At 31.4% G+C, this 114,835-nt stretch carries 135 protein-coding genes and 2 tRNA genes (2 of these 137 only partly in view); 70 read left to right on the top strand and 67 right to left on the bottom strand.

The annotated features are described in order from the left end of the window. Positions 1-47: the start of a magnesium protoporphyrin IX methyltransferase gene (bchM, locus tag HA143_RS00950; protein WP_209082805.1), read on the bottom strand. The gene continues 652 nt to the left of window position 1, outside the view; the window shows 47 of its 699 coding nt (coding positions 1-47); its start codon is at positions 45-47; its stop codon lies off the left edge, out of view. A gap of 89 nt (positions 48-136) precedes the next feature. On the opposite strand from bchM, the gene purE reads away from it, so the two are divergent. Continuing rightward, positions 137-673 (top strand): 5-(carboxyamino)imidazole ribonucleotide mutase, encoded by a 537-nt coding sequence (gene purE / locus HA143_RS00945; RefSeq protein WP_257469927.1) that lies wholly within the window; start codon positions 137-139, stop codon positions 671-673. Between the two features lie 15 nt (positions 674-688). On the opposite strand, the gene cysC is transcribed toward purE, so the two are convergent. Continuing rightward, on the bottom strand, positions 689-1,312 hold the full coding sequence (gene cysC / locus HA143_RS00940; RefSeq protein ID WP_209082804.1) for an adenylyl-sulfate kinase: 624 nt from the start codon (positions 1,310-1,312) through the stop codon (positions 689-691). A gap of 42 nt (positions 1,313-1,354) precedes the next feature. Continuing rightward, a complete protein-coding gene (locus HA143_RS00935; protein ID WP_209082803.1) occupies positions 1,355-1,666 on the bottom strand; it encodes a translation initiation factor SUI1 in 312 nt (103 codons plus the stop codon). A gap of 48 nt (positions 1,667-1,714) precedes the next feature. On the opposite strand from HA143_RS00935, the gene trpB reads away from it, so the two are divergent. Further along, positions 1,715-2,959, top strand: coding sequence for a tryptophan synthase subunit beta (gene trpB / locus HA143_RS00930; RefSeq protein WP_209082802.1), 1,245 nt, complete (start codon positions 1,715-1,717; stop codon positions 2,957-2,959). On the opposite strand, the gene HA143_RS00925 is transcribed toward trpB, so the two are convergent. Further along, complete coding sequence (locus HA143_RS00925; protein WP_209084362.1) at positions 2,960-3,310, bottom strand: rhodanese-like domain-containing protein; 351 nt, start codon at positions 3,308-3,310, stop codon at positions 2,960-2,962. It lies immediately after the preceding gene. A gap of 89 nt (positions 3,311-3,399) precedes the next feature. On the opposite strand from HA143_RS00925, the gene HA143_RS00920 reads away from it, so the two are divergent. The 9 genes from HA143_RS00920 to HA143_RS00880 all read left to right on the top strand — a co-directional run bounded on the left by HA143_RS00920 (position 3,400) and on the right by HA143_RS00880 (position 10,637). Continuing rightward, the gene (locus tag HA143_RS00920; RefSeq protein ID WP_209082801.1) at positions 3,400-4,860 is read left to right on the top strand and encodes a hypothetical protein; all 1,461 of its coding nucleotides are present in this window, start codon (positions 3,400-3,402) and stop codon (positions 4,858-4,860) included. A gap of 124 nt (positions 4,861-4,984) precedes the next feature. Continuing rightward, positions 4,985-6,130, top strand: coding sequence for a citrate synthase (locus HA143_RS00915; protein WP_209082800.1), 1,146 nt, complete (start codon positions 4,985-4,987; stop codon positions 6,128-6,130). A gap of 75 nt (positions 6,131-6,205) precedes the next feature. Continuing rightward, positions 6,206-7,324 (top strand): NADH-quinone oxidoreductase subunit NuoH, encoded by a 1,119-nt coding sequence (gene nuoH / locus HA143_RS00910; protein ID WP_209082799.1) that lies wholly within the window; start codon positions 6,206-6,208, stop codon positions 7,322-7,324. 68 nt (positions 7,325-7,392) lie between these two features. Next, positions 7,393-8,019 carry an NAD(P)H-quinone oxidoreductase subunit I gene (gene ndhI / locus HA143_RS00905; protein WP_209082798.1) on the top strand — a complete coding sequence of 209 codons (627 nt, stop codon included), beginning with the start codon at positions 7,393-7,395 and terminating at the stop codon, positions 8,017-8,019. A 13-nt stretch (positions 8,020-8,032) separates the two neighbouring features. Next, positions 8,033-8,632, top strand: a complete 600-nt coding sequence (locus tag HA143_RS00900) for an NADH-quinone oxidoreductase subunit J (protein ID WP_209082797.1) — start codon at positions 8,033-8,035, stop codon at positions 8,630-8,632. An 18-nt stretch (positions 8,633-8,650) separates the two neighbouring features. Further along, entirely contained in the window at positions 8,651-8,971 is a 321-nt protein-coding gene (gene nuoK / locus HA143_RS00895) for an NADH-quinone oxidoreductase subunit NuoK (protein WP_209082796.1), read from the top strand. Positions 8,972-8,980: 9 nt separating this feature from the next. Beyond that, positions 8,981-9,892: an NAD(+) kinase gene (locus HA143_RS00890; RefSeq protein ID WP_209082795.1), complete on the top strand. Its 912-nt coding sequence runs from the start codon at positions 8,981-8,983 to the stop codon at positions 9,890-9,892. Continuing rightward, positions 9,893-10,390, top strand: a complete 498-nt coding sequence (locus HA143_RS00885) for an adenylate cyclase (protein ID WP_209082794.1) — start codon at positions 9,893-9,895, stop codon at positions 10,388-10,390. It abuts the gene before it with no gap. Positions 10,391-10,451: 61 nt separating this feature from the next. Beyond that, on the top strand, positions 10,452-10,637 hold the full coding sequence (locus tag HA143_RS00880) for a hypothetical protein (protein ID WP_209082793.1): 186 nt from the start codon (positions 10,452-10,454) through the stop codon (positions 10,635-10,637). Here the strand turns inward: HA143_RS00880 and HA143_RS00875 are convergent. Next, on the bottom strand, positions 10,600-10,878 hold the full coding sequence (locus HA143_RS00875; protein ID WP_209082792.1) for a helix-turn-helix domain-containing protein: 279 nt from the start codon (positions 10,876-10,878) through the stop codon (positions 10,600-10,602). The two genes, HA143_RS00880 and HA143_RS00875, sit on opposite strands and share 38 nt — an antisense overlap. A 76-nt stretch (positions 10,879-10,954) precedes the next feature. Here HA143_RS00875 and HA143_RS00870 point away from each other — a divergent pair, with 76 nt between their 5' ends. Continuing rightward, positions 10,955-11,845 (top strand): methylenetetrahydrofolate reductase, encoded by an 891-nt coding sequence (locus tag HA143_RS00870; protein ID WP_209082791.1) that lies wholly within the window; start codon positions 10,955-10,957, stop codon positions 11,843-11,845. Here the strand turns inward: HA143_RS00870 and HA143_RS00865 are convergent. The 5 genes from HA143_RS00865 to HA143_RS00845 form a co-directional block, all read right to left on the bottom strand. Then, positions 11,829-13,007 (bottom strand): nucleotidyltransferase family protein, encoded by a 1,179-nt coding sequence (locus HA143_RS00865; protein ID WP_209082790.1) that lies wholly within the window; start codon positions 13,005-13,007, stop codon positions 11,829-11,831. The genes HA143_RS00870 and HA143_RS00865 overlap by 17 nt on opposite strands. A gap of 48 nt (positions 13,008-13,055) precedes the next feature. Then, positions 13,056-13,877, bottom strand: coding sequence for a segregation/condensation protein A (locus HA143_RS00860; protein ID WP_209082789.1), 822 nt, complete (start codon positions 13,875-13,877; stop codon positions 13,056-13,058). 123 nt (positions 13,878-14,000) lie between these two features. Beyond that, positions 14,001-15,641 carry an NAD(P)H-quinone oxidoreductase subunit 4 gene (locus HA143_RS00855; RefSeq protein WP_209082788.1) on the bottom strand — a complete coding sequence of 547 codons (1,641 nt, stop codon included), beginning with the start codon at positions 15,639-15,641 and terminating at the stop codon, positions 14,001-14,003. Positions 15,642-15,727: 86 nt separating this feature from the next. Next, on the bottom strand, positions 15,728-17,749 hold the full coding sequence (locus HA143_RS00850) for an NAD(P)H-quinone oxidoreductase subunit 5 (protein ID WP_209082787.1): 2,022 nt from the start codon (positions 17,747-17,749) through the stop codon (positions 15,728-15,730). Between the two features lie 34 nt (positions 17,750-17,783). Then, a complete protein-coding gene (locus tag HA143_RS00845) occupies positions 17,784-18,512 on the bottom strand; it encodes an NnrU family protein (protein WP_209082786.1) in 729 nt (242 codons plus the stop codon). Positions 18,513-18,595: 83 nt separating this feature from the next. On the opposite strand from HA143_RS00845, the gene HA143_RS00840 reads away from it, so the two are divergent. Next, positions 18,596-19,540 carry a LysR family transcriptional regulator gene (locus HA143_RS00840; protein WP_209082785.1) on the top strand — a complete coding sequence of 315 codons (945 nt, stop codon included), beginning with the start codon at positions 18,596-18,598 and terminating at the stop codon, positions 19,538-19,540. Between the two features lie 6 nt (positions 19,541-19,546). Here the strand turns inward: HA143_RS00840 and HA143_RS00835 are convergent, their stop codons facing one another. Both HA143_RS00835 and ndhM read right to left on the bottom strand, forming a co-directional pair. Then, the gene (locus HA143_RS00835; RefSeq protein ID WP_209082784.1) at positions 19,547-20,173 is read right to left on the bottom strand and encodes a DUF3172 domain-containing protein; all 627 of its coding nucleotides are present in this window, start codon (positions 20,171-20,173) and stop codon (positions 19,547-19,549) included. Continuing rightward, positions 20,170-20,517 (bottom strand): NAD(P)H-quinone oxidoreductase subunit M, encoded by a 348-nt coding sequence (gene ndhM, locus HA143_RS00830; protein WP_209082783.1) that lies wholly within the window; start codon positions 20,515-20,517, stop codon positions 20,170-20,172. The genes HA143_RS00835 and ndhM overlap by 4 nt, the downstream gene beginning before the upstream one ends. A 90-nt stretch (positions 20,518-20,607) precedes the next feature. On the opposite strand from ndhM, the gene pds reads away from it, so the two are divergent. Continuing rightward, complete coding sequence (gene pds / locus HA143_RS00825) at positions 20,608-22,008, top strand: 15-cis-phytoene desaturase (RefSeq protein ID WP_209082782.1); 1,401 nt, start codon at positions 20,608-20,610, stop codon at positions 22,006-22,008. A gap of 34 nt (positions 22,009-22,042) precedes the next feature. Beyond that, a complete protein-coding gene (locus HA143_RS00820) occupies positions 22,043-22,951 on the top strand; it encodes a phytoene synthase (RefSeq protein ID WP_209082781.1) in 909 nt (302 codons plus the stop codon). Here the strand turns inward: HA143_RS00820 and HA143_RS00815 are convergent, their stop codons facing one another. Then, positions 22,952-23,371: an RNA recognition motif domain-containing protein gene (locus HA143_RS00815; RefSeq protein ID WP_209082780.1), complete on the bottom strand. Its 420-nt coding sequence runs from the start codon at positions 23,369-23,371 to the stop codon at positions 22,952-22,954. Between the two features lie 59 nt (positions 23,372-23,430). After that, entirely contained in the window at positions 23,431-24,651 is a 1,221-nt protein-coding gene (locus HA143_RS00810) for a CCA tRNA nucleotidyltransferase (protein WP_209082779.1), read from the bottom strand. Between the two features lie 14 nt (positions 24,652-24,665). Here HA143_RS00810 and HA143_RS00805 point away from each other — a divergent pair, with 14 nt between their 5' ends. Both HA143_RS00805 and HA143_RS00800 read left to right on the top strand, forming a co-directional pair. Next, complete coding sequence (locus HA143_RS00805) at positions 24,666-24,917, top strand: Ycf34 family protein (RefSeq protein ID WP_209082778.1); 252 nt, start codon at positions 24,666-24,668, stop codon at positions 24,915-24,917. 9 nt (positions 24,918-24,926) lie between these two features. Next, positions 24,927-25,580, top strand: coding sequence for a molecular chaperone (locus HA143_RS00800; RefSeq protein WP_209082777.1), 654 nt, complete (start codon positions 24,927-24,929; stop codon positions 25,578-25,580). A gap of 4 nt (positions 25,581-25,584) precedes the next feature. Here HA143_RS00800 and HA143_RS00795 read toward each other — a convergent pair whose 3' ends face one another. From HA143_RS00795 to rpaB, 5 genes are read right to left on the bottom strand one after another with little or no spacing between them, the layout of a single operon-like run. Then, entirely contained in the window at positions 25,585-26,205 is a 621-nt protein-coding gene (locus HA143_RS00795) for a lysophospholipid acyltransferase family protein (RefSeq protein WP_209082776.1), read from the bottom strand. Between the two features lie 5 nt (positions 26,206-26,210). After that, the gene (gene fabD / locus HA143_RS00790; protein ID WP_209084360.1) at positions 26,211-27,107 is read right to left on the bottom strand and encodes an ACP S-malonyltransferase; all 897 of its coding nucleotides are present in this window, start codon (positions 27,105-27,107) and stop codon (positions 26,211-26,213) included. A gap of 19 nt (positions 27,108-27,126) precedes the next feature. Then, positions 27,127-28,134, bottom strand: a complete 1,008-nt coding sequence (locus HA143_RS00785) for a beta-ketoacyl-ACP synthase III (protein WP_209082775.1) — start codon at positions 28,132-28,134, stop codon at positions 27,127-27,129. A 54-nt stretch (positions 28,135-28,188) separates the two neighbouring features. Further along, on the bottom strand, positions 28,189-29,595 hold the full coding sequence (gene plsX, locus HA143_RS00780) for a phosphate acyltransferase PlsX (protein ID WP_209082774.1): 1,407 nt from the start codon (positions 29,593-29,595) through the stop codon (positions 28,189-28,191). Continuing rightward, positions 29,596-30,342, bottom strand: coding sequence for a response regulator transcription factor RpaB (rpaB, locus tag HA143_RS00775; protein ID WP_209082773.1), 747 nt, complete (start codon positions 30,340-30,342; stop codon positions 29,596-29,598). It abuts the gene before it with no gap. Positions 30,343-30,449: 107 nt separating this feature from the next. On the opposite strand from rpaB, the gene radA reads away from it, so the two are divergent. Further along, a complete protein-coding gene (radA, locus tag HA143_RS00770) occupies positions 30,450-31,799 on the top strand; it encodes a DNA repair protein RadA (protein ID WP_209082772.1) in 1,350 nt (449 codons plus the stop codon). A gap of 7 nt (positions 31,800-31,806) precedes the next feature. On the opposite strand, the gene HA143_RS00765 is transcribed toward radA, so the two are convergent. Next, entirely contained in the window at positions 31,807-32,328 is a 522-nt protein-coding gene (locus HA143_RS00765) for a photosystem I assembly protein Ycf3 (protein ID WP_209082771.1), read from the bottom strand. Positions 32,329-32,447: 119 nt separating this feature from the next. Between HA143_RS00765 and HA143_RS00760 the strand changes: the two genes are divergently transcribed. From HA143_RS00760 to HA143_RS00750, 3 genes are read left to right on the top strand one after another with little or no spacing between them, the layout of a single operon-like run. Further along, a complete protein-coding gene (locus HA143_RS00760; protein ID WP_209082770.1) occupies positions 32,448-34,745 on the top strand; it encodes a heavy metal translocating P-type ATPase in 2,298 nt (765 codons plus the stop codon). After that, a complete protein-coding gene (tmk, locus tag HA143_RS00755; protein WP_209082769.1) occupies positions 34,746-35,384 on the top strand; it encodes a dTMP kinase in 639 nt (212 codons plus the stop codon). After that, positions 35,381-36,343 (top strand): DNA polymerase III subunit delta', encoded by a 963-nt coding sequence (locus HA143_RS00750; RefSeq protein WP_209082768.1) that lies wholly within the window; start codon positions 35,381-35,383, stop codon positions 36,341-36,343. The genes tmk and HA143_RS00750 overlap by 4 nt, the downstream gene beginning before the upstream one ends. Before the next feature lie 3 nt (positions 36,344-36,346). Here the strand turns inward: HA143_RS00750 and HA143_RS00745 are convergent, their stop codons facing one another. After that, positions 36,347-37,129, bottom strand: coding sequence for a response regulator transcription factor (locus HA143_RS00745; protein WP_209082767.1), 783 nt, complete (start codon positions 37,127-37,129; stop codon positions 36,347-36,349). 406 nt (positions 37,130-37,535) lie between these two features. On the opposite strand from HA143_RS00745, the gene HA143_RS00740 reads away from it, so the two are divergent. The 4 genes from HA143_RS00740 (at position 37,536) to HA143_RS00725 (ending at position 40,355) form a co-directional block, all read left to right on the top strand. Beyond that, positions 37,536-37,895 (top strand): DUF7326 family protein, encoded by a 360-nt coding sequence (locus tag HA143_RS00740; protein ID WP_209082766.1) that lies wholly within the window; start codon positions 37,536-37,538, stop codon positions 37,893-37,895. 729 nt (positions 37,896-38,624) lie between these two features. Next, on the top strand, positions 38,625-38,762 hold the full coding sequence (locus HA143_RS00735; protein WP_209082765.1) for a hypothetical protein: 138 nt from the start codon (positions 38,625-38,627) through the stop codon (positions 38,760-38,762). A gap of 938 nt (positions 38,763-39,700) precedes the next feature. Further along, a complete protein-coding gene (locus tag HA143_RS00730; protein ID WP_209082764.1) occupies positions 39,701-40,012 on the top strand; it encodes a hypothetical protein in 312 nt (103 codons plus the stop codon). Positions 40,013-40,121: 109 nt separating this feature from the next. After that, complete coding sequence (locus HA143_RS00725; protein ID WP_245210825.1) at positions 40,122-40,355, top strand: hypothetical protein; 234 nt, start codon at positions 40,122-40,124, stop codon at positions 40,353-40,355. A gap of 126 nt (positions 40,356-40,481) precedes the next feature. Here the strand turns inward: HA143_RS00725 and HA143_RS00720 are convergent. The 3 genes from HA143_RS00720 to HA143_RS00710 form a co-directional block, all read right to left on the bottom strand. After that, a tRNA-Asn gene (locus HA143_RS00720) sits at positions 40,482-40,553 on the bottom strand. A gap of 49 nt (positions 40,554-40,602) precedes the next feature. Next, complete coding sequence (locus HA143_RS00715; protein WP_209082763.1) at positions 40,603-41,277, bottom strand: ABC transporter ATP-binding protein; 675 nt, start codon at positions 41,275-41,277, stop codon at positions 40,603-40,605. Between the two features lie 8 nt (positions 41,278-41,285). Further along, positions 41,286-41,558 carry a hypothetical protein gene (locus HA143_RS00710; RefSeq protein WP_209082762.1) on the bottom strand — a complete coding sequence of 91 codons (273 nt, stop codon included), beginning with the start codon at positions 41,556-41,558 and terminating at the stop codon, positions 41,286-41,288. Between the two features lie 153 nt (positions 41,559-41,711). Between HA143_RS00710 and cysK the strand changes: the two genes are divergently transcribed. Both cysK and HA143_RS00700 read left to right on the top strand, forming a co-directional pair. Next, positions 41,712-42,680, top strand: coding sequence for a cysteine synthase A (cysK, locus tag HA143_RS00705; protein ID WP_209082761.1), 969 nt, complete (start codon positions 41,712-41,714; stop codon positions 42,678-42,680). 15 nt (positions 42,681-42,695) lie between these two features. Further along, positions 42,696-43,373 carry a J domain-containing protein gene (locus HA143_RS00700; RefSeq protein WP_209082760.1) on the top strand — a complete coding sequence of 226 codons (678 nt, stop codon included), beginning with the start codon at positions 42,696-42,698 and terminating at the stop codon, positions 43,371-43,373. Positions 43,374-43,383: 10 nt separating this feature from the next. Here HA143_RS00700 and HA143_RS00695 read toward each other — a convergent pair whose 3' ends face one another. Then, positions 43,384-43,620 (bottom strand): NAD(P)H-quinone oxidoreductase subunit O, encoded by a 237-nt coding sequence (locus HA143_RS00695; RefSeq protein ID WP_209082759.1) that lies wholly within the window; start codon positions 43,618-43,620, stop codon positions 43,384-43,386. 136 nt (positions 43,621-43,756) lie between these two features. On the opposite strand from HA143_RS00695, the gene HA143_RS00690 reads away from it, so the two are divergent. Next, positions 43,757-44,683 (top strand): TIGR01777 family oxidoreductase, encoded by a 927-nt coding sequence (locus HA143_RS00690; RefSeq protein ID WP_209082758.1) that lies wholly within the window; start codon positions 43,757-43,759, stop codon positions 44,681-44,683. Here HA143_RS00690 and HA143_RS09700 read toward each other — a convergent pair. Genes HA143_RS09700 through HA143_RS00675 form a run of 4 tightly spaced genes read right to left on the bottom strand, consistent with a single transcriptional unit; the run spans position 44,634 to position 46,927 of the window. Beyond that, entirely contained in the window at positions 44,634-44,903 is a 270-nt protein-coding gene (locus tag HA143_RS09700; RefSeq protein WP_245210824.1) for a hypothetical protein, read from the bottom strand. The two genes, HA143_RS00690 and HA143_RS09700, sit on opposite strands and share 50 nt — an antisense overlap. Then, positions 44,896-46,098, bottom strand: a complete 1,203-nt coding sequence (locus HA143_RS00685; protein ID WP_209082757.1) for a lipid-A-disaccharide synthase-related protein — start codon at positions 46,096-46,098, stop codon at positions 44,896-44,898. Before HA143_RS00685 ends, HA143_RS09700 begins: the two co-directional genes overlap by 8 nt. 1 nt (position 46,099) lies before the next feature. Beyond that, positions 46,100-46,528 carry a tetratricopeptide repeat protein gene (locus HA143_RS00680; RefSeq protein WP_209082756.1) on the bottom strand — a complete coding sequence of 143 codons (429 nt, stop codon included), beginning with the start codon at positions 46,526-46,528 and terminating at the stop codon, positions 46,100-46,102. A gap of 6 nt (positions 46,529-46,534) precedes the next feature. Then, positions 46,535-46,927, bottom strand: coding sequence for a HesB/IscA family protein (locus HA143_RS00675; RefSeq protein WP_209082755.1), 393 nt, complete (start codon positions 46,925-46,927; stop codon positions 46,535-46,537). A gap of 99 nt (positions 46,928-47,026) precedes the next feature. Here HA143_RS00675 and zds point away from each other — a divergent pair, with 99 nt between their 5' ends. Further along, entirely contained in the window at positions 47,027-48,481 is a 1,455-nt protein-coding gene (gene zds / locus HA143_RS00670; RefSeq protein ID WP_209082754.1) for a 9,9'-di-cis-zeta-carotene desaturase, read from the top strand. Positions 48,482-48,484: 3 nt separating this feature from the next. Continuing rightward, positions 48,485-48,964: an SRPBCC family protein gene (locus HA143_RS00665; protein WP_209082753.1), complete on the top strand. Its 480-nt coding sequence runs from the start codon at positions 48,485-48,487 to the stop codon at positions 48,962-48,964. On the opposite strand, the gene HA143_RS00660 is transcribed toward HA143_RS00665, so the two are convergent. Genes HA143_RS00660 through HA143_RS00650 form a run of 3 tightly spaced genes read right to left on the bottom strand, consistent with a single transcriptional unit; the run spans position 48,948 to position 50,336 of the window. After that, positions 48,948-49,745 carry a uroporphyrinogen-III synthase gene (locus tag HA143_RS00660; RefSeq protein WP_209082752.1) on the bottom strand — a complete coding sequence of 266 codons (798 nt, stop codon included), beginning with the start codon at positions 49,743-49,745 and terminating at the stop codon, positions 48,948-48,950. The two genes, HA143_RS00665 and HA143_RS00660, sit on opposite strands and share 17 nt — an antisense overlap. Further along, complete coding sequence (gene rbfA / locus HA143_RS00655; protein WP_209082751.1) at positions 49,732-50,127, bottom strand: 30S ribosome-binding factor RbfA; 396 nt, start codon at positions 50,125-50,127, stop codon at positions 49,732-49,734. The genes HA143_RS00660 and rbfA overlap by 14 nt, the downstream gene beginning before the upstream one ends. Before the next feature lie 5 nt (positions 50,128-50,132). Then, complete coding sequence (locus HA143_RS00650) at positions 50,133-50,336, bottom strand: DUF751 family protein (protein ID WP_209082750.1); 204 nt, start codon at positions 50,334-50,336, stop codon at positions 50,133-50,135. 54 nt (positions 50,337-50,390) lie between these two features. On the opposite strand from HA143_RS00650, the gene HA143_RS00645 reads away from it, so the two are divergent. Then, positions 50,391-51,116, top strand: coding sequence for a glutathione S-transferase family protein (locus HA143_RS00645; RefSeq protein WP_209082749.1), 726 nt, complete (start codon positions 50,391-50,393; stop codon positions 51,114-51,116). Here the strand turns inward: HA143_RS00645 and HA143_RS00640 are convergent. After that, positions 51,103-51,810 (bottom strand): DUF6816 family protein, encoded by a 708-nt coding sequence (locus HA143_RS00640; RefSeq protein WP_209082748.1) that lies wholly within the window; start codon positions 51,808-51,810, stop codon positions 51,103-51,105. The genes HA143_RS00645 and HA143_RS00640 overlap by 14 nt on opposite strands. Before the next feature lies 1 nt (position 51,811). On the opposite strand from HA143_RS00640, the gene HA143_RS00635 reads away from it, so the two are divergent. Next, positions 51,812-52,069 (top strand): chlororespiratory reduction protein 7, encoded by a 258-nt coding sequence (locus tag HA143_RS00635; protein WP_209082747.1) that lies wholly within the window; start codon positions 51,812-51,814, stop codon positions 52,067-52,069. Here HA143_RS00635 and HA143_RS00630 read toward each other — a convergent pair. Further along, on the bottom strand, positions 52,066-52,623 hold the full coding sequence (locus HA143_RS00630; protein WP_209082746.1) for a shikimate kinase: 558 nt from the start codon (positions 52,621-52,623) through the stop codon (positions 52,066-52,068). The genes HA143_RS00635 and HA143_RS00630 overlap by 4 nt on opposite strands. A 50-nt stretch (positions 52,624-52,673) precedes the next feature. Between HA143_RS00630 and HA143_RS00625 the strand changes: the two genes are divergently transcribed. The 5 genes from HA143_RS00625 (at position 52,674) to petL (ending at position 56,025) form a co-directional block, all read left to right on the top strand. After that, positions 52,674-53,600, top strand: coding sequence for a 6-pyruvoyl trahydropterin synthase family protein (locus HA143_RS00625; protein WP_209082745.1), 927 nt, complete (start codon positions 52,674-52,676; stop codon positions 53,598-53,600). Further along, on the top strand, positions 53,597-54,247 hold the full coding sequence (locus tag HA143_RS00620; protein WP_209082744.1) for a RibD family protein: 651 nt from the start codon (positions 53,597-53,599) through the stop codon (positions 54,245-54,247). The genes HA143_RS00625 and HA143_RS00620 overlap by 4 nt, the downstream gene beginning before the upstream one ends. 17 nt (positions 54,248-54,264) lie before the next feature. Further along, positions 54,265-55,419, top strand: coding sequence for a peptidogalycan biosysnthesis protein (locus HA143_RS00615; protein ID WP_209082743.1), 1,155 nt, complete (start codon positions 54,265-54,267; stop codon positions 55,417-55,419). Positions 55,420-55,481: 62 nt separating this feature from the next. Next, complete coding sequence (locus HA143_RS00610) at positions 55,482-55,868, top strand: DUF4346 domain-containing protein (RefSeq protein ID WP_209082742.1); 387 nt, start codon at positions 55,482-55,484, stop codon at positions 55,866-55,868. 64 nt (positions 55,869-55,932) lie between these two features. Continuing rightward, on the top strand, positions 55,933-56,025 hold the full coding sequence (gene petL / locus HA143_RS00605; RefSeq protein ID WP_209082741.1) for a cytochrome b6-f complex subunit PetL: 93 nt from the start codon (positions 55,933-55,935) through the stop codon (positions 56,023-56,025). 5 nt (positions 56,026-56,030) lie between these two features. Here the strand turns inward: petL and rimO are convergent, their stop codons facing one another. After that, positions 56,031-57,395: a 30S ribosomal protein S12 methylthiotransferase RimO gene (gene rimO, locus HA143_RS00600; RefSeq protein WP_209082740.1), complete on the bottom strand. Its 1,365-nt coding sequence runs from the start codon at positions 57,393-57,395 to the stop codon at positions 56,031-56,033. A 109-nt stretch (positions 57,396-57,504) separates the two neighbouring features. On the opposite strand from rimO, the gene HA143_RS00595 reads away from it, so the two are divergent. Beyond that, positions 57,505-58,440 (top strand): vitamin K epoxide reductase family protein, encoded by a 936-nt coding sequence (locus HA143_RS00595; protein WP_209082739.1) that lies wholly within the window; start codon positions 57,505-57,507, stop codon positions 58,438-58,440. On the opposite strand, the gene nadB is transcribed toward HA143_RS00595, so the two are convergent. Continuing rightward, a complete protein-coding gene (gene nadB / locus HA143_RS00590) occupies positions 58,430-60,097 on the bottom strand; it encodes an L-aspartate oxidase (RefSeq protein ID WP_209082738.1) in 1,668 nt (555 codons plus the stop codon). The two genes, HA143_RS00595 and nadB, sit on opposite strands and share 11 nt — an antisense overlap. Beyond that, positions 60,097-60,864: a DUF3120 domain-containing protein gene (locus HA143_RS00585; protein WP_209082737.1), complete on the bottom strand. Its 768-nt coding sequence runs from the start codon at positions 60,862-60,864 to the stop codon at positions 60,097-60,099. The genes nadB and HA143_RS00585 overlap by 1 nt, the downstream gene beginning before the upstream one ends. Before the next feature lie 186 nt (positions 60,865-61,050). Between HA143_RS00585 and HA143_RS00580 the strand changes: the two genes are divergently transcribed. From HA143_RS00580 to HA143_RS00560, 5 genes are all read left to right on the top strand, one after another. Then, positions 61,051-62,472 (top strand): TIGR03279 family radical SAM protein, encoded by a 1,422-nt coding sequence (locus tag HA143_RS00580; RefSeq protein WP_209082736.1) that lies wholly within the window; start codon positions 61,051-61,053, stop codon positions 62,470-62,472. Continuing rightward, entirely contained in the window at positions 62,457-63,890 is a 1,434-nt protein-coding gene (locus HA143_RS00575; protein WP_209082735.1) for a TolC family protein, read from the top strand. The genes HA143_RS00580 and HA143_RS00575 overlap by 16 nt, the downstream gene beginning before the upstream one ends. Then, complete coding sequence (locus HA143_RS00570; protein WP_209082734.1) at positions 63,887-64,687, top strand: inositol monophosphatase family protein; 801 nt, start codon at positions 63,887-63,889, stop codon at positions 64,685-64,687. The genes HA143_RS00575 and HA143_RS00570 overlap by 4 nt, the downstream gene beginning before the upstream one ends. Before the next feature lie 88 nt (positions 64,688-64,775). Next, positions 64,776-65,690, top strand: a complete 915-nt coding sequence (locus tag HA143_RS00565; RefSeq protein ID WP_209082733.1) for a YihY/virulence factor BrkB family protein — start codon at positions 64,776-64,778, stop codon at positions 65,688-65,690. An 11-nt stretch (positions 65,691-65,701) separates the two neighbouring features. Continuing rightward, the gene (locus HA143_RS00560; protein ID WP_209082732.1) at positions 65,702-66,043 is read left to right on the top strand and encodes a hypothetical protein; all 342 of its coding nucleotides are present in this window, start codon (positions 65,702-65,704) and stop codon (positions 66,041-66,043) included. Between the two features lie 4 nt (positions 66,044-66,047). Here HA143_RS00560 and HA143_RS00555 read toward each other — a convergent pair whose 3' ends face one another. From HA143_RS00555 to HA143_RS00545, 3 genes are all read right to left on the bottom strand, one after another. Further along, the gene (locus tag HA143_RS00555; protein WP_209082731.1) at positions 66,048-66,194 is read right to left on the bottom strand and encodes a high light inducible protein; all 147 of its coding nucleotides are present in this window, start codon (positions 66,192-66,194) and stop codon (positions 66,048-66,050) included. Positions 66,195-66,264: 70 nt separating this feature from the next. Then, positions 66,265-66,648 carry a hypothetical protein gene (locus HA143_RS00550; protein WP_209082730.1) on the bottom strand — a complete coding sequence of 128 codons (384 nt, stop codon included), beginning with the start codon at positions 66,646-66,648 and terminating at the stop codon, positions 66,265-66,267. 26 nt (positions 66,649-66,674) lie between these two features. Next, the gene (locus HA143_RS00545) at positions 66,675-66,938 is read right to left on the bottom strand and encodes a DUF2973 domain-containing protein (protein ID WP_209082729.1); all 264 of its coding nucleotides are present in this window, start codon (positions 66,936-66,938) and stop codon (positions 66,675-66,677) included. Between the two features lie 180 nt (positions 66,939-67,118). Here HA143_RS00545 and HA143_RS00540 point away from each other — a divergent pair, with 180 nt between their 5' ends. Then, entirely contained in the window at positions 67,119-68,240 is a 1,122-nt protein-coding gene (locus tag HA143_RS00540) for a trypsin-like peptidase domain-containing protein (protein WP_209082728.1), read from the top strand. A 5-nt stretch (positions 68,241-68,245) separates the two neighbouring features. Here the strand turns inward: HA143_RS00540 and HA143_RS00535 are convergent, their stop codons facing one another. Both HA143_RS00535 and HA143_RS00530 read right to left on the bottom strand, forming a co-directional pair. Then, a complete protein-coding gene (locus HA143_RS00535) occupies positions 68,246-68,389 on the bottom strand; it encodes a hypothetical protein (protein ID WP_209082727.1) in 144 nt (47 codons plus the stop codon). Between the two features lie 157 nt (positions 68,390-68,546). Further along, a complete protein-coding gene (locus tag HA143_RS00530) occupies positions 68,547-70,157 on the bottom strand; it encodes an ABC-F family ATP-binding cassette domain-containing protein (protein ID WP_209082726.1) in 1,611 nt (536 codons plus the stop codon). A gap of 72 nt (positions 70,158-70,229) precedes the next feature. On the opposite strand from HA143_RS00530, the gene HA143_RS00525 reads away from it, so the two are divergent. Then, positions 70,230-70,406 carry a hypothetical protein gene (locus HA143_RS00525; protein ID WP_209082725.1) on the top strand — a complete coding sequence of 59 codons (177 nt, stop codon included), beginning with the start codon at positions 70,230-70,232 and terminating at the stop codon, positions 70,404-70,406. Here the strand turns inward: HA143_RS00525 and HA143_RS00520 are convergent. Then, positions 70,384-70,614 (bottom strand): hypothetical protein, encoded by a 231-nt coding sequence (locus tag HA143_RS00520; RefSeq protein WP_209082724.1) that lies wholly within the window; start codon positions 70,612-70,614, stop codon positions 70,384-70,386. The two genes, HA143_RS00525 and HA143_RS00520, sit on opposite strands and share 23 nt — an antisense overlap. A 35-nt stretch (positions 70,615-70,649) precedes the next feature. Beyond that, on the bottom strand, positions 70,650-70,988 hold the full coding sequence (locus HA143_RS00515) for a hypothetical protein (protein ID WP_209082723.1): 339 nt from the start codon (positions 70,986-70,988) through the stop codon (positions 70,650-70,652). Positions 70,989-71,104: 116 nt separating this feature from the next. On the opposite strand from HA143_RS00515, the gene HA143_RS00510 reads away from it, so the two are divergent. Beyond that, positions 71,105-71,413 (top strand): ribbon-helix-helix domain-containing protein, encoded by a 309-nt coding sequence (locus tag HA143_RS00510; protein WP_209082722.1) that lies wholly within the window; start codon positions 71,105-71,107, stop codon positions 71,411-71,413. On the opposite strand, the gene HA143_RS00505 is transcribed toward HA143_RS00510, so the two are convergent. The 4 genes from HA143_RS00505 to HA143_RS00490 are packed head-to-tail and all read right to left on the bottom strand — an operon-like array spanning position 71,414 to position 76,608. Beyond that, a complete protein-coding gene (locus tag HA143_RS00505; RefSeq protein WP_209082721.1) occupies positions 71,414-72,118 on the bottom strand; it encodes a potassium channel family protein in 705 nt (234 codons plus the stop codon). Positions 72,119-72,136: 18 nt separating this feature from the next. Next, entirely contained in the window at positions 72,137-73,540 is a 1,404-nt protein-coding gene (locus HA143_RS00500) for a TrkH family potassium uptake protein (RefSeq protein WP_209082720.1), read from the bottom strand. A gap of 4 nt (positions 73,541-73,544) precedes the next feature. Beyond that, a complete protein-coding gene (locus HA143_RS00495) occupies positions 73,545-75,365 on the bottom strand; it encodes an SLC13 family permease (protein ID WP_209082719.1) in 1,821 nt (606 codons plus the stop codon). Between the two features lie 49 nt (positions 75,366-75,414). Further along, entirely contained in the window at positions 75,415-76,608 is a 1,194-nt protein-coding gene (locus HA143_RS00490) for an NAD(P)/FAD-dependent oxidoreductase (RefSeq protein WP_209082718.1), read from the bottom strand. Positions 76,609-76,703: 95 nt separating this feature from the next. Between HA143_RS00490 and HA143_RS00485 the strand changes: the two genes are divergently transcribed. Together HA143_RS00485 and HA143_RS00480 are read left to right on the top strand one after the other, a co-directional pair. Further along, complete coding sequence (locus HA143_RS00485; RefSeq protein WP_209082717.1) at positions 76,704-77,429, top strand: phosphoadenylyl-sulfate reductase; 726 nt, start codon at positions 76,704-76,706, stop codon at positions 77,427-77,429. Positions 77,430-77,444: 15 nt separating this feature from the next. Continuing rightward, complete coding sequence (locus HA143_RS00480; protein WP_209082716.1) at positions 77,445-78,140, top strand: type III pantothenate kinase; 696 nt, start codon at positions 77,445-77,447, stop codon at positions 78,138-78,140. On the opposite strand, the gene bcp is transcribed toward HA143_RS00480, so the two are convergent. After that, positions 78,132-78,599, bottom strand: a complete 468-nt coding sequence (gene bcp / locus HA143_RS00475) for a thioredoxin-dependent thiol peroxidase (protein ID WP_209082715.1) — start codon at positions 78,597-78,599, stop codon at positions 78,132-78,134. The two genes, HA143_RS00480 and bcp, sit on opposite strands and share 9 nt — an antisense overlap. Here bcp and HA143_RS00470 point away from each other — a divergent pair. Continuing rightward, complete coding sequence (locus HA143_RS00470) at positions 78,599-79,255, top strand: 4'-phosphopantetheinyl transferase family protein (RefSeq protein WP_209082714.1); 657 nt, start codon at positions 78,599-78,601, stop codon at positions 79,253-79,255. The genes bcp and HA143_RS00470 overlap by 1 nt on opposite strands. On the opposite strand, the gene HA143_RS00465 is transcribed toward HA143_RS00470, so the two are convergent. The 5 genes from HA143_RS00465 to HA143_RS00445 form a co-directional block, all read right to left on the bottom strand. Then, positions 79,252-80,541, bottom strand: a complete 1,290-nt coding sequence (locus HA143_RS00465; protein ID WP_209082713.1) for an AAA family ATPase — start codon at positions 80,539-80,541, stop codon at positions 79,252-79,254. The genes HA143_RS00470 and HA143_RS00465 overlap by 4 nt on opposite strands. Before the next feature lie 33 nt (positions 80,542-80,574). Continuing rightward, positions 80,575-82,212, bottom strand: coding sequence for an alpha-D-glucose phosphate-specific phosphoglucomutase (locus HA143_RS00460; protein ID WP_209082712.1), 1,638 nt, complete (start codon positions 82,210-82,212; stop codon positions 80,575-80,577). Between the two features lie 32 nt (positions 82,213-82,244). Beyond that, complete coding sequence (locus HA143_RS00455; protein WP_011862115.1) at positions 82,245-82,415, bottom strand: hypothetical protein; 171 nt, start codon at positions 82,413-82,415, stop codon at positions 82,245-82,247. Positions 82,416-82,427: 12 nt separating this feature from the next. Beyond that, on the bottom strand, positions 82,428-83,528 hold the full coding sequence (locus HA143_RS00450) for a DUF4912 domain-containing protein (RefSeq protein WP_209084356.1): 1,101 nt from the start codon (positions 83,526-83,528) through the stop codon (positions 82,428-82,430). A 258-nt stretch (positions 83,529-83,786) separates the two neighbouring features. Then, positions 83,787-84,152: a hypothetical protein gene (locus HA143_RS00445; RefSeq protein ID WP_209082711.1), complete on the bottom strand. Its 366-nt coding sequence runs from the start codon at positions 84,150-84,152 to the stop codon at positions 83,787-83,789. A gap of 96 nt (positions 84,153-84,248) precedes the next feature. On the opposite strand from HA143_RS00445, the gene sufB reads away from it, so the two are divergent. Genes sufB through HA143_RS00425 form a run of 4 tightly spaced genes read left to right on the top strand, consistent with a single transcriptional unit; the run spans position 84,249 to position 88,973 of the window. Then, on the top strand, positions 84,249-85,691 hold the full coding sequence (sufB, locus tag HA143_RS00440) for a Fe-S cluster assembly protein SufB (protein WP_209082710.1): 1,443 nt from the start codon (positions 84,249-84,251) through the stop codon (positions 85,689-85,691). A gap of 21 nt (positions 85,692-85,712) precedes the next feature. Further along, entirely contained in the window at positions 85,713-86,498 is a 786-nt protein-coding gene (gene sufC, locus HA143_RS00435; protein WP_209082709.1) for a Fe-S cluster assembly ATPase SufC, read from the top strand. Between the two features lie 4 nt (positions 86,499-86,502). Beyond that, the gene (locus HA143_RS00430; RefSeq protein WP_209082708.1) at positions 86,503-87,720 is read left to right on the top strand and encodes a SufD family Fe-S cluster assembly protein; all 1,218 of its coding nucleotides are present in this window, start codon (positions 86,503-86,505) and stop codon (positions 87,718-87,720) included. Beyond that, positions 87,720-88,973 (top strand): aminotransferase class V-fold PLP-dependent enzyme, encoded by a 1,254-nt coding sequence (locus HA143_RS00425; protein ID WP_209082707.1) that lies wholly within the window; start codon positions 87,720-87,722, stop codon positions 88,971-88,973. The genes HA143_RS00430 and HA143_RS00425 overlap by 1 nt, the downstream gene beginning before the upstream one ends. On the opposite strand, the gene HA143_RS00420 is transcribed toward HA143_RS00425, so the two are convergent. Continuing rightward, on the bottom strand, positions 88,970-90,895 hold the full coding sequence (locus tag HA143_RS00420; protein ID WP_209082706.1) for an alpha/beta hydrolase family protein: 1,926 nt from the start codon (positions 90,893-90,895) through the stop codon (positions 88,970-88,972). The two genes, HA143_RS00425 and HA143_RS00420, sit on opposite strands and share 4 nt — an antisense overlap. Before the next feature lie 78 nt (positions 90,896-90,973). On the opposite strand from HA143_RS00420, the gene def reads away from it, so the two are divergent. The 4 genes from def (at position 90,974) to HA143_RS00400 (ending at position 94,642) form a co-directional block, all read left to right on the top strand. Then, the gene (gene def, locus HA143_RS00415) at positions 90,974-91,576 is read left to right on the top strand and encodes a peptide deformylase (RefSeq protein ID WP_209082705.1); all 603 of its coding nucleotides are present in this window, start codon (positions 90,974-90,976) and stop codon (positions 91,574-91,576) included. A gap of 7 nt (positions 91,577-91,583) precedes the next feature. Continuing rightward, a complete protein-coding gene (locus tag HA143_RS00410) occupies positions 91,584-91,925 on the top strand; it encodes a histidine triad nucleotide-binding protein (protein ID WP_209082704.1) in 342 nt (113 codons plus the stop codon). 419 nt (positions 91,926-92,344) lie between these two features. Next, a complete protein-coding gene (locus HA143_RS00405) occupies positions 92,345-94,342 on the top strand; it encodes an ABC transporter ATP-binding protein/permease (RefSeq protein ID WP_209082703.1) in 1,998 nt (665 codons plus the stop codon). 3 nt (positions 94,343-94,345) lie between these two features. Continuing rightward, the gene (locus HA143_RS00400) at positions 94,346-94,642 is read left to right on the top strand and encodes a chlorophyll a/b-binding protein (protein WP_373921650.1); all 297 of its coding nucleotides are present in this window, start codon (positions 94,346-94,348) and stop codon (positions 94,640-94,642) included. Here the strand turns inward: HA143_RS00400 and HA143_RS00395 are convergent, their stop codons facing one another. Beyond that, positions 94,643-95,572 carry a Ycf66 family protein gene (locus HA143_RS00395; RefSeq protein WP_209082701.1) on the bottom strand — a complete coding sequence of 310 codons (930 nt, stop codon included), beginning with the start codon at positions 95,570-95,572 and terminating at the stop codon, positions 94,643-94,645. A gap of 78 nt (positions 95,573-95,650) precedes the next feature. Continuing rightward, positions 95,651-95,836, bottom strand: coding sequence for a photosystem II reaction center X protein (psbX, locus tag HA143_RS00390; protein WP_209082700.1), 186 nt, complete (start codon positions 95,834-95,836; stop codon positions 95,651-95,653). Between the two features lie 90 nt (positions 95,837-95,926). On the opposite strand from psbX, the gene HA143_RS00385 reads away from it, so the two are divergent. Continuing rightward, positions 95,927-96,232, top strand: coding sequence for a YggT family protein (locus HA143_RS00385; protein WP_209082699.1), 306 nt, complete (start codon positions 95,927-95,929; stop codon positions 96,230-96,232). Positions 96,233-96,250: 18 nt separating this feature from the next. Here the strand turns inward: HA143_RS00385 and accC are convergent, their stop codons facing one another. After that, positions 96,251-97,600 carry an acetyl-CoA carboxylase biotin carboxylase subunit gene (gene accC / locus HA143_RS00380; protein WP_209082698.1) on the bottom strand — a complete coding sequence of 450 codons (1,350 nt, stop codon included), beginning with the start codon at positions 97,598-97,600 and terminating at the stop codon, positions 96,251-96,253. A gap of 262 nt (positions 97,601-97,862) precedes the next feature. Between accC and HA143_RS00375 the strand changes: the two genes are divergently transcribed. Continuing rightward, positions 97,863-97,944 (top strand) — tRNA-Leu (locus HA143_RS00375). A 4-nt stretch (positions 97,945-97,948) separates the two neighbouring features. Then, the gene (locus tag HA143_RS00370; protein WP_209082697.1) at positions 97,949-99,238 is read left to right on the top strand and encodes a glycosyl transferase; all 1,290 of its coding nucleotides are present in this window, start codon (positions 97,949-97,951) and stop codon (positions 99,236-99,238) included. On the opposite strand, the gene HA143_RS00365 is transcribed toward HA143_RS00370, so the two are convergent. The 4 genes from HA143_RS00365 to HA143_RS00350 all read right to left on the bottom strand — a co-directional run bounded on the left by HA143_RS00365 (position 99,239) and on the right by HA143_RS00350 (position 104,562). Beyond that, positions 99,239-100,297, bottom strand: a complete 1,059-nt coding sequence (locus HA143_RS00365) for a PRC-barrel domain-containing protein (RefSeq protein WP_209082696.1) — start codon at positions 100,295-100,297, stop codon at positions 99,239-99,241. It lies immediately after the preceding gene. A gap of 45 nt (positions 100,298-100,342) precedes the next feature. Continuing rightward, the gene (gene smc, locus HA143_RS00360) at positions 100,343-103,933 is read right to left on the bottom strand and encodes a chromosome segregation protein SMC (protein ID WP_209082695.1); all 3,591 of its coding nucleotides are present in this window, start codon (positions 103,931-103,933) and stop codon (positions 100,343-100,345) included. Positions 103,934-104,009: 76 nt separating this feature from the next. Further along, positions 104,010-104,372, bottom strand: a complete 363-nt coding sequence (locus HA143_RS00355) for a hypothetical protein (protein WP_209082694.1) — start codon at positions 104,370-104,372, stop codon at positions 104,010-104,012. Between the two features lie 52 nt (positions 104,373-104,424). Next, complete coding sequence (locus HA143_RS00350) at positions 104,425-104,562, bottom strand: hypothetical protein (RefSeq protein ID WP_002806908.1); 138 nt, start codon at positions 104,560-104,562, stop codon at positions 104,425-104,427. Positions 104,563-104,750: 188 nt separating this feature from the next. On the opposite strand from HA143_RS00350, the gene HA143_RS00345 reads away from it, so the two are divergent. Together HA143_RS00345 and HA143_RS00340 are read left to right on the top strand one after the other, a co-directional pair. Next, on the top strand, positions 104,751-105,212 hold the full coding sequence (locus tag HA143_RS00345; protein ID WP_209082693.1) for a hypothetical protein: 462 nt from the start codon (positions 104,751-104,753) through the stop codon (positions 105,210-105,212). 1 nt (position 105,213) lies between these two features. After that, positions 105,214-105,600 (top strand): phage holin family protein, encoded by a 387-nt coding sequence (locus HA143_RS00340; RefSeq protein ID WP_209082692.1) that lies wholly within the window; start codon positions 105,214-105,216, stop codon positions 105,598-105,600. A 1-nt stretch (position 105,601) separates the two neighbouring features. Here HA143_RS00340 and HA143_RS00335 read toward each other — a convergent pair whose 3' ends face one another. Both HA143_RS00335 and HA143_RS00325 read right to left on the bottom strand, forming a co-directional pair. Beyond that, complete coding sequence (locus tag HA143_RS00335; protein ID WP_209082691.1) at positions 105,602-106,726, bottom strand: THUMP domain-containing class I SAM-dependent RNA methyltransferase; 1,125 nt, start codon at positions 106,724-106,726, stop codon at positions 105,602-105,604. Between the two features lie 624 nt (positions 106,727-107,350). After that, on the bottom strand, positions 107,351-108,313 hold the full coding sequence (locus HA143_RS00325; protein ID WP_209082690.1) for an aldo/keto reductase: 963 nt from the start codon (positions 108,311-108,313) through the stop codon (positions 107,351-107,353). Positions 108,314-108,465: 152 nt separating this feature from the next. Here HA143_RS00325 and HA143_RS00320 point away from each other — a divergent pair, with 152 nt between their 5' ends. Continuing rightward, on the top strand, positions 108,466-109,131 hold the full coding sequence (locus tag HA143_RS00320) for an AAA family ATPase (RefSeq protein ID WP_209082689.1): 666 nt from the start codon (positions 108,466-108,468) through the stop codon (positions 109,129-109,131). Next, positions 109,071-109,307, top strand: a complete 237-nt coding sequence (locus tag HA143_RS00315; protein WP_209082688.1) for a hypothetical protein — start codon at positions 109,071-109,073, stop codon at positions 109,305-109,307. The genes HA143_RS00320 and HA143_RS00315 overlap by 61 nt, the downstream gene beginning before the upstream one ends. 225 nt (positions 109,308-109,532) lie before the next feature. Here the strand turns inward: HA143_RS00315 and HA143_RS09780 are convergent, their stop codons facing one another. Next, positions 109,533-109,661, bottom strand: coding sequence for a hypothetical protein (locus HA143_RS09780; RefSeq protein WP_257469964.1), 129 nt, complete (start codon positions 109,659-109,661; stop codon positions 109,533-109,535). Next, positions 109,661-109,954 (bottom strand): MTH1187 family thiamine-binding protein, encoded by a 294-nt coding sequence (locus HA143_RS00310; protein ID WP_209082687.1) that lies wholly within the window; start codon positions 109,952-109,954, stop codon positions 109,661-109,663. Before HA143_RS00310 ends, HA143_RS09780 begins: the two co-directional genes overlap by 1 nt. A 403-nt stretch (positions 109,955-110,357) precedes the next feature. Between HA143_RS00310 and HA143_RS00305 the strand changes: the two genes are divergently transcribed. Then, positions 110,358-111,353: a hypothetical protein gene (locus HA143_RS00305; protein WP_209082686.1), complete on the top strand. Its 996-nt coding sequence runs from the start codon at positions 110,358-110,360 to the stop codon at positions 111,351-111,353. Here the strand turns inward: HA143_RS00305 and HA143_RS00300 are convergent. Then, entirely contained in the window at positions 111,328-112,479 is a 1,152-nt protein-coding gene (locus HA143_RS00300; RefSeq protein WP_209082685.1) for a tetratricopeptide repeat protein, read from the bottom strand. The two genes, HA143_RS00305 and HA143_RS00300, sit on opposite strands and share 26 nt — an antisense overlap. 142 nt (positions 112,480-112,621) lie before the next feature. Here HA143_RS00300 and HA143_RS00295 point away from each other — a divergent pair, with 142 nt between their 5' ends. From HA143_RS00295 to mrdA, 5 genes are all read left to right on the top strand, one after another. Then, positions 112,622-112,768 carry a hypothetical protein gene (locus HA143_RS00295; protein WP_209082684.1) on the top strand — a complete coding sequence of 49 codons (147 nt, stop codon included), beginning with the start codon at positions 112,622-112,624 and terminating at the stop codon, positions 112,766-112,768. A gap of 158 nt (positions 112,769-112,926) precedes the next feature. Continuing rightward, on the top strand, positions 112,927-113,640 hold the full coding sequence (locus tag HA143_RS00290) for a PD-(D/E)XK nuclease family protein (RefSeq protein ID WP_209082683.1): 714 nt from the start codon (positions 112,927-112,929) through the stop codon (positions 113,638-113,640). A gap of 81 nt (positions 113,641-113,721) precedes the next feature. Beyond that, positions 113,722-114,330 carry a hypothetical protein gene (locus HA143_RS00285; protein WP_209082682.1) on the top strand — a complete coding sequence of 203 codons (609 nt, stop codon included), beginning with the start codon at positions 113,722-113,724 and terminating at the stop codon, positions 114,328-114,330. Between the two features lie 85 nt (positions 114,331-114,415). Further along, positions 114,416-114,583 carry a hypothetical protein gene (locus HA143_RS00280; protein ID WP_209084512.1) on the top strand — a complete coding sequence of 56 codons (168 nt, stop codon included), beginning with the start codon at positions 114,416-114,418 and terminating at the stop codon, positions 114,581-114,583. A gap of 98 nt (positions 114,584-114,681) precedes the next feature. Further along, positions 114,682-114,835, top strand: the start of a protein-coding gene (gene mrdA, locus HA143_RS00275) for a penicillin-binding protein 2 (RefSeq protein WP_245210868.1). Its footprint extends 1,550 nt past the window's final position; the window shows 154 of its 1,704 coding nt (coding positions 1-154); its start codon is at positions 114,682-114,684; the stop codon falls past the right edge of the window.

The raw sequence follows: 114,835 nt of genomic DNA, 5'->3' as shown, positions 1-114,835 counted from the left end.
AAATACTCTCTAACTTCACTTTTTTCGATAATCTTATTTGACGTCATAATATTCTATGAAAATTTATTCTTTTTATATTAACTAACTGGCGCCAAATTAATTGCACGCCATTATAGGAAAGAATTGATTTGTTATTTTGTCAGAATTGCATTCTAAAGATATATATAAAATCGCTGTCGTAATGGGTAGTGATTCAGATCTAAAAACATTGAAACCTGCTATTGACATTTTAAGAGAATTTGGAATAAAAACTGAAGTTTGTATACTCTCTGCCCATAGAACTCCTATTGAAATGATGGAATATGCAAAAAATGCAGAATCAGAAAACATAAAAATAATAATTGCCGGAGCTGGTGGTGCTGCTCATCTTCCAGGAATGTTGGCATCAATAACTTGCATTCCTGTAATTGGAGTACCAGTAGAGAGTAAAACACTTAAAGGGATTGACTCTCTTTTATCAATTGTTCAAATGCCCGCTGGGATACCAGTAGCAACAGTTGCAATTAATGGAGGTCAAAATGCTGGATTATTGGCAATAGAGATTATCAGTTTATTTGATGAATCCATCAAGGAAAATTTAAAAGAATTCAGAGACAATCTTCATAAACAGGTAAGAACTAAAAATAGTAAGTTATCAACTATTGGAGCTGACAATTATCTTCAAAATAAATGAACTTATATTTTTTTATTAGCCCTTTTTAAGGAAGTTTTCGTCTCTAAGATAGTTTATAACTTTTTCAACCGAATCCTTTAAATCTAATGTACCTGTATCAACAACAATTTCTGGATTATGAGGAGCTTCATATGGACTAGAAATCCCTGTAAAATCCTTAATTTCACCCAAACGAGCTTTCTTGTAAAGACCCTTAGTATCGCGGTTTTCGCAAACTTTGATATCTGCAGCACAATAAACTTCAATAAAATCTTTAGATCCAATAATTTTTCTCACCTTATCTCTATCGCTAATAAATGGTGAAACGAATGCTGTAATAGTTATTATCCCAGCATGCATAAATAAATTTGCAACTTCTCCAATTCTTCTTATATTTTCTTCTCTATCTTCATCGGAAAACCCAAGATCTTTACATAAACCGTGCCTTATATTATCTCCATCCAACACGTAAGTTGAAAAACCATCTAAGTGTAAAACTTCATTTAAAGCGTTGGCCAAAGTACTTTTACCAGAGCCTGATAAACCTGTAAACCAAATAACCATTCCTTTATGACCTCTCATTTTCTCTAACTTATCTCTATCAATAGTTAAATTGTGCCACTTTATATTGGTTGAATTTGTTTGATCTTGTTCTTTCATTTTTTGCATCATCAAATTTAAAAACCTATCTTAACCCTTGCTTCATAAATTATGAAATCCCTCTTTACGAAGAAACTCAATTGATTTCGATACCATATCACCCTGTAACTGGATATTACTTTCAATTAATGTCCCTCCAGTACCACAAAAAACTTTAATTTTTTTAAGCAATTCTTTTAAGAAGATTTCATCCTCGATTCCTAAACCTTTTATTAAAGTTATCGTCTTGCCCTTTTTACCTTTCTTTTGTTTTGAAATATTTATTTTTGCTCTTTTTATAAAAGTATCTACCTTAGCTGTTTCTTCAGGTTTATTTTCATGATTATCAAATTCGATCCAATTCTTTTTTCCCATTATTTTCAATATAATCTATAGTTAGTTAATACTTATTCTATAGACAAAGTGGTAAGTACATTTTCTCGCCAAGATCAAAATTATACAAATGAAGATTTAAATCAACCCTCCAAAGAGGGAAGATTTGGAAAATATGGTGGTCAATATGTTCCTGAAACACTAATGCCTGCTCTTTTTGAGCTTGAAGCAGCTGCATCAAATGCATGGAAAGATAAACATTTTGTAAAAGAATTAAATCATCTACTTAAGACTTATGTAGGAAGAGAAACACCACTTTATGAAGCCAAAAGACTTACTGAACATTACACAACTAAACAAGCAAATGTAAGAATATGGCTTAAAAGAGAAGATTTAAATCATACTGGTGCTCACAAAATTAATAATGCCCTTGGACAAGCTTTATTAGCAATAAGAATGGGTAAGAAAAGAATAATTGCGGAAACTGGAGCAGGTCAACATGGAGTTGCTACGGCTACTGTTTGTGCGAGATTTGGCTTGAAATGTATTATCTATATGGGTGCTGAGGATATAAAAAGGCAATCCCTCAATGTCTTTCGAATGAAACTGCTAGGAGCTGAAGTTAAGGTTGTAAATTCTGGAACTGCAACACTTAAAGATGCCACTAGTGAAGCTATTAGAGATTGGGTTTCTAATGTAGAAACCACTCACTACATTTTAGGATCTGTTGCGGGCCCACACCCTTTCCCAAAGATTGTGAGAGATTTTCATGCAGTTATTGGAGAAGAAACTAAGAAACAATGCCTGGAATCGTTTGGATCTTTACCCGATATTTTACTTGCTTGTGTAGGTGGGGGATCAAATGCAATGGGCCTTTTCCATCCTTTCGTTAAAGAATCATCTGTACGCCTAATTGGAGTTGAAGCCGCAGGAAGCGGAGTTGATACTGATAAACACGCTGCAACTATCACTAAAGGATCAGTTGGAATTTTGCATGGATCCATGAGTCTTCTGTTACAAGATGATAATGGTCAAGTACAAGAGGCCCACTCCATTAGTGCAGGTTTAGATTACCCTGGAGTAGGGCCTGAACATAGCCATTTAAAAGATATAGGTAGAGCAGAATATGGAGCAGTTACAGATCAAGAAGCTCTAGATGCTTTGAGACTTGTTAGTGAACTTGAAGGAATCATACCAGCACTTGAAACCTCCCATGCCTTTGCTTGGTTAGATAAATTATGCCCTACTCTTGAGAAAGATACTCATATAGTTATCAATTGCTCTGGAAGAGGTGACAAAGATGTTAACACTGTTGCATCTTCATTAGAGATTTAATCAATATCTAGGAATTGATGGATCAATATATCTACTCCATCCATCAATACCCTCCTCCAAATTCCATATTTCGCTCACAATATTATTATCTAAGGACCATTGACAAAAGTTATAACTTCTTATTCCTGCATGACAGGTAACAACGATTTCCCTGTCTAATAAACCAGCAAATATTTCTTCAACGTATTCACATGTGACTTTACTAATTGGTATATGTAAAAAGTCTTTTGAGAAACAAGCTATTTCAAGCTCTGACTGTTCTCTTACATCAATTAAGACTGGATTTTCGTTCTCAGAATTAAACCAATCATTGAGACTAGAAGCATTTATAGATTTTGGATAATTTCCCAATTGCAAGGATAAATGATGTGTTATTTACAATTTAATAAATTAAGTTGCATGAGTAAATTTATTGTTAACAATAAAAATAAACATTGATAATGAAAGTTAAAGTAGTAGCAATAATACTATTATTATCTTTATTACTTTTTTTTAGTTTTAAAAAAATTTCTACTAATAAAAATAAGCAGCAAACTACAAATATTGAGCAACTAAATATATTAAACTATTTACCAGAAGATAATAAATTATTATTCATTTCAAATTTCGATATTTCGAATCTTACTAATAATATTGAAAAAGATAAAAATCTAAAAAATCAAGATAAATTGATTTCAATAGAAAATTCTGTATTAGATTACTTAGGTATAGATCTAGGCAACAATAAATTAGAAGATATTTATAATAACGAACTATTAATCTCAACTTCTGAAAATAAAAAAAAGTTTAAAGATGATATTTTAATAGTTTTCAAAATTAAGCCAGAAAAAAACTTAGATGATATATTGCATCTATCTAATAAAATTGATCAGCCTAATGAAATAATTAAAATTAATAGAGAAAATAAACTAAATTATCTTAACTATATTTATCATACTGAGGATGATTATATTATTGCTTCATCCAATAAGAAATTAATTTTAAATTGTTTTCATAATATTGATGCTTTAAAAGATAAAAAATCAAAATATAAAAAAGAAATTTCAGGACTTAAAAACGAGAAAAATATATTATTCGCAGAAAATTTTGGAAAAAGTATATTTTCTAATAATGAAATTTTTCCAGAGAGGAATGAAGACTTTATAGCTACAACATTTCACTTAAAAAATAAACATTTAATTTTAAAATCATATTTACTAAATAATAAAAAAAATCTTGATATTTCTGCTTACGATAACCTAATATATAAAGATAATAGTAATAAAGATAATCCTCAAGTTTCACTTTTTAGTGATTTAAAAAACTTTGAAAAATATCTAAAACCTTTAATAAATGATTTTGAAAACAGTTTTCTTGAAGAGTTTAATCAAAAAGCAGATCAAAATATTTTAATTCTCAATTCCAGTAAAGATTGGCTTATCACATTTGAGAAAGATAATGAAGATCAACTTGATTTAAGTGATATGAAAACACTAAAAGATTTCAACAAATATACATTGAGACAAAATGATGATATTTACTCGATATATTCTAAAGATATTCTTGAAGAAAAAAATGATGTAATAAAACAATTAACTTATGAAAATATCTATTCAGTAGATTCAGCAGGTTTACAAACCATCAGTAATTATTTAATTGATGTTAAAAAACTAGAAGCAATCTCAAAGAAATTTTTTAACCTAAAAAGTAAGAAAGATAAATCTTCTTTTCTTTTTGCAAACGTTGATATCAAAGGGGCAAATTCTAATAAAATTGAATATTTGCCTGATTTGGAAGATCTGAATTTTCTTATTAGAAATATTTTTAAAATATCAAATAATGAATTTCTAGAAATATTAAAACAATCTATTCCTGAAAAAAATCCAATTTTTTATAAAGAAATCAGTTTAAAAATACTTTAATAATTTTATTCAAATAAACTCAAAAAAGAATCAATTTATATTTTCTAGAATTTAATAATTTGTGGTTAATTAAAAATTATTTGACTATCTTTGTTCTATAAGTATTTGATATTGCATTAAGAAATTGGATAACAACAAAATAATTTTAAAACCAGGATTAGAGGGTGTCCCAGTTACTAATTCATCTATCTGTGATATTGACGGCAACAAAGGTCAATTATTGTATCGAGGCTACTCCATAGAAGAACTTTCCAAAAAAAGCAGTTTTTTAGAAACTGCTTATTTATTGATTTGGGGTGAATTACCTACAGCTACTCAACTTAGAGATTTTGAACTAGAAGTTCAGATGCATCGCAGGTTAAGTTTTAGAGTCAGAGATATGATGAAATGTTTCCCTGCGACAGGTCATCCTATGGACGCTCTTCAGTCTAGTGCAGCTTCCTTAGGCCTTTTCTATTCACGTAGAGCAATAGATGATCCTAATTACATCTACAACGCAGTGATAAGACTTATAGCAAAAATACCCACAATGATTGCCGCTTTTCAACTTATTAGAAAAGGACAAGACCCTATTCAACCTCGAGATGATTTAACATACTCCTCAAATTTTCTTTACATGCTTACTGAAAAAGAACAAGATCCGATAGCTGCAAAAGTTTTTGATAGGTGTTTAATTCTACATGCCGAACATAGTTTAAACGCCAGTACATTTAGCGCTAGAGTGACTGCAAGCACTCTTACAGATCCATATGCTGTCATAGCTTCTGCAGTAGGAACTTTGGCTGGCCCGCTTCATGGAGGAGCTAATGAAGATGTGATCGCGATGTTAGAAGAAATCCAAACCCCAGAAAATGCAGCTTCTTTTTTGGATAACGCAATAAAACACAAAAGTAAGATAATGGGCTTTGGTCATAGGGAATATAAAGTCAAAGATCCAAGAGCAATTATTCTTCAAAAACTAGCAGAAGAACTTTTTATTAGATTTGGAGCAGATGAAATGTATGAAGTTGCCAAATCATTAGAAGCAGAAGCAATACCAAGACTTGGCCCAAAGGGTATATTTCCTAACGTAGACTTTTATTCCGGTCTTGTTTATAGGAAACTTGGTATTCCTCGTGATTTATTTACTCCAATTTTTGCCATATCTAGAGTTGCTGGCTGGTTAGCTCATTGGAGAGAGCAACTTGGAGCAAATAGAATTTTTAGACCATCTCAAATCTATACTGGTTCAGCTCCAAGGGAATGGATCAGCTTAGAAAATAGAGAATAATATTTGCAGCTTTTCATAAAAAACACACATATCGTTTGTGAAGAGTTAATGTATTAAGTAAATAACATCAAAATTTTGGAATACGGATTAGATCTCGAATATAGTTTTAATGAATTCTTAAAAGGTTTTGGCATTTCTAGTGAGATCGCGCATATAATTTGGCTCCCTCTACCTATGCTCTTAGTTTTAGTTGCAGCAGTTGTTGGAGTTTTAGTAACAGTTTGGCTTGAAAGAAAGATATCTGCTGCTGCTCAACAAAGAATAGGCCCCGAATATGCAGGAGCACTTGGTGTACTCCAACCAATTGCAGACGGTCTTAAGTTACTGGTCAAAGAGGATATTATTCCGGCTAAAGCAGATGGGATTCTCTTCACTGCAGGACCTATTTTAGTACTTGTCCCAGTGATTCTCTCCTGGCTAATTGTTCCTTTTGGACAAAACCTTCTTATAAGTAACGTTGGTATTGGAATTTTCCTATGGATTGCTTTAAGCAGTATCCAGCCAATTGGACTACTTATGAGCGGATATGCATCAAATAATAAATATTCATTATTAGGGGGATTAAGAGCAGCTGCTCAATCTATAAGTTACGAAATACCTTTAGCTTTATCTGTACTGGCTATTGTCCTAATGACAAATTCTCTAAGTACTATTGACATAGTTAACCAACAAAGTGGGGCTGGAATCCTTAGTTGGAATATTTGGAGACAACCAGTTGGTTTTATAGTCTTTTGGATTTGTGCTCTTGCAGAATGTGAACGACTTCCATTTGACTTGCCCGAAGCTGAAGAAGAATTAGTTGCAGGATATCAAACGGAATATGCAGGAATGAAATTCGCTTTGTTCTACCTTGGTAGCTACATTAATCTAATTCTTTCAGCATTATTGGTATCAATACTTTATTTAGGAGGATGGGGTTTTCCTATTCCCGTTGAATTAATAGCTAATTTACTTAATTTGCCCATTAATACACCATTCATACAAGTTTTCACTGCATCAATAGGAATTGTAATGACTGTTTTAAAAGCATATCTTTTAGTTTTCATTGCAATATTATTACGTTGGACAACCCCTAGAGTAAGAATAGATCAACTGTTAGATCTTGGATGGAAGTTTCTTCTTCCAATTTCTCTTGCTAATCTTTTGATAACTGCAGGATTAAAACTTGCTTTTCCACAATTCTTTGGTGGCTAAATTTGAGTAAATATACTTAAATTAAACATTAATCCACTAAAATAAAATAACTAAGTGAATTTTTCAAAATGAACAATTTCCTTCAACAAGTAAATAGCTATATAAAAGAGGCTTTTAGTGCTGGCAAATACTTATATAATGGCTTATCAGTAACTTTTGACCATCTTCGAAGAAGACCTGTTACTGTCCAATATCCATATGAAAAACTAATACCTTCTGAAAGATATAGAGGAAGGATACATTATGAATTTGATAAATGTATCGCTTGCGAAGTTTGTGTAAGAGTATGTCCCATAAATCTGCCTGTAGTCGACTGGGTTATGAATAAAGAAACAAAAAAAAAGGAACTTAGAAATTATTCAATAGATTTTGGAGTATGTATATTTTGCGGAAATTGTGTTGAATATTGTCCAACTAATTGTCTATCAATGACCGAAGAATATGAATTAGCTACTTTCGACAGACACAATCTTAATTTCGATAATATCGCACTTGGAAGACTCCCTACAAACGTCACAACAGATCCGTCAGTAAAACCACTAAGAGAACTTGCTTATCTCCCAAAAGGAGTAATGGACCCTCATGAAATCCCAGCTTCAGATATTAGAGTTGGTAAATTACCTGAAGAAGTTTATGATTGGATGAAACCAGCCTCCAATGAAAATAAAGATAAAATTTCTAATCCAAACAATTAATTTCCATTAATTTATGTCCATTGCAATAACAACTCAAATTATTTGTTTTACAGTTCTATCTTTAGTTGTTCTGATTGGAGCACTTGGTGTTGTATTGCTCGAAAGTATTGTCTATTCAGCCTTTCTGCTTGGAGGAGTTTTCATGAGTGTTGCAGGATTATATTTACTTTTAAATGCAAGTTTTGTTGCTGCAGCACAAGTTTTAGTTTATGTCGGTGCAGTGAATGTATTAATAATTTTTGCGATAATGTTAGTCAATAAACAAGAAGATTTAAAACCTATCAATGATATTAAATCAAGAAGAATCATATCAACATCGATATGCTTAACCCTACTAAGCCTTTTAATAAGAGTTGACTTGACAAATGTATGGAGCCTAGCAAGCCCTCAAAACTCTATAGGAGAAGAATCAACTATCAGGATTGGTGAGCATCTATTTAGTGATTATTTACTCCCATTTGAATTAGCTTCAGTTTTACTTTTAATGGCGATGATAGGGGCTATTGTTCTAGCTAGAAGAGATGTCATGAATAAAGATATTTCAACTGGATTACCTGTTGATCAAGAGTTAATTGAAAAATCATCAGAACCATTACTTACTAATAAAAATTAACCACTCAACTTTCTTCTTATGAATTTAGAATCAATTCCTATTCAAGCTTTTTTGATAGTATCTTCACTTCTCTTTTGTATTGGTATTTGGGGATTATTAAATAGCAGAAATGCAGTTCGAGTGCTCATGAGCATTGAATTAATGCTCAATGCGGTAAATATAAACTTGATGGCTTTTTCTTCTTATATCGATAATAATTTAATTCAAGGACAAGTTTTTACAATTTTTGTTATAACTGTTGCTGCCGCAGAAGCAGCCGTTGGATTAGCGATATTGTTATCTCTTTACAGAAATAGAGTAACTGTAGATATGGAAAGTTTTAATTTATTAAAATGGTAAAAGCATTAAATGAAACTTTCATTAGTGCTTATTATATATCGTTCAGATAGTTCTATCGCTCTAGAGGCTTCGACATTCTGTGAAGAAGTCCTTAAAGACAAAAATATCAAATCAAACAGGATTGAAAGTGATTTCCAAAAAGATGAAATTGAAAAATATCTTTGTAATTCAAAACTAAAACCAGATATTGGCATAGTTCTTGGTGGGGATGGAACATTCCTAAAATGTGCAAATGCATTGGCGGATTATGATATTCCTTTATTAAGCATTAATATTGGTGGAAATTTAGGGTTTCTTACTCAAGAAAAAGATTTTCTATTTGACAAATCTTTTATTGAAATCCTTGAAAACGAAGAATATATAATTGACTTTCGTAATAGATTAAATTGTAATGTTTGTATTAGTGCTAAAAGTCCTGAGAAAAAAATCATAAAAAGTTACAACGCATTAAATGATTTTTATTTTAAATCTGTTGAAGAGGATATTTCTCCCACAAACCAAATACAAATTGAAATAGATAACGAGAAGGTGAATGAATATAAAGGTGATGGATTGATTATATCTACATCTACAGGTTCAACAGCATACTCAATGGCTGCAGGTGGTCCAATTGTCCATCCTAGTATAGATGCGATGATAATTAACCCTATATGCCCAATGAGTTTAGCTAGTAGACCAATCGTTATACCAAATACCAGTGAGGTAATCATTAAACCAGTAAAGAAATGTAAAGGGGAAATTAAATTATGGAGAGACGGCTCAAAATGTATGACCATTAAGGAAACTTATTATTGTGAGATCAAAAAAGGAAACTCACCCTGCAAAATAATAAAGTTTAAAAAAAGCACTAATTATTACAATACTTTAATTAAAAAACTAGATTGGAAAGGTGATTTATCTCTGAAAAATCCAAAAAATTAAATGGCCTTAGAAATAGAAAGACGATTTCTTATAAAAAATGATAATTGGAAAGAATTCATCACCAAAAAAATTTTTATTGAACAAGGCTATTTATCAAAAAGCTTAGATGATTGGATTGTCAGGATAAGGTTTACAGGCAAAGACTTTAAAATTGCACTCAAAAAACATATCGAAAGCTTTACGAACTTTGAATTTGAATACTCCATTCCACGAAAAGATGGAGAAGCAATAATGTCAAATCTTTCAAATACAATCAAAAAAGAAAGATTCTTTTTAGAAGTTGAAAAAAAATCTTGGATTATAGATTGCTTTAAAGAAAAGAATTATCCACTTGAAATTGCCGAAATTGAACTTTCCAAGGAAGAGGAAGAGTTAAGTCTTCCATCTTTCATATCAAAAGAAATTACTGGGCTAAAACATTACTCTAATTTCAGTCTTACTAACAAACCTTTTTCAAAATGGAAGGATAACTATTTAACAACTCAAAAAAATAACTAGCCAAATCAACCACCTTTCCTTTATATTTTCTTTATATTTCAATAAAATATATTTTTATCAAATGTATGGTCTTTACGACAAAGAAGGAATATTGAGATTTTCTGATTCAGATAAAGATGCTTGCATTGCATATGCTGAACTCTTCGACTTAGGTTCTGCAAATTATTGTTTAATGGATTTAACTAGTAGTACAAAAAAATCAATGGCTACTAATCTTGATCAGAATCTGGGAGGGAACAACAATTAAATCCATCTCTACAAATCTTTCCATGATCCATTGCCCAATTCAAAAGTGCTACTCTATTTTTTGAACCTGTTTTTGTAAACATATTACTGACATGATTATCAACAGTTCTTTTACTAATAGTAAGTTTTACTGCAATTTCTTGATTTGTAAGCCCATCAGCTACGAGATCAATGATTTCCATCTCTCTTGTTGAGAGACCCATCATATCAATGTTGTTTACTTCTTCTTCAACCATTTGCATTTAAACAGTTCCTTTTTTATATTAATTAAGTTTAGCAATCTAATCACACTTGTTACCAAGTAGGAAACAAAAGCAATTGAAATCAAAACTTCAGCAGACTTTAGAAAAAAAATCCAAGGTAATAACGGCAGAGTTAATGCCGCCCAGAGGTGGAAGCCCCATAAGATCTCTTAAGATAGCACAACTTTTGAAAGATAAGGTACATGCTGTTAACATTACTGACGGAAGCAGGGCTGTAATGAGGATGTGCAGCTTGGCAATGTCCAAACTATTACTGGAAAATGGGATAGAACCAGTAATGCAAATATCTTGCAGAGATCGTAATAAAATTGCTTTACAATCAGACATTCTTGGAGCAAATGCTTTAGGAATTAAAAATATCCTATGCATTACTGGTGATTCAGTGAAAGCCGGCGATCAACAAGATGCAAAAGCTGTACACGAATTTGAGTCAGTGAGATTGCTGCAACAAATTCAAGCCTTCAATACAGGAATTGATCCCACTTTTGGAGAACTCTCCGATAAAAAAACATTTATTTTTTCAGGAGCTGCAGCAGATCCAAGTTGTAGAAATCAGAGAAGTTTAAAAAATAGAATAAGTAAGAAAAAAGAGGCTGGAGCGAGATTCATACAAACTCAAATGGTCATGGAAAAAGAAAATTTGATAGAATTTTGCGAAGAAATTAGTAATCCTCTTGAAATTCCAGTAATTGCAGGTGTATTCCTGTTAAAGTCATACAAAAATGCTCTCTTTATAAACAAATACGTACCCGGAGCAAACATACCTGACAATATTTTAAATCGTCTTAAAAATGCTAAAGACCCTTTACAAGAAGGAATACAAATTGCAGCAGAACAAGCTCATAATTTTATTGAAATCGCAGATGGTATTCATCTAATGGCAGTTAAGGCAGAACATTTGATTCCGGAGATTCTTGAAAAGGCAGATATTAATCTGGAATATTAATCAAATCAGTACCTAACAATTCTGCCATTGCCTTCTGCTGTGGAGATGGAACTGTCATATCAGATCTTCTAGAATCTGTTATCAACCAATCCAAAGATGCATCTTGCAAATCAAAGTGATCACCATTTTTACCCACACAGTAACGGCCAAATACTAATTTATCGACCAGTCGAACACCCTTACCGATTTTGGAATAATCAAAAATAATTGAATTATCAATAGTTGCACCCTCGCAAATGCAACAACTTGGGCCAATCATTGCGGGTCCAATAATTGTTGCACCATCTTCAATTCTTGTCATTCCACCTATGTATACTGGCCCAGTAATATCAACTTTGTCCCAATTAGCAGCAACATTTAATCCTGTGAATACTCCAGGTTTAATTTCTTTGCCAGGTATATCTACTTGTCTCACCTTTCCTTGTAATACATTACGGATAGCGCTCCAATAATCAGGAACTTTTCCAATATCAACCCATTCAAAATCCATTGGTAGTGCAAAAAATGGTAAATCCATCTCAACAAGTTTAGGGAAGAGATCAGCACCAATATCAAATTTCTCACCTGATGGTATGTAATTAAAAATTTCAGGTTCAAACAGATAAATACCTGTATTAATAGAGTCACCTAAAGCTTTATCTATAGATGGCTTTTCCTGAAACGCCTTTATTCGACCATTATCATCTGAGACTACGACGCCATAACTTGATACTTGATCTCTAGTTACCTGTTTAGTTATTAAACTTGCTATGGCTCCTTTTTCCTTATGTTTCTTAACCGCTTCAGTTAAATCTAAGTCAACTAAAGCATCTCCACATAATACAACAAACGTTTCATCAAAGAATTTTTGAAAATCTTGAATTTTTTTTAATCCTCCTGCCGAACCTAAAGCATCTCCTATTAATTCACCGTCTTCAATTCTACCTTCAAAACTATATGCTATCTCCACACCGAATCTTTGACCATCCCTAAAGTAATTTTCAATTTCTTCAGCGAGGTGCGAAACATTAACCATTATCTCTTTAAAGCCATGCTCTTTTAAGAGTTCCAATAGAAACTCCATTACCGGTTTTTGTAAAATAGGTATCATTGGTTTAGGAATAATATGAGTTATTGGCTGAACACGTGTACCTTTTCCTGCCGCAAGTATCATTGCCTTCATGAATTCAAAACCTCTTTTTAAAGATTATACGTTATTACTATTAAGCTGCTAAACAGCAGAGTGATAGGTATTTTTTACCTCAAGATTATCTATTGGCAATTGAGCTAAGCCTCCTTCGGGTATTATTCTTTTAATTTGAATTGGGCCATATAAGGAATTAATTTGTTTAATTTCAACTTTGTTTTCAGATGATAAAAATAACAAAGCCCAAAAGACCCCAAGGCGATCTTTATCTAAATCATTTTTTACAACTGTTTGCCATATTTCAACTAAATATTCAAAATCTGTCCACTGTAATGCCTTTTCCCAACCATCAAGAAATTCACCTAATGCTTTAGTGGTTTCTGGAAGTTTCTCTCGATGTGCTAAAGATTTAACTTGAGAAATTAAGGCCCTATCAGAATATTTTTTATTTCTTTTTCTCTTCATTAACAAAAGATCTTGTGATTCTATAACTTCAGCAATAGACTCTAATTGACTTACCAATTCTCCCAATGTTGTTGTGCGTTTGAGAATTGGTAGCGCTATAGATCTTCTCCTTAGATATTTTTCAGGGTATTTTGGGATATCAAATTCTTGATCAATCCAATCTTGATCATCTAAATCAAAATCATCTTCAGAATCTGACAAATTTTCTTTAAAAACATCAGATTCCAAAACTTGAGCCTTTAAATTAACTAATACAGAAGCAGCAAAAAATGCCTCGCTTGTCTCAGATAAACCCTTTTGATAGGAATCATGACTATCTGAAGTTTTATCTAAAGTATGTGAATATTGTTCTAAAAAGCTATCAATTACACTTATTACATCAATATCCCATGGATCAAGATCACCTTTCCCAGCCGCGTCTTGAAGAAATTTAATCAGCAATCTAGGTCCTAATTGTTGCCTATCAATAGAATGTAAATAAGTTATTTTAAATTAGCTAATAACTACTCATAAGATATCTTCTTATTGCTTTAACGCAAAACAATATTGCATTAATTTAAAAAACTATATTGTTGGAGCCTTTAAAATCTCACTTTTTTTTGTGCCTGAAAAGATATTTGTTTTAACAGAACTTTTAACGGCATTTAAATCTCTATCTACTAAATTATTAATAGATGCAAGATAACTTTCAGTAACTAATCTTGGGTATAATCCTATTCCAATTATCGGAAACAGTAAACAAGCAATAATATAAATTTCCCTAGGTTCTGCATCAATAAGTTTTCTTTCTTCGGTTAATTTAGGATTTTCTTTACCAAAGAAAATTTCTCTTAACATTGAGAGTAGATAAATAGGAGTAAGTATTACCCCTACAGCAGCTAAAGAGGCCATAACTATCCGAAAAGGAAGTGTATAAACTTCATCAGTAACAAATCCTGTAAAAACCATTAATTCGGAAACAAATCCACTCATACCTGGCAAAGCAAGAGAAGCAAGGGAGCAAGCAGTCCAAAGAGCAAACATGATTCTCATTTTTTGTCCTACACCACTCATTTCATCAAGTTTAAGAGTCTTTGTTCTGTCATAGGTAGCTCCAACAAGAAAAAATAAACTAGCTCCTATTAATCCATGACTAACCATTTGTAGCATCGCTCCACTTGTTCCGAGGCTACTAAAACTACCTATTCCAATTAGAACGAAGCCCATATGACTTATAGAACTGTATGCAATTTTTCTTTTGAGATTTCTTTGCGCAAAAGAGGTTAATGCAGCATAAATTATATTTACTACTCCAAGAACTATTAACAATGGGGCAAATTGAGCATGAGCAACGGGTAATAATTGTGCATTAAATCTTAAAAGAGCATATCCTCCCATTTTCAATAAAATTCCAGCTAAAAGCATATGTACTGGAGCTGTGGCCTCTCCGTGAGCGTCTGGCAGCCAAGTATGAAGGGGAACTATTGGGAGTTTTACTCCAAATGCAATTAAGAGCCCCACATAACATAGAATTTGGAATTTTTGACTAAAATCTTGCGCTGCCAAGTGAGAAAACTCAAAATTAGGAATTTCAGTACCGTAGAAACCCATTGCCAATGCTGCTAGGAGGATAAATATAGAACTGCCAGCTGTATAAATAATGAATTTTGTTGCTGCATATTGTCTATTTTTGCCACCCCATATAGCCAATAATAGATATACCGGAATTAATTCCAATTCCCAAGCTAAAAAGAATAAAAGCATATCTTGAACGGCAAATACAGCGATTTGCCCACCATCCATTACCAAGATTAAAAAGAAAAATAACTTTGGTTTGAACTTTACTGGCCATGCAGCTAAAACTGCTAAGGCAGTTATAAAACTAGTTAATAATATTAACGGCATTGAAATACCATCAGCACCAACAGACCAAGTAAGACCTAAATCAGGAAGCCAACTAACATTTTCTTTAAGTTGAACATTTTCATTTTTAATATCAAAGCCATTTATGTATGAACCTACGGTGATTAAAAAAGTTATTAATGCAACAGACAAAGCAAACCATCTAACCTCTTTCCCATCCCCTTTATCTGGGAAAAAAGGTATTACAAAAGCACTCCCAATTGGGAACAAAATAGATGCAGATAGCCAAGGGAAAGTAGACAATCCAGCTCCCAAAGTTCCTAAATTTTGTGTCGCAAAATTTGTAAGAAAATAAGTACTCAATGTTAATAAGAAATTTATCTTAAATAAAGTCTAGAAATTATCTGTATTTTTTCACCCCAATGAACAGTGAAGACACACAATTGTAATTAAGTTACCTGTGGAGATTGAAAGCCAAATATAGCAACTAATAGAATTACTCCTCCAAAAACAATAAGAGCGTAAAATTGAGCTCTACCGGTCTCAAAATATTTTAAACCTTCTCCACTACCTAAAGTTACAAGTCCAGTAAGATTGACTACTCCATCAACAACCTTAGAATCAACTTCTAAAACTTCTTTAGCTAGTTTTCTACTACCTTTAACAAAAAGTTTTTCATTGATATCATCTAGGTACCATTTATTTGATAAAAATTTGTTAATAATAGGAAACTTTTCTGCAAATAAAATTGAAAGATTAATTTTTTTCAAAAAATATGCTTGATAAGCAATAATAATTCCAGTTGATGCAATAACAACTGACGCTATCGCTAAAGGCAAAAATTCTTTTAATTCGAAGGCTTTTGCGGTAATCTCTGCTTCTTCAGGATCTAGCAAATATGCAAATTTACTATCCCATGGAATTCCCATAAAGCCGATAATTACAGAGGGCACAGCTAGAAAGACCAAGGGGAATGTCATTGACCAGGGAGACTCATGAATATAGCCATGTTCTTCATGCTCTTCTTCATTGTCTCCATCAAGATTGATTTCAGAAGCAAGCATAAGTTCTTTTTGTAATTCTTTATTCTCCCCCCTAAAATCTCCTTCAAATGTTAAAAAATAAAGCCTAAACATATAAAAAGCAGTCATGCCAGCTGTTAAAAGTCCTACGAACCAAAAAGCTGGAAATGATATAAATGCATTTCCTAGTATTTCGTCTTTACTCCAAAAACCTGCTAATGGAGGTATCCCACTAATTGCTACACAACCTATTAAAAATGTTGCTGATGTATATGGCATTTTTTTTCTTAACCCACCCATCAATCTCATGTCTTGAGCCAATACAGGCTGATGACCCACTACTTCTTCCATGGCATGTATTACAGAACCAGATCCCAAAAATAGCATCGCTTTAAAGCAAGCATGAGTAACCAAATGGAAAATTCCTGCTATTGGAGCTCCACACCCCATCGCAAGCATCATATAACCAAGCTGAGAAACAGTACTGTATGCTAACCCCTTTTTTAAATCCATTTGAGTCAAAGCTATAGAAGCTCCTAAAAAACAAGTAATGGTACCAACTAAAGCAATAATGAACTGAATGAAAGGGAATATTGAATAAAGGGGTTGTAACCTAGCTACTAGAAATATTCCTGCGGCAACCATTGTTGCTGCATGGATAAGGGCAGAAATTGGTGTCGGTCCCTCCATAGCATCAGGTAACCATACATGAAGAGGAAACTGAGCAGACTTTGCCATTGGCCCTAAAAAAACTAAAAAGCAAAGGAGTAAAGCAGCCCATATTGGTATTGAATTGTCAGTTACTGATTGAGAAATTCCAGTGGCTATCTCATTAAAATCAAAACTCTTCGTTGCCCAAAATAGACCAAGAATGCCTAGTAATAATCCAAAATCTCCTACTCTATTCACAACAAATGCTTTTTGAGCAGCATGGGCAGCTCCATCTCTGTCGTACCAAAAACCAACCAATAAGTAAGAACACATTCCAACTAATTCCCAAAAAACGTAAATTTCTAACAGATTTGGACTAATTATTAATCCCATCATTGAACTGCTAAATAAGGCTAAATATGTAAAAAATCTGACATACCCCTTGTCATGCGCCATATAACCATGAGAGTAAATCATGACAAGCAAAGTGATAGTAGTTACTAAAGCAAGCATTACACTACCCAAAGAATCAAGGACAAAGCCCATTGGGATTATAAAATCCCCAGCATTAGCCCATACAAATAATTTTTCTACAGCTTGATAACCATTAACTTGCTCAATCAGAGCTTTATAACTAATGACTGCAGAAATACCAACACAAGAAATCAGACTTATAGAAACAATTTCTCTAGAATTATTAATTTTCTTGTTAATACTTATTAGTCCTAATCCAGAAAGCACTGCTCCAATAAGTGGGAAAACAGGAATTAACCAGGCAATTTCTGAAGCTTGAGGCATCTTTTTAAAAACTTATATCTTAGATTTTAAACTGTCAATTGAAAAATTCCGACAAAAATGATGAATTAAATGTTTTAACAGCAATATTTATATACTGATGGGACCACCAGAGTACTCCTATTGCAATTAATATACCTAGTTGAGATAACCTAAAAAATTCTTCAATTTTAAATTCTTGCCTTCCTTCAAGAATTGCCATAAAGGGGATTATGGAAGTATTTTTTTTAAACTTTGCAAATTCCTCTCCAAATCTTTTCGCTAATCTCTGATCACCATGCCAAATAGCAAAAAGATGGTGCAAAATTAACCCAATAGAGGTTATTAAAGTGAATGATGTACCAATCCATAAAGTATGAGCAAAACACCAAATGATCTGACCAAATGCTTGAGGATGTCTTGTGATTCTAATTATTCCGGTTCCGTAAATTCGCACTTTAGGTTTTAAAACTGAGGGAATTTCCAACAAATTGTAAGTGGCGGGATATAAAAAGAAGAAACTTATTGCAGTCAAAAACCAAACAATTACAAAAACAAAATTATTTCCCTGAAAATTCCATAATCTTATTCCATCATATCTGTGAGCCAAAAAATAACTAATCAAAATAATGGCAGATGGCAAACTTAAAAACACAAAACATAACCTCCATAATCTTGGTCCCATAATAGATTCCGCTTTAATTCTTAAAGCAGCTCCACCACTATGAATTACTGCAAAAATCAAAATCAAGGATAAGATTATTAGAGAAGTTTGATGAGTCTCCATAAATTCATACTATGTCAAATAAATTAGCTCTTAACAAGAATACTTCTAAGTATTAGAATTATAAATAAGATTAGGCATAATAGATGCCCGAATTACCATTTACTCTAGACCAATTAAGAATATTAAAAGCTATTGCAGCTCAAGGAAGTTTTAAAAAAGCGGCTGATCTGTTGTATGTAACTCAACCTGCTGTGAGTTTACAAATACAAAATCTAGAAAAACAACTTGAAATTACAATTTTCGATAGAGGAGGTAGAAAAGCTCTTTTAACTGAAGGAGGAAAACTTCTACTTGAATATTGTGAACGAATTTTGAATCAATGCGACGAAGCTTGTAAAGCTATCGAAGATTTAAATAGTTTAAAAGGTGGAACTCTTGTCATTGGAGCCAGTCAAACAACGGGTACTTATTTAATGCCAAGAATGATAGGACTATTCAGACAAAAATATCCTGAAGTATCTGTTCAACTGCAAGTGCATAGTACAAGAAGAACTGGATGGAGTGTCGCCAATGGACAAATTGACTTAGCCATTATTGGGGGACAATTACCAAGCGAATTAGAAAATTTACTAGATGTAATTCCATATGCGACAGATGAATTAGCATTAGTTTTACCCTCCAAACACCAACTTTCAAAGAAAAAAGAGCTTATAAAAGAAGACTTATACAAATTAGATTTTGTAACATTAGACTCTCAATCTACTACAAGAAAAGTAGTTGACAAACTTCTTCAGGAATCCGGACTTGAAATTCAAAGACTAAAAATTGAGATGGAACTTAACTCTCTTGAAGCAATCAAGAATGCGGTTCAATCAGGTCTTGGAGCTTCATTTTTACCTGTTGTTTCAATTGAAAGAGAATTAGCCGCTGGAACAATCCACAAAGCATTCGTTGCTGACTTAGAAGTTAAAAGGTCACTTAAATTAATTACTAATCCATCAAGGTATACTTCAAGAGCATCCGACGTGTTTAAGAAGAATATACTGCCAAAATTTGCTAGTTTAGAAAGCCCTTTATATAAAATATAAATTTGATCAGAACTGAATTGCTTCTTTATTGATGCCTACTCCTCCATCTTCGGCTTGTCCATCGCCTTTGATTATAAATTTATTTTCATTTACATCAGTCTGATAAACGCACTTAACTATTGGTTTATCTCTTATAGATCCAATATAAGCAAAAGTATTCATTCTTTGCTTACATTCTCTTACATCTTCATTACTGATTGCCCCTTGTTTTTGTAAGACTGTCCAATTTTCTCTACGAATTACACAACCTGGCTGAAGAGCTGGTTGTGTTACAAAACTCGTTGATGGATTCAAAGTTGTATACATTTCAACATCAATCACAAAGGCGCTTGCACCCCATTGCCTACAAAATTCAGGATCTGGAACAGCCATATCTAATTGTTGTTGACTAGCTATATTTCCCTGGCCACCATCCGTTGTACTAGTAATCGCGCTTCCAATACCAACACCGAGAATTAAAACTCCCGCAAGAACAGCTATAGTTCCTGTACTGAAATTAATCTTTTGATCAGCAGTAGAAGTAGGCAATCTACTATTCCTTTGTCCATAAGAATCAATTTCTCTAGGATTTGAGTAGTAATTTCTTCTATTCGAGCCTCTCCTTGGCCTTCTATTTGAGGGTGGTCTATTCACAGTACTTCATTTGTTTTTGGTAAACCCATTGAATAATTCATTACTCTACAATCAGGGTTATAACTTAATTGACCATTTTGAAGCAAAAATTTGATTAGACCTTCAATTTCTGATCCTATTTTACGAAGTTCATAATCATCTAAATCCTTTCCTGCTCTATCTTTTATGAGTTCATTAAATTTTGCATTTATTTTATTCAAAGCATCTTCATTCCAAATAAACTCGTTATCGGGATCTAAATCAAGAGTCAATTTGTGTGGATGAAACTGCAATTCTTCATTAACTACTTCAGCAGTAAAAATTCTTACATGTCGAGTAGTTGATTTTAAAAGCATTTTTTCCATAATTTTGCGAAATAATCAACAAAAAAAACTATAATGTTCTAACTTTAATGTAGCTTATTAGTAAGTGTTAATCTATTTCTTAATTTAATAATGCGTATTGTAATTGCTGGTGGAGGTTTAGCAGGTTTATCTTGCGCTAAATATTTAGTTGATAATGGTCACATTCCTATAGTTCTCGAAGCAAGAGATGTGCTAGGAGGAAAAGTTGCTGCATGGAAAGATGAGGATGGAGATTGGTATGAAACTGGTTTGCATATATTTTTTGGAGCCTACCCTAATATGTTGCAACTTTTCAAGGAATTAGATATTGAAGACAGACTACAATGGAAAAGTCATTCAATGATCTTTAATCAACCCTCCGAGCCAGGAACTTATAGTAGATTCGACTTTCCAGATATTCCAGCTCCTATGAATGGAGTTTCAGCAATACTTAGCAACAACGATATGCTTTCATGGAATGAAAAGATTCTTTTTGGATTAGGGTTAGTGCCTGCAATGTTAAGAGGTCAAAAATATTTAGACAAATGTGATACCAAATCATGGACAGAGTGGCTCAAAGAACACAATATTCCAGAAAGAGTTAATGACGAAGTTTTTATAGCCATGAGTAAAGCTTTAAACTTCATTGGGCCTGATGAAATATCATCTACAGTTTTATTAACAGCACTCAACAGATTTTTACAAGAAAAAAATGGATCAAAAATGGCATTCCTTGATGGATCTCCGCCAGAAAGGCTTTGCCAACCAATGGTTGAATATATTACTGCTCGTGGTGGAGAGGTTCACATGAATAGTCCACTAAGGCAAATCAACCTAAATGAAGACAGCACTGTTAAAAGTTTTACTATTGCTTCTTTAAATAAAAATGAAAAGACAGAACTTACTGCCGATGCTTACGTTAGTGCAATGCCTGTAGATATCTTTAAATTAATGCTTCCAAAACAATGGAAAGGTTTAGAGGTTTTTTCTAAATTAGATGGTTTAAATGGTGTACCAGTAATTAATATTCATTTATGGTTTGACAAAAAATTAACGGATATTGACCATTTACTATTCAGCAGATCACCACTCCTAAGTGTTTATGCAGATATGAGCATAACATGCAAAGAATATGAAGATCCAAATAGATCAATGCTTGAATTGGTTTTTGCACCAGCAAAAGATTGGATAAACAGGAGCGATCAAGACATCGTTGATGCAACTATGGAAGAACTAAAAAAATTATTCCCCACACATTTTATGGGTGATAAAAAGACAAAATTAAGAAAATATAAAGTAGTCAAAACTCCAAGATCTGTTTATAAGGCAGTTCCTGGATGTCAGGATTACAGACCTAACCAGAAATCTCCAATAAAAAACTTCTTCTTAGCTGGAGATTATACTATGCAAAAATATTTAGCATCTATGGAAGGCGCTGTCTTAAGTGGTAAATTGTGCGCGGAATCAATTCATAAGGAATATTCCAAAACACCTCAAAATGTTTCTCAATAACATTAAAAAAATTCATAAATTCAGCTAAAACTTTTTGAAAAATTCAATTTCTCAACTAGATCAGGCATATGAAAAATGCCGTAAAGAAACTCAACAATGGGCTAAAACCTTTTACTTGGGAACTCTTCTACTCCCAATACAAAAGAGAAAAGCTATTTGGGCTATTTATGTATGGTGTAGAAGAACAGATGAAATAATGGATAGCATAGAAGCTTCCACTAAATCTCAAAATGAGCTTGCAGATGATTTAGATGCATGGGAAGAAAATACAAAGAATGTATTTAAAGGAGATATTAAATCTGATTTAGATGCAGTTTTAGTAAATACAATTGAACAATATCCACAAAGTATTCAACCTTACCTAGACATGATAGAAGGTCAAAGGATGGATCTTAATAAATTTAGATACAGTGATTTTGATGAATTAAAACTCTATTGTTATAGAGTCGCTGGAACCGTTGGTTTAATGACTCAGAATGTCATGGGGATTGATAGGGCTTATACATCAGCCCCATGGAGTGCTAAACCTGACCCCTCAGAAGCAGCTATAGCTTTAGGAATTGCTAATCAATTAACTAATATATTGAGAGATGTCGGAGAAGATAGACAAAGAGGTAGAATTTATCTCCCACAAGCAGATTTAGAAAAATTTAACTATTCTGAAGAAGAACTTTTAAAAGGCTCAATAAATAATCAGTGGAAGGCACTGATGAATTTTCAATTAACAAGAGCTCGCGATTGGTTTCAAAAGTCTGAAGAGGGGATTAAATGGCTATCTTCAGATGCAAGATGGCCAGTTTGGACATCCTTACGTCTCTACAGAGGAATATTAGATTCAATTGAAAGGTTAGACTATGACGTTTTTAATAACAGGGCTTTCGTAAAAAATTCAGTAAAAGCTTTTGAGATTCCTATATGTTTTTTAATTTCTCGAATTAAATAATTAAGCAGGTGTCTTTTGGTTAGCCAACAAATCTTTTAATTTAGATAGTTCACCCGCCCATCTTAGATCAGGTGCTTCAAGATTAGGAGCATCACTGTGTACAATTTTCTTGAAATCTTTCCTTTTTTTATTCTTATTAAGGTTGCCACTATTTCTTTTATTGGAAACAGAATCTTTCTTTTCTGATAGCTCTACCCTGATTTTGGAACCATTAAATTCAAAACCATTTAATTTTTGAATTAATAAATTAGCATTCTCTTCATTATTTGCTGTCGCAAAACCAAACCCCCTGCATTCCTTAGTTTCTTTATCTAAAACTGCTTTAAATCTAATTGAATCAGAAACTGATTTTAAAATTTTATCAAATTCTTTTGGATTAAATCCTTGTGGTAAGTTGCCAATGTAAATGCGAATGCTCATAAATTTTTAAAAAATAATTTTGAAGTCTGAACTTCTAAACAAAACTAAGCTATGTGTATTTAATCACATTTTGGCGCATTTTGTTCAATCCATTGCTTTGCTTTATAAATAGCTTCATCAAAATTATTCAATCTTTTGTATGCAAGCTCCTTGGAAAGATACTTTAAAAGCTTTCCTAAGATAGGCCCATCCTTTAATTTCAAATTTTTTTTAATTAAGTCTCCATTAAGTAAATTTGAGGGATGAAATAATTTATCGTCCTTGTCACGCCATCTATTTAGCCAATCAAAGCGTAATTTTTGAGGTAAATAAAAAATAAAAGATGGAAGAAAAATCTCTAATTCTTGATGGAATTCAAATCTATCTAATTCATTTAACTGTGCGATATTTTTGTTCTTCAACAAAAAGTGCCATTTTCGCAATAACTTAGTTTTTGCAATTGCAGCTTTACTAAATTTAAGTTTTTCTAGAGATACTTCATCTAAAATCTGGGTAATAAAAAATAATGGTAAAAATGTCTCCTTTTCATCATTATTCAGTACTTCAAAATTAATTTTCCTTAAATCCAAAAAAAAGGAATCTTTATATAACTCATCAGATCCAAAGATATTAAATTTTTTTACCAAAATTACTGCCTCAAGGGCATTTGCCCCATTTACTATTTTCTGTATTTCATAATTAATCCTCTCTTTGGCAACAAGAGATAGGTTCCCTTTATTTTTTTTTATAAAAGTAATTAACTTTAGATCAATTTTAAAACTCAATTCTGAAACAAAACGCAAACATCTTAATATTCGTAAAGGATCAGCCAATAAATTTTTTTCTGAATATGTTCTCAACAAAGAAAATTGTAGATCTTTTAGGCCATTTAATGGATCAACCAAACACTTCTTATCAAATAAAAAAGCAATTGAATTAATTGAGAAGTCCCTATTAGTCAAATCTCCCTCGATAGTAGAAGAAATCTGATTAGCAATATCAATTGAAATATGATTAAAAATAATTCTTACTACTTCTCTTTTTTTATCCAAGATTATCAATTTAGAGTCAGTATTTTCTGCAATCTTTTTCCCAATTTCAATAGCATTTAAAGGTACAACAATATCAACATCTAACTCTTCAGTAAATCTTCCCAAAATAATGTCTCTTATGTAACCACCAACTAAATATGATCCCTCAGGTAAAAAAGATAAGATAGAACTCCAATTATAAAATTTTATACTTCTTTCTACTTCATGAATTATTCGTGTATGATCGGTTAGAATTTTATTAATTTTCATTTTATTTATTAATCATGTGCATTTGCATCAACTGTAAATGGGTTGATAGATGTATCACATATCATGAAGTGGAAAACAATCATGATGTTGATAATATTTGTGCTGCGCCTGATTTTAAAGCAAAAAAACCGTTTATTCATGTCAGTATAGTTAAAGATAAAAATGGTACTTATAAAACTGATTGGGATGTTCAATCTTGTGAAAGTTTTACTAATGAATTTGGTAAATGGTCTAAATGTAATCCAGGAATGGAATTGCCTGTTTAAAGGTAATAGATGACACATAATCTCAAACCAAAACAAAACCACCCAACATTAGTAATTCATAGCACGGACAATTCTTTTGGCTTTGGATATAGAAAAACCAACAAAATCGAATCTGATGCATTATTTATAAAAAAATTTGATAACGACTTATGTAACAACTTGATTGTTGAATTTAACAAATTCATTTCCAAAGACAATTTACGAAAAGTGAATAAGATATCTGTCAGCATAGGACCAGCAAATTTTAATGCTTCAAGACTTATTGTAGTTTTAGCAAGAACTATCTCACAACAAATAAGTTGTCCTTTAGACAGTTTTAGTGCATTTGAAATAATGGCAAAAAGAATCGCATCAAAAAATAATATTTTTTCAAATAAACAATCATTCTGGATTTATAAAAAATTAAAACGAGATGGGTTTATTGCTGGTAAATACACAATTTGTCATAACGCAACAAAAAAAGCGGATCTATTCATAGAAGAAACAGTTTTACCAAAAGTTATTAAAGAATTGGACAGTAAAGAACTTTTTTTTGAGGCTAAATATGAGGATGAAGAAGATTTAAAAGCATTATTAGATTTATCAAATAAAGGGGGGTTAAATGCAAATTTAAATTCATGGCAAAAAGTTTTTCCACTTTACCCCATTTCTCCAATTAATTAAATATTCATCCAATCAAATTATTAATATTATCTTGAAGGTAAATGGTTACAGAATTTAGATCATCTCTTGATGAGCTTTGGGGCGGTTGAACAGGTTTACCCACTTTAATAACTATTTTTGAAAAGAAAGGAATACAGAATTTAAATCTTACTAATCTATGTGAATTAACGATTGCAACAGGCAATAATAATTTTTGATTTTTATAGGCTAGTAATGCAGCTCCTTGTTTTGGCTTGTTAACTCGCCCATTTTTTTGACGAGTACCATCAATAAAAATCCCTATACAATTGTTATTTGATAATTTTTTACATGCTGTTTTAATGGTATTTTTATCAGCAATTCCTCTCTTTACAGGATAGGCTCCACAAGACTCAATAACAAAGCCGAGAAAAGGAATTTTAAAAAGCTCTGCCTTGGCCATAAAAGATATATTCCGTCCAAGAGCATGTCCTAATAAAGGCGGATCCAGTAAAGAACCATGATTAGAAACCATTATAAAAGAATCTTTTTGCGGAATATTCTCTCTACCTATTAAATGACCTTTAAATACAAATTTATAAATGGGGAATACAAAAAATTTACTAATAAATTGATAAATTAATTTTTGAAAAATATCATTGTCCATACTAATTAATAAGTTAATTGATCAGAAGATGAAACTTGAGAAATTTTTACATCCTTCAGATGTCTTTTTCCTAAACCGCTAAGTACATTTGAGGGGCCAATTTCAACAATATGAAGATCACTATCTTTTGCCATTAAATCCATAGTTTCTCGCCACCTCACTCCATTACACATTTGATTTTCTAATCTAATTTTAAGCTCATTTGGATTGCTACACAGTGAAGGGTCATAATTACTTATGACTGGAAAAGAAGGATTTTTAAATTTAATCTGTTTTAAATACTCAGCAAATTTTGCTGAAGGTTCATGCATAAATGGCGAATGAAATGCACCTGAAACATTTAATTTCAAGAATCTTTTACAAGAAATTTCTCTCGATAAATTATCTAATGCTTCATTAGATCCTGATAAGACAACTTGGGAGGAGCTATTATCATTAGCAATGACAATTTCATCAATTTTTTTTACTAATAAATCAAGTTGATTTCTATCAAAACCAATTACTGCTGCCATAGATCCTTTCCCAGCATTTACCATTAATTGAGATCTTACTTTTATTAGTGATACACAATCTTCGAATGAAAATACATCCGCACAATATAGTGCCGTAATTTCTCCTAGACTATGCCCAGCAACATAAGTTGGTTTGAACCCGTTATCCTTTAAGGCATCTAATAAAATCGATTCAACTAAAAAAAGACAAATTTGTGTATTTATTGTGTTATTCAAATCACTAAGAGGATTTGTGGGTTCAGAATTTAATGTACAAATATCAAATAAATTCCTCTTAAATATCTCAGAGGCATAACTAAACCTCTCCATTGTGTTTGGCAAATTTTCAATTTGTTTGGCCATTCCAATTTTTTGCGAACCCTGTCCAGGAAATACCCATGCAACTGTCATAATGTTCCTATTGTTGTTGTTAACCCCATCTAATGAGGGCTGCACCCCAACTTAGCCCAGCCCCAAAACCACTTGAAGCAATAATATCATTTTGTTTAATTCTATTATTTCTAATAGCCTCATCCATCATGAGTGGAATTGTTGCTGCTGAAGTATTTCCATATTTTTCTAAATTACTAAGAATTTTTTCTCTAGGAATTTTTAACCTATCCCCTACGGAATCTAATATTCTTTGATTAGCTTGATGCAATACAAGCCAATCAACTTTATCAGAACTATAATTTGTGTTTCTAAACAACTTTTCCAGAATTATAGGAACTTCTCTAACTGCAAATTTATACACTTCCTGTCCATTCATCTGAATTGGAGAAAAACCTCCACTTAAAAAATCAATGTTATCAATTATTGAATCCTTATTATTTGTTGATGGAAGATTAAGAAAAGAACCCCTTTCTCCATCAGTTCTCATATCAAAACCAATGAAATTATCAAATTCATTTGTGGCTTCAACTGCTAATGCTCCCGCCCCATCTCCAAAGAGAATACAACTTCTTCTATCATTCCAATCAACAAAGCTTGATAATTGATCTGCCCCTATAACAATAGCCCTTTTAAAGCTCCCCCCTTTTAAGAATTGGGTGGCTGTTATTAAAGCGAATAAAAAACCACTACATGCTGCAGTTAAATCAAAAGCTACAGCATTATAGGCCCCCAATTTAGCTTGAATAGAAGGCGCTGAACCAAATAAATCATGAGGAGTAGACGTAGCTAAAACAATCAAATCAATCGTTTTAATATCCCAATTAGCCATTTCAATTGCATTTAGTGCTGCCTCATAACCCATCTCAGTGACATTATCTTCTAATCTAGAAATTCTTCTCTCAGAAATGCCAGTTCTAGATTTTATCCATTCATCACTTGTATCTACCTTTTGACTAATTTTTTGATTGGTTAGTACTTGATCAGGTACATAACTGCCAATTCCTTTAAATGAGACTCCAATCTGGTTAACTTTTATTCCTTTCAAAAGAGTTTTTTTAGTTACTTATATAAGTCAAACATAAATTTGACGCAATATGTTTTATGAATTTAAAACTTGAAGCTTTTGAAGTTGATTTAAATTTGCCATTACGTCATGATTCACTGCCGAGTGAGCCAAGCGAAGAGCGCTAACAACTGATAAGGACTTACTGCTACCATGACCGATCACGCAAATACCATTTACCCCAAGTAATAAGGCTCCTCCATGTTCGGCATGATCTAACCTTTTTTTAATTCTGATTAAATTACTTTTTAAAAAAGCTGAACCAACTTTACCCCTTCTCCCTCTTGGCAGTTCAGATCTCAAAATATCTAATAAAACACCTCCCACAGACTCAAGAAATTTTAATAATATATTGCCGGTAAAACCATCACATACGACTACATCGAAACTACCTGACAATACATCTCGACCCTCACAATTTCCTCCAAAATCTAAACTTTTTTCAGTAGATAGTAATTGAAATGTTTTTAGGGATAAATCATTACCTTTGCATTCTTCTTCTCCAATATTTAAAAGACCAATTCTTGGTTTTTTAACTTGTAAAACATCTTTTGCATAAATATTCCCGAGAAGAGCAAACTGATGTAGATAAGAGGGTTTACAATCAGTATTTGCACCAACATCTAAAACTAATACAGGGCGAGTTTGATCCCTTGTTGGAAATAATGCGCCTATAGCTGGTCTCTCAATCCCTTTCAATCTACCAATTCTAAATATAGCAGAAGCCATCATCGCTCCCGAATTACCAGCTGAATAAACAGCTTGGGCTTTATTATTTTTTACTAAATCCATAGCAACATTTATACTTGCGTTTTTCTTTTTTCTCACTGCAGTAGCTTCTTCATTCATCCCTATAGGCTCTCCACTATCAATTAATTCAAGACGATTATTTTCTATTTCTTTTTCAAGCGATTGTAATAAACCAATTTTATCTGCTGCATTTTTAACTTTGTCAATTTTGCCAACAAACTTGATATTTATCGGAAATCTACTTATAGCGTCAAGGCAACCCTCGAGAATTGGGCCAGGAGCATAATCTCCACCCATACCATCAACAGCGATCCAAATTCTCTTAGATTGCGTGTCATACCCTTTATCTAAAATATTATCGCTATTTTGTAATCTTTTTAATGGGTCAAAAACCAATGGCTGTAATGTATTCCTAGCCAATGAACTAGCATTTGAAACTACGGTACTTGCAGTATTCACAACAGACTCAGCGCTTGAAACTACATTACCTGCAACATTACCTGCAACATTACTAGCTGTGCTTACTACAGATCCAGCACTAGAAACTACGTTACCAGCAACATTACTCGCCGTTACTGCAGAACTAGCTGCAGTATCTACTATTGAAGTTACAGCCGAGTTTCTTTTATACCAAATAACTAATCTTCTGATAGCTCTGGACTTATTAATTTTCTGTACAGTTTCTTTCCCCATTTATTTACCATCAAAAGGAGCAATATCTACAATTCGCTGAAAAAGATATCCTGTACCTCTTGCGGTTAATATCAATTCAGGATTTGCTGGATCAGCCTCAAGTTTAGATCTTAATCTTGATATGTGTACATCGACGACTCTTGTATCTACATGTCTCTCGGGTGTATATCCCCAAACCTCTTTTAAAATCTCTCCTCTACTAAATGGCTCTCCTGACCTACTTACCAAAAGCTCTAAAAGACTAAATTCCATACCAGTTAATCTGATTCTCTCATCGCTTTTAAAAACTTGTCTTCGATTTGTATCAATTTTTATATCAGTAACCAAAATTAATCCTGAATTAGGCATCCCAGGAATTTGGTCTTTATCAATTCTTCGTAAAACGCACCTAATTCTAGCTTCTAATTCCTTAGGACTGAATGGTTTTACTACATAATCATCAGCCCCTAATTCTAAACCTGTTATCCTATCTGCAACATCTCCTAATGCAGTTAACATAACAATTGGAACATCAGAATCTTTTCTTAATTCTTGACAAACACCATAACCATCTAACTTTGGCATCATTACATCAAGTACTACTAAATCAGGCTCATAATCTTTAAATAACTTTATTGCTTCTTTACCATCACATGCAGTTACAACTTTGTAACCAATCATGGAGAGACGCGTCTCCAGAATTCTTCTAATACTTGCCTCATCATCTGCGACAAGTATTGTTTCTTTAGTTTGACTAGATAACGCCATTTGTTTCTATTAGCTAATCAGTAAGAGAATTTATTATTAACCTAATCTAACTTGTAGAGGGGCAATATCCCAAACATTCTAGTTCCATTAATTTATTCAGAAACTAAATGTCTAGCAAATTGTCAACTTTTATTTGTCAAAATTGTGGAACTGAAACTTCTCAATACTTTGGGAAATGCCTTAATTGCAACTCATGGAATTCCATTGTTGAAGAAATTAAAAGCAAGAGTTCTACATATAAAACAATAAAAAATAGTAAGAAAGCTATACCATTTAATGAAATTTCATCTCAAAAAATTTCAAGATTTACCACTGGATTCAAGGAATTTGATAGAGTTCTTGGAGGTGGGATAGTCCCTGGATCTGTTGTTCTACTAGGAGGAGAGCCAGGTATAGGTAAAAGCACAATCGTTCTTCAATCAGCAGGACAAATATCTCTCAATAAGAAAGTTTTATACGTTACTGCAGAAGAATCTTTAGAACAAGTAAAAATCAGATGGGAAAGATTAAATCAAAATAGTATTGATTTGAAAATTTTTGCAGAAACTAATTTATCCCTAATTATTGAAGAGATCAAAAGTGTAAATCCAAGTTTTGCAATTATTGATAGTATCCAAGCTATCCATAATCATGAGATGGAAAGTTCGCCAGGATCAGTTTCTCAAGTTAGAGCTTGTTCATCTGAATTACAAAATCTGGCTAAAAACAATAATATTGCACTTCTAGTAATTGGTCATGTTACTAAAGATGGGGCTTTAGCTGGTCCAAAAACTCTAGAGCATTTAGTTGATGTAGTAATAAACTTTGAAGGAGATAATATTTCCTCACATAGATTACTAAGAGGTATAAAAAATCGATTTGGATCGACCTTTGAAATCGGAATTTTTGAAATGCTTGAAGAAGGACTAAGAGAGATAAACAATCCAAGTTCAATCTTTACAAATAAAGAAAATATTTCAGGAGTAACAACTACGATTACTAATGAAGGTACTAGGCCATTCGCAGTAGATATTCAAGCTCTGGTAAATAAAACTTTTTATAGTAACCCAAGACGAACCACAACTGGAATTAGCATCAACAGATTACATCAAATTCTAGCTGTTATTGAAAAACACGTGGGTATTAAATTATCTGAATTTGATTGTTATGTAGCTACTGGAGGTGGTTTTGAGATAAATGATCCTTCATCTGACTTAGGTGTAGCAATATCAATTATATCAAGTTTAAAAAATATCCCTCCTTTAGCGAGTAGCTCATTTATTGGAGAATTGGGTTTGAGCGGTCAAGTGAGAAAATCGAATAACCTTCGAACAAAGATAGAAGAGGCTGCAAGACTAGGGATCAAAAATATCGTGGTACCAATATTAGAGGAGGATCGAAATAATTTTAAAAATTTAATCAATATCAAAGAAATTTCTAATATTAAAGAAGCAGTTGAGTATGCCTTATTAAAGTAAATATTTATTAGAGATAGGTATCAATAGAACTTCTTCCTGAGTTTTTCAGCCAATTCTCAATATCAAGATAGCCACCAGGATATAATCTTACTGCTTTAGACCATACTTCAGCAGCTTTATCAAACCAAATATCTCTCTGGTCTAAATCACCATTTTGTTCCGCATACCTTCCCCTTTTCTCATAAATTAAACCTATATTCTTAAGACATGATGGTTGTTTAGGATTTTCAACTAATGCTTTTTGATACGTTTCAATAGACAAATCCTCTTCACCGTTACTCATATATATTATTGCCATATTTTTTAGAGTTTCACCTCTATCTATTTTATTTTCTTCAAGCAATAAACTCTCTTTATAATACTCTAATGCTTCCGAATAATCCCCATTATTTTGAGCAGCTAGACCATCTCTATAATAAATGTAAGCTTTTTTTTCCTTCTCTGCAATCGGCATAATTTTAACTATAGATTCAGCAATTACAGTAAAAGCTTTATCAATAAAGTTGTCTCTGTTTTGATTACTAGGCACTTCTTAGATCTAATAAAATTAATATAGTAATTTAAAAAATAACTATTTAAAAAGTCTATAACATTTATTATTATAGTTAAAAATTAAGACAAGCATTAATTTGCTTCTATTGTAAAAATATGGATAGCATTCAATTAAGCATTACAGGAATGAAATGTGGAGGTTGTGTAAGTACTGTTGAAAAAATATTGAATAATTCTGATGGCATTGAAAATGTTTCTGTTAACTTACTCACTGAAAGTGCATATTTTGAAATTAGCCAGAAACATATAGAAATAGAAACAGTTCTTGAAAACCTAAAAGAAAATGGTTTTCCATCAAAGATTTATATAAATGATTTCTCAAAAAAAATAAATAAAGCAGAATTAGAAAAAAAAAAGAAATGGAATAATCAATGGCAGAAATTAACTTTTGCACTATTACTATTAATATTTTCAGGTTTAGGACATCTTGCGGAAGGGAGATATATAAATTTGCCAATATTAGGGAATATTTTTTTTCACGCCTCCTTAGCAACATTAGCTTTACTATTTCCTGGAAGAGTAATAATTATTAATGGATTTAAAGCATTTATAAAGAACCGTCCAGATATGGATTCTTTAGTAGCTCTAGGAGTAACTAGTGCATATGTAACAAGTCTTCTATCGTTGATATTCCCAGCTACTGGTTTCCCTTGTTTTTTTAATGAGCCAGTTATGCTACTAGGATTTATTCTTATAGGGCGTTTCTTGGAAGAAAGAGCTAGATATCAAACTAGTTCATCCATTGGAGAATTATTAGATCTTCAACCTGAAATGGCAAATATCTACACAGAAAATAATAAAATAAAATCAATAAGAGTAAACGCTTTAAAACCTGATCAAGAAATTCAAGTTTTAGCAGGTGACAGAGTACCAGCTGACTGCATTGTTACTCAAGGTCATTCATATATTGATGTCTCACATATTACTGGAGAATCCAAACCTATAGAAGTCAAGGTAGGGGAAAATTTATCCTGTGGATCTCTAAATCTAAATTCAACTCTTAGACTTAAAGTAAAAAAAGTCGGCGGAGATTCTTCTCTTGCAAAACTAGTCAGTCTTATTGAGTCTGTAAACGCTAATAAACCCTCAATGCAAAGAATTGCTGATAAAGTTGCAGGCAAATTTACTTACTTTGTCCTCTTATTTGCAACTTTGAGTTTCTTTTTTTGGTGGAAGGGAGCAAAGCAAATTTGGCCTGATTTATTAAGTCATAATCATCATCAATTCATAACAAACTCCAGCCATACACTGCATAGTTCGCTTGGTAGTAATGCTGACAATTTCCTAAATTTAGCAATTCAATTGTCAATTGCTGTTTTAGTAATAGCTTGTCCTTGTGCACTAGGTTTAGCTACACCAACAGTAATAACCGTCGCATCAGGTAAAGCTGCAAAAAAGGGTGTTTTATTTAAAGGAGGCGATAAAATAGAGATGGCTGCAAAAATTAATCATATTATTTTTGATAAGACAGGTACCTTAACAAAAGGGAAGCCTTTCATTGTTGATTATAAAAATAATAATGATCATTCATTTTTATTAAGAATAGCTGCCAGTTTAGAAAAGGAAAGCAGACATCCAATTGCAAATGCCTTAATTCAAGAGGCCCAAAAACAAAATTTAAGTTTATTTCCAATAAAAAAAATTTTCACCGAATCAGGTAGAGGTATTTCTGGAGAACTTGATTCAATTGATGGAGTTATCAACATTGGAAATATTGAATGGCTACTAAGCAAAGGAATAATTATTGATAGTAATGCAAAAAAAGTAATTGAAAATCAAGAGAAACAAACTAATACAATTATTGGAGTGAGTATAAAAGATAAGTTATTTGGCTTTATTTTGTTAGGAGATTTACTCAGGGATGATTCAATTAAAACAGTTCAAAATTTAAGAGAAAACAAATTTAAAATTAATATTTTAAGTGGAGATAGAAAACAAACAGTTTTAGCTTTAGCAAAAAAAATTGGTTGTAGCGAAACGGAAGTAAAATGGGATCTTCTTCCTCAAATGAAACTTAATATTATAGAAAATTTAAAAATCAATAATAAGGTAGCGATGATAGGTGATGGAATTAATGATGTCCCAGCCTTAGCATCCTCAGACTTAGGAATTGCAGTGGGGTCAGGGACTCAAATAGCGAAAGCAAATGCAGATGTAGTATTGATGGGAGATCAACTACTTGGATTACCCTACGCCTTAAATCTTGCAAAAAAAACCATAAGCAAAATAAAGCAGAATTTAATATGGGCTTTTGGTTACAACCTACTAGCTATACCTATAGCCGCCGGTATTTTATTCCCCAAATACGGTATTCTTCTTACTCCCTCAATAGCAGCATTATTAATGGCTACTAGCTCTATTACAGTTGTTGTTAATGCTTTATCTTTGGATTAAATGAAAGGAAAATTTATTGTTTTTGAAGGCATTGATGGATGTGGCAAGACGACTCAAATAGAAGAACTATCTAAGTGGCTTCCAAATAGTGGTCTATTAAAGACAGATTCTAAATTAATCACAACAAGAGAGCCTGGAGGCAGTCTTTTAGGAAAAAAGCTAAGAGAAATGATTCTTGATAATCATAAAAATAACAAGCCTACATCTCTTGCGGAATTATTGCTTTATTCAGCTGATAGAGCTGAGCACGTCTCAAAAATTATTTCACCTGCTTTAAAAAACAATGATTGGGTAATTAGTGATAGATTTTCCGATTCCACCTTGGCTTATCAAGGTTATGGAAGAAACATAAATTTAGAAATAATTAAAAATATTGAATCTATTGTTTGTCAAGGAGAATATCCTGACCTAACCTTCTTCTTAGAAATTTCTCCAGAAGAAAGTATCTTGCGAAGAAAGAATGACATTCCAGATAGAATAGAATCAGAAGGTATTAAATTTTTAGAAAAAGTAAATGAAGGCTTCAAACTAATTGCCAAAGAAAAAAACTGGAAAGTAATATCTGCCTCACAAAATATTAAAACTATTTCTAATCAAATTAAAGATACGTTATTAAAAAATTTTTCTAGTAAAAAATGATTGAGGTTAAAAAAAGTAATTTTTTATTTGATGACAAAGTCAATACTTATCTTAAAAACATAATTAAAAACAAATTATTTGTTAACGGTTATATATTTTATGGTTCAGAAGGAGTAGGAAAAAAACGAACGGCTTTTCAATTTATAAAAGAGATTTTCAAACAATCTTCCCCGAGCGAAAATATTGAAGATAAAATTATGAATAATAATCATCCTGATTTCCTAATTATCGAACCTAATTCTCTTTTGGAGAATAAAAGATCAAAAAATTCTGATCTTAAAAAAACAACCAAAAGTGGATCTGAGATTATTAAGATTGCTCAAATACGTAATATCAAAACTTTTCTAGGTCAAAAATCAATAAACTCGGACAAAAAAATTGTTTTAATTATTGATGCACACCTTTTAAACGAAGCAGCCTCAAATTGTCTATTAAAAACCCTAGAAGAACCGAATAATGGTATTTTTATTTTATTAACATCAAAATTAAATCTTCTTTTAGATACAATAATTTCAAGATGTCAAATAGTCAGATTTCGATCTTTTTCTGGTAAAGAAATAAATTCTATTTTAAAAGATTATTTAAATCCTTCCAAATTTAATATTAATAGTACATTAAAAATTCAAGACTTAATAAACTTTGCAAATGGATCGCCAGGTCAATTATTTGAGAATATTGAAATTTGGAATGAATTATCAGATGAAATTACAAGTAAATTAGATTCTCCTATAAAAGATAGTCTAGAAATTTTAGAAGTATCTCAATCAATATCTGAACAATTAGAGATTTATCAACAGATTTGTTTGGTTAATTTCATTGAAATTATTTGGTGGAGAAAAACAAAAAATATTGATCTGGTAAAAAAACTTGAAAATTTAAAATTTCTCTTAAGAAAAAATATTCAACCAAGGTTGGCATGGGAAATTACTTTTCTCAAAATTGCAATGGAAGATATATAAAATTTAATCTATTGCATAATTAATTAAATCAGGATTTCTTGCTTGAAAAAAATCTTGCTTGGCAGTTTCAATTTGAGCACCAATAGGTAACTCAAGACAATATCCAGCTCCATATACAGTTTTTATATATGTAGGCTTACGTGGATCTGGTTCTAGCTTAGTACGTAAGTGTCTAATATGAACTCTTATTGTCTCAATATCATCGTCAGGTTCATATCCCCATACTTCTTTAAGAATCAATGCTGGTGATACAGTTTGGCCATGCCTCTGTAAAAGACAATGGATTAATTCAAATTCAAGATGCGTTAATCTAACAGGAGATCCAAACCAGATGGCTTCAAATCTTTCCGGAACAAGAGTGAGAGGGCCATAATTTAAAATTTCTTGCTGGTTACTAGAATTTAACTGTGCTCTGTTGGTTCTCCTTAATAATGCTTTTATGCGTACATGTAATTCCTCTAAATCAAATGGTTTAGTAATGTAGTCATCTGCTCCAGCATTAAAACCAGTAACTTTATCTTTAAGGCCACCCAATGCTGTTATCATCAAAATTGGAATATTTGATGTTCTTTCGTCTCTTCTAAGTCGTTGGCATAAAGTTAATCCATCAACATTTGGCAACATTAAATCTAAGAGTATTAAATCTGGTGAGTATTGGAGAGCTAATGCTTGCCCTTTAATGCCATCTTCAGCTTTTTGTACATCGAAACCAGAATGTTCTAAATGCCTAGATACCAAATCACGCATATCACGATCATCTTCAATTAAAAGGATTGAAATTTTCATATTTTTATATACTATTAAATTAAAATTAAATTTTGTAGTACGATTCTCTCAAGAATTTAGAAAGATTGCTGAATTAATGTAAACAATTTTATCAATTAGGTTTATCAATTAATTCAATAATATCAGTGCATTAGAGAGAAATTACTAAATTTAAAAAATTTTAAACTTTACAATTTCTTTCGATTTAATTAACTATTCCTTAATAATCAGCGGAATATTTGCAATAAATAGTGATTGAATTTAAAAGAATAGCCAATTCTAAAGTGTCATAGTAAGGTTTTTAACAATGGAATACAATGGTGATTCTCAATTTCTAAGGAAACTTAAACTGATTTTTTAGCTTTGGATTTTTTCTCAGTGATTAAGCTAAGAATTTTGTCTATATTAAAAAAAATCTAATTAATTTATGAAAAAGAATTCATTGATCTATTCTGATTTATCAAAAAAACAACTAGAAAATCTTAAAGAATTTTATGTTCAAAAAAAAGTTGAATCGATGAGTGATCTAGAACTAAAACAATATGTACGAGAAATTATTTCTCATCAGATAAATGACACTATTGACAAAGAAGAAGAAATGGAAGCATGGAGAGAAATGTCAAATTTCTTTGGCGAGCAATTTGAAATAATTATCTTAGAAATGCGAACAAAATATAATGACGATAAAAATGTTCTTGAGGCAGAAATAGATCCTCAGAAACAAAGATTGGAATTACTGGAAAGGAATAATTTAGATCAAGAGAAAAAGGATATGTGGGATGACTAGAAGTTACTTAAAGGAATAATTTAGATCACACAAAAAGAAAATATAGTTTGACTATATGAACATAAAACCAACTAAATCACTTATTGCTTTAGTTGTATAGAGAATTTGATAATTATTGTTCTAAATACTGTTCTTAAAACATATAATTTATAGTTTATAATATTTATCTATATATAGCTTTATAAGGAATAATTATAATGTCCTAAGTACTGTTCTAAATAATATAATAAATTAGCTTTCTTGAAGATTTCCTGATAATATACTTAAAATTTATTTGAAATTTATTTTAATTCAAATTTTCATCAAATTTGATAATTTTAAATACTTGGAGTTACCTATCAAAAAAAAAGGGCATTTGTTTACCCACTACAAGACTTATAAGTCTGAATGGCAACAAAACTAAAGAAGTAACTTAAACTTCTTAATTATTGCTACTCCAGTCAAATGAGAACATATAGTCTTGAAAAAATACAAAGCAACTATACTCGAGTATTAATACCCTATGAATTTCAAGTATAAAACAGGACAATATATGGCTATATCTAGGAGATCTTATAAAACTATTCAATCAATTCAATTTCCTTCCACTATACCTAACTGCATTTAATTATGCAGGTTTAAACTTGAATGAGACTCCACAAGAATTAGAGCAATTTCCTAAGGAATTCCAAAATTTTTGGGAGAAGCAATGTAGAACGAATCCTACTAATCAGAATTGTTTAATTTATTGTGACTAAAAAACCACTTTTAAAATCTTTATCTTTTTTGGGAGAAGAAATAGTAATTAATACTGTAGATATTGGATCCCTTTGTCAAGTAAGTTATATACATCAGAAAACTCCTCACACAATAATTTCTGATAAGTAAACACTCTTCTCTCTAAATTAGGGTGTTTTTTTATTGGCATAAATCCTTTAAAGCTAAACTGGCACATGTGACAGTTTAGTAACATTCCCTTTGTCCCTTCCACGAAAAAGAAATTTATGGAATAATTTATTTATGTGTGAAGGAGTGGTTTTACTGAAACAGTGGAAACAAGGAAACACTGAATTTGGTAATCCCAGAAAAAGACCTCAAAAATAGGGGTCTTTTTTTTATGTATAAGAGATAAAAATATGGACGAATATTACTACCAAAAGACGAATACTGGACAAATAGAATTGCACTAAAGTGTCTAAATTCGTCTAGACATTTTTCATTAAGAAGGTAGTCATAGGGGAAAAAAGTCACTCAGAAGGAGACTTTGCATGACTTTTCGAGACTTTAAAATTCCCCGGGAGAGAATAAGGTTGATTCTTAGATACCAGTTAGGATTTTTTTTTGAACTAGAACTTCCAGTAAAAAAGATATTTCAGATGAAGAAAAGACAGGGATTTTTGCAAAATTTATATTTCACACTTGTTTCATAAAAAAAAGACCCCTTGTGGGATCTAGTTAGTTGGTATGAACCTTAAAATGAACTCCTCGGGCGGAATCGGGGTTGATACTTCCTGATAGTGTCTGACTGAACCCGATATAAGAAAAACCGAAAAAAGACATATTTCCCGACCATAATACCGACCATGAAAATTGAATATGAAAGACCCAGATTAAAGGATATGAAAAGTTTGATCCAAAAGAAAATACATGACAAATGCAATCATCATTAAAAGAGTTTTGGAAGAGAACTAAATGAAGATAATTGCAAAAGTTCGATATGTAGTGTTTCAAAAAAGATCTCACACAGTTGAAGTGCAAATTGCTATGCGTTATAAAAGAATTGAGAACTTAAGTGATCATCTACAAAGCAATTTTCACAAATAAGAATGTCATTGTTAAATAAATTCTCGATTAACGAGATCTTACTCTCAAGCAAAGAGGCATATCAAAAGGAACTCAATAACAAAGGTGTGGGTTCTCAAATAGGAAAGTCATTATTTAATAAATTCTCGATTAACGAGATCTTACTCTCAAGCAAAGAGGCATATCAAAAGGAACTCAATAACAAAGGTGTGGGTTCTCAAATAGGAAAGTCATTATTTAATAAATTCTCGATTAACGAGATCTTACTCTCAAGCAAAGAGGCATATCAAAAGGAACTCAATAACAAAGGTGTGGGTTCTCAAATAGGAAAGTAATTAGAGTTCCTCCTTAAAGAATGGTTCAAGTGTTGCCGAAACTGGTTTAGTGCGGTCTTTGTGTTTTTCAATATCGGTTCGCAAAATTGGCGTTTAGGTCTTCTGCACGTTGAAAAAAAATACAGGAGGAGCAACCGCAATGAAAGAAGAAATAGATTGGAAAAAAGAATTACTAGAAAGTGGTAAGTTCAATAATAAATTTTCAAAGAATATATTAGAAAATAGTGCAAAGAATTATATGCAAGAAATCTATATGGGATATATATACGCCATATGGAAGCAAATTAGAGGTTTGGATCTGCCTACCATAAGAAAGTCATTTACCGACCATAAACAAAAATAAGAAGAATATGATGTAACCTGAAAACGTATGTTTTACCCTTTATCTGCAAAAGTAAGGTCAGTACTAAAAAAGACATCATGTGAAGTCACATAATGTCTATCATAGATGAGAATCAACCGAAAGAAACTCCCCGGGCGGGATTCGAACCTGCGACCAATCGATTAACAGTCGATCGCTCTACCGCTGAGCTACCGAGGAATATAAGATGAATTTAGCTCTTTAAAGTGCCTTATGACAAGTAAAAAGATTAATTATATTTAAATTTTGATGGTTCTTGCCAGCCAGATAAAAAACCATTTTTCAACTCAGCTACTTCATCAGCATAAGTTAATTCTTCATAACGGTGAGTAATCCATAAAGCTGTTAAAGGTTTTTCATGGTCACTTGTAAGATTTTTAATAGTTTTTAAAACTTTTAATTGGCTAGTTTGATCAAGTAAAGCTGTCGGCTCATCTAAAAGAATAAAGTTTTTATTACTAATAAGAGCGCATGCAATAGTTAAGCGTTGTTTTTGCCCACCGCTTAAAGTATGAACTGGCCTTTTTTCAAAACCATTCAATCCCACCTGATCAAGCACATAATCAATTTTTTTTGTAATTTCATAGTCACTGATATTTTCATTAACATTAAGCAGAAGTTCGCTCCTGCAATTTGGCATCAATATTTGATGATCAGGGTTTTGAAATACCATCCCAATATTTGCTTGACAATTAACGATTCCATTGTTGGGTTTAATTATTCCACTTATTAATTTTAAAAGAGTACTTTTTCCACTTCCATTTTTACCGACGACCATCCAAAATCCAGTTTTTTTTATTGAGAAATTACATTTACAAATTAAATTTTCCTTTTTTTCAGGATATGAAAAAGAGACATCTTTGAAATGTATATAAGGAATTTCTTGTTGAAAAGAATCTCTCATTAATTGTATTAGTCTATGTTGAGAGAAAATCCTGGTCTTTTAGCTCCTCCTGCTACTGATGATTTTTCATATATCTGCACAGAAATAATTTCTTGAGCTCTAACAGCAATTAATTTATCTTGTACTTTGTCACACCTTAATTCAATCAATTTTGAAGTTTCTCCAGCTTCATTCATAGAACTTTTTATTTCATCATAAATTCTTTTAACATCCTCGAATTCTTTCTTTTGAATTGAAAGAGGAAAAGGTGAATATCTGAGACTTAGTTCCAGCGAATACATAATAATGATCAAAACCTTCCTTTATAATAATAAATATTCTTCCGCTGAAAGTTATTTTAAATTAAATTCTTTTGAGAAAATTATATAAAAGATCTTTAAATACAATTAAGATATAAATAGGAGATTTAATTCTGAAATTTAAATAATCATTTCATGGAAATAGCAAATGATATAACTTCTCTGGTTGGTAATACCCCATTAGTTAAATTAAATCGAATCAGAAAGTACTTTAATTGTTATCCAGAAATAATAGCCAAGCTTGAAAGTTTCAATCCCTCAGCTTCTGTTAAAGATCGAATTGCTTATTCAATGTTATGTAAAGCTGAAGAAGAAGGATTAATAACACCGGATAAAACAACATTAATTGAAGCAACAAGTGGGAATACTGGCATCGCATTAGCAATGGTTGCTGCAGCGAAAGGCTATAAATTGATATTAACTATGCCGGATACGATGAGTATTGAAAGAAGGGCAATGTTGAGAGCATATGGAGCTGAATTACAGCTAACACCAGGTAAAGACGGGATGAAAGGAGCTTTAGATTTAGCAAATGAGTTGTCTTCAAGCATTGCCAATAGCTATCAATTTAATCAATTTGAAAACTTTGCTAATCCCGATATTCATGAAAGAACAACGGCGCAAGAAATATGGGCCCAATCTAATAACAATTTAGATGGACTAGTGACAGGAGTAGGCACAGGAGGAACCATTACTGGTTGCGCACGTTTTTTGAAAAAAGTTAATCCAAGCTGCAAAATTTATGCGGTAGAACCCAAAAAAAGTGCTGTCATTTCAGGAGAGATAGCAGGATCTCATTCAATTCAAGGAATAGGAGCAGGTTTCGTACCGAAAGTTCTTAATACTAAATTAATAGATGAAATTATTCAAATAGATGATGATGAAGCGTTTTATTATGGACGTTTATTAGCTCGATTAGAAGGTCTTTTATCTGGGATCAGCAGCGGTGCAGCTTTAGCAGCAACTATAAAAATCGGTGAAAGGAAAGAATTAATGAATAAAAGATTAATAGTAATTCTTCCAAGTTTTGGTGAAAGATATTTATCAACAGCAATGTTTGAATCGAATACTTCGATTCAAGCCAGAAAAGATGGTTATCTTTAATGCATCATTTAAAAAATGGAAAAAAATTTTTATGAAGAATTAGGCCTCGAAAGAAATGCAACCAAGAGTGAAATTAAATCTTCATATCGTTCTTTAGTTAAGCAACATCATCCTGATGCAGGTGGAGAAAAAGAAAGATTTCTTGCAATACAAAATGCCTGGGAGACTCTAAATGACCCTGTAAAAAAGGAAAAATATGATAAAAAAATTTTCTCTTCCAGTACCTCATTTGATTCATTACATGAAAATTGGGAAGATAAATTTAATTCAAAAAAATATAATTCATCGCTCAAAGACAAAGAAGTGGAAACATGGATTAAAGAGATATACACTCCGATTAATAGATTAATTAGCCAAATAATTAAACCTTTGAATAATGAAATAAAAGAACTATCTGCTGATCCTTATGATGACAAATTAATGGAAAGCTTTTGCAGTTACATAAGCTTTTCAAAAAAGAAAATTGAAAAAGTCGATAAAATTTATAATAAGAAATTAGTACCAAAATCTATTTCAGCTTTAGGATTAGATCTGTATCATTGTTTTTCACAAGTCAAAGATGCACTATCAGAGCTTGATAGATATACGGAAGGATATGTAGATGATTACTTATTTGACGGTAAAGAAATGATTAAAGAAGCAAAAAGAATTCAAACAAAGATGGCTATTGAGAACAAAAATAAAAATTTTTAGATATAAATGTCTATTGAATATATTCTTTAAGTTGATCTAATTTCAACCAAACATCTGGAACAGGTCTGCGCCATCGAACTTGAGCATATTCGTCTTTGACTGAAAGAATCTCTCCAGGACCTTCAAAAACATAATTAGGTAAATCCTCATCACTGGCAAGCGCCTCAATACTTTTTATATAATTTGCTCTATCGACAAAAACTAAGCTTCCTTTCTTGAGAGGTTTCTCTTCAATAGAATCTGTCATAATAAAGTCCACGGATTTCTTAGAAATCTATTATACAAAATCTTGTTTGATAAATATAAAAAAAAATTGATTACAGAATAATAATTACAAACTTCAAAAAAATTTAATAGCCTTAATTGATGAACATCTAAAAAATATGCGTATTCTACTACTTGGCTGTACTGGATTTGTTGGGAAAGAATTAGTGCCAACACTATTGAATGAAAATCACGAGATATATATTGTAAGTAGAAAACCTATTAGTAAATTAAAAATTGATTTAGATTTGAATAAATTTAAATTTATTCAAATAAATTTATCAAAAGAACAAAACTGGAATAACGAAAATCTTATAAATATTTTAAAAGAGGTAGATGGAATTATTAATTTAATAGGAGAACCAATAGCAGAAAAAAAATGGACATATTCACAAAAACAGAAGATTGAAAATAGTCGCATTAAAACAACGAAATTTTTGATGAAAACTCTTAAAATTTTTAAAATCAACCCCAAAGTAATTATAAATGGATCGGCAATAGGTTATTACGGGACAAGTCTGTCGGATGAATTCACTGAAAATAGCATTGAAGGAGAAGACTTTTTAGCTAATCTTTGCAAACAATGGGAAGCAGTTGCTGCTGAAAAACCATTTTTCTCAAGGTTAGTTATTTTTAGAATTGGAATTGTTCTCGAGGCAGATGGAGGAGCATTAGGAAAAATGCTCCCTATATTTAAAGTTGGATTAGGTGGACCAATTGGAGATGGTAAGCAATGGATGAGTTGGATTCATAGAAGTGATTTATGTGGATTAATTACTCAAGCATTAGTTGATAAAAAGTATTCAGGAGTATTTAATGCTGTTGCACCAAATCCAGTATTAATGAGAGACTTTTCACAGACTTTAGGCAAATGTCTGAATAGACCTAATTTACTTCCAGTGCCTGGAGCGGTTTTAAAAATATTGTTAGGCGATGGAGCAAAAGTTGTATTAGAAGGACAAAAAGTAATAAGCAGTAAACTTAAAAATTATGATTTTAAATATCCTCTTCTTGAGAAAGCAATTTACGTCTCCACCAAGAATTAATACCGTTTACTAAAGCACCAATAATAAGAATTGTTATTAATGGGACTATAAGAGGATTCCAAACTATCTGAATAAAATTAATAAAAATAAATATCCCATTTAATTGCATGATGATTGCAAAAATAAAAAATATTGCAAAAAAAATTACTGTAAATAAATTTATTAATAAGAAATTATCGATTATGTGTTTTAACTTATTTTGATTATTATCCTTAGTCATTTTTTATAAAAATATTCATATCATCAACCATCTTAAGACAAGCTTTGTTTTCACCCAGTCTTTTTTTGGCATTTTCATTACATGAGATCATAAACTTCTTATTTAGCTTTATTAGATATATTACTTTTATGATCAAATTTATTGTCTGATTTATTTGATCATTCTTATCTTTATAATTACTGGCACAAAAAACATATTTTCCAAGCAAACGTCTTTGCGCTTCTGCAAAAGATTTTGTAAATTGCGGACCTTTACCTTCAAGCTGAATAACCGGTTTTCCTAATCCAATCGCTTGCTCTGCTGCCGTTCCTGCCATGCTGATACAGCATCTACTTTTAAATAATATTTTGTCAAAATTATTCCAATATATATTCACTTCTAAAGATTTATATTGGAATTTCAAGAGATACTTCTCTTTTATTTTTTCTATGTTTAACCATCTTCTATTTTGAAATATCTCCTTTATTTTTGATGAAGATAAAGCATTAACTATTGCAAAATTAAACTCAATTTTTTGAAAATATCTTAAATCTGAGAGTTTCTCTAATACCTCTAAAATCAAAACAAAATTATCTAAAATCTCGGGGAATCTACTTCCTGGAAATAATCCAATACTAAAGTCAGATTCATTGAATTCTTTGTTTCTAGAAAAAAACTTATCCATAAATGGATTCCCTAAAAAAGAAACTTTCTTTTTTAATTGCAAAGTTAAATCATCAGCCGTAAGCGCATCTCTCGTATATATTTTTTTTGCCTTTTCTGAGAGCAAGAAAAATTTAGAAGGCCATGGTAATTTTAACTTGCCTTCATAATGACTGGAATAAGCAACTAGATATGTAAAAAAATTTTTCTTACAAACCCATGTAAAAAAAACTGGCACAATATCTCCAACTACAAAAAAATAATCATATTTTTTTCTTATTTTGTAAGTTAAATATAATCTTTTTAAAACATAAAATATTTCTCCTCCAAATATCTCATTTAGTCTTCCCTTCAAAGTATTATAGCCAATTCCCCCAGTCCTAAATTCTTTAGTTTTTCCAATAATATTAATTTTTTCTTTTTCGTAATGGTTTCCTTTACCAACAATTGGCAAAGCATCAACAGAATAACCACTTTTTACAAATTGCTTAGCTATTAAACTCCCAGATAGATCTTCTCCATGCCCATTACTCAAAAATAAAATTCTAGACAATTTAAAATTCCAACCATTTTTTAACTTTGGTTAACTCAGGCCAATCTGGATATCTACTTAATCCATCTTCAATAGATTCTTTCAACTCACTTTTCACATCCGGCATCATCATAGACATTTTTTTAATTAACTCAATATGATCCCTCACACCTTTATTATTAGTAGCCAAAAGAGCTAAAGACAAATTCATTCTTGCTTGTGGATCTTGCTGATTTAATCGAACAGCTTGTCTGGCAGCTGCCAAAGCTTCTTCATTATTTTTCAAAAGTAATTGAAGCCATGATAGACAAGTCCAGGCAGCAAAATGATTTGGTATTTGCTGTATAATTTTCTGGAAATCTTGAACGATTGGAATTAAATCTTGGCCAGCTTTATATCTTGATAGAGCTGCATTAAAATCCTCTTCGATGGGATTAATTTCGTTATTCATTATTAATTAAACTGCAAAGGAGCTTCCACAACCGCAAGTTTGAGAAGCATTAGGATTTACAAAATTAAAACCACCGCCAATTAATTCCTTACTAAAATCTAACTGCATTCCATAAATATATAAGAGACTTTTAGGATCACAAACAACTTGAAAACTTTGATCAGCTTTTAATGAATAATCATAAACTTTATCATCGGGATTTATTTCATTACTGCCTATAAAATCCATCGTATAACTCATCCCACTACAACCACCAGATCTTACTCCTACCCTGAGTGCTTTTTGATCACTTTGGCCCTTTAATAAATTTGAAATTTGCTCGATAGCATCATTAGTAATTAAGATACCCTTGCCATCATCAGAATTCTTAATTTCCTGTTTAACTTCTACATTTTCCATAAACAAAGATTTCCTACTATTTATAATATAAAAACTTAATCGATAGGATGCATAGAACAAACAATATCCAAACTTGATTTGTTATAATTTTAAGAAAAAGTGAAAATTGCAATAGTTGGTTCTGGATTAGCTGGTCTTACAGCGGCAGTCAATTTAGTTGATGAAGGTCACGAAGTAGAAATTTACGAGAGCAGGTCATTTTGGGGAGGTAAAGTAGGAAGTTGGGAAGATAAGGAGGGCAACCACATAGAAATGGGTTTACATGTATTTTTTTACAATTATGCAAATCTGTTTAAATTAATGAAAAAAGTGGGAGCTTTAGATAATTTACTCCCGAAAGATCATACTCATCTATTCATCAATAATGGTGGGGATTTGAAATCTTTAGATTTCAGATTCCCATTGGGTGCTCCATTTAATGGACTAAAAGCTTTTTTTACCACCGAACAACTTACTTGGGTAGATAAGTTCAGAAATGCCTTAGCTTTAGGTACAAGCCCAATAGTTAGAGGATTGATAGACTATGAAGGTGCAATGAAAATCATTAGAGATCTAGATAGAATTAGTTTTAAAGAATGGTTTTTAAACCATGGTGGAAGCGAAAAAAGTTTAGAAAGAATGTGGGATCCTATCGCATATGCTTTGGGCTTTATTAATTGCAAAGATATTTCAGCAAGATGCATGCTAACTATCTTTATGATGTTTGCTTCAAAAACAGAAGCCTCAAAACTTAATCTTTTAAAAGGTTCTCCACATAAGTGGTTAACTCAACCTATTGTCAACTACATCACAAACAAAGGGGCAAAAATCCATCTTAACCATAAGGTAGAAGAAATTATTTATGAAAAGGAATCTTCCTCTTATTCAGTTAATCAGTTAAAAATATCTTCTCCTGAAGGAATTCAGGTAGTGTTTGCAGATAAATTTCTAGCTGCCTGTGATGTTCCTGGAATAAAAAAAATAATTCCAAAAGAATGGTATCAATTTAAAGAATTTGAAGGTTTAAAAAAACTTAGAGCAGTTGCTGTTGCCACAATCCAATTAAGATACGACGGTTGGGTTACCGAATTACAAAAAGATAATACGGGAAACTTCCCAACTGGACTAGATAACCTTCTTTATTCCGCTGATGCTTCTTTCAGTTGTTTTGCTGATTTAGCACTAGCAAGTCCAGCAGATTATAGAAAAAAAGATATGGGATCACTCCTCCAATGTGTTTTAACTCCGGGCGATAAATGGATGGGAAGATCTACAGAAAGAATTACAAAAGAAATAGATAAAGAGGTTCGCCGTCTATTCCCATCCTCAAAAAACCTTAAATTGCTTTGGAGTAATGTAGTACAAATTCCACAATCACTCTATAGAGAATCGCCCGGTATGGAACCTTTCAGACCCGAACAAAAAACATCTATATCTAATTTCTTCATGGCTGGTAGTTACACAAAACAAGATTACATAGACTCTATGGAGGGGGCTACAATGAGTGGTCATTTAGCTGCTGCTGCAATTTTAGAGAAGAAAGCAGAATTAGCAAAAAATCTTGCAGTAAGTTAATTTATGGGTACTTGGCTAAAACATGACGTAATAACAGTTGTTAATACGCCTCTTGAAAATGTTTGGAATACATGGAGCGATTTAGACTCTATGTCACTTTGGATGAGCTGGATTGAATCTGTAAAAACAGTTGATGAAGAGACTAATACGTTACCTGATTTAACAGAATGGACTTTAGCTGCTAATGGCTTTAGGTTTAAATGGAAAGCTCAAATTACAGAAAGGGTCGACAAAAGCAAACTTAAATGGAAATCTATAGGAGGTTTACCAACTGAAGGATCAGTAGTTTTCGAAAGTAAAAGTGATCAAATCACAACGGTAAATTTAACCATAACTTATGAGCTACCTAAAATGATTGCGCGGTTTATGGAAGAAAATATTTTAGGCAAAATGGTTACTAACGAATTACAGGCTAATCTTGATAGATTTAAAGAATTAGTTGAGAAAAATTATAAACAAGATTCTTCTAACGAAGAATATTAATTGCTACATCCAGGAGTCCTTCAAAGGTATATTTTTCTGCCTGACTATCAACTCTGCCAAAAAACTTTTGGCATATTTTTGTTGTTTGAGGTCCAATAGTTAACAATCTAGTTTGGTCTAAATATTTTAACCATTCTTTACCAAACTCTTTTTCTAGTAAAAAAGCAGAATTTGATACAGTTTTGCCACTTGAGAAAATAAATGCATCGACTTTTCGATTAGAAATAACATTAATTGTCTTCTCTGGGATTGACTCAGGACATCTAGTTTCATACGCTGCAACCTCCAATACACGCGAACCAGCCTTTCTAAATTCATCTGCAATTAGATCCCTTCCTCCTGTTTGGACTCTTGGCAAAAATACTCGCAGTCCATATCCAGATATTGGAAAATTATCAATTAAACTTTCGGCAACATATTCTGGGGGTATGAAATCAGCCTTAATCCCTAAATCTTCAAGAGTTTTTGCAGTTTTTTCTCCGACTACAGCAATTTTTGTTTTTTTAGAACACACTTTTAATGAACTATTAAAATATCTAAGTCTTTTATCAACAAATTTGATCCCATTACTACTAGAAAAAATAATCCAATGAAAATCATTTATTTGATTTAATGCTTCGTCCAGAGGATTTAAATCATCAGGATCACCAATACTTATTGCAGGGAAATCATATATATTGGCGCCCTTTTTTGTAAATATTTTTTTTATATCTAATATCCCCTCTTTTGATCGAGTGATAATTATATTCCTTTGATCAAGGGGGAGATCAACTATTGGCATCTTTATCCTCAAAATTATTATTGTCTTGATTTTTATTTTTTAATTCATCAAGAAGTTTCAAGACTGATAATCCTTTATCAAGAATAATATCGTCTTTAAAAATTATCTCTGGAACTCTTCTCATCTCTATTCTTTTTCCTAAATTGTGTCTTATGGAACTTTTAGCGGTATTCAAATTTGCCACGATCTCTTTCCTTAATGTCTCTTTGGCAGTTGAAGTTATGTAAATTTTACAGTGTTGTAAATCGCCTGATAAATCAATCTTAGAAATATTGACGAAATGATCTCTAATAAGATCATTTTCCAAATCATTTTGCAAAATAAGTGTTATTTCTCTCTTCAAAAGAGAGGAAACTTTTGCAAGACGGTAATTATTTGGCATTATGATTATAAATTTAGTGGATTTGTCATCGCTTGCAAGACAAAATAAACAGTTATGAAAGCACTTATAACAGAAGATATCAAACCTACTATTGTCAATGGATTTGATCTATTTTTAAAAAAAGGTTCAAGCAGTGCAACAAGTCCCCCAACAATAATGGATATTAAATACTTGGGATATCTTGCAACATTAGAGAAAAATTCGCCCATTAGCACCACAAATAGATTACTTTTTTAGCTAAGTTTTAACAAACATTAAACAGCATGATTACATTATATCAATTTAGGCATAGTGCGTTTTGTTTAAAAACAAGAATGGCTCTTCATGCCAAAAAACTAGAATATCGAGTTGAAGAAGTAACACCTGGAATAGGTCAATTTGAAATCTTCAAATTATCAGGTCAAAAACAAGTCCCTATAATAGTTGATAGTAATGATCAAATTATTAATGACTCTTCAACTATTTGCGCATATATAGATAAAAAAAATGATCACAATCAACTCTTTCCTGAAGATCCAATATTATTTGCACAATGCAAACTAATTGAAAACTGGGCAGATACTACAATGGCTGCAACTTGCAGAAAAGCTTTAATCAAATCTGCAATAGAAAATCCACAGCTAAGAACTGCATTACTCCCAGATGAAATACCTTCTTCAGTTAAAAGTATTTTTGATAAATTACCTTTTAAAAATCTTAGTAAAATCTCTAAGGTAGTTTTGTCTTCCAAAGATAATTTAGAACTTCAAAAATTACTAGAAGCATTATCAAAATCCTTAATCAACAAAAAATATTTAGTTGGAGATAGTTTATCAATTGCAGATATTTCAATTGCAGCTCAATTATCCCTTCTTAAATTCCCAAACTCTGCAGGACCGATTCTTGCGGGAGAGGGAAGTCAAGAATACATAAATAACCCTTATCTAGAAAATCTTTTCATATGGAGGAACAATTTAGAAGAATATCTTTTTAGTGCTAACTCTCAATAAATTCAAAAGTCAATTTATATTTATTTGTTTTAATAGCATGGATAGAAGGATCACCAACTTTTGAACCATAAGAAGCAACATATTGCACTCCACAAATGGATGACCTCTTTGACATATTAACTTCCAATATTTCTTCTGAACATTTTTGAAACTTACTAATAGTCTCGACTTGATTAATCCTAGAAGCCCCTGGTTTATGGGCTGTTTGAATAACTAGCTCATCGGCGAAAAAAATATCATCATCTTGAATCTGCTTTCTCCCTGTAATCCTTGAATCAATGTAAAAATCATCTTTTAAATAAGTAATTTGATTATTAATTGATTGAGGATCATTTACAACCTTGATTAAGGTGTCACCAAATATTTCTTTTCCAATAGATTCAGAATTTTTTGCACGATTACCAACAATTAAATCTGCATCATTCTTAAAGAAATTGACTTTATAAATAACTGGCTGTTCTGAATCATTAATTATATCTTGAGAGGTAACAAGCCAATTCCCCTCGAACCATTTAGGATAAATTAAATCTTTAGAAGTATCAGGTAATTTAAAAGTTGGCAAATATAATGCTGGCCATTGATTTACACGATTTTCCAAGAACTCTCGTACGTTAGAATCTGCTAGAGCAAAAGAGCATTCTAAAAAAATCCCTTGAAAAGTCAAGCAAAGAATTAATCCAAGAAGAATTTTCATTATGTCAAATCCACTAATAAGAGCATCAGATCATTATGTATTATTAGAACCAGATTCAAAAGAAAAAATTGTATCAAAGCAAGAAGCAATTTTATGGTTAAAGAATTGGCTTAGTAAGACAGAGACACAAACAATATATCAAAATATAAACGATCCTGATCAGGAATTTTTTGAAGAATTATTGGAAAGCACTTATGAATTAGAAATAAAGTTAGGATACGTTATCAAATGGTTTGCAGTAAGGATTGAACCAGATTAACTAATTATTTCTTTATGAATTGCATTGATTATTTTCATAGCAACTTCTTCAATATTTTCCATTTTTACCTGAATTCTTAAATCTGCTTGAGAATACAAATTTTCTCTAGATTGAAAAATGTTCATATATAAATCATTTAGATTCTTTCCCTGAAGCAGTGGCCTGTTTTCAATTTCATTTTTCAATCTTTCAATGGCTATATCTTTATCGAGATCTATCCAAGCAATTATTCCCTGTCTTAAGATTCCCCAGTTTTCCGATTTGGTAACTATTCCTCCCCCAGTTGAGATTACTAATGAAGGAATTTTGATAGTTTCTTTGAGGCACTGTGCTTCTAATTCACGGAAATTATCTTCTCCTTCATCATTAAAAATTTGATTGATAGATTTTTTTGCCAACTTCTCTATTAATGAATCTAAATCAATGTATTTATACTTCAATAATTCAGCCAGCTTCAAACCAGTTTGTGACTTACCAGAACCCATCATACCTATTAAAAATATGCTTCTGCCCTTGATAGTATCAACTGTTTTTTCGATAATGGATTGTTCCATAAAGACAAAAGCGTATTTAAAACCTTAAGATAGTATTATCGCAGACAGTTATGACTTCTACACAATCCAAACCATTACATGGAAAAGGACGTGAATGCGTCATAACTCGACGTGCCTGCTTTAGTTCTAGTCACCGTTATTGGCTTCCTGAAAAAAGCCCAGAAGAAAATTTATCTCTTTTTGGAAAGTGCAGTATTGCACCAGGTCATGGTCATAATTATGAACTTATTGTTTCAATGGGTGGAGAACTAGACTCTGATGGAATGGTACTTAATCTCTCTGATGTAAAACACGCTATTAAAGATAAGGTTACTGGACAATTAGATTTTCGTTTTTTAAATGATGTCTGGCCTGAATTTAATGTTAATAATCAAGAGGGTATACTTCCCACAACTGAAGCATTAGTAAAGGTAATTTGGAATCGTCTAAAGGATGATTTACCTCTTACAAGTCTAAGGCTTTATGAAAACCCAAATTTATGGGCAGATTATTTTGGAAAAAACATGGAAGCATTTTTAACAGTACAAACTCATTTTGCAGCCGCTCATAGACTTGCAAAAGAAGAGATATCCTTTGATGAAAATAAAAAAATCTATGGGAAATGTGCGAGAGTTAATGGACATGGTCATAATTATCTTGTCGATATAACTGTAAAAGGAGATATTGATAAAAGAACAGGAATGGTTTGCGACTTATCTGCCCTCCAAGAGATCATTAATGATTTGGTTGTTGAACAACTAGATCATACTTTTCTAAATAAAGACATCGAATTTTTTCATAATTGTGTTCCAACTGCTGAAAATATAGCTTTATATATTTCTGATATTCTTAAACAACCAATAGATAACCTTGGTGCAACATTACACAAAATCAGACTCCAAGAGAGCCCTAATAATGCTGCAGAAATTTATGTTGATCAAAAGTTAACCAATTCATTGAAGTTGAAATTTGAAAATAGTTTAGTGACACAAACTTGAGTATCCCAAGAGTAATAATTGTTATAGCATCTAGTCTGGATGGGAGAATTGCATTTCCTGGAGGTGGAGAATCGCATCTTGGAAGCGAAGAAGATAAAAAAATGTTAAACCAAAACTTATCAATGGTTGACGCCACCATTTTTGGTTTAGGTACTTTAATAGCTCATCAATCAACTTACCTAATTAAAAATATCAATGATAATAACGTAGTAAATATATCAAAAAGCCAACCAATTTCTATAGTTGCTTCAAATAGCAAAAAATTTAACAGTAATTGGAAATACTTTCGTCAACCAATTAGAAGATGGCTAATAAGCTCAATTAAAGTTGATAATTCGTCAAATATTGACTTCGAGAAACAAATCTTTTTCGAAGATTCATGGGGGAAAACTTTAATTTCACTCAAACAACAAGGAATAAATGATCTAGCTCTTTTGGGAGGTGCAAAACTTATAAATTCATTTATAAAAGAGGATCTAATAACAGATATAAAAATTACAATAATTCCACGAATTATTGGAGGTAAATATACATGGATCCCTCCAGAACAAACTAATGAGATTTTTAATCTCAAAAGACTATGGGAAATAAAATCAATTCAAAATTTAATGAATAATGAAATCCACGTTCATTACAAAAAAATTTGAAATAGATTCAATAATAAATGAACCAAAAAATACATAAAGTTGAAGTCAAATTGTCAATTAAGGAAATCTCCAAGGAGAAATGGAATGAATTAGCAAATGAAATCAATAATCCATTTTATGAATGGACTTGGCTTAAAAACCTTGAAATATCAAAAAGTGTTTCAAGAGAAACTGGTTGGCAGCCTCTATATTTTGTTGCTTATAAAAATGAAGAAATCTTAGGAATTGCTCCACTTTTTTTAAAAAATCATAGCTATGGAGAATTCATTTTTGACCAATCATTTGCGAGATTGGCTCAAGAGCTGAATTTAAATTATTACCCTAAATTAATTGGAATGAGTCCTTATAGTCCTGTAAATGGATATCAATTTCTTTATAAAAAAAATAAAGATAAGAAAGAAATTACAAATTTACTTATAAACCATATCGAAAGCTTTGCGATTACAAACAAAATTTTAAGTTGTAATTTCTTATATATTGATGAAAGCTGGGGCAAACATCTTAAATCTTTGGGATACCATGAATGGATAAATTCCAGCAGTGAATGGAGGAGTAACGGAGAAAAAACGTTTGATGATTTTCTTTCTAGATTTAACTCTAATCAGAGAAAAAATATAAAAAAAGAGAGAAAATCAATTACTAAACAAGATATTAAAGTAGAAATTTTTAATGAAGATGATATCACCCAAGAAATCCTGAAAAAAATGCATAATTTTTATGAACAGCATTGTTCGAGGTGGGGAGTTTGGGGAAGTAAATATCTAACATCTACATTTTTCGAAGAAATTGTTGATAATAAAAATAATCTTTTACTTTTTAGCGCATCAAAAAATGATTCAAATGATATTTTTGCGATGTCGATGTGCGTTAAAAATAAAAACAACTTATGGGGTAGATATTGGGGTAGTCAAGAAGAAAAATCTAATTTACATTTTGAATTATGCTACTACCAGCCAATTGAATGGGCAATAAAAAATAGTATCCATTTGTTTGATCCCGGAGCAGGTGGTAAACATAAAAGGCGGAGGGGTTTTTTTGCGAAAAGCACCATTAGCTTGCATAAGTGGTTTGACAAAAATATGGAAAATATAATTTATCCTTGGCTAAATGCAGTTAATAAACAAACCGAGATGGAAATTGATTTTGAAAATAAATCTATACCCTTTAAATAAAAACTTATTTGGCTTTACCAAAGATTATATTAGTAATATAGTTTTTTATGAACTTCTAAATAATGGATTATAGTAAAAGTTTCGATGAAAAAATAAAGATTGATAATAATCTATCCAACCGATATATAGACTTAGATCCAAACGGTTATTTTATTATAAAAGTAGATTTAGAAGAAAATAAAATAATTTTAGAGCACTTTCTAAATAATATTAATGATGCAGGCTATGCGCTTGACCCAGAAACAAATGAACCAATTAAATGCGACTCTCAAAATAAAAGAGTTAGTAATGAAGTTTTTGAAGGTATTAGTGCGAAACAACTTGGAATATTGATTACTGAAGAAAGAAATGACTTAATAACCAGATTCGATCATGCTCTATATTTAGGCCGGGAACTACAAAAAGCAGAAGAATGTTTATACAACAAATTACCATATATCCAAGATTAAGAAATTAAACGAAAAAATCTAATCTTTTCATCTGATGTTAAATTAAATAAAAATAAAAAAATTAATGAACATCATTTTCTATTTTGCATTTATTGGTTTTGGTTTTGGAGCTGCTTTCGTATTAGATAGGCTCTTAAGAGCAGTTAAATTAATTTAAAAAAACTACAAAATTTTAATAGTCTCTCCATACAAATCATATTCATCCGCAAAAGCAATATTTGCTTCAACAAATTTACCAATATAATTTTTCAAATCATTCTTAGCATTAATAGATAAAATCACATTTCCGTCAATTTCAGGCGCGAAATTGTAAGACCGACCTATTAATTCTTTATTATCTGATATTTTTTCTACCAAAATCTTCATTGTTGAACCAACATATGACTGATTTTTATCTTTAGAGATATTTTGTTGAACTGAGATAACGTTATCTTTTCTTGCCTCTGCAACCTCTGTGGATACTTTATTTGGCAAATCAAAAGCTGCAGTGCCTTCCTCAGGAGAAAAAATAAACACTCCCACATGATCAAATTTGTGCCTATCCAAAAATGCGAGAAGATGTTGAAAATGTTCTTTTTTTTCTCCTGGGAAACCAACAATGAGACTAGTTCTTAATACGGCAGATGGAATTTCTTCTCTAATTTTCTCCAAAATTGATTCATTCAAAGAAGCCTGCCAAGGTCTATTCATACTCTTCAACACATCTGGATGACTATGCTGAAGTGGTAAATCAAAGTAAGGCACTATATTCTTTGAATCTTTGAAAGCTCTAATAACTTCGTCAGTTAAACCCGTCGGATAAGCATAATGTATCCTTATCCAAGGGATTGGAACTTTAGAAAGCTTATTCAAAAGTTTGGCTAATGATGGTTTTCCATAAATATCTTGACCATAATTAGTTGTTATTTGACTAATTAATATGATTTCTTGAATACCCTGCTTTGCAAGACTTTTGGCTTCAGAAACTATAGATTCTATTGTTCTACTTCTTTGAGGACCTCTCAACTTAGGAATAATACAAAAAGCGCAATTATAGTTGCAGCCTTCAGCAATACGAAGATAAGCAACAAATTTGTTTTTATCTACAAAACGAGGTGTTTCCTCATCTGCAATAAATTCCGGTATTTTTGAAACTTCATTAACGATTTCCCCTTTTTCTACTCTATTCAAAACCTTGGCTATCTTTTGATAATCTCCTGTTCCAACCAAACCTTTTATTTCAGGGATTTCTTTTAGAAGTTCATCTTTAAAATGCTGAGCCATACAGCCTGCAACTATTACTTTCTTGCCTTGATTTGTATATTCTAGAATTTTTCTAATAGATTCTTCTCTAGCTGTTTCAATAAAACTGCAAGTATTTACAACAACAACATTTGCATCATTTATATTGCTGTCAACTTCATAACCCTCTTTATCTAATAAGCCTTGCATATGTTCAGTATCAACAAGATTTTTTTCACAACCAACATGACTAAACGCAACCTTAGAAAGTTTTGTATCTTCAACATTGAGATTATTTTGTTTCACAAATTTTAAAAAATCTAAGATCAAAAAATTTAAACAGCATTGCGTATACAACTCTCATGCCAAGATCATATTAGAATAGATTAAGTAAATAACAAACTTTCACTGTTATATGGCGCTAAAGACTTTAAAAAGTAGAAATCAGAAAGATTTGAAATGGCCAAAAATCATAATCGCAATTCTTAGCACTATAGGCTTAGTTGACACAGGTTCCATTACTTTAAAAAACTGGGGGTTATTTCCTTCTCTTTCATGCCCAGGAATACAAAATGGTTGTGAAACAGTTTTAAATAGTCCTTGGGGTACTTTATTTGAAAACAATCAAATTAATATCCCTCTTTCATTAGCAGGATTTATAACTTATTTATCGATATTAGTTATCACATTAATACTTTCACTTAATTTAATTTCTCCAAAAGAAAAGCTAAATAAGTTTTTGTGGTGGTTAATTTTTCTCATTTCTTGTGCCTCCTCCACATTTAGTATTTTGTTAATCAATATAATGTTTTTGAAGATTCAAGCATATTGTTTTTTTTGTATACTTTCAGCAATATTATCGTTTTCTATCTTTATAATTTCTATGATTGGAGCAAAGTTTGAAAGTAGAGAACCTATGATTTTTAGAGGTTTCATGATAGCCATAAGTGTCCTGCTAGGAGGCCTAATTTGGTCAAATAAAATTGACCCTTCTAATGCTCTTGGTGTTCCAAGCCCAACTGAAAATGTATCACCTATAATTACCACTTCAAGCTCTCCCCAAAAGGTGAAATTTGCAAAATTCTTGAGAGATAATAATATTGTTCTCTATAGCGCATATTGGTGCCCGCATTGTCACGATCAAAAACAACTATTTGGAAAAGAAGCAGTGAAAGAATTAAAACTAGTTGAATGTGCTAAAGATGGCAAAGATAATCAGTATGATCTATGCCAAACGAAAGGAATTAATGGATTTCCTTCTTGGGAAATAAATGGAGAAATCTTTAGTGGTACCCGCGACTTGAATGATTTAGCGATACAGACCGGCTATCAAGGCGATTCTAATTTTTAATAAATCTTTTATGAATTTTTTGATCTAACTGTTGTCTAGTATGACATTCCCAATTTTTATGTTTGTCTGGAAAATCATCTCTAAAATGCCCTCCTCTACTTTCTTCTCTAAATAGACAAGCTTTTAATAAGGTTATAGTTGTTATTTGTCTATTCTTTAAATCAAGTAAAAGATTCAGTACTCTTCTATTACGCTCACTAAGTTTAATTTTCTGATCAAATTTTATTTTTTCAATACTAATTAGTAAAGCATTTTTTTGTAATTGAGAAATATCATCTTGAATATAATGTAAAAATTTACTCATATTGACCTTATTTCGAGATACGCCTAGATTAGACCAACATAGTTTTCTTAATTCATCTATTTTTTCCACAATTTTAGAAACTTGATCTTCTTTCGGATCTTCAATATCAAACTCTTGCAATGATCTATCAAATTTTGCGAATTTGGGAAGATCATTCAAAATAATTGAAGACATTTTTCTTGCGAAAACTAGGCATTCCATCAGTGAATTACTTGCCAATCTATTAGCACCATGCACACCTGTGGAAGCAACTTCCCCTACAGCGTATAATCCTTTTCTTGTAGAAGATGCATTGAGATCAGTTTGAACACCCCCCATCCAATAGTGAGCTGCAGGAGCTACAGGAATAACCTCATTTAAAGGATTAACACCATAATCCTGACATCGACTTAAGATAGTAGGAAATCTTTCTACAATTTTTTCTGGATCAATATACCGAAGATCTAGGCCAACATGATCAACGTTATTTTCATACATATTCTTCATAATTGCTCTACTTACCTGATCTCTAGTAGCTAAATCACGATTTTTAAGATTTTTAACTGGACTTTCACCATTTTTATCAATTAAGATGGCGCCTTCTCCTCTAAGTGCCTCAGATATTAGGAAACAAGGAGCTCCATAAAATTTCAACGCAGTTGGATGAAATTGAACAAACTCTAAATCTTCAATAGCAGCACCTGCTTTCCATGCAAGAGCAATCCCTTCTCCAGATGATTGCGCAGGATTGGTTGTATTGGTAAATAAATGCCCACCTCCTCCTGTAGCTAAAACAACAGCTCTCGACTGAATCCAATATAAATTCGCTCCATCAAGAACCTGAACTCCTCTACATTCTTGATTTTCTATAAGAAGTTCAGTAACTCTTACACCCCTACAATGAAGAATATTTTTTTTATTTTCAATATGATCTTCTAGAACTTCAACTAATGCTCTTCCAGTACGATCTTTAACATGCAAGACTCTTCTTCGAGAATGAGCCGCTTCTAAAGTAGTAGCTAATTGATCAGAACTTTGATCAAAAATCATCCCTAAATTCTGCAACCTATCGACACAACTTGGAGCTTCCTTAACGAGCATTTCTACAGCTTGTAAATCACATAATCCATCTCCTGCCTTTAAAGTGTCATCAGCATGAAGATCGAATGAATCGTCTTGTCTAACAACAGATGCTATTCCACCTTGAGCCCATCTACTAGAAGATACCTTGCTAGTGTTCCTATTTAAAAGAAGTACTTTTAAATTTGCAGGTAATTCAAGACAGGTCATAAGTCCTGCAGCTCCAGCACCTACTACAATTACATCCCAATTATTTATTGGTATTGGTTCTTGCGAAAATGGAGGCCTCAACATTACACCAAACCGCTCAAATTTGGTTGTAGGATTGCTAAAAAAATAAAAATACCATCAACAATTAGTGTCGTTTGGATTACATAACTGGCAACCAAGAGTGCTTTACCATTTGTAGTATTAATTGTCGCAGAATCAAAAATTACTTTTGAAATAAACCACAGTAAAAGTGCAACAAAAATAATAATGGATATTGATTTTCCTTGTATGAGATTTTCCGAGGTTTTTTGAAGAATTAATGGTGCATTTTCAGAATCTGCAGTTATAACCTCCCTCCATTGATCCATTATTCCAGTTAAAAATATTGTGATGTCTGTAACTGCAGTTCCAAACAGAGAAGAGATATAAAAACTAGAACCAATTTTCCAATTAGTAAATAGGCCAATTAAAGCTAGCGGAAGAACTACAGCTTCAACAGGAATATGAAGAATAGGAAATGGACTTAACCATCCCCAGAACAAACATCCACCAAGCCAACTTCCAGAGACACCAAGTAATAATGAACTAACGATAAACCATTTATTTGATTGTTTCTTATAGACAACAAATGCCCCTAAGAGAATTACAAAAGTAAAACAAAGCGCACTCAGTGGTTCCAATCTCACCCAAGGTGCTTGAACAAATATAGGCAAAATTACAAAAAAAGAAGACCACAGCCTTAAAGAAATTGGTCTTGATAAAAAAGTAGTTTCATATGAATCAATTATTTTATGCAATTTATAGTTAAATTTATCTGTCACTTCTAAATTGTTTGTAATTAATTCTTTCACGAAATAAATTGATTAGGTTATTTTAAGAAATTTAAATCGTGTTTTTTAAAACTGCTAATGTCATATCTTAATAAATTAAGGGTCCTTAATTTCACAATTATTATCAGTATTTTAAAAGTATTTAATACACTTTGAGTCATAAATGAGTTTAGAATAAAAATAAAGAAGAATATTTGGAATTTAATTGTGTGGCAAGAAATTAATTACAAAGAAGATTCAAACGATCTTTTGGTTCCCAATATTACTTATAAAATCAAACCTGCAGAAATTGAAAGTATTGAAGCTAATTCTATTGCTCAAGAAATAGGATTTGAATCGGGTGATTCCATAATTAGTATTAATGGAAAAAAACCAAGAGATTTAATTGATTATCAGATTCTCATTAGTGAAGAAATTTTAAACATATCAGTTTTAGATAAAAATAATGAAATTCACAATATAAGTATTGAAAAAGATCAAGATGTCAATTTAGGTATTAATTTTAAAGATGCATTATTTGATTCAATCAAGCAATGCAATAATAGATGTCCATTTTGTTTTATAGATCAACAGCCAAGCGGTAAAAGGAAAAGCCTTTACGTCAAAGATGATGATTATAGATTAAGTTTCCTATATGGCTCTTATTTAACTCTTACAAATTTAAAAAAAGAAGACTGGGAAAGAATTTCGATGCAAAAACTATCCCCACTTTTTATTTCCGTTCATGCGACTGATCCTGCTACTAGAGAAACATTATTAAAAAATAAAAAAGCAGGAGTGATCCTTGATCAAATCTCCTGGTTTGAAAAAAACTCTATCCAAATACATGCTCAAATTGTTGTATGTCCAGATATAAATGACGGGGAGATTCTTGAGAAATCAATATTTGAACTTGCAGAATTCTACAAAACAAATTCTCACACAGTACTATCAGTTGCAGTAGTTCCTGTAGGACTTACAAAATTTAGACCTGAAACGGATGGATTGAAATCAATAAGTTCAAAATACGCAAAAAAAACCATTAAACAAGTCGAAAACATTCAATCCTTACTACAAATTAGTCTGGGTACTCGTTTTTGTTGGCTGGCAGACGAATGGTATTTGATCGCTGGTGCAAATTTACCTAGTTACAACACCTACGAAAATATGCCACAAGAATCTAATGGAGTAGGCTCTATTAGAAGCTTTTTAAAAACATTAAATGAGAAGACTAAAAACCTACCCCAAAAAATAAAAAAGCCAAAAAAAATTAGTTGGATAGTTGGTAAATTAGTTTATGAAGCACTTCTTCCTACAGTTAAAAAATTAAACTTAATTGATGGGTTGACGATTAAGTTATATGGTTTACCAAGCATTTATTGGGGACAAGAGCAAGTCGTAACTGGACTTCTAACTGGAGAAGATCTAATTGATGGACTGCAAAATAAGGATTTAGGCGAGGCTATTTATATACCATCAATCATGCTTAAAATTAATACTGATTTATTTTTAGATGATAAAAATATTAAAGAAGTGGAAAATAAATTGAATACCAAAATTCACGTTCTTGATGATTCAAATGATATTATAGATACTTTGATTGGCAAATCTAATAAAACAAATACTTTAAAAAAATGCTTAAAAAAGTAATAAACCCTATCTTATTTTTGCCTCTTGCTTTATTTATTAACTCTCTAGAAGTAATAGCCAAGGAAAATAAATACTTTATAGATAAAGTTTTGGAAGAAAAATCAAATAAGCTTTTCATTAATTATCAAGAGATAGAGAAAATTGTTTTAAATAATGAAGAATTAAAATCATTACAAAATTTAGTTTCCTCTGCAAGCTTTAATCTTTCAAGCCAAGTTGCTAAAAGATATCCATCCTTAGATTTTCAAGCCAATGGCTTACCGAAATATGTTGCAGGTAGAAATTATATTAGCAATTCAGATACTTTAAGAACGTCTCAATTTACTGCTAATCCTTCTCTAAATATTAAATGGGATTTAATCAAACCCCTTAGAGGATCAGAAATTAAAATTGCTCAAGAAAATTTACAAATTGCATTAAATAATTATGAGATTAAGAAAAAAGATTTAATTCAAGAAGCAAGAATGCGTTATCACAAATACCAAAAGTCATTTCAGGATATACAAAATAAAAAATTTACACTTAATTTGTCACTTACAAGTTTGGATAATGCTCAAGCAAAGTTAGATGCTGGAATTGGCACAAAATTTGAAGTTCTTGAAGCAGAAGCTCAATTATCTCGAGATAAGCAATCTCTTAATGAAAAGAAAATTGAACATTTAATTAACAAAATTTCCCTGAGAGAGATTCTTAACATAAAAGAAGATTTCGCAATTAATAAAGAACAAAATTTAATAGGTTTCTGGAATCATAGATTAAAAAAAAATATTAATGAAGGTTTAGATAAAAATCTTTCCCTAAAAAATCTTCTTCTTCAAAAATCTATAAAAAATAGCCAAGCAAATAGTTTCTTATCTCAAAATAAGCCAAATATTTACATCAGCAACACATTCTCTAGTACATTTTCCAAGGGTGACTCTTTATCTACTAATCTTGACTTTAAAGAATCTGGATCTAACTATACAAATACAATAAGTCTAAATTTTGCATGGAATATTTTTAATGGAGGCCAGAATATGAACTCTTATAAATCAAAAATAGCAGATGCACAAGCTGAAGAATATGCTTTTAAAAATCTAAAAAATGTTTTGACCACAAATATTAATAAAGCCTATTTGAATCTTAAATTAAATGAAGAGCAAATACTTACGACTCTTAAAGAAATTGAATCTAGCAAAGAGTCTGTAAGACTTTCCAGACTGAGATATGATGTTGGAATATCAACTCTCAAAGATGTACTTGTAAGACAAAGTGAATTAAGTAATGCGAAATCAAAAAATATTAATGCTATTTATAATTACAACTTGAATTTGGATAAATTAGAAAGGTTAACTTTTCTTGAAATTAGTAAAAATTGTTTAGATAACAATAATAATAAAATTAAAGATAGAGAATCTATCTGCAATATTTCAAGATGAATCAATCAAATCTAACGAATAAACAATTAAGGGAATTAGATTCTTTATTTGAATTAGTTTCTCAACGTCAAATAAAAGATTTTGGAAATATTAGTGCTAATAGTAAAGCCGACGGATCATTAATAACAAGTTGTGATTTATGGAGTGATAAAACAATCGTAGATGGTCTAGCTTCAATAGCTCCAAATGAGGGCGTCCTTAGTGAAGAAGGAGGCAAGTTTATTCCTGATACAAAAGCTTATTGGGTAGTAGATCCACTTGATGGTACAACAAATTTTGCTGCAGGTATTCCATACTGGTCTATATCAGTAGCAAGGTTCGTAGATGGTAGACCTCAATCTTCTTTTTTAATAATCCCTACATTGAAAAAAAAGTTTTTATCAATAAAAGGTGAAGGTGTTTGGTTAAATAACAAAAAAATAGAACCTCACCAAAACAATCACCAAAGTGAATGCATTTCTTTGTGTAGTAGATCTATAAAGATTTTACAAAAAAAACCAAATTCAGTATTTCCTGGCAAAATCAGACTTTTAGGTGTATCAAGTTTAAATCTAACAAGTGTAGCAATGGGACAAACTTTCGGAGCAATAGAATCAACCCCGAAAATATGGGATATTGCAGCCTCTTGGCTAATATTAGAGGAACTCAATTGTTTTATAGATTGGCTGGAAACAGATCCTTTGAATTTAGTTGCCGGACAAAATTTAAGCGATGTTAATTTTCCATTAATTGCTTGTAGAACAATAGAAAAAATTGAAATCTTAAAGCCATGGGCTAATTTATTATTGGAAAAATAGTTGCATCAAATATATATATTTGCTTAAAAAATTGCTTAATTAGATACAATAACAAAATACATAAGATAAATATTTGAAGAAAATTAATATGCAGCGCAGCTCAACATGGATACTGAAAAGTTTGTGGGGAGCTTGTGAGAGGTGGAGCAAATCTGATTGTATTGATTTAAGTGCTGCATTTGCTTACTACGCATTACAATCATTTTTTCCTATTCTTCTAATTTCTCTTTCAATAGCATCATGGTTCTTAGGAAAACAAGAGGGATTAGATCAACAAATAATTTCTATTGCTGCTCAGCTTTTACCTCCTTCAGTAGTTGAATTAGTAGAAACAACATTATTTAATTTGATTGATCAAGGTTTTGGGGCAGGTATTCTAGGTGCTATGTTTCTGCTTTTTACAGCCGGAAATGCATATTTATCTCTTCAAAGAGGTTCAGAAAGGCTATGGGAAGACGAACTTCCTTCTAAAAAATTAAATGCTCCGTGGAGAGCGCAAGCTTCGAGATTTCTGCGTAATAGAGTTGAAGCCTTTTTAATAGTATTCTTTATTGGTTTCTTAATGGTACTTGATCAGATTAGTGCGAATCTTAGAATGATTCCAAGTAACGTTTTGGAAAATCTTTCAAAATCTAATAATTTAATTTCTGATTTATTGCTAAAGTTACCTCTATTACAAGTTGGTCAATTTGCAATCCCTCTAGTTGGCTTTTCTTTAATGGCTCTTTTATTACAAGCCCTCTTACCTAGCAGAAAAGTTCCTTTGAAACCACTTTTGCCTGGATCTTTTCTTATAGGAATTGGCCTAACAACTTTGAATTTGGCAGTAAGTAAAAGTATTCTATCGCTTGGAGCAAGATTTCAAGCATATGGATTTATTGGTGGTTTTCTTGTACTTACTTTATGGGTCTGGCTATTAGGAGTGATTTTATATTTTGGACAGTGTTGGAGTGTTGTTATTGCTAGTATGTCTTTAGTAAATAAAAATAGACATAATAGATAATAATAACTATCATGAATTATTTTCTTCAATCTAATAAAAATTTACTTACTTATTCGTTAATTATACTAATAGTGATTCCTATTTTTGGGATTAATTTTTTTATTAGCTTTCTCGGCAATATCATAATACTTTTACTTTTAATTCCACTTTTATTATTTCTACTAGTATTTATAGGTTTTAATTATTACAAGTCAAAACTAAATACATGTAGTAATTGTGGTGCAATATCGTTAGGTTTCAGTGAAACTTGCATGAATTGTGGTGCACACTTAGAAGATATAATTAAAAACAATCAATTAGACAAAAAACCTAGTGAAAGTACTATAGAAGTAAAGGCAGAAGAAATAAAATAAAAATCTAACCTATTCCAATTTGTCTAAGAATACTTTGTCCAGTTATAAATTCAGTAGCCAGACCAATCAAAATTCCCATCATTGCCATACGACCATTCCAAGTTTCAGCAAAATTCACAAATCCAAATCTTGCTTGATTTTCATCATTCATAATTAGCTACATTGACTATATTTAATATTTTAACGTTTTGAGGAAGAATTTATGATAAATAATAAATTAATTATTTAACATGTCTAACACCATCAACAGGACGATACTCATCTCCAGTTAATTCCTCATATATAATTGCTGGCAATCCTGTATCGAACATTGTTTGCAACGCTTCCTTTAGCATAGGGTTCCATCCTCCAGTACTTACTTTTCCATGTCTTACTGTCCAATCCCAAGTTCCTTTCAGATCTCTCGGTATTCTCCCTTCTCTATCTCTTCTGGCGACTAAGTCTAAAGATTCTACTAAACCAACAATAATTGGATTTTTACCATAGGAAGGAGTAAGGCTTAGTTCTAGCCTAACAGGATCTTCTTTAACCATTTTCAAACGAAACCTTGGTGGCAGCTTAAGAGATCTTATAACCGCAGAGACAATTTTTGTTCTTAATTCCAATTGTTTTACCTTTGATTTTACTTCAATTAATCAGATGTTGAACCCTTTTCTTCTAGTGTCGAGTCATTATCATTTGAAAATCGAACGGTTAGAAGTTCCTCTTCTGTAATATTTCCTGATTTATCAAGCAGTTCTGGATGTATTGTGTATTTTTTTTGTTTGAAATTTAATTGATCAAAATGTTTTTTTTCTGGGCTAGAAATACCCCACCCATTAGACATCACTTTAAAAGCTTTCCACACTAGATAAGTCAGGACTGCAGAATATATAATTGGAAACAAGATAGTCATTAAATTTTAAAATCATTATGAACTATGATATATATAATAGCCTGAAAAAAAGCAAAATAGCTATTTTTAGGGTAATAAATTATTCTCTATATTAAATGAATTTTTTTTAGTAATTATATTAAAACTGCACTAAATATTGTGTATTTATTATTCTATTCGAAGAACATAAGAAAATCAAAATTGAAAAGCTACACCCAAAAGCAATTATTAATCTCCTCGTTAATTACAATGGGTATTATATGCCCTACAAATGTAATATCCCAACAATTAACTAAAGCAAAAATTAATGAGTTTAATATATCTTCAAACAAATCTTTCATAACTAAAGCTGTAGAAAGAACAGGTTCTTCCGTGGTGACAATTGATACCCAAAGATATGTAAAAAAAAGAAAATTACCAAAAAATTCTCAAATATTTCTAGACCCATATTTTGAAAGATTTTTTGGGTTAGATTTACCTAAAGACAATCAGCCAAGGATAGAGCAAAGCCAAGGAAGTGGCTTCATATTCGCAGATGGACTTGTAATGACTAATGCTCATGTTGTAAATAGATCGGATAAAGTCATTGTTGGATTAACCAATGGCAAAAAATTAAAGGCAAAACTTATAGGGCAAGACTTTTTTACTGATTTAGCTGTACTGAAGATTGAAGGCAAAGGGCCTTGGACAAAAGCAAAATTGGGCGATTCCTCAAAAATTAAAGTTGGTGATTGGGCTATCGCAGTTGGAAATCCATTTGGACTAGAAAACACAGTTACGCTTGGTATTATTAGTAATCTAAATAGAAACGTCACTCAATTAGGAATATACGATAAAAAACTTGAACTGATTCAAACAGATGCTGCTATTAATCCTGGGAATTCTGGAGGTCCACTATTGAATAGCAATGGAGAAGTAATTGGTATTAATACCTTGATCAGATCAGGACCAGGAGCGGGTTTAAGTTTCGCAATCCCAATAAATAAAGCTAAGGAAATTGCCTATCAACTCATAAATCATGGGAAAGTAATACATCCTATGATTGGAATCAGCCTAATAAATGAAAGTAATTCTGAAAGAAATAATAATGCCGTAAAAGTTGGTTATGTAGTACCAAATAGTCCAGCTGAAAAAAGTGGAATTAAGGTAAATGACATAATAATAAAAGTGGGCAATAAAGATATTGAAACAGCATCAGACGTTATAAGCGCAATAAGTAAAAATGGTATTAAGAAAAAAATAAATATAATTTTGAAGCGTAGAAATAAATTTATTAGTTTACAAGTAATCCCAACTGATATTACTAATCTACAAAATAAATAAAAGTTTCAACCATCATTCTTTTTAAGTATTTCCACACATCTAGAAATACAATAACCATCGTTCATATCACAGGTGGAAATGCATTCAAAATAACTTTCAATAGGATCAGAAATTTGACACTGTTTGTCATGTAAATCATAATGTTTCATTTAAATTATTAAAACTTATTTTTATATTTTTAAGATTAAACAAGGACGGTAAACTATGTAAAGAGAAATGAGTGATCTTGCCTAGCTAAATGTAAAATTTGTTAAATTTAATCAAATTTTTTGCAAAAGTAATTATTTATTAATTTTTTTGTATTTTTTATTTTTTTGCTAAAAAATATTCATAATTACCATGATATGAAAATAACTTTGAATCTTTAATTTCGACAATTCTATTTGCAACCTTTGAAATAAAATATCTATCATGAGAAATGATTAATAATGAACCTTTATAATTCTTAATTGCTAATTCTAAATTTTCTTTAGATTGCAGATCCAAATGATTAGTTGGCTCATCCAATAGCAGAAAATTACTAGGATTCATAATCATAAGAGCTAATGCTAATCTTGCCTTTTCTCCACCACTAAGTTGTTTAATATATTTAAAAACAGTTTCATTTTGAAAGCCAAAACCTCCTAAAAATGTTCTTACTTTTTTTTGTGACCATTCTGGAGATTTATTACATATTAAATCAATAACCCTTTCCTCAAGTGAAAGTGCTTCAGCCTGGTTCTGTTCATAATAGCTAGTTATTATATTATGTTTACCAAGATTAATTTCTCCAATTTCAGGAGATATTTTTTTCATAATAATTTTAAGCAATGTAGATTTACCACAGCCATTTGGTCCTAATATTGCTATTTTCTCCCCAGAAGAAATATTTAAATTCACATCTAAAAAAAGAATTTTATCCTCATAACTGTGAGACAAATTTTTGATATTTAGAACTAATTTTCCTGAGCGAGGACAGTCTGGAAAATTAAAAGCAGGACTTTTTGATTTGGCTCTAGGAGCCTCAATCTTAGAAATCTTTTTTAATTGTTTTTCTCTACTCTTGGCTTGTGAACTTCTTGTCGCACTAGCTCTAAATCTATCTATATACTTCTTCTGGATTTCAATTTCTTTTTGTTGTAATTGATATGCTTTATTTTGTGATTCTTCATTTAAAGATTTCTGTTCCACAAAAAAAGAATAATTCCCATTATATATTTCAGATATTCCTCTATCTATAAAAATTATTTTTTTACATAATTTGTCTAAAAAATATCTATCATGGCTAATTATAATAATTGCAATCTTAAGGGAAGATAGATATTCTTCCAGCCAGAAAATAGTATCTAAATCTAAATGATTGGTTGGCTCATCAAGTAAAAGTAAATCAGGGTCTTGTAAGATTATTTTTCCAAGTGCAACTTTCATCTGCCACCCACCTGAAAAATTGCCAACTAATTTATCAGCATCTTCGATAGAAAAGCCTAGTTTTGGTAATATTTTTTCTACATCAGATTGCATTTTATAGCCACCTAAAGCTTCAAATTTTGCTTGATATTTTGCAAGTTGATTTACTAATTTTTCAAGTTCATCGGAATGTTTATTTATATCCAATGATTTCATTTGATTCTCAATTTCTGAAAGTTTAATGGCAACAATTTGTATATCTTTGAAAGAACTTTCTAATTCCTCTCTCACAGAACAATTCAAGTTACAATCTAACTCCTGTTTTAAATGGGCAATTTTAGGATTTCCCTCTTTGATGATCGTTCCACTTGTTTGATCTTCCTCTCCAATTAAAATCTTAAATTGGGTTGATTTACCTGCACCATTTGAACCAACTAATCCAACTTTTTCTCCTTTCTTAATCTCCCAAGTAATATTTTTTAAAACAATATCTGTAGAATAAATTTTACTTACACCTTCAAATCTAATCACTGTTTTTAAAATAGAATTTACAAAATCTGAGGCTTATTTACTAAAAAAAATTTTGTGGAATAAAATTGGATTATGAAAAGAATAGAACAAATTGTAGTAATTTTCATAGCTGCAGCTCTTGCAATTCCAAGTTATTGGTTTTTTTGGACTTTAGCAGGTGGAGGTGGCTACAACAAAAGAATAAAACCCATGACGAATCAAAACAATAATTATTCGCAACCTATTCCTAAAGACCTCCTCGAGCCTTAACTAACCACATTTTAGTTGCTTCATCATCTATGGTATTCAAATATTCAATAACCTCTTCTTTAGTCACAGAAATATTTAACTCGTTGCCAATATCGCATATTTTATCTAAGGCTTTTTTGGGATTAGTCAAGGCTGTCATGAACAAACTTTGTTTCTTTTTGGAGTCGTTTGCTATTACCTTATAAAGCTTTTCAGCATTACTGGACATGTTTTTAAAAATCTATTTATTAATAGAGTATTACTTCAAGCTACATTTTGTTCATTATATTGATTAATAGATAAATCATTTTCTGTATCTTTTATTTCTTTTGCTGATGCATCTGCCATACTTCTTGCATCTAAACATAAAACCTTTCTTAGTTTAGCAAAGTTAGCTGCATGAGATTTTCTACCATCTTTTTGCGCGTAATACTCAGACTGTTGCAGAATATGGTGAAGATGAGTTAATAAATATGGACTAATTACTGCTGAGACCAAAACATCACTATTTTCATTATCGTAAGAATCAGAATTTACTAATCTTTTTTTCTTTTTATCAATTATCGACCTTTTTGGTGAATCAAATTTTCTTGAATTTTTCATGGCGCAATAAACAATTAACTGATAAAGGCATATATTTCCTTACTAATAATATACACAAAGATACTATCCTTGACTAACTGTGTATACTAAGAAGTAACAGTTATACATTTTGACTCATGGCTACCCGTCAAAACTCAACAAATGGGAAGCCTAAATCCCCTAGGATTCAAGTAGTTCTGCCAGAATTAATTTGTGAGCAACTAACTATTCTAGCCACTAATGAATCTAGGACAGTTAGTAATATGGCAAAAGTATTAATACAAGAAGGGATAAAAAAATACTTTGAGAAAGAGGGTAGGGCACTCATCTCAGAGCATAATGCAAATACAGATAAATTTAGAGACGAACTTGAAAGACACGGTGTAAGAAGATTCAAAAGAGCTTCTCAAAGAATTAGATATTATAATAAATCTGATGAAGAATAATTAATTTTGAGGCAATTTCTGTAAATCTGCAGTTTTTCCCATAACTACCAAAATATTTCCTCTCTCCAAAATATATTTTGCAGGGGGATTAACTGTTAACTCTTCAGCGGGTCCTGCTGCAAGAACATTCACTAAAAAATTTTTCCTCAAATTTAAATCTCTTAAAGATCTTCCAATAAATTCTTCAGGAACAGTTATTTCATCTATACCAGTTTGGTTATCTAGTTCCAATCTTTCAATTAGATTAGGTCTAACTAGTTCTAAACCTAATCTTTCTCCTTGCATTCTGGAAGGGAATACAACTTTGTCTGCACCTACCCTTTTTAACATTTTTTCATGCAAGTCACTTGTAGCTCTTGCGATTACTCTTTTAACTTTGCTACCTTCACTATCCTTGGCAATAAGTGTTGTAGTAATACTTGCTTCAATAGGTTCACTTATCCCTACCACAACAGTATTCATTTCAAGAATTCCAGATTCCTTCATAGACTCTTCATCAGTACAATCTACAATTCTAGCTTCTATCGAAGGTTCCAATTGTCTTAAATCATCAATAGCCTTTTCCGAATAATCTGCAGCCAAAACATCTGCACCATTACTTATAAGTTCTCTACAAACAGCGGTTCCAAATCTTCCAACACCAACAACTGCAAAAGTAAGAGCTTCTTTTTCTCTCTTTTGAGACCACTGCCACCAATCAGCCATAATAAAACTCAGTCAATCCTAAACATAAAGATCAGCCCTAGGATAGCCAATTCTCTTTTGTCTATCTATTCTACTCTTATAAAGACCTTGCCAAATAGCACTTAAAAGCAAAAGAATACCAAGTCTGCCGACAAACATTCCAACAATAAGAATAAATTGGCCAAAATGATTTAATTTTGCAGTTAAACCAATATCAAAACCAACAGTTGCAAATGCAGATATGCAAGTGAACAGAATTTCTAAGAATGTGAAAGATTCTTTCTTAACAAACGTATTAGTTGTACTTAGTAGCATTGCCATTAAAAGAACAAAAAGCAAAGATCCAACCGTGATTCCAACTGCCTTAAGAATAACTTTATCTGAAATTAATCTATTGCTAATAATTACATCTTTCTGACCTCTTAAAGTTGATCTAGTTGCTGCCATTAAAGCAATAAATGTAGTTGTTTTTATGCCCCCACCAGTTCCTCCGGTACTTGCTCCAATAAACATCAGAGTCATTAATAATAATAGGCCAGTATCTGATATAGATTTCAAGGAGATTGGGTGATTTGTAAAGCCTGCAGTTCTTGCACTTACTGTTTCAAAGATTGATGACAATAACCTTTCAAAGAAATTCAAATCATTAAAAAATTGACTATTTAGCAAAGATTCAGTGACAAAGAATCCTAATGATCCAAATAATATTAGGGACAAACTTGTCCTAATAACTAGTCTGGAATGAAGGGTTAATTTTTTATAGGAAAGATTTTTCTTATTACTCCAAATATCATCAATAACTCGCCAGCCCAATCCACCCATAACAATGAGAAAAACAAAAACACTATTAACCAAATAATTTGTTCTATAGTCTTGAAGACTATTTGACCTTAAAGAAAATCCTGCATTATTGTATGCAGAAATGCTATGAAAAATTGAAGACCATAGTCTTTCCCAATTATTATGAATGTCTACAAATCCAAATGAATATAAAACAATTGCGCCTAAGGATATGATACTGATAGCCGTAATAGCAATGCTTTGAAAAGTTCGACCAATTCCTCCAACTCCAAATTCATCTAGAGTCTTTCCTTTGTCTAATCTGGTTCTTAGCTTTGTCCCCTTTACAACAAATCCTTGTAAAAATGTTGTAATGGCCATTAATCCTAGACCACCTGATAAAAGCATAAAAGCCAAGAAAACTTGGCCAAAGAAATTTAAATCAACACCAATATCTATTATGGTTAAGCCAGTTACGGTTATAGCAGAAGTTGATGTAAAAAATGCTTCCCACAAACCAACCTTTGAAGATGAACATAATGGAGAACTCAAAATTAAAGTTCCAAGGCAAATAATAAACAAGCCTGTAACGATAGTAAATTGAGGTACAGATAGCTTTTTGTAAGCATCTTTTAACTTATAAACCTTACTAGTGAATTTCACGATATTACCCGTAATTTAAAATTATCAATGCTGGCACCGTAAATGACATTATAAGTGTTAATCCAGCTCCATATTTTGCGATATCAAAAAATCTATATCTTCCAGGACCATAAACCATTAAATTTGTCTGATAACCCATTGGAGTCAAGAAAGATTGACTAGCACCGAATAAAACAAGCATTATTAAAGCGCTAGCTGAAATAGGTAAAACATTTAAATTTTCAATTGAAAATTTAATAGCTACAGGCAAAATCAAAGCAACCGAAGCAGCGTTACTGATGAATTGGGTAAGAATAACAGTGGATACAAAAATAACTACTAGTGCAAAATATAGTGGCATTCCATCAATAACAAACTTCAAATTTTCCACAATTAACTGATCTAATTTTGTTTCTTTCATGGCAACACTAAAACATGATAATGATCCCAGTAATAAAATAACGTCTAGTCTTATTGATTTTTGTATTTCTGCAGGTCTTAAACATCCAAAAGCAACCATCGCAATAACTGCTAGAAGAACTGAACCTACTAATGGAATATTAGTAACCGAAGGTAAAACTATCATTCCTATTGCAATTGCAATGGATATAGGTTTTTTTATCAACACAGGTAAATCATCTTCAAATTGATCTAAAATAAGTAAATCATTACTTGCCTGCAGACCTCTTATTGAATCTAACGGTGCTTGCAATAATAAAACATCACCAGCCCTTAAAACGGCTTGACCTAATCTCTCTTGAACAGTTTGCTGACCTCTTCTCAGTGCCAAAACTGTTGCATTATGACGCTGTCTGAATCTTAATTCTCTCAAACTTGCACCAGCTAGAGTTGAGCCGGCTGGCAACAAGGCTTCAAAGGTTTTAGTGCCTTCATCATCTGAGAAAACATTAGATCCGCCGATAGATGTTTTATTCTCTCCTAATAAAATGGTGTGTTCCTGTTGCAGTCTAAATAAGTCTGCTCTTGTAACACGGATTATTAATCTATCATCCGGTTCAATCTTTCTATCTGCCAAAGGAGGAAGGATCACTTTCCCATTGCGTTGCAACTCCAGAACATCAACGTCAAAGCGTCTTTGCAATCTACTATTTCTGAGCGATTGTCCAACTAATTCTGAAGTAGATGGAATAGTAACTTCAGTAAAGTAAATATTCATATCCCCATTTTTAATGAAATCCTTATCTCTCCCTCTATCTGGCAAAAGCATATCAGAAACTAGAATCATATAGGTTGTACCTATCAGCCATACAGGAATTCCAATAGAAGTCAAACTAAATAATTCCAAAGCTCCATAACCTAATTGCTGGCTAATATCACTTACAAGAAGATTTACTGAGCTTCCTAATAATGTCAGAGTTCCACCTAGTAAAGTAGCAAAAGAAAGAGGTAATAAAACTTTAGATGGTGATATATTTCTCCGCTCGCACCAACCTTCGATTAAAGGTAATAAGGATGCTACGACTGGAGTATTAGGTACTATTCCAGATATTGGAGCAATCAAAACAGCTATTAATGAAATTAATTTCCTTGGGGTTCTAATACTTTCAGAAGAAATCAATTCTCTTACTCTGTCTAAGGCACCACTTTTAAATAATGCAGAGGAAACTGCGAATAAACCCATAAGGGTAATTAAAGATGGGCTACCAAATCCAGCCAAAGCTTTTTCAGGAGAAAGAACCCCTGTAGCTATAAATATTCCAACACATAACAATCCAGTCAATTCTGGCGCAATAGTATTTTTGATAAACAAAATTATTGACATTATTAAAACAACTACCGTTATAAACGCATCAAAATTATTACTAACTAATGAAATTAAATTCATATGAAACTTATTTAACTCAATATACCCAAAAACAATATTTCAAAAAAGTTTAATTGGAATTATCTTTTTTAAGAAACTTTTTAAAAATAGATTTTTTGTGGAATATCCATGAAGATGCAGATTTCAAGCTTTCCGTAATATCAGGCAACTTAGAAGCATATATAAGTCTTCTTACCTCAAAAGCGAATTTCCCAGATAAAGTAACCCCAAGCCCAGAAATTGAAGCTTCGCCTATTCCTAAGCTAATCATTTCACCATTATCTTGAAATTCAAAGGGTAAAGTTTCTTTTCCTTGAATTAAAAGTTCTAAATTATTAGCAAGATGATTTCCTTCCTGCATAGCGACCTGAGCAGTTATGGGTAAATCCTCCATTCCTTCAATAATTGAAATATCACCAATAGCAAAACAGTTTTTATGGTTTTCTATTTGCAAATTATTATTCACTAAAATTCGTCCAAATTTTTTTGTTATTTGATCAGTTTCTAAGTAAGACAAATTAGGTTTAACACCTGCAGTCCAAATAACAATATCTTTATCCAAGGAAGTTATTCCAACCTCACTAGAAATACTAATCTTAGTTTCTGAGACTTCTTGAACTGTGGAATTCAAAAGGACGTTGATTTTTCTTTTTTCTAATGCCATCTCTGCTTGTTCTCTATTAAAAATTTTGTTTTTATTGAGGATTTCGTTTGATTTTTCTATTAAATTAATTTCAAATTGGTCTGTAAATATATCTTTAATTTTGCATGCCAACTCGATACCAGAGGGACCACCTCCAACTATGAATAACTTTTTATGCAAGGAAGTTTCTTGTGATTTTTTTAAAAAAGAATTTAATTTATTTAGATCGTGAAAATCATTAAAAAAATAACAATTTTCATCTACACCTTTTATAAAAAAACTATTTGAAATAGATCCTGTACAGATTACAAGATACTGATAACTTAATTTTAAATCGTCACTAAATTCAAGAATATTTTCTTTGAAGGAAATCTTGGTTAAACAATTTCTTAAAAAAGTTATACCCGCATCAGAAAAAATATTTGCAAATTTTGGGGTGGCTTCCCAACTTCTTATTTCTTTACTTAAAACTTCGTACATTAAAGGTTTAAATATAAAGTTCGTTTCAGAATCAACCACAAGAATCGGTAAAGAAGGATTAAGATTCTTTAAATTCAAAGCAAATGTCATACCTGCAAAACCAGCTCCAACTATTACTATTGGTTTTTGTATTGATTTCATTAGAGAAATATTGTTATGCATAAATGTATTATTAAACTATACGAATAATTTTTAAATTGAGCGAAATAAAATTAAACTCATAACCACACTGAAGAATGATTGAAAAAATCCACAAAGATATTCAACCTGAATTAATAAAGAAATATAATCAAGAGCTAATAGATATGAAGCCTCAAGAAATGCTTACATGGGGTTATGAAAAGTTTGATAATCAATTTGCTATTACAACAAGTTTTGGTATACAGTCATCAGTCCTTTTAGATATAGTCAGTAAATTATGTCTTCAAAAAAAAATCAAAATATTTTGGATAGATACAGGTTACCTTCCTCCAGAAACATACCATTACGCTGAAAAGCTTATTGATAATTTATCCTTAGAAGTTGAAGTTCTGCAAAGTGAATTATCTCCAGCAAGAATGGAGGCCAAATATGGAAAACTTTGGGAAACAAATAAAGAGAGTGATTTAGATAAGTATCATCAATTGAGAAAGATAAAACCTTTAGAAAATGGTCTAGAAAAATATGATATTTCCTGCTGGGCCAGCGGTGTCAGATCAAGTCAAACAGAAAATAGAAACAAAATGAAATTTATAGACGTAATTCGTCAAAGACTCTCTTTAAGACCTTTATTAAATTGGACAAATAAAGATATTTTTTATTATATGGAAGAGAATAATTTACCTGCACATCCACTTTTTATCAAAGGTTATTCTTCTGTAGGAGATTGGCATTCAAGCAGTCCCGATGGTATTGAAACAAAGGGCAGAGATACAAGATTTGGGGGGATTAAACAAGAATGTGGAATACACACTAATAATTAAATTGATCATAGAACAATGGTCTCAGATATAAATTTTTTATTAGTAGGCAATAGTAGGCTGCATTGGGCAAAATATTCTAAAAATCAATCTAAATTCTTCCATACCAAAAAAGAGCAAAAAGTTCCCGAAAATATAGATCTTGATCAATTAATTTGGGCTTCTGTAGGAAAACTACCAAATTTTTTGCTGAAAAAAGAAAATGAAATAAAAACTCAAGATATTCAGTTATCAAATCTTCCTGATTATTTTGGAGTTGATAGAGCTCTTGCCTGTATTGCTGCTTTAAAAATTATTGAAAACCCTTTCAAAAAAGATTTGCTAATTGCAGATTTTGGAACAATATTATCAATAACAAAATTGAATTCAAATGGATCTATTATTGGAGGTCAACTTCTTCCAGGTTTTCTAACACAATTAAAATCAATGGAACAAAATACAAAAAATCTTAAAGTTCCCAAAAAATATGATATTCCCATCAAAGATTTTTTAATTAATACAGAAGAAGCAATCTTAAAAGGAGTAATTAACTCTCTTACTGGCGTGATTAATAATTTATTTAATCCCGAAAAGGATATTTTCATAATATGTGGAGGAGACTCTCAATTACTCACAAAATCTCTAAATACTCAAAAAGAAAATATTATCAATGCTCCTAATTTAGTTATGGAGGGGATGATTATTCACCACCTGTCTGTAAGAAAATTAGCTTAACCCAAGGTCTGCAATTATATGATCAGCCATTATTGCTGCTTTTACCTTTAAGTAAATTTTTTCGATGTTACCATCATTATCAATCAAAAACGTATTTCTCATCATTCCCATATATTCCTTTCCCATGAATTTCTTTAGTCCATAGCTATCGTAATCAGTAGAAACTTTAAAAGGTTCAGGATCAGTTAAAAGAATAAAAGGTAAATTAAATTTTTCTATAAATTTCTGATGAGAAGAGGCATTATCTTTGCTAATACCAAGCACAACAATATTATTTTTCTGGAGCAAATCCCAATTTTCTTTAAAATTGCAGGCTTCCTTAGTGCATCCTGGAGTATTATCTTTGGGATAAAAATATAGTATTATTTTTTTACCTTTAAAATCTTTAAGAGACACTTCCTTCTCAAAAGAATCTTTTAATTTAAATTCTGGTGCTTTGTCACCAACCTTAAGAGCCATTGAAATTATTAAATGAGTATGAATATAAAATACCAAAAATTTGGTTTTATGAGATTAAAGGTGTACAAGATGACGTAACAGTAGAGGAAATTAAAACTGCAGAAAAACTTTCAGGTTTAAGATCAAAAGTTTTTTTAGAAACTAGAGGATATTTAAGACAATCACTATCAACACTTTTTGATTTAGATCCCCTAGCAATTCCAATAAATGCTGATCCTGGTGAACCACCAATATTACCTCCTGGCATGGGAAATATAAGTTTAAGCCATTGCATAGATGCCTTAACTATAGTTTGGCATAAAAGCAAAATAGGCATTGATATTGAGAGAACAGATAGAGATTTTAACCATATAAAATTAGCGGAAAAATACTTTTTTCATACCAATAAATCAAACCATAATAATTATTTAACAAAAAATATGATATTAAATCAATGGTGTGCTGTTGAAGCGGCTATAAAGTGGGATCATGGAAAATTAGCTAAAGACATAAACCATTGGCAATATTTTGAAACGCAAAGAGAGTTAATACACAATAAGAAAAACATACATTTAAATTATTCACAGATTAATTTCCATAATTGGACTATTGCTTTAGCCTACGAAGAAAAAACTTCTTTTAATCCAGAGATTATTTGTTGTTCGAAAAACTTTTAGTTTTCTTTTCTTCTAAGCAGTTCTTCATATTTAATTTTCTCCCACCCATTATTATTTGGTTGCCATATTTTTAAACCCCTTACAGATTTAGGAAGATATTCTTGTAAGACCCAATTGCCTGGATAATTATGAGGATTTACATAACTATTCGAATTATTTTTTAAATGACTTGGAACTTCAAAAGCATTGATAGATTTGATTTTTTCAATTGCTTTAAAAATACTCTTCGTACTATTACTTTTTGGAGATATAGCTAAATATAAAGAAGCTTGCGTTAAAAAATATAATCCTTCTGGAAAACCAACTCTATCAAAAGCATCACAACATGATTGTATAACTACTATGGCATTAGGATCAGCAATTCCAATATCTTCACTGGCAGATATAAGTAGTCTTCTAAAAATAAAATTAGGATCTTCACCAGCCTCCAGCATATTAGCAAGCCAAAATAAAGTTGCATCTGGATCAGAACCTCTTATGGACTTAATAAAGGCACTTATTATATCGTAATGATTTTGACCATTTTTATCGTAGACAATATTTTTCTTTTGAATCGCATCCTCTGCTATTGAGAGATTAATATTTATTTCTTTAGCATCATTGTCAGCAGTTGTTTCTATAGCCATCTCTAGGGAATTGATTAATGTTCTTGCATCACCGCCAGAAAATTTAATTAAATGACTTATTGCATCCTTAGTTAAATAAACCTTTTTTGAATCTTTTAGTTTTGAATAGTGATTTATGACTTTTTGTATTATTTTCTTCAAATCATTTTCAGCCAAAGGAATTAATGTAAAAATACGAGACCTACTAACAAGCGCTTTATTAACAGCAAAGAAAGGGTTTTCAGTTGTAGCACCAATAAAAGTTATAGTTCCATTCTCTATTGAGGGTAATAAAGCATCTTGCTGCACTGAGGTAAATCTATGAACCTCATCGATAAATAAAATTGTTTTTCTTTTTGAATTTATTAATCGTTCTTTTGCATTAGAGATTTCATTTCTTAATTCTTTAACACTTGATAATACTGCATTTAATTTAATTAATTTTGAACGTGTATTAGAAGAAATAATTTCAATTAGAGTAGTTTTCCCAACACCAGTAGGGCCTGAAAAAATAAAATTACTAATCTTATCTTTTAATATTGCACTTCTTAACAGCGAATTCTCATTCAAGATTGATTGTTGACCAAAAAAGTCCTCCAAATTCTTTGGTCTTAATTGATCTGCCAAAGGAGCATTATTTTCTATTTGAGAATAATGAGTAAATAAATTTTCTGAATGCATATAAATTAAATCAAAAAATCATTCCTTTAAAGTTTATGTAATGACTGTAGGAGTTTCCATTTGAGTAAGTTTTGAAATATTTAATAAATGATCTAAATCATCGATAAGAGGTTTCAAAGCGACTTGTGGATTTAATGAAAGATTCTTTTTAGGATCGTAAAATTTCTCAAAGTAAAGTCTTAATGTTGCACCCTTAGTTCCAGTTCCCGAAAGACGTACAATGACTCGGGAATTATCATCAAGAATAAGTCTTAAACCTTGATTGTCACTTATGGAATCATCAACAGGATCTAAATATGAGAAGTTATCTGCAACTTGAACTAAATGGCCTGCAAAATTACTTCCTTTTAAATTTTCGAGCAAAGAAGTTAGATTACCAAAAATTTGATTAGCAATATTTGAGGGAATTGCCTCATAATCATGTCTTGAATAATAATTTCTACCAAATTGTTTCCAATGATTCTGCATTAAATCACTTACAGAACATTTTTTTTCAGCTAAAACTTGTAACCAATACAAAACTGCCCATAATCCATCTTTCTCCCTTACATGGTTACTACCTGTTCCAAAACTTTCTTCTCCACATAAAGTAATTAAATTAGAATCTAAAAGATTTCCAAAAAACTTCCAGCCAGTAGGTGTCTCGAAACAAGGTATATTTAATGCTCTAGCAACATTATCAACCGCTGAGCTGGTTGGCATGGATCGTGCCACACCTGTAATACCATCTTTATAACCAGGGACATATTTTGTGTTAGCAGTGATCACTGCAAGGCTATCACTAGGATTTACAAAACATCCACTTCCTAAAATCATATTCCTATCTCCATCTCCATCGCATGCAGCACCAAAACTATAAGATTTTTTATTTAATAACAAATCAGCCAAGTGGGATGCGTAAGTAAGATTAGGATCAGGATGTAAACCTCCAAAATCTTTTAACGGGTTACCATTCATGACACAATCATCTGCAAGACCCATTTTTTCAACAAAAATATTTTTTGCATATGGACCTGTAACCGCATTCATTGCATCAAAGATTAACGAGAAGTCTTTTTTTAAAAAATCACTAATTTGATCAAAATCAAAAATTTTTTCCATCAAATTAGAATAATCTTTTACTCCATCAATAATTTCTAAGGTAGTTTCACCGTAAGGATAAGTTCCATATTCACTAAAATCAGGTAATTGAATATTACAAATTTTATAACTAGTTAGTAATTGTGAAGCCTTGAAAATATTATTAGTAATTATCTCAGGAGCTGGGCCACCATTAGAGATATTCAATTTCACGCCAAAGTCGCCATCAATCCCTCCAGGATTGTGGCTTGCAGAAAGAATAATTCCACCAATAGCTTTTTCTTTTCTAATTAAATGTGATGTCGCAGGAGTAGATAATAAACCGTATTTTGGAACAATAACCTTTTGAACTTTATGAGCAATGCATATTTGGACAATTTTTTCTATTGCTTCAATATTGCCATATCTGCCATCACCACCCACTACTAATGTTGAACCTTTTAAATCTTCCAATGATTGTAAGATTGCTTCAATAAAAACTTCTAGATAATGTTCTTCCTGAAACTTTAAAGTACTTTTTCTTAAACCAGAAGTGCCTGGTTTTTGATCTAGAAAAGGAGAATTGATATTAATTACACTAACTTGAGTCATATGTTTAAGAAACTTCCAAAAATCTAACTAAATTAATGAGGCATTTCGGATGTTCTTAACATAGCGATAAACCATAATGAAGAAATCAATAATGCACTTAGGATTCCGTAATTAACCCCAAATTTAGAAATTGTAATTGGAACTATAATTGGAAATGTTAATGCTCCAAACAAAGGGGTAAAAGCTACTATTTTTTTCAACATTAATTTAATTAATTAAAACCATTCTGGATCAGTATTATATTTTTCATTAGTATCGTCTAGTGGAGTCGCTCTATCAAATTTCATTGATATACTTTTTTCTTGCTCACCAGATACATCTACAGCTTTAATATCATATTTTTGAGTCCCATCTCTAAATGGAACTTGAATTCTAAAAGTACCATCTGCAGCAAGAGGTACTTCTTCTCCACCTATTGTCAGTTTTGCAGAAGGTTCAGTTGCTCCATAAACAATTAATTCAGCATCAGCAACGAGCCAGAACGATCTATTTTTAACAATTCCGCTTCCAGAATCATTTAAACCTGAAGACCATTTACCAGCACCTGAATCAGTAAGGTTATCATTTTTATTTGTTGAATTTATATTTTCCATAAATTCTTCTGAACCAACTTTCCTTCTAAGAGTGATATTTGTTGCAGCTTGATATAACCTTTCATGGATACCATTTTGTTCTGAAGTCACGGAATTTGAAATATCTTGAATTGACTCAGACGTAGCATCCAAATTAAATGGAACAAATTTGTCAAGAATTTGCTCAGATGGATGGGATCCAGGAACACGACTTGTTGAAGAGAATGCCAAAGACATCCATTTAAAACCATATTTATATCCTAATTCAACTTTATAGTCTCTATCTGCAAGGGGGATTGGTAAGTACCACTCAGTACTATAACTATCTACTGTAATCTCCCTAAGTGTTCCTTGATTTAGATTGCTTCCGTCAGAACCAGATGCATCAAATAATCGTAAACATAATTTATTTGCACCCAAAGCTTGTGCTTTTTCTCTATCGGCATCGGAAATTTGCCAAAAAACATATGCCCAATCTGGATCTCGGGGCAAGAAAACTACGTTTGTTTTAACTTCTTCATTCCTGTTGAAGGTATTGGACTCAAAAGTATTTTTAGAATCTGGCAGGGGTTGACTTTTATTTGTTTGCTTAGAAGATTTTTCTTGATATTTAAGTATTAAGTCAACTAAAACAGCCTTTGTTTTACGACTATATAGAGGAACTGATAATTTACTTGCTTCTTGACGTAATTGTCTGAGGGTTAGTGAGAGTAATTCTCCTTTATTCATGATCCCATCAGCCACTTTAAAATCTCCGTTTTTGCTTGGGATCAGTATGTTCTTTTTTTTTTGCAATTGTGTGTCTTTTAGCCCTGTCGTCAGGATCCTCTGACTACTAATAAATTTGCAAAATTCATATTTCTCTTCAAAGTAATTGGTATCAAAGGAATTAATTAATTTTCAGAGATAGTTTAAATGTAAATTAATTTTCTTTTCTTTTAAATTTTATTACCTGAATTTGTTAACAACTCAACAAAAATATATTTTTTCTTCGGGATCAACTTAGGATGATTTCTCACTCTCTTCAACTAGAAGTACTAAATCATCAATCTCTAAATCCTTAATCCTTTTTCCTATTCTTCGTGAAAAAGTATCTAACTTGTTTGCAGTAGATTTTAATTGCTCATAAAAAAGGTCACTAAATTTTTTATCATCAAATTTTTTAGATTGGTTATCACACCATTCTCTCAGAGGGTTTTGATTACATAATTCAGAAATATCATCTGCATTTATCATTTTAAAAATCTGGAGGCAATGAGCAAGTATTCTTAGATGATGTTTCTGCATTATTGATAGATCTAAATTGTCAATTGCTTGAATAGTTTGAATTGTTAAAGAGTTTGACAAAGGATCAATTTGATTAGACATTAATTTTTAATTTTAATAAAGGGAAAAACTGAATATTGGGGCTATCTTTCGTTAGAGTATATAAAGCTAATTGTAATTAGGTTATTTTTAGATAACATGGTTAACGAAAATTTAGTTAAAGATGTAGTAAAGGAACCTTACAAATATGGTTTCGTTACAGATATTGAAACTGAAAAAATTGCAAAGGGATTGAATGAAGAAATTATTAGACTAATTTCAGTAAAAAAAGAAGAGCCACAATATCTACTTGATTTCAGATTAAAAGCCTTTAAAAAATGGCAAACAATGAAGGAACCTGATTGGGCCGAATTAGGCTATAAACAGATCGATTATCAAGATATCATTTATTATTCTGCTCCCAAACAAAAAGAAAAAATTTCAAGTTTGGATGAAGTTGATCCCAAACTTCTTGAGACTTTTGACAAATTAGGAATACCTCTTACAGAGCAAAAAAAACTCACAAATGTAGCAGTAGATGCTGTCTTTGATAGTGTTTCTATTGCTACAACATTCAGAGAGGAACTGGCTGAACATGGAGTTATATTTTGCTCAATCAGTGAAGCAGTAAAAAATCACTCAGATTTAATAGAGAAATATTTAGGTACTGTAGTTCCAGCTAGTGATAATTATTTTGCAGCACTAAATTCTGCTGTTTTTAGTGATGGTTCTTTTGTATATATCCCAAAAGGCGTGACCTGTCCTATGGACCTATCTTCCTACTTCAGAATTAATAGTGGAGATTCCGGACAATTCGAGAGAACACTAATCATTGCCGAAGAATCAAGTTCTGTAAGTTATCTAGAAGGTTGTACAGCGCCAATGTTCGATACAAATACCCTACATGCTGCAGTTGTGGAACTAATAGCACTTGACGATGCCTCAATAAAGTATTCAACAGTACAAAATTGGTATGCGGGTGATGAACAAGGTGTTGGCGGAATTTTTAATTTTGTCACCAAACGAGGAAAATGTTTGGGTAAGAGAAGTAAAATTAGCTGGTCTCAAGTTGAAACAGGTTCTGCAATTACATGGAAATATCCTAGCTGTATTCTTTTAGGAGAAGAATCTGTAGGGGAATTTTATTCAGTAGCACTTACCAATAATCTTCAACAAGCAGATACAGGGACAAAAATGATCCATATTGGTCCCAAGACCAAATCAACTATAGTTAGCAAAGGAATAAGTGCAGGTAATTCAATAAATAGCTATAGAGGCCTTGTCAAAATGGGTACAAAAGCTATTGGATCAAGAAATTACAGCCAATGTGATTCAATGTTAATAGGGGATCAAGCTTCTGCAAATACGTTCCCTTATATCAAATCTCAACAACCCAATTCTGAAATTGAGCATGAAGCAAGTACATGTAGAATCTCCGAAGATCAACTTTTTTATCTCCAGAGCAGAGGTATAGAATGTGAAGAGGCAATATCTATGATGGTCAGTGGTTTCTGTAGAGATGTATTTAATCAATTACCTATGGAATTTGCTGCTGAAGCAGATAAATTACTGGCTCTTAAACTCGAGGGATCAGTAGGTTAATTAATCAATTTCTAAAGTGAAATGCTAAGTCAAATGAAAGAGTCAGATCCAATATTAGAAGTTCAAAATCTCTTTGCATCTACTGATAATCTGCCAATTTTGAAGGGGGTTTCACTTAATGTCTACCCTGGAGAAATCCATGCAATTATGGGAAGAAATGGATGTGGTAAAAGCACTCTTTCAAAAATCATTGCAGGACATCCTTCATATAAAATTACAAATGGCGACATAAAATTTTCAGGTGAAAATATTAACTCTCTAGAACCTGAAGAAAGAGCTCAAGCAGGAATTTTCCTAGGTTTCCAATATCCAATAGAAATTCCAGGCGTTAGTAATCTTGAGTTTCTTAGAGTTTCAACAAATGCTAGAAGAAAATTCCTCAATAAAGAAGAATTAGATACTTTCGATTTTGAAGAATTAGTTAAAGAAAAGTTGGAAATTGTAAAAATGGATCATGCATTCCTATCAAGAAGCGTAAATCAAGGATTTTCCGGGGGTGAAAAGAAAAGAAACGAAATTCTGCAAATGGCTTTACTGGAGCCCAAGATAGCAATTCTGGATGAGACCGATTCTGGTCTAGATATTGATGCTCTTAGAATAGTCGCATCAGGAATTAAGAAAATATCTAATACAAAGACTGGAATTATATTAATTACTCACTACCAAAGATTGTTAGATGAAATCAAACCCAATTATGTTCACGTTATGGCAGACGGGAAAATCATCAAAACTGGTGGAAGTGATCTTGCTTTAGAGCTTGAAAAAAAAGGTTATGACTGGACTGATAACTTCGTCAAAGAGACTTAAATAAATGGAAATTATTGAACAAATAAAAACCAATCAATTAATTGACAATCCTACAGAAATACAAAAAATCTGTCTGAATAAATTACAATCAAACCCCCTTCCTAATCCAAAAAGTGAACTATGGCGACTTTCAAATAGATCAAAATTTTCAAACTTTTTAGACTATTCAGTCAATGAAAAAGATCCAAAATTTGATACCCCATATCCTTATAATTCTCAAAATATTATTAGATTAATAATTGGAGAGGATAGCCAAATTTCATTAATAGAAGAAAATTATTCAATACAACAATTAAGTGATAATAAATTAGATAAATATATAAAACAAAAGATATCTTGTTTTGATCAAAACGAACATTGGAGTGACCTACTAAATCTTTCTTTAAGTTGTCCAAAAAATATCTTAGGCTTAAAAATAAACGGATCAAAAATCCCTCCTATTGAAATCTTTAGCCATGCATCAAGTAATTCTTTAAACGCAAAAACCCTAGTAATATTTTTAGAAAAAAATTGTAACATTGAATTGTTACAAGTAAATCTTGGTAAAGAAAACTCTTCATTATCTCAATCCACATTCATTTATTTAGAAGAAAATAGCTCCCTAAACCATGGTGTTGTTTCCTATGGTGAAGATAAATCACATCTATTAAATTCTCTCAATGTAATTCAACAAAAAAATAGCGAATACAACTTAGGGTCTTTACATTTTAAATTCAATTATGCAAGATTTGAAATTCGTATTGAACAATCTGCAGGAAACGCTAAAACCAATATCAAAGGTATGCAAATAACAAAAAACAATGAACAAATTGCTACTCATACAAAAATAGACTTTAATGGGCCAAATGGATTTTTAGACCAAATCAACAAATCACTTGCTGACGACAAATCACATGCTATATTTGACGGCTCAATAATTGTTCCCAAAATTGCCCAGAAAACTGATGCGTCGCAATTAAGCAGAAATTTACTTTTATCAAATCTCGCACAAATTGATACAAAACCTCAATTAGAAATAATTGCTGATGATGTCAAATGCAAACATGGAGCTACAATTGCACAATTAAATGATGAAGAACTTTTTTATATGCGTACAAGAGGTATTACGTTAAAAGAAGCAAGTAAACTACAATTAAGTTCTTACTTCCAAGAAATAATTTCATTTATTCCCATTTCAAAAGATAGATGGGATTTGCTTGATAAACTTTTAAATGAGAATTAATGGAAACGATTCAAAATTTCCCTGAAATAGCTAAGAAAGACTTTCCTCTTTTAAATAAGAACTTAAAAAGTAATGAGCAAATCATTTATTTAGACCATGCTGCAACAACCCAAAAACCAATACAAGTCTTAAAAAAAATTGATGAATATTATAGAAACTTTAATGCCAATGTACACAGAGGCGCACATCAATTAAGTGCAAAAGCAACAGAAGAATTTGAAAATGCAAGATATTTAATTAGCAAATATATAAAAGCGAATTCAACAAAAGAAATTATTTTTACAAGAAATGCTACTGAAGCAATCAATCTAGCGGCTAGATCATGGGGCGAATCTTCATTAAAAGAAAACGATGAGATTCTCTTATCAATAATGGAGCATCATAGCAATATTGTTCCATGGCAAATGGTTGCAGCAAAAAATAAATGCAAACTAAAATTTATAGGTATAGATAAAAATGGGAAATTAGATATAGACGATTTTAAATCAAAACTAACATCTAGAACTAAGCTTGTTAGCCTAGTACATGTTAGTAATACTCTAGGTTGCTGTAATCCAATCAAAGAGATAACTAAATTAGCTAAACAAAAAGGTTCTTTAGTTTTAATAGACGCATGTCAAAGTTTGGCGCATCAAAAACTAGATGTAATTGATCTTGAAATAGATTTCTTAGCGGGATCAGGGCATAAACTTTGCGGTCCTACAGGTATTGGTTTCCTCTGGTCAAGAAAAGAAATCCTAGAAAAGATTCCTCCACTCTTTGGAGGTGGCGAAATGATTCAAGATGTTTTTGAAGAGACAAGTACTTGGGCAGAGCTACCTCATAAATTTGAAGCTGGCACTCCAGCTATTGCAGAAGCAATAGGTCTTGCAGAAGCAATTAATTATATAAACACTATTGGATTGGATGAGATTCATGAATATGAAAAGACTATTACTAAATATTTATTTGAAAAATTAAATCAAATAGAAAATGTTGAAATTATAGGTCCATCGCCAGAGATAGATCCAGACAGAGCATCACTTGCCACCTTTTATATAAAAAATATACATTCAAACGATATTGCAGAAATTCTTGATTCAAAAGGAATTTGCATTAGAAGTGGGCATCATTGCTGTCAACCTCTTCACAGATACATTGGAATTAAATCAACAGCAAGAATTAGCATGAATTTCACAACCAATAAGGAAGAAATTGATATATTTGTAGAAAAATTAAAAGATACTATTGATTTTCTAAAAATCAATTCTTAAATATTCAAAGCATTTTTTAAAAAATCCTGAGATTTTTTCATTACTTCTTCTTTAGTTTCTATATATTTAAACCCATGCCCTTCATTTTCAAAAAAAATAACTTCTGAATATTTATTATTCCGAATCAAAATTTCTTGAATCTTTAAAGTTTGTTTATACGAAATAACTGTATCTTTTTTTCCATGAAACAATAAGATAGGTTTTTTTATTTTATTAATATGATTTATCGGCGATCTATTTATGTAATCATCATGATTTTTTGCATACTTTCCTAGCAAAGAATTTAAATAATCTTTTTCAAACCTATGAGTGTTGTAATACATATCCTTCAAATCAATAACAGGATATTTACAAATTGCAGCTGTAAAAATAGACCCATATAATAAACTATTCAGGGCAGTGAACCCACCAGCACTATTACCAGAAATTACTACTTTCTCACTATCAACTAGATTTGATTTAGTTAATTCAAGAGCTAGTGCTTTGCAATCATAAGAATCAACAATACCCCACTTATAATTCAACCTCTCTCTATATGCTTTGCCAAATCCTGATGATCCTCCATAATTAACTTCAGCAACAAAAAATCCCTTCGAGGTCCAATATTGAACTTCAGAATTATATGATCCATCAAAAAATGAAGTTGGTCCACTGTGAGCTCTAACAAGTAGCGGTGGCTTTCTACAATTGTCAACAAGGGGTTTATAAAGAAAAGAATGAGTAGATTGGTCTTCAAAACCTTTAAACCAAAATGATTCAGGTTTGGAACAATCTTTTATATGATCAATATGTATCTGCTCAGAAAAATTTGGTAAAAATTTTTCTGCAAAATCAATTTCAAGTACAATTCCCAAAAAATCATATCCATAACCTCTTAAAAGAACTTTATTTCGAAAAACACTGAAATCACTGATTGAGGTAAAAGGAGTAGAAAATTCTTTAACTAATACAAGATCTTTATATTGTTCCACTATTAAACTATTTCCTTTTTTGGCTACACAAAATAAGTTTTTTATAGTCCCCGAAAACAATGTAATTCCTGAGACCCATTGTGGTACTCCATATTCAATCAAATTTCTCTCTACTCTTTTCTTAATAAAAATATTCTCAATTTCACTTACATCTAAAAACAATAAGTTCCACCATCCAGAACTATCTTCAGAACATACTAAAAGTGTTTCACTTATCCAATAAGGTTGAAAAAAAGAAACATTTTTATTGGCATTGATCAGCTTATTTGAGAATTTTTTTATTTTTTTTATCTCTCCATCTAAATCTATTTGAGCAAAATACAGATCATTTTTCTCCCAGGGCATGTATGGAGAATCCCACTCGACCCATGAAAGTAAGGTAGCAGAAGTATTAGAAGATAATTCTCCAGCGAAATTTTTAAATTTTTTTATTCGGTAAATATCTTGTTTAGTTTTTTTTAAGTTCAAAGAAAATAAATAATCTCTATTATTTATTTCACAAATGCCATACAAAAAATTTTTCTCAGAAATAACAAATCCAGAATCGAAATTTCCTGCTACTGCTTTAGAAAGTTGCCTCGGTTCTTGAACTGACTCAAGATATTTGTTTTCAATTCTATATTTTATTCCTGCTTCTTTAAAAATTTGAAACCATACTGCTTTTGAAGACTGATCTATCCATATCAAATAAAAATTCTTTTTAAAATCAATACATTTATAAGATTTACCCCCATATCCATGAAAATTACTTTTAATATTATGTTTTTTACCAGTTAATTTTTGAGGAAATGCATATTTCTCGTTAAATGGTCTAGCAAAAATAGCATTTTGATGTTGATCTTCATCAACATCATCGATCCAAAAAATAGTATCTCTAACAATAGTTAATTCCTTAAAATCTTTTTTCTTAGAGTCTTTTTGGCTAACTTTTGCTTTAACATTATTACTCATTAAAAAAATATAAAGAAAGTAAATTAAAGTGCTAGTATTTTTATAGCTAAACTATTTCTTAAAAACTTTTTTATTAACGTGGCAAACCATTTTTCACAACTTGCAAGAAAGTCAAGAAAAAATGGGTCCTCGGCAAAAATCGCCAAAGAACAAACAGGTAATCCATGTCTAGAAATTTATAAACTTGGTGATGATATATTAAGACAAAATTCCAAAAGAATTACTAAGGTTGATGAATCGATTAGAAAACTAGCTAGAGAAATGCTTCAAAGCATGTATGCAGCTAAAGGGATTGGGCTTGCTGCACCTCAAATTGGTATTAACAAAGAGCTCCTTGTTATTGATGTGAATTTTGAAGATTCAGCAGCAGAGCCTTTAATCTTAATCAATCCAGAAATTACAGATTTTGGAACAACTCTTAATTCATACGAAGAAGGCTGCTTGAGTATCCCTGGCGTCTATTTGAATGTCGTGAGGCCATCAACTATAAAATTAAAGTTTAGAGATGAAATGGGAAGGCCACGCAAAATGAAAGCAGATGGACTTCTAGCTAGGTGTATTCAACACGAAATGGATCACTTAAATGGAATATTATTTGTTGATAGAGTTACATCAAAAGATGACTTAAACAAGGAACTTATAAAAGAAGGGTTTTACGAAAAAGACGTTATTTCTATCTAATCGAAAAATGACTGAAACAACAATTTTCCAAAAAATAATAGATGGTGAGATTCCTTGTGAAAAACTACATGAAGATGATTTTTGTATTGCATTTAATGATATCTCAGCTCAAGCCCCAATCCATTATTTAGTAATCCCCAAAAAACCAATAGTAAGTTTATGTGAATGCGCAGAAAAGGATGCAGACTTATTAGGTCATTTATTGTTTGTAGGAAGTAAAATCGCTAAATCTAAAAATTTAAATAACTGGAGAACAGTAATTAATACTGGTAAAGAATCTGGGCAAACAGTTTTTCATTTACATATTCATTTTTTAGCAGGAAGAAAAATGACGTGGCCTCCTGGTTAAAACTCTCAAATTAAGAATTTTTGAGCTATAAGTAATTAAATATAAAAAAAAATGACTTCCCCAGAATCCTTAATATCTAAAAATAAAAATTTACTCAACCTTATCCTGAAAAATTGGGAAAATTTAGATGAGTCACAAAAATCAGTTTTAACCAAAATTTGGAATGTTTTGACCTATAAATGGCAACTGCAAATATTATTAAACACCCCTTTTGTGATTTATTGGCTCCTAGATAAAAACTTTGAAAGTATTCATAGTTTCAATCAAAACCTTTTAAACCAATTGAATTTACCGGATTGGCTAGTATCTTTTATTGGATTTGCTAACTGATTCCAATATTGAGTTTTCTGCAAAATTTATTATTAAAATTGATGTTAAAATAAAATGTTTTAACACATAATAAACTTTAGATATCAATCATGCCGAAAGAAATATCAAGTACAAAAAGAGATATCTCATCTCAATTAAATAAGATAAGAAAACTTACACAACCATATTTTTTACCTTACACTTCAAATAATGGATGGTTATTTATATTACTGTTATTTGCCCTAATCTTTTGTGTTGTTCCAGGAACGGTTTTATTTGTAGTTACAGGTTTAATAAATTTGCTCAGCAATTCAACACCTGATTTCACAAAAGAATATTTAAGTGGAATTGAAGAAATAATTAACAAAATCTGGAACTCCAATCTTGGGGTAATAGGTACAATTTTTTTCTTATTCGGTATTGGATCTTTTGCTTCATTTCGCAGTCAATTAAGGCAAAAAAGATGGATCCCTTGGCTTTTTCTTGGATTAGTTTTACTAATGCTGCTCTCTGTTAATGGAATTAATGCTGGAATCTCTTTCTTAGTTAGAGATATTACGAATGGATTAATCAATCAAAATGCCAGTGAAAGTTATAGAAAATTATGGATTTTAGGAATTTGTTTTGTTGCTGCATTACCTATACGGAGCTTTCAATTTTATTTATCAGCTAAACTTCAACTACTTTGGAGAGAATGGCTTTCAAATAATTTAATTGATAATTATTTAACCGACCGAACTTATTATATATTAAATCCAAATAACGAAGATGAAACTGACATTGATAATCCAGACCAAAGAATTACGGAAGACGCAAAAGATTTTACTGCTCAAATACTAGATTTATCATTAAATATTTTTGACTCAATTCTAACTTTTACTATTAATATCGGAATTCTTCTTAGCATTAGCAAGAACTTAACAGTAGCTCTTGTTTTTTACGCTGGTATACTTTCAATTTTAATTATATTTGCAAGTAAAAAATTGTTTAAATTAAATTTTGATCAGTTGAAATATGAAGCAAATTTTCGATATGGATTAGTGCATGTACGAAATAATGCTGAGTCTATCGCATTCTATTCAGGAGAAGATGAAGAATACCAAGAAGTTAATAGCAGATTAAAGTCAGTAGTAAAGAATTTTAATTTATTAATTATTTGGGAGGCATTACTGAGAGTTCTACAAAGATCAACAATTTATGGAAGTGTTTTTATACCGTTTATAATTCTATCTGGACCATTACTCGCAGGTAATATGAATTATGGAGAATTTTCTCAAGCAAGACTCAATTACCAATTACTTGAGGGTTCTTTATTTTTTATTATCTATAAGATTGAAGCCCTAGCAAAATTCTCAGCCTCAATAGGCAGATTAGAAGGATTTCAAAGCAGCATAAAAGAAGTAAAACATTTAAAATCAAATCAATATAAAAACAGTGTTAAAGAAAAAGAGAATATTTATATAAAAAATGTAAATGTAGAAACTCCTGATAAAAGTAAATTATTAGTAAAAGATCTAAATTTGAGTGTTGAATACGGTGAAAGCATTTTAGTTGTCGGTCCATCTGGATGTGGGAAGACATCATTACTTAGAGTTATCAGCGGACTATGGTCAACTGACAAAGGTGAGATTTTCTCACCACAAAAAGGAGACTTGTTATTTATACCTCAGAAACCATATATGACATTAGGATCCTTGAAAGAGCAATTATGCTATCCATTGAGAACAAGCAGATTCAGTGATGAACATTTGCAAGCAGTTCTTAAAGAAGTACAACTTCCAAATTTAATTGAAAGATATCCTGACTTAGATATAAAACAAGATTGGCAAAGAATATTATCTCAAGGAGAACAACAAAGATTAGCATTTGCAAGATTATTATTAAATTCTCCAAAGTTTGTAATTCTTGATGAAGCTACAAGTGCTTTAGATATAAAAACAGAACATTATCTTTATAATTTATTGAAAGAGAGGAATATTGCTCTTGTTAGTGTTGGTCATCGTCCAACTCTTAAAATCTTTCATGACAATGTCCTTGAATTAAGTGGTAAAGGTAATTGGTCTCTAATGCCATCAAAGAATTTTGATTTCAACTCAAATATAAATTAATAAATTATGACAAAAGAAGAATTTGACAATAAACCATCCCCTGCTGATGAACTAACCAAGACAGAAAAAGATGACAAATTATCTGAGGAAGTTGATGATAAACCATCCCCTGCTGATGAACTAACCAAGACAGAAAAAGATGACAAATTATCTGAGGAAGTTGATGATAACTATCAGTTTGGATGGAGTAGGTATTCAGAAATAACTAATGGAAGATTTGCTATGATTGGATTCTTAGCAATAATACTAATTGAATTATTAAGTCAACAATCATTTTTAAAATGGGCGGGAATCTTATAATTAATCGTCAAATCTAGAACTGTTATCTCTAGGTTTCTTTCTATTTTTCCCAACGGTATATCTACCACTTTGATTTTTTGAACTTGATCTCTCAGTAGAGTTTACTCTACGAGTTACACGAGGTTTTTTTACTGCATCCGCATCTTTGAATGATGCATCCTCTACTTGATCTTTTGAAGTTTGCTGCCTAATGGGAGATCTTGTGGATTTCTTTCTTAATGGAGAAGAATCATCAGAAGAAGAAATATTTGCTTGTCTTGATATTGTCTGATTCCTTCTGGGTCTTGACCCTGTTTTAACTTCATTTCGAGAAGTACTTCTTCTTTCACCAAATTTATTTCTTAATGCCTCATTACTATTTCTATCTTCAGAATTCTGCCTTCTTCTTCTTATAGGTTCGTCATTTTCAAATTGATTTACTTCTCTTGCAGCTGGCCTTCTTCTACTTACAGCAGAAGCAGGTATAGCTCTTGAAACATTCCTCCTGCGAGATATCCCCTCTATATATTCTTCTTCAAAATCATCTTCTTGAGGTTTGAATCTTCTAGATGGTCTTTCAGATTCTTCAAACCTTTCGTAATCTTCATTAAAACGACCTCTAGAATTCCTAGGCTCATCAGAAATAGGATCATCATCAAAATAAGAGGACCTTCTAGCTTGATCCGTAGCAACTCCCCTCAACCTAACACTTTCGTATGCGAAAAAAACTGTAGTTCCTGCCAATAAAAACTGACCAAACTGAAGGATAGGATCTAATCTCCAGCCTTGAAAAAATAATATTCCACCGCACAAAAGTCCTATAGCTGCAAAGAAGACATCATAATCTCTTGCTAATGCAGGTTTAACGGATCGTAAAAAGTAAAGACCGCCTCCACATACTGCAAGAACTATACCAACAATACTGGCCCAATTGAGACTAGCATTGACCACATTCTTTCTCCAAAATTTATGTTTTAAAGGGAAAAATAAATCACCCTATATATAGTTTACTTAAAACTTCTATAAAAACTAGCGTCTTCCAGTAGAAGTACGATCAAGGGAGTCTTTTTGGCTAACAAAAATCAAAAAGGCTGTGGCTGGAATTACGATAAGTAAAGCGGCTGCAATAAAACTACCTATCATTCCAACTGCGGAATTATTTGCAACTTGGGCAGAAAAATCCGCAGCTAGTAATAAATTTGAAATTTGAAACACTTTTTAAATATTTAATTCTCAATTTATAATACGAATTAAATACTATTTAATGGGTTATTTATTAAGATGAATTAAATATTTGTGATTTCCTTGCTTGAAAACTCTCTCCAAATTTTAGATATTAGTTTAGGAATTTCTTTATCATATCTAACTATAGTTTTCTTAATTAGATTAATTCTTACTTGGTACCCAAAAATTGATTTAAGTAAAGGTTTGTGGTTATTCATTTCGATACCATCAAGCTCTATCCTTAATCAAACAAGGAAATTAATTCCCCCTATAGGAGGAGTTGATATAGGACCAGTAATTTGGATTGGAGTCATCAGTTTTTTAAGAGAGATTTTAGTAGGTCAACAAGGGCTTATAAAACTTGCATTGCATACACACATCTCATAGAGATTATTTAATTATTCCTCAGTAATTGGGTAACAATTCTTCTTCAACATATTTTGTATGTATCTTACCTTCCTTAAATTTAGCTTTATTCAATAAGGTTAAATGAAAGTTAATTGTTGTAGGAATACCGGTTACTGCGCATTCATTTAAGGCCCTATTCATACGTTTAATTGCAGTATTTCGATCTTTTCCCCAGACTATTAATTTACCAATTAAGGAGTCATAAAATGGAGGTATTTCATAACCAGTATAAACATGACTATCCACTCTTACACCAGGACCTCCGGGAGGAAGCCACCCAGTTATTTTTCCAGGTGATGGCCGGAAATTATGAGATGGATCTTCAGCATTGATTCTACATTCAATGGCATGACCATTTAAATTGATATCATCTTGATTAAATTCCAAGTTAGCTCCGCTTGCGATCTTAATTTGCTCAGCTATTAAGTCTACGCCTGTAACCATTTCAGTAACAGGATGTTCAACTTGAATCCTAGTGTTCATTTCCATGAAATAAAAATTATCATCATCATCGACTAAAAATTCAACTGTACCAGCTCCTTCGTAACCGATACTTTTTGCAGCAGCAATCGCTGCATTTCCCATTTTTTTTCTTAGTTCGGTGTTAATTGCAGGGCTAGGAGACTCTTCCAATAATTTCTGATGTCTTCTTTGAACTGAACAATCTCGCTCTCCTAAATGAACAACGTTACCCGACCTATCTGCCAAAATTTGAATTTCTACATGTCTTGGCTTCTTTATAAATTTTTCCATATATAGACCATCATTACCAAAAGCTGCTTCTGCTTCACCTTGAGCTGCTTTAAACATTTTTTCAAGATTATCTGCATTTTCAACCAACCTCATGCCTCTTCCACCTCCTCCAGCAGTTGCTTTGATAATTACTGGATAGCCAATATCCTCTGCCAATTTATAAGCCTCATCAACATTAGATAACAAGCCTTTACTTCCAGGTACTGTTGGAACTCCTACTTCTTCCATAGTTTCTTTAGCTGTGGATTTATCTCCCATAGATCTAATAGCTTTAGGAGATGGCCCAATAAAAACTATGCCATGGTCGTTACACATCTCAGCAAATTTATCATTTTCAGCAAGAAATCCATAACCAGGATGAATAGCATCAACGCCTCTAGATGTAGCAGCAGCAAGTATATTTGGAATATTTAAATAACTCTTATTACTTAGCGAGTCTCCAACACAAACTGCTTCATCAGCAAGCTGAACATGCAATGCTTTTTTATCTACAGTGCTAAAAACTGCCACTGTTGAAATACCTAGTTCTCTACAACTTCTGACAATTCGTAAAGCTATTTCTCCACGATTAGCAATTAAAACTTTTTCAACCATTATGAAAATTAAATTGAAGAAATGAAAATGACTTAAAATAAAAAATTATTTGCCAAAGTATTTAACAAAATTTTTTTAGTGATCTTAGGACATTTTTTTACAATACAACCTCGAACGTTAAATGAGTAAAAATATTTGTTTTATGCAATAGAAAAATAATTCACAATATTCAAAAATTCCCTCTGAGAACTACATCCTGATTACAGTCATAATGTATGATATTTTTAAGGTTAAGGCACCTAGCTGTGCTTGAAAGCCCTTTGCGGACGTGGCGGAATTGGTAGACGCGCACGTCTAAGGAGCGTGTGGCTTAGGCCTTGCGAGTTCAAGTCTCGCCGTCCGCATTTGATGTATTCTGGTTTAACTGCAATGAACAAAAAATCACTTGCAGTAGTTATAGTATCTAATGGTCCTGGTGAATTAGCTACATGGGTAAGGCCTGTAGTAGAGGAGCTTAACAAAATAAATGGATCTCTATGTGATAACGAGAAACTAGATTTCATTCTTAGGTTGGTTCTGGTTCCTTGTCCAAATGCAACTGGTAAAGAATTTACAGTCGCACACTCATGGAATAAATTCGAATTAATTACAAAATCAAAGAGTTTTTGGAAATTATTAATAAACCCACATTCGTTTGCTAATTGGCCAAAAAAAGGAATGGTTATTTTCCTTGGTGGGGATCAATTTTGGAGCATTTTACTAGCTAAAAGATTAGGTTATATGAATATCACATATGCTGAATGGATTGCAAGATGGCCTCAATGGACAAACGAAATTGCAGCTATGAATGTGAAAGTAAAAGAGCTTATACCTCAAAGATATAAAAATAAGTGTCAAATCATAGGGGATTTGATGGCAGATATCAAACTAAATAGTGAAATATCATTAAAAGATAAAGAAAAAAACTATATTGCATTGTTACCTGGGTCTAAAAAAGCCAAACTCTCTATTGGAATTCCTTTCTTCTTAGAAATAGCAGATCACATAGCAAAAAAAAATCAAAATATAAAGTTTATAATCCCCATTGCCCCAACCACCAATAAAAGTGAATATTTATTCTTTCAAAGCCAAAAAAATCCTATTACAAAATATTACTCATCAAAAATCAAAACAATTCAAAATATGAAAAACTCCTGTTTTGATTATGTAATTGAAACATCAAAAAATACAAAAATTTATCTAATCAAGAAACATCCTTGCTATGAGATATTAAAAGAATGTGATCTTGCTATTACAACTGTGGGGGCAAATACTGCAGAATTAGCAGCAATAGCTCTTCCAATGTTAGTAGTTCTACCAACTCAACATTTAAATATGATGAATGCCTGGGATGGTATTTTTGGAGTAATTGGGAAAATTTCATTCATTAACAGATTCCTAACATTTATAGTTAAATATTTTTATTTTAAAAAAAAGAAGTTTTTTGCATGGCCAAATATTAAAGCAAAAAAAATGATTGTTCCAGAAAGGATAGGCAATATTTCGCCTGAAAAAATTGCAAGGGAAGTATTATTTCTAATTCAAGATAGGGATCAATTAAAAAATATTAGTGATAATTTAGTCAAAGAAAGAGGAGGGAAAGGAGCTGCAGAAAAACTTGCTTATATAATTTTTAATTCAATAAAAAAACTTTGTTAATTACCAGGGATCATCAATTTCAAAAGTTTCTGATTTTTGATTATCCTTAACTAAATTTTGTTCATCTAATGGTTCAATATCTAAAGTTTCTGTTGCATTTTGAATTGGTCTTTTCGATGCCAAATTATTATTTGACTTTTTCTTTTGTTTAAGATCGATATCTTTTTGTTCATCTATTTGATTCAAAGTATTGTGATTCTCGATCTGATCAGGATAATCATTTTCCATATATAGTTTTTTACTATTATTCATTACGTCTGCAGAACTCTTTATTTCAACGTATTCCAGTTCATCTTCATAATCATCTTCATAATCATCTTCATAATCATCGTTTTCAAGAACTTCTTCTTCATATTCTTCAACCAAATTGTTTGTTTGTTCTGATTCCGATCCAGACAGTAACTGATTCTCAACGGGGACAAGATTTGCTGAGTACCCATTTGCTTCCCTTTCATCCCATGAAGAGCCCCCTACTCCAAGTTTCTCAAGTAGACCACTACTTAATTGGTTCAATTTTTCTTCAGCACCTTCATAAACAATAATCCTATCCGTACCACTACTTACTATTTCCTCAGAAGGAATTTCCCAAGTACTTAAAACACCCTCCCCCAAAAGCGGAACGCCAACTGCACCCATTACAAGAGAAATTAAATCCCCAGTCTCGATATCAAAAGAAAACCCAAGAACTCGCCCTAAAAGTTGTCCAGATTCTGTAATCACCTGACAATTAATTACCTTTCCATATCTTTCTGGAGAAAAACCTTCACTCAATGAATCTAGGGAATCGACTAATATGACATCTCCAACTTGCTTTATACTTTCTAAGGGCATCCATTTTGGTAAGCCTGGTAAAAATCTTGTCAGTGGATTATCTCTAAGTCCTAGAGCTACTACCTCTCTTCTGTCAATATCAACCACAACTTCTCCAACAACACCTAAACGCCTCCCAGTATCAGTAGTAATAACTTGTGTTCCCATCAATTCTGACCTCAACCATAATCGTTCGCTAGGAACAGAATTAGGACGATTATTATTTGCAGATGTGTTAGACAAACTCATAAATCCCTTTTTATCATTCTGACGTATAAATTTAAAAAAGTGTGTTTATGCAGCATTTGGTAACCCAACAACTTGAGTATTAGCACCTCTTGCTTGCGCAACACCAATTGTTCTTTCAGACGCACTTATCATAGGTCTTCTATGACTTACGACTATAAATTGAGCATTTGATGACTGATTAGATATTAATTTGGACAACCTTTCAACATTTATACCATCTAAAAAACTATCAACCTCATCTAATGCATAAAAAGGTGAAGGTTTATACTTTTGCAAAGCAAATAAAAAACTCAAAGCAGTTAATGATTTCTCGCCACCTGACATAGAGGCTAATCTTCTGACATTTTTGCCCTTAGGATGCGCAACTAAAGTTAAGCCTCCTTCTAAAGGCGAATTAGGATTTTCAAGCTGAAGAAAACCATCTCCATCAGATAAATTCGCAAAAATTTCTCTAAAGTGTTTATCAACCTCTACAAATGCTTGCATAAAAGCCTCTTGACGCATAGTCGATACAGTTTCTATTCGCAGCAATAATTCAGATCTTTCATTAGAAAGAATTTTTAATTTTTCTCGTAAACCATTCAATCTCTCGCTTAATTCTTCTAATTCATCAAGAGCCAACATATTTACAGGTTCTAAGCTTTGTAGTTTTGCATTTATGATCGAGATTTCTGATTGCAAAGATTCAAGACTCTTCCCTTTATATTCTCCAAAATTCGGATAAGGATTAGGTAGATCTTTTTTAAAATTTTCTAATTTTATTTTCTCGCTCCTCATCTCTTCTTTAAGAGAATTAAAATCTCTTTCAAGGTATTCTAGCTTCAATAGATAGTTATTATATTCTTGCCTTTTATTGGAAATTGAAGAGTTTAATTCATCTCTTTTCCTTCTCAATAACCCTAAATCCTTCTCCAGAGAATTTTTTTGATTATCGAGCACTAAAAGCTCTTTTCTAAATTTATCTCTTTTATCTATCCATTCACTATGAGCATTTGCAAGGTCTTTAATAGATTCCTGCAAGTTTTTTTCTTGTAATAATGTAATTTGTAATGAATTATTGATACGTTCTTTATTTAAAGCAGATTGATTCTTCTTATCTAATAATGTATCTCTCTCCTTAATAAGTAATTCAAGTTTTTTATCAAGATTATTAAAATCATTATTAAACGCTATTAGTGATGATTGTTGATTTTTTTCATAATTAACCTTAAGAATGCTTTGCAATTGATCAAACTTTTTATGATAAGGTTTCAATTCATTTGTTAAACAATCTAACTGCCCAACTAATAAATTATTAGCATTATCAAGTTTATTTAATCTCGATTTACAATCCTCAATTCTTTGAATGAGAACCTCAAGAGAATTTTTATTTACTTCAATTTCTTTATTAAATGAAGCACAATCCTCAATTATTTGACTGCGGTTAGAATTTAATTTATTGAGTCTATTATTTTTTATGATCAAATCATTATTTGACTCTTTTAAAGCTTCTTCAATCACTAATAATCTTTCTTTTATAGGGATCGAATCATCAAGATCATTATTAATTCCAAATCTATACGCTAAATCTTTATTTAACTTGCTGCCGCCAGTGATAGCGCCACTCGCTTCTAATAATTCACCACCTAAAGTAACCAACCTAATTTTTTGTTTAGATGACCTAGCGGAGGCTAAATCTGAGAAAACCAACGTCTCCCCAAAAACATATCTAAAAACATCTGAATAAACTTCATCAAAAGTAATTAAATTAATAGCTTTATCTATCAATCCAGGCTCTCTATAATCTTGAAATCTTGAAATTGCATAATTCTTCTTTTGACTTTTAATTCTATTTAAAGGTAAAAAAGTTAATCTCCCCGCCTTCTTCTTTTTAAGAATTTCGATTGCTTTAGCGGCAATATGGTCATTGTCAACAACAATTTGACCGAGTCTATTTCCTGCCGCAATTTCTAATGCATATCTATTTTTCTCACTTACCTCCCCAAGTTGAGCTACATAGCCATGTATACCCTCTAAACCTGCTTCTAAAAGAATTCTTAGAGCATATGAACCTCTGGATTCATTTAAAGCTTCTTTTCTACTTTCAAATCTAGATAAATCCTTTTCAAGCTTTAATTGCTCGTTATTTAGCCTTAATTTAGTTTTATTTAATAAATCAATTTCATTTTTTAAAGAATTAATTTCCGAGCTATTACTTGCCAAGTTATTATTTTTCATTTCGGAGGTCTCTTGCTTGCTTTGATTTCTCTCTAAAAGTTTCTGCTTTTCTAAAGCTAAGGTGTCGATCTGAGAATATAATTCATCTTTTTGAATATTATTTTGAATAGTTTCTTCTTCAATTTTCCTTTTTTTTACTTCCAAGGGATTAATTATATTTTGTATACTTTCCAGCTCAGAATTTAATTTGATACTTTGTTTTGAGAATTCTCCAGATTCTCCCGCTGCATCAGAAAGTTTTTTTCTGGATAATTTATGCTTTAAGGTGAGTTGATCAATTTGCAAGTTCAATTTATTTAGAAAATTATCATCAAAATTTTCTTGTCTCATCTTTTCTGACTCGATATTCCTCTTAGATATTGCAATTTCATCTCTCTGTTGTTGTAATTTAATGCCCTCTTCTTTATTCAAACTTGATATCCTATCTAGTTCTCTCAAACTAGAATTAATACTTCCAATATCTGAATTCACTTTTATCAAAGTATCCTCTCCTTTCTCCTTAAGCTCAGCAACGAGTATTTTCAGAGCACCTTCTAAAACTGATATTTCCTTATTAATAGATTCTTTTTGTTCATTAAATAATATTTTATTTTTTTCAATATCAGTTTCTTTTTTCTCGATAGATTCAACATGCTGAACTTGTTTTTCAAAAATAAGAACTTTCTCTAATTCCTTTATTTGGAGCAGTTTTGCCTTTAACTCTTTATATCGCTTAGCTTTTTCACATTCTTTTTCAAGCTTATTTTTACTAGATTCCAATTCATTTTCTAAAATTTCACACCTTTCTTGTCTTTCAAAAACGTCATTTAATTTTGCATTAGTTTGTTCTATTCTTGTATCAAAAAGTGCGACTCCTGCTAATTCATCAATCAGATTTCTTCTCTCCTTATTATTCATTGATACTATTCTTGTTACATCACCCTGCATAACAACATTGCTACCCTCAGGATCAACACTAATATCCCTTAATATTCTCTGTACTTGTTGCAAGGTACATTGTTTCCCATCAGAGGTGTAAGTCGAAGCATACGAACCACCAGGCATAAGCCTTAATTTTCTAGAAACTACCCATTCTTTCTGACCCTTCTTAAGAGAAATTTCTTCGTCCTCTAATTCCAAGGGCGGAAGTTCCTCTCTGGGAGACCAATCTTGAATATTAAATTTTACCGATACAAAAGTTTCTGATGCTTTACCCTCTTTAACTTTGGAATTATTAATTAGATCTGGTAATCTTTCTGCCCTCATCCCTCTACTATTAGCCAAGCCCAAACAAAATAAAATTCCATCTAAAATATTACTTTTCCCAGAACCGTTAGGCCCAGTAACCACTGTAAAACCCTCTTCAAGAGGAATTTTTACACTTCCCCCAAAAGATTTAAAATTTTCAAACTCGACCTGATTGATATGTACCAATCTCAAGTCTCAATAGCTAAATAAGAATAACTAATTTGCAAAAATTCTCAAGAGCAATATTACGATTATTTATAAATAGATATTAATTATATTTACTCAATCTACAAGAATTGCCCGAAATTTCAAACAAACCATACAGAAGTTCTCCGTCCAAAATAAATCGAAAACAACTAGAGTCTAATTTATCAGAAACGTTTTTAAATATGCCATGATCAATTCTTTTTACGAAACCTCTATTTCCAGAAAGTTCATGTTCAACCCTTGATAGCCATACCAGTCTATGATTGTTCTGTTTAATAATTGCTACAGAAGCTTGATTGAATAAAGGTAGTTTTAAAAATTTCCAAGTTAAACAATCTATTTCATTCTCAACAAGAAAATCGTAATGAATATCTAAAGAATTACAAGAATAAACTTTATGTTCAAGCAAAACCCATTTATTCATTATCTAGTTGATAAATCAATCAAATATAATTTATTTAAGATAGTTACTTTTTTTAGTTACTTGCATCAGGGACAAATCTTAAAGCAATGAATAGCAAACTTCCAGCTCCAGCGATAGCTGCTGCTACTAATCCGAAATCTGTAGGGATTGTGCGAGATGCAAAAATTAATGATGCAAAAGTGATATCCATGATGAAATTTAAACTAATTTAATAAATTCAGTAATAGCTTAACAAAACCTTCTTACAGAACTGAGTAGATAAATAAAATGTAAATAAAATTTTATATGTTTTTATGCTATATAAATTGCATAAATCTTTAGCTAAGGGTTCCAAATTCAGAAAATAGGGTCTAATCTTAAAATAATTAAGTTTAAATAATGGAGACCTACGATCCTCCCAAAGAAGTAGAAGAAAAAGTAGATAACTCTGAACTTCCTGCACAAGAAGTTATCTCAGAGAAGTGGCTACTTGAAAAAATTGACAGTTTAATACCTTTAATAAAAGAAAAATGGCCAACCATTGCTCAGCAAACCCTTGACGCCACAAAAGGAAGTATTGATGATTTAGTTGAAGTAATAGCTAGCCATACTGGAACGTCCACAATTGGAATACAGCGCCAACTAGTTGAAATCATTGATTCAATCCGAGAAAACAAGTGGGAGATCTCAGAAAAAATTGAACCTATCGAAAGTCAATTAGAAGAGTTATTAGATGAACTTAACAATATACTTAGACCAAAAATAGAAAGTCCAATCAGAAAAAAACCAATTTTATCTATTGCTATTGCCGCTGGTATTGGGTTACTAATAGGCACTCTTCTAAACAGTGGTAGAAAATAATATGGAAAAATCAAAAAATAAAAACTTTGCAAATACCGCTTCAAGAATTTCAGCCATAGCAAGTTCAGTGATGGATTTGCATGTAAGAATAGCCCTTCAAGAAGTAGATAGAGAAAAAAGAAGATTAATTAGTGGTGGAATATTTTTGGCAATTGGAAGCACATTATTATTAGTAGTTCTAATTTGCATCCATATTATTTTTTATCTTTCTCTAAAAAACTATAATAACTGGAATACTGAATATAATTTATTACTCATAATATTTATCGATTTATTGTTTGCAGGTTTAAGTTTGAAACTTGGAGGAAAATTAGTCAAAGGACCCTATCTTCCTCAAACTTTGGAGGGTTTAGGCAAGACTACAAAAGCCGTTTTAGGAAAAAAATAAATTACCTTATTAAATACTTTATCCATCTGCAGTCAATTCCCCCATTACTAACAGGTATTTTCAATGAGGATTTCATTTTCAAATATTTTGTTAATTTTGGATTTCCACTAAGTAGCCAAAATTCCCAACCTGAAAAGTTATTCTTTAGGAAGATTCCAATTTGTTCATATAAAAAAATTAATTCATTTTCATTGCCCAATTTTTTGCCATATGGAGGATTACATATAATTATCCCAGGCGTAAATTTTAATTGGAGTTCTAAAAAATCATTGTTTATAAGTTCAATATAATTTTCGAGGCCTGCCAATGATGTGTTAACTTCAGCCTGCTCAAAAACCTTTGTATTAATTTCACAGCCTATAATTTTTGGTAATTTTGCATAATTTATAATTTTATTTTTTGCTTTATTTTTTTCACTAAGATAAATATCTTTCCTGAAGTCCAACCAATTCTCAAAAAGATAAACTTTATCAATATTCATAGGGACTTCAAGAAATTGGTTAACAGCCTCAATTAAAAAAGTTCCTGAACCGCACATAATATCAATTAAAGGGACTTTGCCATTCCATTGAGTCATGTTTATCAATCCAGACGCTAAATTTTCTTTTAATGGAGCATTTCCAACTGCAGGTCTATAGCCTCGTTTGTGTAAGCTTTCTACACTACTTTGAAGACTAATAGTCGCTTTATTATTATTTAAATGAAGATGAATTATAAAATCAGGATGATTTAAAGAAATATTTGATCTTTTTTCCCAAACTGCCTGTTGCAAATCCGTTATAGAATTTTTCACTTCAAGAGCAGTAAAATGTGTATGACTTAAAGAAGATGTTCGCCCAGTCACTTGAACATTAAACGTTTTTTCATAGTGCAACCAATCCAACCACTCAAATGAATCTCTAACCCCCTCATATAAAGATTGCTTGTCATAGCAAGTAAAACTTGCAATTGTTCTATAGAAACGAAAAGCTAACCTAGAATAGAAATGAACTCTGTAAAAAGTGGCATAATCACATTCAAAATTAATAAATCTTTTATAGGTATTAATATTCAAACCACCTAAATTTGCAATTTCTTCAGCTAAATATTTCTCTAGTCCCTCTGGAGCGGATGCAACGACATTCATATACGATAAAACTTAATAAAAAAACTATTCAATACTCATTTTGCCTGTCAGAATATAAATGTCCACTTGGACTAGGTGATCTCAACCGATGTTTCGGACAGCGGTTCGATTCCGCTCAACTCCACTTTTTGGGGTTGTAATGGTTTCGACGGGGCATAAGGAAGGTGACTGAAGCCGGCTCGGTTAGAGCAAAAACACAAACGCTAACAAAATCGTTAGTTTCTCCCGTCAAACAGCACCAGTTGCTGCTTGATCCTTAAGGAGATGGGGTCATATCAGCCTTATCAACCAAATGATACGAGGAGTCTGGAAGGACTCCACTTTCTTAAATAACTAAAAAGTTGTAATAGATAATTGATTTGTTTGTAAATATTGCTGCAAGTGCTGGTATTAAAACATTTTTTTTAATTTTATAAGTTTAAATACTTAGAAAATTAGCTATAAATTAATTTATCTTATTAAAAACTCCAATCCTTGAAAATGGTCCCTAATAAAAACTTAAATGACATGTTAATAAATCTTAAACCTAAAGTTATTAGATTCACTGGTGAAAAATTTCCGACTGAACTATGGAATAGTAGTTGGCAAAAAAAACCCAAGAAGATATCTACCTAAAAAATGTCCTCAAACACTTGAAAAAGGATTTTTAGGCATTTTTCTTAAACAATTTTCTGAAGCCTCCTGAAGTGAATTAAATTCAACTTTATTTAAATTCCACTTAAAGACATTAGATACATCTAGAACTTGAGATTTTTTTCGCATTCCAACAAGTGGAATAGTGCCTTGGTAACAACACCAATTAATTGCTACTTGAGCTTGAGAAACTGATCTTTGTTTCGCAATCCTTTTAAGACATCTCCGGAGTTCATATGTAGGTTTTTTATACCTTTTAAATAAAACATTTCGAATAAAACTTCTTTCTTTATTGTCGTCTTTATCTGGATCAATACAAAGAATTCCAAAAGATAAAGGACTATAAGCAAAGAAATCAATATTATTTTCTTCGCAAATTTTTTTTACTTGATATTGTTTTTGTAAATCTGGAGCAAGTAAGGAAAACTGAATCTGAACGCTTTTTAGCCTCTGATCTCGCATTGACAAGTAAGTAAGTAATTTCTGCAACCTTTTAGGACCTATATTTGATAAGCCGATTTGAAAATCAAACCCTTGATCTTTTAAATCGCAAAGATTATTCAACAGTCCTAATTCCTGCATAGGATTGTATGTTGCAGTTGACCAATGCAATTGAACTATGTCTAATTTATTATTAAGCCTTTCTAAACTTTTTAAAAATGGTTTATTAAAACCTTTATCACCAATTCTCCAAGGATAAGGTGCGAGTTTAGTAGCTATTTGAATTCTTTTTCTTTGTGCAAAAGGAGTATCTAGTAAAAATTTGCCTATCAATAATTCACTTCTACCCTGAAGATTACCAGTACCATAAGAATCCGCAGTATCAATTAGATCAAACCCTCTTTTCAACGCTTCATTATAGGTTTCACGTAAATCATCGTCATTTACAGATTTGTAATTCCAAAACAACTTATTCCCCCAAGACCAAGTACCTAGTCCAATTTTTTTCTTCACTAGCCTATTAAAATTAAAGCACTTTATAAGGTTATCTAAAAATATTGAACTCTTTAAAATATTTCAAAAAAAATAATTTTTAAAGCATTAAAATCAATTGCTCTTGACATTAAGAAATTATTCTCCAAAGTAAAAGAAATAAAAATAAAAAATTGTTTATTACTGTTTGCGGACAAAAAGGGGGTGTAGCTAAAACCTGCACAAGTATTCACCTTGCTAGTGTTTGGCATTCGGAAGGTAAAAAGGTTTGCATAGTCGATGCTGACAAGAATAGATCAGCATTAGCATACTCATCAAGAGGTAATCTTCCATTTCCAGTTTTCCCAGTCAGTTCAGCTGCTAAAGCATCAAGATCATCAGAAATCGTAATCACTGATGGACAAGCTAGCAGTGATCAAGAAGAACTTAAACACTTAGCGTATGGTTCAGATTTAGTTATCTTACCTACAACTGCAAAAGCAAGATCCGTAGAATTAACTGTTGAACTGGCTAATTTATTAAGCAACTTAAGAGTTAACCATGCAGTAGTAATAGTAAAAGTTGATTTTAGACAGCAAAAAGCAGCGCAACAAGCGAAAGCAGCTCTAGAGAATTTTGGTTTATATGTTTTTGATAAATTTATACCCTTACTTTCAGCGTTCGATAAAGCAGAAGCCTCGGGTAATGCTGTATTTGAAGCTGTAGACGATTTAGGTAGATCAGATCCTCGTCGAATGACGGGCTGGTCTGCTTATTGTTCAATTGCCTCACAAATTCCATGCCTGATTTCGAAGCCCTCATCCGACACCAACAACAACCAACAACCAATCAGCGCTTAAAAGTAGTAGATGCTCCTGATTTTGAGAAAGAAAACAACGAAGCACCAATAATTACAAAATCTGGATTATTGGTTAATTTCTTTGGTGGTTTTATAGGTTCTGTCATTGGAACTTTAACAATATTGTTCCTTTATATAAATGAATATCTGCCAATAGATTTAATTAAACTTAAGTAGTATATTCGCTATTCATTTCTATATTAAGATAATCAATATAATTGACTGCAATAACTAAGTTCTTTGAATGAATACAACTGTAAGCAAACGGTAAGCAACAGAACATGCTTTCTGAAAAAAATAAATTAGACCAAAATGTGTGATATTGCCATGATTTTTTGTTGGTAAATTTTGTTTTTTATACTTCAAGGTTGTTGAAACAGAATTTCTTAGTTTCTAATGCTTTTAATAATGAGGTGGTTCAGATTCTTCTGTTGGAAAGTAAATATCCTCATCCTTATCTTTTTTCTTCTTTCTGAAATACTCATCGGATGAATCTAACCCATCATCATCATAATTTCGTTCTTTTTCCATTATTTGTCTAATACACTTTTTACTTTATCTGAGAATTTTTGTTCTTTATCAGTTCTAGTATTTACTTTCATGGTTGTATAAATTCTAGGAGCACCTTTTGAATGAATTTTTTTATGGCACTTTTTAACACATTCAAATACTTTATCCCAATCTCCCTCTATTGCAGTTCCATTCGCTCCTAATTGATAGTTAAGTCCTTCATTTTTGATAACTTCAAGACACTCTTTTATATAGGGAGATAGAGAAGTTCCAACTCCAATAGGGACTAAGCATAAATCAATACTTACAAACATAAATTTTTCCTATTTTGATAAATCTAACCATTAATATCCAAAATGCTTAATATCAATAAAATTTAACGCAGAAAATCAGGGAAAGTTTACTAAAAATAAAATAAGAGAGCATTTGTTTACCCTCTTCGAGTCGCATGCACCTCGCTGTCCACAAAGTCGATGAAATGCTTTTGACTCCTGTATTATTTTTAAGTCAAATGAATACAACAAGATATTCGTAACAAGCACAAAGCACTTTTACTCGGGTAATAATACTCTATGAATTTCAAGTTAATAGGAGGATCATCAAAAGTAGTATCTAAATATTCAACTTTTATGAGCGAGACAAAATTTTAAAAAAGTTGCAAAATTTATATAATTTTTTTCATTTTCTAATTAGATTATTTGAAAGTTTATATTTCTTATGAAAGATAATTGGAATTTTTTACTATCTGAATTTCGTAGATTTGGCGGCATAGCAGATAATGTATGTCAAAAGGAAGGCGAATATGGTAGAGGTATTTTCCCTGTTAATCCAAGTATAAGAGCAAGAATTTTTACTCCATCAAAATTAATGGTCAAAAAAGACGATATTGATTTAGAAGATAATAAATTAAGAATTAAAAAAGATAAGGAATATAATCAGGAAATTAGAGATTTTTTTAATTTCTACCAAGATAATTTTTCGTGGGGATCGGGTGGGAAAGAAACAACAGAATTGTTTGAGAAAGGATTAAGTTTGTTCAATTCAAATATCAAGGAATTAATTAATAAATATGCTTTAGTTGATTTAGATGCTAGGCATAGAGGCGATTGGAATGAAATTGTTAAAAAGCAATTCTTGAATGCTAGAGGAGTTACATTTGGGAAGACTATTTTTATTGCTCCTATCTGGGAACTCGTCAATCATAAAGTAAGATCTTTGAATTTTATCCTTAATAAGGAAGGAGTAAGCACTCCAAATTATCCAGCTTCCAACTGTGAGATAAGATTTTCATATAGCGATACGAGTTCATTAAATCGTTTTTTTTCTTATGGTTTTTTTTCTGAAGAAACCATAGTATTTTCTATACCTTTTTCAATAAAAATAGAAGATCTTGGCATTTATATTTCTTGTAAGGGACTCGCTCTTAAAAATGATTCTATGAAAATAGAAAGATCTGGTAATAAAATCATTTTAGAGGGTTTGCCTATTGCTGACGTCAATCACCCTAGATTGCCATATGATTATTTTGATCAGATGATTAGGAAGATAGGTCATATTAATATTTCTCAAGATCTTTTATTAAAAATATTTCAATTAAATATTTCAATTAGAAAAAAAATTTTAGATGAATCTCAGTTAATAAAAAACGAAGTCTCAGATACATTGACTAAACTTATGCTTTATGAAATCAATCTAATTTCATCGCACGATTAAAACTATATGAACCCAAAATAGACCATTTCCTAATAGACATAATTTTTTCTGAACATAATTCTGCTTCTTTTGATTTACCAAGATCTCTCAATATGGTTCCCAGGCTTAAATATGCTTCTGCGTAATTAGGATTAATTTCAATTGCCTTGCGATATAAGATTTCTGCTTCTTTTAATTTGCCAAGACCTTTTAATATTATTCCCAGATTGGAATGCGCTTCTGCGTAATTAGGATCAATTTCAATTGCTTTGCGGCAAGGAATTTCTGCTTCTTTTAATTTGCCAAGCTCACTCAAAATGATTCCCAGATTGGAATATGCCTGTGCGTAATTAGGATTAATTTCAATTGCTTTGCGGTATAAGATTTCTGCTTCTTTTGATTTACCAAGATCTTTTAAAATGTTTCCCAGATTGGAATGCGCTTCTGCGTAATTAGGATTAATTTCAATTGCTTTGCGGTATAAGATTTCTGCTTCTTTTAATTTACCAAGATCTTTTAAAATGTTTCCCAGATTGGAATATGCCTGTGCATAATTAGGATTAATTTCAATTGCCTTGCGGTATAAGATTTCTGCTTCTTTTGATTTACCAAGATCTTTTAAAATGATTCCCAGATTGGAATGCGCTTCTGCGTAATTAGGATTAATTTCAATTGCTTTGCGGTATAAGATTTCTGCTTCTTTTAATTTGCCAAGCTTACTCAAAATGATTCCCAGATTGGAATGCGCTTCTGCGTAATTAGGATTAATTTCAATTGCTTTGCGGTATAAGATTTCTGCTTCTTTTAATTTGCCAAGCTTACTCAAAATGATTCCCAGATTGGAATGCGCTTCTGCGTAATTAGGATTAATTTCAATTGCTTTGCGGTATAAGATTTCTGCTTCTTTTAATTTGCCAAGCTCACTCAAAATTACTCCATAATTAGAAAAAACTCTATAATCTTGAAAACCTTGATCTAGGCAATATTGATAATATTTCGTTGCTTCAGAGATTTTTCCTTGCACATGGAAATTGATAGCCTGATTAATAAATTGTTCTTTAGAAGGTTTGGTTTTCTTATTAGTTTTCTTATTAGTTTTCTTATTAGTTTTCTTATTAGATTTATAATTTTCTCCAAAACCTCTCATATTTAACCTTAATTGTTTTAATTATAAAATTATAGTTTTTATAAAAATTTAAATAATGTAGATTAAGTAATATTGTTTATTCAACTATTATCGATTATCCATAAAAGTCACTCATAGAATAAAACTAAAGTTTTGAATTTGAATGCTTTTTCAGATTGTCACTGGATTGTTCTGTGATTTATGTTTCCCAGACGCTTGTCATAACAATAATCCCTTTGCAAGGAACTATTTATTAGTCCCAAAAAGAGTACAAACTTCGTTCTGGACTTTAGAAGAAGGTCATGTGTAAAAACATGCATTATAATATACTCAAACTTGTTGCAATGACTGTGTTTTGATTTGTAATTATTGGTGTTACTATTGAGAAGGAGTAAGTTATCAAATTTTTTAAAAAATTTAAGACTATTTTTTTAAGTATTCAATTTTTTAAATGAGATTTAAAACGAGATGAGCGAGATTATTAAATTAAGTCGATCTACTGTCGAAAAATATCTTAGTTGTCCAAGGTGTTGTGTACTTGATAAAAAATATCAAATAAAACCACCATCATTACCATTTACCTTAAATATAGCTGTAGATAATTTATGTAAAAATGAATTTGATCATTACAGAAGAATACAGGAGCCTCATCCTTTATTGATTGAACATTGTATTGATGCTGTTCCTTTAAAACACAAAAATTTAGAGCGTTGGAGAAATAATTTTAAAGGGATAAGGTATAAGTCAATTGAACATCATTATGATTTTGGCGGTGCTGTCGATGATATTTGGCAGAAAAAAAATGGTGATCTCATTATTGTTGATGTAAAAGCAACATCAAGAAATAATTTTGATTGGTCCGAGACTTTTAATAAATACGAATATGCAAAAGCTTATAAGAGACAATTGGAAATGTATCAGTGGTTATTTAAAAAAAATGGTTTTAAAGTTGCAAAAGAAGCTTATCTTTTATATTTTAATGGGAAGAAAAATGAAGAGGTTTTTAATAATCAATTAAATTTTGATGTACATCTAATTAGATTAGAGTGTTCTACAGCATGGGTAGAACATAAGATAATTGATACGGTCAATTTATTACGTTCGGATATTTTTCCCAAACCTTCATTCAATTGCGAATATTGTAATTATTTAAAGAGGCGTTGGCAATTATCGATAAATTAATAATCATAGAACAATGTTTTGATATTTCTGAAAAAATAGTAAATAAAAGATAATCTTTAATTAGATTATTAATTTAGACTTTTGATAACATCAAAAAATTCCGCAAGAAAGATAACTAATCATCTTCAACAAGATGTAGTCAAAGTATCTGGTAAAACAATTTTTATTAATCCTTTTTTGTATTGGCGGAAGATTGACGAAAATACTAATAGATGGCTTCGAGAACCAGGACAAATGTCAGAGGATCAAATTCATCCTAATAGGAACCGTTTTTATCCAGAAATAGAGTGGGCTGAGTTAAGTCATGAGCAAAAGCTAATAAAAGATGCAACTGTTGAGATGTTTTTAAAAACTCTTGAATTGATAAGTACATTTCATCCTTATCTTAGTTCCGGACAGCTATTAGAAGTTGAGAGAAAAATGGCGATCATAAAAAAGATTCCTTTCGAAAAGTGGGTTACAAAATCTTTCGCCAAAAACGCGAGATTATTAGAAAATGAAAAAAGAAAATTTCAAAGAGAAAGATTTTTTAGTAGTTGGAGGGATTGGTTTAGTCTTGAAAATACTCAACAAGCTATTGTGCCATTCATTGTAACGATATTTATTGCCTCATTCATTGGATGGTCTTTAGGAATATCAAAGAATAGTTGTAATCCTTATTTTGAACAAAATATAGATCAATTAAATTAAATTTTTTATGATATTTTATCAGTATGGGACTTAATATTATTTTGAAAAAATAAATTTTTTATTTAAGATTGTATTAACTGGAATAATGACTTTACAAAGTATAAGTTTTATGAGTGAAAATTTGACTTCAAAAGATATTGAAAATGATGAGTTTAATCTTAATACTGAAGATATTGATTACAAAACTTTAATAACTAGACTTAAAGAGATAAAAACAACAATTTCTTTCTTGGAAAAAACAATATTTAAATAAATTTCAAATTTTTGATAAAAACCAGCCCTAATACAAAACGTATTTCATTAAAGAGACAACCTTTAGTCCTATTTATTTTTTCTTCTATTTCGTTTTTATTGATTTTATTTAGATTAATTTTTTTACAACTTTTCAATTATGAATCTTTTAAAAAAATGTCTGATGAGAATAGGATTAGACTTATTGCTTCTCAACCAATACGCGGAAGAATATTGGATAAAAATGGTTATGTTTTAGCAGATAGTAGAGTTA

Origin of the sequence: Prochlorococcus marinus CUG1415 (assembly GCF_017696015.1) — a bacterium.
Lineage (GTDB): Bacteria > Cyanobacteriota > Cyanobacteriia > PCC-6307 > Cyanobiaceae > Prochlorococcus_A > Prochlorococcus_A marinus_AE.
This window is presented reverse-complemented; position numbering and strand designations above follow the sequence as displayed.

Bases quoted from the DNA above. Each gene is read 5' to 3' on its own strand.
- HA143_RS00760 (WP_209082770.1), top strand. From the start codon at position 32,448: ATGGATAGCATTCAATTAAGCATTACAGGAATGAAATGTGGAGGTTGT.
- HA143_RS00795 (WP_209082776.1), bottom strand. From the start codon at position 26,205: ATGGACAATGATATTTTTCAAAAATTAATTTATCAATTTATTAGTAAA.
- HA143_RS09780 (WP_257469964.1), bottom strand. From the start codon at position 109,661: ATGGAAAAAGAACGAAATTATGATGATGATGGGTTAGATTCATCCGAT.
- sufC (WP_209082709.1), top strand. From the start codon at position 85,713: ATGCTAAGTCAAATGAAAGAGTCAGATCCAATATTAGAAGTTCAAAAT.
- HA143_RS00420 (WP_209082706.1), bottom strand. From the start codon at position 90,895: ATGAGTAATAATGTTAAAGCAAAAGTTAGCCAAAAAGACTCTAAGAAA.
- HA143_RS00815 (WP_209082780.1), bottom strand. From the start codon at position 23,371: ATGAGCATTCGCATTTACATTGGCAACTTACCACAAGGATTTAATCCA.
- HA143_RS00370 (WP_209082697.1), top strand. From the start codon at position 97,949: ATGTATTCTGGTTTAACTGCAATGAACAAAAAATCACTTGCAGTAGTT.
- fabD (WP_209084360.1), bottom strand. From the start codon at position 27,107: ATGACAGTTGCATGGGTATTTCCTGGACAGGGTTCGCAAAAAATTGGA.
- HA143_RS00305 (WP_209082686.1), top strand. From the start codon at position 110,358: ATGAAAGATAATTGGAATTTTTTACTATCTGAATTTCGTAGATTTGGC.
- HA143_RS00845 (WP_209082786.1), bottom strand. From the start codon at position 18,512: ATGGAGACTCATCAAACTTCTCTAATAATCTTATCCTTGATTTTGATT.
- HA143_RS00570 (WP_209082734.1), top strand. From the start codon at position 63,887: ATGAATCAATCAAATCTAACGAATAAACAATTAAGGGAATTAGATTCT.
- plsX (WP_209082774.1), bottom strand. From the start codon at position 29,595: ATGGGGAAAGAAACTGTACAGAAAATTAATAAGTCCAGAGCTATCAGA.
- ndhI (WP_209082798.1), top strand. From the start codon at position 7,393: ATGAACAATTTCCTTCAACAAGTAAATAGCTATATAAAAGAGGCTTTT.
- HA143_RS00430 (WP_209082708.1), top strand. From the start codon at position 86,503: ATGGAAATTATTGAACAAATAAAAACCAATCAATTAATTGACAATCCT.
- HA143_RS00485 (WP_209082717.1), top strand. From the start codon at position 76,704: ATGATTGAAAAAATCCACAAAGATATTCAACCTGAATTAATAAAGAAA.
- HA143_RS00405 (WP_209082703.1), top strand. From the start codon at position 92,345: ATGCCGAAAGAAATATCAAGTACAAAAAGAGATATCTCATCTCAATTA.
- HA143_RS00630 (WP_209082746.1), bottom strand. From the start codon at position 52,623: ATGGAACAATCCATTATCGAAAAAACAGTTGATACTATCAAGGGCAGA.
- HA143_RS00565 (WP_209082733.1), top strand. From the start codon at position 64,776: ATGCAGCGCAGCTCAACATGGATACTGAAAAGTTTGTGGGGAGCTTGT.
- HA143_RS09700 (WP_245210824.1), bottom strand. From the start codon at position 44,903: ATGACTAAGGATAATAATCAAAATAAGTTAAAACACATAATCGATAAT.
- HA143_RS00480 (WP_209082716.1), top strand. From the start codon at position 77,445: ATGGTCTCAGATATAAATTTTTTATTAGTAGGCAATAGTAGGCTGCAT.
- HA143_RS00410 (WP_209082704.1), top strand. From the start codon at position 91,584: ATGACTGAAACAACAATTTTCCAAAAAATAATAGATGGTGAGATTCCT.
- HA143_RS00750 (WP_209082768.1), top strand. From the start codon at position 35,381: ATGATTGAGGTTAAAAAAAGTAATTTTTTATTTGATGACAAAGTCAAT.
- HA143_RS00680 (WP_209082756.1), bottom strand. From the start codon at position 46,528: ATGAATAACGAAATTAATCCCATCGAAGAGGATTTTAATGCAGCTCTA.
- HA143_RS00350 (WP_002806908.1), bottom strand. From the start codon at position 104,562: ATGGATATCACTTTTGCATCATTAATTTTTGCATCTCGCACAATCCCT.
- HA143_RS00490 (WP_209082718.1), bottom strand. From the start codon at position 76,608: ATGAAATCAATACAAAAACCAATAGTAATAGTTGGAGCTGGTTTTGCA.
- HA143_RS00515 (WP_209082723.1), bottom strand. From the start codon at position 70,988: ATGAAAAATTCAAGAAAATTTGATTCACCAAAAAGGTCGATAATTGAT.
- petL (WP_209082741.1), top strand. From the start codon at position 55,933: ATGAACATCATTTTCTATTTTGCATTTATTGGTTTTGGTTTTGGAGCT.
- HA143_RS00510 (WP_209082722.1), top strand. From the start codon at position 71,105: ATGGCTACCCGTCAAAACTCAACAAATGGGAAGCCTAAATCCCCTAGG.
- HA143_RS00545 (WP_209082729.1), bottom strand. From the start codon at position 66,938: ATGACTATCTTGTTTCCAATTATATATTCTGCAGTCCTGACTTATCTA.
- cysK (WP_209082761.1), top strand. From the start codon at position 41,712: ATGGAAATAGCAAATGATATAACTTCTCTGGTTGGTAATACCCCATTA.
- HA143_RS00635 (WP_209082747.1), top strand. From the start codon at position 51,812: ATGTCAAATCCACTAATAAGAGCATCAGATCATTATGTATTATTAGAA.
- HA143_RS00290 (WP_209082683.1), top strand. From the start codon at position 112,927: ATGAGCGAGATTATTAAATTAAGTCGATCTACTGTCGAAAAATATCTT.
- HA143_RS00885 (WP_209082794.1), top strand. From the start codon at position 9,893: ATGGCCTTAGAAATAGAAAGACGATTTCTTATAAAAAATGATAATTGG.
- HA143_RS00525 (WP_209082725.1), top strand. From the start codon at position 70,230: ATGAAAAGAATAGAACAAATTGTAGTAATTTTCATAGCTGCAGCTCTT.
- HA143_RS00535 (WP_209082727.1), bottom strand. From the start codon at position 68,389: ATGAAACATTATGATTTACATGACAAACAGTGTCAAATTTCTGATCCT.
- HA143_RS00315 (WP_209082688.1), top strand. From the start codon at position 109,071: ATGCCTGATTTCGAAGCCCTCATCCGACACCAACAACAACCAACAACC.
- HA143_RS00665 (WP_209082753.1), top strand. From the start codon at position 48,485: ATGGGTACTTGGCTAAAACATGACGTAATAACAGTTGTTAATACGCCT.
- HA143_RS00595 (WP_209082739.1), top strand. From the start codon at position 57,505: ATGGCGCTAAAGACTTTAAAAAGTAGAAATCAGAAAGATTTGAAATGG.
- HA143_RS00355 (WP_209082694.1), bottom strand. From the start codon at position 104,372: ATGAATAAATGGGTTTTGCTTGAACATAAAGTTTATTCTTGTAATTCT.
- HA143_RS00425 (WP_209082707.1), top strand. From the start codon at position 87,720: ATGGAAACGATTCAAAATTTCCCTGAAATAGCTAAGAAAGACTTTCCT.
- nadB (WP_209082738.1), bottom strand. From the start codon at position 60,097: ATGTTGAGGCCTCCATTTTCGCAAGAACCAATACCAATAAATAATTGG.
- HA143_RS00740 (WP_209082766.1), top strand. From the start codon at position 37,536: ATGAAAAAGAATTCATTGATCTATTCTGATTTATCAAAAAAACAACTA.
- rbfA (WP_209082751.1), bottom strand. From the start codon at position 50,127: ATGCCAAATAATTACCGTCTTGCAAAAGTTTCCTCTCTTTTGAAGAGA.
- HA143_RS00880 (WP_209082793.1), top strand. From the start codon at position 10,452: ATGTATGGTCTTTACGACAAAGAAGGAATATTGAGATTTTCTGATTCA.
- HA143_RS00645 (WP_209082749.1), top strand. From the start codon at position 50,391: ATGATTACATTATATCAATTTAGGCATAGTGCGTTTTGTTTAAAAACA.
- HA143_RS00455 (WP_011862115.1), bottom strand. From the start codon at position 82,415: ATGTTGAAAAAAATAGTAGCTTTTACCCCTTTGTTTGGAGCATTAACA.
- cysC (WP_209082804.1), bottom strand. From the start codon at position 1,312: ATGAAAGAACAAGATCAAACAAATTCAACCAATATAAAGTGGCACAAT.
- HA143_RS00505 (WP_209082721.1), bottom strand. From the start codon at position 72,118: ATGGCTGATTGGTGGCAGTGGTCTCAAAAGAGAGAAAAAGAAGCTCTT.
- HA143_RS00365 (WP_209082696.1), bottom strand. From the start codon at position 100,297: ATGAGTTTGTCTAACACATCTGCAAATAATAATCGTCCTAATTCTGTT.
- rpaB (WP_209082773.1), bottom strand. From the start codon at position 30,342: ATGGCGTTATCTAGTCAAACTAAAGAAACAATACTTGTCGCAGATGAT.
- HA143_RS00800 (WP_209082777.1), top strand. From the start codon at position 24,927: ATGACACATAATCTCAAACCAAAACAAAACCACCCAACATTAGTAATT.
- HA143_RS00340 (WP_209082692.1), top strand. From the start codon at position 105,214: ATGGAAAAATCAAAAAATAAAAACTTTGCAAATACCGCTTCAAGAATT.
- radA (WP_209082772.1), top strand. From the start codon at position 30,450: ATGTCTAGCAAATTGTCAACTTTTATTTGTCAAAATTGTGGAACTGAA.
- HA143_RS00810 (WP_209082779.1), bottom strand. From the start codon at position 24,651: ATGAAAATTAATAAAATTCTAACCGATCATACACGAATAATTCATGAA.
- HA143_RS00710 (WP_209082762.1), bottom strand. From the start codon at position 41,558: ATGTATTCGCTGGAACTAAGTCTCAGATATTCACCTTTTCCTCTTTCA.
- HA143_RS00465 (WP_209082713.1), bottom strand. From the start codon at position 80,541: ATGCATTCAGAAAATTTATTTACTCATTATTCTCAAATAGAAAATAAT.
- HA143_RS00345 (WP_209082693.1), top strand. From the start codon at position 104,751: ATGGAGACCTACGATCCTCCCAAAGAAGTAGAAGAAAAAGTAGATAAC.
- HA143_RS00875 (WP_209082792.1), bottom strand. From the start codon at position 10,878: ATGCAAATGGTTGAAGAAGAAGTAAACAACATTGATATGATGGGTCTC.
- ndhM (WP_209082783.1), bottom strand. From the start codon at position 20,517: ATGGAAAAAATGCTTTTAAAATCAACTACTCGACATGTAAGAATTTTT.
- HA143_RS00900 (WP_209082797.1), top strand. From the start codon at position 8,033: ATGTCCATTGCAATAACAACTCAAATTATTTGTTTTACAGTTCTATCT.
- HA143_RS00295 (WP_209082684.1), top strand. From the start codon at position 112,622: ATGCTTTTTCAGATTGTCACTGGATTGTTCTGTGATTTATGTTTCCCA.
- HA143_RS00935 (WP_209082803.1), bottom strand. From the start codon at position 1,666: ATGGGAAAAAAGAATTGGATCGAATTTGATAATCATGAAAATAAACCT.
- HA143_RS00495 (WP_209082719.1), bottom strand. From the start codon at position 75,365: ATGAATTTAATTTCATTAGTTAGTAATAATTTTGATGCGTTTATAACG.
- HA143_RS00460 (WP_209082712.1), bottom strand. From the start codon at position 82,212: ATGACTCAAGTTAGTGTAATTAATATCAATTCTCCTTTTCTAGATCAA.
- pds (WP_209082782.1), top strand. From the start codon at position 20,608: ATGCGTATTGTAATTGCTGGTGGAGGTTTAGCAGGTTTATCTTGCGCT.
- HA143_RS00660 (WP_209082752.1), bottom strand. From the start codon at position 49,745: ATGCCAATAGTTGATCTCCCCCTTGATCAAAGGAATATAATTATCACT.
- HA143_RS00690 (WP_209082758.1), top strand. From the start codon at position 43,757: ATGCGTATTCTACTACTTGGCTGTACTGGATTTGTTGGGAAAGAATTA.
- sufB (WP_209082710.1), top strand. From the start codon at position 84,249: ATGGTTAACGAAAATTTAGTTAAAGATGTAGTAAAGGAACCTTACAAA.
- tmk (WP_209082769.1), top strand. From the start codon at position 34,746: ATGAAAGGAAAATTTATTGTTTTTGAAGGCATTGATGGATGTGGCAAG.
- HA143_RS00615 (WP_209082743.1), top strand. From the start codon at position 54,265: ATGAACCAAAAAATACATAAAGTTGAAGTCAAATTGTCAATTAAGGAA.
- HA143_RS00575 (WP_209082735.1), top strand. From the start codon at position 62,457: ATGCTTAAAAAAGTAATAAACCCTATCTTATTTTTGCCTCTTGCTTTA.
- HA143_RS00310 (WP_209082687.1), bottom strand. From the start codon at position 109,954: ATGTTTGTAAGTATTGATTTATGCTTAGTCCCTATTGGAGTTGGAACT.
- HA143_RS00695 (WP_209082759.1), bottom strand. From the start codon at position 43,620: ATGACAGATTCTATTGAAGAGAAACCTCTCAAGAAAGGAAGCTTAGTT.
- HA143_RS00555 (WP_209082731.1), bottom strand. From the start codon at position 66,194: ATGAATGATGAAAATCAAGCAAGATTTGGATTTGTGAATTTTGCTGAA.
- HA143_RS00805 (WP_209082778.1), top strand. From the start codon at position 24,666: ATGTGCATTTGCATCAACTGTAAATGGGTTGATAGATGTATCACATAT.
- HA143_RS00640 (WP_209082748.1), bottom strand. From the start codon at position 51,810: ATGAAAATTCTTCTTGGATTAATTCTTTGCTTGACTTTTCAAGGGATT.
- HA143_RS00715 (WP_209082763.1), bottom strand. From the start codon at position 41,277: ATGAGAGATTCTTTTCAACAAGAAATTCCTTATATACATTTCAAAGAT.
- accC (WP_209082698.1), bottom strand. From the start codon at position 97,600: ATGGTTGAAAAAGTTTTAATTGCTAATCGTGGAGAAATAGCTTTACGA.
- HA143_RS00745 (WP_209082767.1), bottom strand. From the start codon at position 37,129: ATGAAAATTTCAATCCTTTTAATTGAAGATGATCGTGATATGCGTGAT.
- HA143_RS00675 (WP_209082755.1), bottom strand. From the start codon at position 46,927: ATGGAAAATGTAGAAGTTAAACAGGAAATTAAGAATTCTGATGATGGC.
- HA143_RS00840 (WP_209082785.1), top strand. From the start codon at position 18,596: ATGCCCGAATTACCATTTACTCTAGACCAATTAAGAATATTAAAAGCT.
- HA143_RS00520 (WP_209082724.1), bottom strand. From the start codon at position 70,614: ATGTCCAGTAATGCTGAAAAGCTTTATAAGGTAATAGCAAACGACTCC.
- nuoK (WP_209082796.1), top strand. From the start codon at position 8,651: ATGAATTTAGAATCAATTCCTATTCAAGCTTTTTTGATAGTATCTTCA.
- HA143_RS00300 (WP_209082685.1), bottom strand. From the start codon at position 112,479: ATGAGAGGTTTTGGAGAAAATTATAAATCTAATAAGAAAACTAATAAG.
- HA143_RS00625 (WP_209082745.1), top strand. From the start codon at position 52,674: ATGACTTCTACACAATCCAAACCATTACATGGAAAAGGACGTGAATGC.
- HA143_RS00700 (WP_209082760.1), top strand. From the start codon at position 42,696: ATGGAAAAAAATTTTTATGAAGAATTAGGCCTCGAAAGAAATGCAACC.
- HA143_RS00610 (WP_209082742.1), top strand. From the start codon at position 55,482: ATGGATTATAGTAAAAGTTTCGATGAAAAAATAAAGATTGATAATAAT.
- HA143_RS00335 (WP_209082691.1), bottom strand. From the start codon at position 106,726: ATGAATGTCGTTGCATCCGCTCCAGAGGGACTAGAGAAATATTTAGCT.
- HA143_RS00650 (WP_209082750.1), bottom strand. From the start codon at position 50,336: ATGGGCGAATTTTTCTCTAATGTTGCAAGATATCCCAAGTATTTAATA.
- HA143_RS00730 (WP_209082764.1), top strand. From the start codon at position 39,701: ATGTCATTGTTAAATAAATTCTCGATTAACGAGATCTTACTCTCAAGC.
- bcp (WP_209082715.1), bottom strand. From the start codon at position 78,599: ATGGCTCTTAAGGTTGGTGACAAAGCACCAGAATTTAAATTAAAAGAT.
- HA143_RS00920 (WP_209082801.1), top strand. From the start codon at position 3,400: ATGAAAGTTAAAGTAGTAGCAATAATACTATTATTATCTTTATTACTT.
- HA143_RS00445 (WP_209082711.1), bottom strand. From the start codon at position 84,152: ATGTCTAATCAAATTGATCCTTTGTCAAACTCTTTAACAATTCAAACT.
- HA143_RS00280 (WP_209084512.1), top strand. From the start codon at position 114,416: ATGACTTTACAAAGTATAAGTTTTATGAGTGAAAATTTGACTTCAAAA.
- HA143_RS00560 (WP_209082732.1), top strand. From the start codon at position 65,702: ATGAATTATTTTCTTCAATCTAATAAAAATTTACTTACTTATTCGTTA.
- HA143_RS00865 (WP_209082790.1), bottom strand. From the start codon at position 13,007: ATGAAGGCAATGATACTTGCGGCAGGAAAAGGTACACGTGTTCAGCCA.
- HA143_RS00890 (WP_209082795.1), top strand. From the start codon at position 8,981: ATGAAACTTTCATTAGTGCTTATTATATATCGTTCAGATAGTTCTATC.
- HA143_RS00850 (WP_209082787.1), bottom strand. From the start codon at position 17,749: ATGCCTCAAGCTTCAGAAATTGCCTGGTTAATTCCTGTTTTCCCACTT.